Source organism: Massilimicrobiota sp. An105, from assembly GCF_002161155.1.
GTDB lineage: Bacteria > Bacillota_I > Bacilli_A > Erysipelotrichales > Coprobacillaceae > Allocoprobacillus > Allocoprobacillus merdigallinarum.
The window spans coordinates 1-84,894 of record NZ_NFLY01000006.1 but is presented as its reverse complement, the minus strand read 5'-3'; the positions used below and the strand labels follow the sequence as shown (position 1 = coordinate 84,894).

87 protein-coding genes, 9 tRNA genes and 1 riboswitch are annotated in these 84,894 nt (G+C 32.1%); of the genes, 82 read left to right on the top strand and 14 right to left on the bottom strand.

Annotated elements, in window-relative coordinates:
- Positions 1–285: 285 nt before the first annotated feature.
- The 4 genes from B5E48_RS02790 (at position 286) to B5E48_RS02775 (ending at position 3,037) form a co-directional block, all read left to right on the top strand.
- The gene (locus B5E48_RS02790) at positions 286–990 is read left to right on the top strand and encodes an N-acetylglucosamine kinase (protein ID WP_158097251.1); all 705 of its coding nucleotides are present in this window, start codon (positions 286–288) and stop codon (positions 988–990) included.
- Positions 991–1,045: 55 nt separating this feature from the next.
- Positions 1,046–2,149 (top strand): metallophosphoesterase, encoded by a 1,104-nt coding sequence (locus B5E48_RS02785; RefSeq protein ID WP_087304017.1) that lies wholly within the window; start codon positions 1,046–1,048, stop codon positions 2,147–2,149.
- A gap of 32 nt (positions 2,150–2,181) precedes the next feature.
- Positions 2,182–2,589 carry a hypothetical protein gene (locus B5E48_RS02780; protein ID WP_087304016.1) on the top strand — a complete coding sequence of 136 codons (408 nt, stop codon included), beginning with the start codon at positions 2,182–2,184 and terminating at the stop codon, positions 2,587–2,589.
- Between the two features lie 97 nt (positions 2,590–2,686).
- Positions 2,687–3,037 (top strand): molecular chaperone Hsp90, encoded by a 351-nt coding sequence (locus B5E48_RS02775; protein WP_087304015.1) that lies wholly within the window; start codon positions 2,687–2,689, stop codon positions 3,035–3,037.
- A 29-nt stretch (positions 3,038–3,066) separates the two neighbouring features.
- Here the strand turns inward: B5E48_RS02775 and B5E48_RS02770 are convergent, their stop codons facing one another.
- Entirely contained in the window at positions 3,067–5,640 is a 2,574-nt protein-coding gene (locus B5E48_RS02770) for a cation-translocating P-type ATPase (protein WP_087304014.1), read from the bottom strand.
- Between the two features lie 298 nt (positions 5,641–5,938).
- A complete protein-coding gene (locus tag B5E48_RS02765; RefSeq protein ID WP_087304013.1) occupies positions 5,939–7,810 on the bottom strand; it encodes a transglycosylase domain-containing protein in 1,872 nt (623 codons plus the stop codon).
- Between the two features lie 133 nt (positions 7,811–7,943).
- On the opposite strand from B5E48_RS02765, the gene B5E48_RS02760 reads away from it, so the two are divergent.
- From B5E48_RS02760 to B5E48_RS02725, 8 genes are all read left to right on the top strand, one after another.
- A complete protein-coding gene (locus B5E48_RS02760) occupies positions 7,944–8,348 on the top strand; it encodes a DUF1934 family protein (protein ID WP_087304012.1) in 405 nt (134 codons plus the stop codon).
- Positions 8,335–9,840, top strand: coding sequence for a cardiolipin synthase (cls, locus tag B5E48_RS02755; protein WP_087304011.1), 1,506 nt, complete (start codon positions 8,335–8,337; stop codon positions 9,838–9,840). The genes B5E48_RS02760 and cls overlap by 14 nt, the downstream gene beginning before the upstream one ends.
- Before the next feature lie 65 nt (positions 9,841–9,905).
- On the top strand, positions 9,906–11,567 hold the full coding sequence (gene argS, locus B5E48_RS02750) for an arginine--tRNA ligase (protein WP_087245823.1): 1,662 nt from the start codon (positions 9,906–9,908) through the stop codon (positions 11,565–11,567).
- 9 nt (positions 11,568–11,576) lie between these two features.
- A complete protein-coding gene (gene rpoE, locus B5E48_RS02745; RefSeq protein WP_087245822.1) occupies positions 11,577–11,909 on the top strand; it encodes a DNA-directed RNA polymerase subunit delta in 333 nt (110 codons plus the stop codon).
- A 140-nt stretch (positions 11,910–12,049) separates the two neighbouring features.
- On the top strand, positions 12,050–12,778 hold the full coding sequence (locus B5E48_RS02740) for an alpha/beta fold hydrolase (protein WP_087304010.1): 729 nt from the start codon (positions 12,050–12,052) through the stop codon (positions 12,776–12,778).
- Positions 12,741–13,493 (top strand): type I 3-dehydroquinate dehydratase, encoded by a 753-nt coding sequence (aroD, locus tag B5E48_RS02735; protein ID WP_087304009.1) that lies wholly within the window; start codon positions 12,741–12,743, stop codon positions 13,491–13,493. The genes B5E48_RS02740 and aroD overlap by 38 nt, the downstream gene beginning before the upstream one ends.
- On the top strand, positions 13,486–14,262 hold the full coding sequence (locus B5E48_RS02730; RefSeq protein ID WP_087296696.1) for an HD domain-containing protein: 777 nt from the start codon (positions 13,486–13,488) through the stop codon (positions 14,260–14,262). The genes aroD and B5E48_RS02730 overlap by 8 nt, the downstream gene beginning before the upstream one ends.
- Positions 14,259–14,768, top strand: coding sequence for a Gx transporter family protein (locus B5E48_RS02725; RefSeq protein WP_087245814.1), 510 nt, complete (start codon positions 14,259–14,261; stop codon positions 14,766–14,768). Before B5E48_RS02730 ends, B5E48_RS02725 begins: the two co-directional genes overlap by 4 nt.
- Positions 14,769–14,807: 39 nt before the next feature.
- On the opposite strand, the gene B5E48_RS14060 is transcribed toward B5E48_RS02725, so the two are convergent.
- The gene (locus tag B5E48_RS14060; RefSeq protein ID WP_143747004.1) at positions 14,808–14,879 is read right to left on the bottom strand and encodes an IS3 family transposase; all 72 of its coding nucleotides are present in this window, start codon (positions 14,877–14,879) and stop codon (positions 14,808–14,810) included.
- A 77-nt stretch (positions 14,880–14,956) separates the two neighbouring features.
- Here B5E48_RS14060 and B5E48_RS02720 point away from each other — a divergent pair, with 77 nt between their 5' ends.
- The 3 genes from B5E48_RS02720 (at position 14,957) to B5E48_RS02710 (ending at position 17,552) form a co-directional block, all read left to right on the top strand.
- Positions 14,957–15,484 (top strand): VanZ family protein, encoded by a 528-nt coding sequence (locus tag B5E48_RS02720; RefSeq protein WP_158097250.1) that lies wholly within the window; start codon positions 14,957–14,959, stop codon positions 15,482–15,484.
- Between the two features lie 103 nt (positions 15,485–15,587).
- Positions 15,588–17,072: a glycerol kinase GlpK gene (glpK, locus tag B5E48_RS02715; protein WP_087304007.1), complete on the top strand. Its 1,485-nt coding sequence runs from the start codon at positions 15,588–15,590 to the stop codon at positions 17,070–17,072.
- A 9-nt stretch (positions 17,073–17,081) separates the two neighbouring features.
- The gene (locus B5E48_RS02710; RefSeq protein WP_087304006.1) at positions 17,082–17,552 is read left to right on the top strand and encodes an immunoglobulin-like domain-containing protein; all 471 of its coding nucleotides are present in this window, start codon (positions 17,082–17,084) and stop codon (positions 17,550–17,552) included.
- 77 nt (positions 17,553–17,629) lie between these two features.
- Here B5E48_RS02710 and B5E48_RS02705 read toward each other — a convergent pair whose 3' ends face one another.
- The 4 genes from B5E48_RS02705 to B5E48_RS02690 form a co-directional block, all read right to left on the bottom strand.
- The gene (locus B5E48_RS02705; RefSeq protein ID WP_087304005.1) at positions 17,630–19,378 is read right to left on the bottom strand and encodes a DUF2207 family protein; all 1,749 of its coding nucleotides are present in this window, start codon (positions 19,376–19,378) and stop codon (positions 17,630–17,632) included.
- Position 19,379: 1 nt separating this feature from the next.
- On the bottom strand, positions 19,380–19,928 hold the full coding sequence (locus B5E48_RS02700) for a LemA family protein (RefSeq protein WP_087296701.1): 549 nt from the start codon (positions 19,926–19,928) through the stop codon (positions 19,380–19,382).
- A 130-nt stretch (positions 19,929–20,058) separates the two neighbouring features.
- A complete protein-coding gene (locus B5E48_RS02695; RefSeq protein ID WP_087304004.1) occupies positions 20,059–21,393 on the bottom strand; it encodes an MATE family efflux transporter in 1,335 nt (444 codons plus the stop codon).
- Positions 21,394–21,401: 8 nt separating this feature from the next.
- Positions 21,402–21,941: a TetR/AcrR family transcriptional regulator gene (locus B5E48_RS02690; RefSeq protein ID WP_087244517.1), complete on the bottom strand. Its 540-nt coding sequence runs from the start codon at positions 21,939–21,941 to the stop codon at positions 21,402–21,404.
- A 164-nt stretch (positions 21,942–22,105) separates the two neighbouring features.
- Here B5E48_RS02690 and B5E48_RS02685 point away from each other — a divergent pair, with 164 nt between their 5' ends.
- From B5E48_RS02685 to B5E48_RS02665, 5 genes are all read left to right on the top strand, one after another.
- Positions 22,106–22,372: a DUF2624 family protein gene (locus B5E48_RS02685; RefSeq protein WP_087304003.1), complete on the top strand. Its 267-nt coding sequence runs from the start codon at positions 22,106–22,108 to the stop codon at positions 22,370–22,372.
- A gap of 99 nt (positions 22,373–22,471) precedes the next feature.
- On the top strand, positions 22,472–23,452 hold the full coding sequence (locus tag B5E48_RS02680) for an asparaginase (RefSeq protein ID WP_087304002.1): 981 nt from the start codon (positions 22,472–22,474) through the stop codon (positions 23,450–23,452).
- Positions 23,442–24,317: a DMT family transporter gene (locus B5E48_RS02675; protein ID WP_087304001.1), complete on the top strand. Its 876-nt coding sequence runs from the start codon at positions 23,442–23,444 to the stop codon at positions 24,315–24,317. Before B5E48_RS02680 ends, B5E48_RS02675 begins: the two co-directional genes overlap by 11 nt.
- Complete coding sequence (locus tag B5E48_RS02670) at positions 24,318–24,863, top strand: uridine kinase family protein (protein ID WP_087304000.1); 546 nt, start codon at positions 24,318–24,320, stop codon at positions 24,861–24,863.
- 41 nt (positions 24,864–24,904) lie between these two features.
- The gene (locus tag B5E48_RS02665; protein WP_087244522.1) at positions 24,905–25,312 is read left to right on the top strand and encodes a hypothetical protein; all 408 of its coding nucleotides are present in this window, start codon (positions 24,905–24,907) and stop codon (positions 25,310–25,312) included.
- On the opposite strand, the gene B5E48_RS02660 is transcribed toward B5E48_RS02665, so the two are convergent.
- Positions 25,294–25,890: an ATP-dependent Clp protease proteolytic subunit gene (locus B5E48_RS02660; RefSeq protein ID WP_087303999.1), complete on the bottom strand. Its 597-nt coding sequence runs from the start codon at positions 25,888–25,890 to the stop codon at positions 25,294–25,296. The two genes, B5E48_RS02665 and B5E48_RS02660, sit on opposite strands and share 19 nt — an antisense overlap.
- Positions 25,891–26,111: 221 nt before the next feature.
- On the opposite strand from B5E48_RS02660, the gene gap reads away from it, so the two are divergent.
- The 14 genes from gap to B5E48_RS02590 all read left to right on the top strand — a co-directional run bounded on the left by gap (position 26,112) and on the right by B5E48_RS02590 (position 42,631).
- Complete coding sequence (gene gap / locus B5E48_RS02655; RefSeq protein WP_087244524.1) at positions 26,112–27,128, top strand: type I glyceraldehyde-3-phosphate dehydrogenase; 1,017 nt, start codon at positions 26,112–26,114, stop codon at positions 27,126–27,128.
- 162 nt (positions 27,129–27,290) lie between these two features.
- Complete coding sequence (locus B5E48_RS02650; protein ID WP_087303998.1) at positions 27,291–28,070, top strand: ZIP family metal transporter; 780 nt, start codon at positions 27,291–27,293, stop codon at positions 28,068–28,070.
- Positions 28,071–28,113: 43 nt separating this feature from the next.
- Positions 28,114–28,482: a metal-dependent transcriptional regulator gene (locus B5E48_RS02645; RefSeq protein ID WP_087244527.1), complete on the top strand. Its 369-nt coding sequence runs from the start codon at positions 28,114–28,116 to the stop codon at positions 28,480–28,482.
- 88 nt (positions 28,483–28,570) lie between these two features.
- On the top strand, positions 28,571–30,004 hold the full coding sequence (locus B5E48_RS02640; protein WP_087303997.1) for a S41 family peptidase: 1,434 nt from the start codon (positions 28,571–28,573) through the stop codon (positions 30,002–30,004).
- A 12-nt stretch (positions 30,005–30,016) separates the two neighbouring features.
- A complete protein-coding gene (gene uvrB, locus B5E48_RS02635) occupies positions 30,017–31,990 on the top strand; it encodes an excinuclease ABC subunit UvrB (RefSeq protein ID WP_087244529.1) in 1,974 nt (657 codons plus the stop codon).
- Positions 31,990–33,333 (top strand): CCA tRNA nucleotidyltransferase, encoded by a 1,344-nt coding sequence (locus B5E48_RS02630; protein ID WP_087244530.1) that lies wholly within the window; start codon positions 31,990–31,992, stop codon positions 33,331–33,333. Before uvrB ends, B5E48_RS02630 begins: the two co-directional genes overlap by 1 nt.
- Positions 33,320–36,145: an excinuclease ABC subunit UvrA gene (uvrA, locus tag B5E48_RS02625; protein ID WP_087303996.1), complete on the top strand. Its 2,826-nt coding sequence runs from the start codon at positions 33,320–33,322 to the stop codon at positions 36,143–36,145. Before B5E48_RS02630 ends, uvrA begins: the two co-directional genes overlap by 14 nt.
- 10 nt (positions 36,146–36,155) lie before the next feature.
- A complete protein-coding gene (hprK, locus tag B5E48_RS02620; RefSeq protein WP_087244532.1) occupies positions 36,156–37,091 on the top strand; it encodes an HPr(Ser) kinase/phosphatase in 936 nt (311 codons plus the stop codon).
- The gene (gene lgt / locus B5E48_RS02615; protein WP_087303995.1) at positions 37,088–37,897 is read left to right on the top strand and encodes a prolipoprotein diacylglyceryl transferase; all 810 of its coding nucleotides are present in this window, start codon (positions 37,088–37,090) and stop codon (positions 37,895–37,897) included. The genes hprK and lgt overlap by 4 nt, the downstream gene beginning before the upstream one ends.
- Before the next feature lie 89 nt (positions 37,898–37,986).
- Entirely contained in the window at positions 37,987–39,048 is a 1,062-nt protein-coding gene (locus B5E48_RS02610) for a GTP pyrophosphokinase (protein ID WP_087303994.1), read from the top strand.
- 91 nt (positions 39,049–39,139) lie between these two features.
- Positions 39,140–39,309, top strand: a riboswitch (Lysine riboswitch).
- A gap of 64 nt (positions 39,310–39,373) precedes the next feature.
- The gene (locus B5E48_RS02605) at positions 39,374–40,201 is read left to right on the top strand and encodes a transporter substrate-binding domain-containing protein (protein WP_087244535.1); all 828 of its coding nucleotides are present in this window, start codon (positions 39,374–39,376) and stop codon (positions 40,199–40,201) included.
- A gap of 3 nt (positions 40,202–40,204) precedes the next feature.
- Positions 40,205–40,927 (top strand): amino acid ABC transporter permease, encoded by a 723-nt coding sequence (locus B5E48_RS02600; protein WP_087303993.1) that lies wholly within the window; start codon positions 40,205–40,207, stop codon positions 40,925–40,927.
- A gap of 8 nt (positions 40,928–40,935) precedes the next feature.
- Positions 40,936–41,679: an amino acid ABC transporter ATP-binding protein gene (locus tag B5E48_RS02595; RefSeq protein WP_087303992.1), complete on the top strand. Its 744-nt coding sequence runs from the start codon at positions 40,936–40,938 to the stop codon at positions 41,677–41,679.
- 79 nt (positions 41,680–41,758) lie between these two features.
- Positions 41,759–42,631 (top strand): MerR family transcriptional regulator, encoded by an 873-nt coding sequence (locus B5E48_RS02590; RefSeq protein ID WP_087303991.1) that lies wholly within the window; start codon positions 41,759–41,761, stop codon positions 42,629–42,631.
- 10 nt (positions 42,632–42,641) lie between these two features.
- Here B5E48_RS02590 and B5E48_RS02585 read toward each other — a convergent pair whose 3' ends face one another.
- Positions 42,642–42,980: a hypothetical protein gene (locus B5E48_RS02585; protein WP_087244540.1), complete on the bottom strand. Its 339-nt coding sequence runs from the start codon at positions 42,978–42,980 to the stop codon at positions 42,642–42,644.
- A 102-nt stretch (positions 42,981–43,082) separates the two neighbouring features.
- Here B5E48_RS02585 and B5E48_RS02580 point away from each other — a divergent pair, with 102 nt between their 5' ends.
- The 20 genes from B5E48_RS02580 to B5E48_RS02480 all read left to right on the top strand — a co-directional run bounded on the left by B5E48_RS02580 (position 43,083) and on the right by B5E48_RS02480 (position 55,335).
- Complete coding sequence (locus tag B5E48_RS02580) at positions 43,083–44,282, top strand: aminotransferase-like domain-containing protein (RefSeq protein ID WP_087303990.1); 1,200 nt, start codon at positions 43,083–43,085, stop codon at positions 44,280–44,282.
- 47 nt (positions 44,283–44,329) lie between these two features.
- Positions 44,330–44,671 (top strand): hypothetical protein, encoded by a 342-nt coding sequence (locus tag B5E48_RS02575; RefSeq protein ID WP_087244542.1) that lies wholly within the window; start codon positions 44,330–44,332, stop codon positions 44,669–44,671.
- Between the two features lie 84 nt (positions 44,672–44,755).
- Positions 44,756–44,831, top strand: a tRNA-Asn gene (locus B5E48_RS02570).
- 7 nt (positions 44,832–44,838) lie between these two features.
- Positions 44,839–44,914, top strand: a tRNA-Glu gene (locus B5E48_RS02565).
- A 3-nt stretch (positions 44,915–44,917) separates the two neighbouring features.
- Positions 44,918–44,993, top strand: a tRNA-Val gene (locus B5E48_RS02560).
- Positions 44,994–45,002: 9 nt separating this feature from the next.
- Positions 45,003–45,078, top strand: a tRNA-Thr gene (locus tag B5E48_RS02555).
- A 7-nt stretch (positions 45,079–45,085) separates the two neighbouring features.
- Positions 45,086–45,161, top strand: a tRNA-Lys gene (locus tag B5E48_RS02550).
- A 7-nt stretch (positions 45,162–45,168) separates the two neighbouring features.
- Positions 45,169–45,251 (top strand) — tRNA-Leu (locus tag B5E48_RS02545).
- A 5-nt stretch (positions 45,252–45,256) separates the two neighbouring features.
- A tRNA-Gly gene (locus B5E48_RS02540) sits at positions 45,257–45,330 on the top strand.
- Positions 45,331–45,470: 140 nt separating this feature from the next.
- A complete protein-coding gene (locus B5E48_RS02535) occupies positions 45,471–45,650 on the top strand; it encodes a hypothetical protein (RefSeq protein ID WP_087303989.1) in 180 nt (59 codons plus the stop codon).
- 685 nt (positions 45,651–46,335) lie between these two features.
- Positions 46,336–46,683, top strand: a complete 348-nt coding sequence (locus B5E48_RS02525) for an ArsR/SmtB family transcription factor (RefSeq protein ID WP_087303987.1) — start codon at positions 46,336–46,338, stop codon at positions 46,681–46,683.
- A gap of 17 nt (positions 46,684–46,700) precedes the next feature.
- On the top strand, positions 46,701–46,919 hold the full coding sequence (locus B5E48_RS02520; RefSeq protein ID WP_087244546.1) for a cation transporter: 219 nt from the start codon (positions 46,701–46,703) through the stop codon (positions 46,917–46,919).
- An 82-nt stretch (positions 46,920–47,001) separates the two neighbouring features.
- Positions 47,002–48,873, top strand: coding sequence for a heavy metal translocating P-type ATPase (locus tag B5E48_RS02515; protein ID WP_087303986.1), 1,872 nt, complete (start codon positions 47,002–47,004; stop codon positions 48,871–48,873).
- A gap of 93 nt (positions 48,874–48,966) precedes the next feature.
- Positions 48,967–49,827, top strand: a complete 861-nt coding sequence (locus B5E48_RS02510) for a YitT family protein (protein WP_087304019.1) — start codon at positions 48,967–48,969, stop codon at positions 49,825–49,827.
- 55 nt (positions 49,828–49,882) lie between these two features.
- Positions 49,883–50,704, top strand: a complete 822-nt coding sequence (locus B5E48_RS02505; RefSeq protein WP_087296764.1) for an Mrp/NBP35 family ATP-binding protein — start codon at positions 49,883–49,885, stop codon at positions 50,702–50,704.
- A gap of 184 nt (positions 50,705–50,888) precedes the next feature.
- Positions 50,889–51,923, top strand: coding sequence for an NAD-dependent epimerase/dehydratase family protein (locus tag B5E48_RS02500; RefSeq protein ID WP_158097249.1), 1,035 nt, complete (start codon positions 50,889–50,891; stop codon positions 51,921–51,923).
- 129 nt (positions 51,924–52,052) lie between these two features.
- Positions 52,053–53,423 carry a UbiA family prenyltransferase gene (locus B5E48_RS02495; RefSeq protein WP_087303984.1) on the top strand — a complete coding sequence of 457 codons (1,371 nt, stop codon included), beginning with the start codon at positions 52,053–52,055 and terminating at the stop codon, positions 53,421–53,423.
- On the top strand, positions 53,420–53,926 hold the full coding sequence (locus B5E48_RS02490; protein WP_087303983.1) for a LytTR family DNA-binding domain-containing protein: 507 nt from the start codon (positions 53,420–53,422) through the stop codon (positions 53,924–53,926). The genes B5E48_RS02495 and B5E48_RS02490 overlap by 4 nt, the downstream gene beginning before the upstream one ends.
- Complete coding sequence (locus B5E48_RS02485; RefSeq protein ID WP_087296722.1) at positions 53,923–54,279, top strand: hypothetical protein; 357 nt, start codon at positions 53,923–53,925, stop codon at positions 54,277–54,279. The genes B5E48_RS02490 and B5E48_RS02485 overlap by 4 nt, the downstream gene beginning before the upstream one ends.
- Positions 54,280–54,375: 96 nt before the next feature.
- Positions 54,376–55,335 (top strand): Gfo/Idh/MocA family protein, encoded by a 960-nt coding sequence (locus B5E48_RS02480; RefSeq protein ID WP_087303982.1) that lies wholly within the window; start codon positions 54,376–54,378, stop codon positions 55,333–55,335.
- A gap of 87 nt (positions 55,336–55,422) precedes the next feature.
- Here the strand turns inward: B5E48_RS02480 and B5E48_RS02475 are convergent, their stop codons facing one another.
- A complete protein-coding gene (locus tag B5E48_RS02475) occupies positions 55,423–55,869 on the bottom strand; it encodes an S-ribosylhomocysteine lyase (RefSeq protein ID WP_087303981.1) in 447 nt (148 codons plus the stop codon).
- A gap of 123 nt (positions 55,870–55,992) precedes the next feature.
- On the opposite strand from B5E48_RS02475, the gene nrdD reads away from it, so the two are divergent.
- From nrdD to B5E48_RS02455, 4 genes are all read left to right on the top strand, one after another.
- Positions 55,993–56,283 (top strand): anaerobic ribonucleoside-triphosphate reductase, encoded by a 291-nt coding sequence (gene nrdD / locus B5E48_RS02470; protein ID WP_479684557.1) that lies wholly within the window; start codon positions 55,993–55,995, stop codon positions 56,281–56,283.
- Positions 56,284–56,377: 94 nt separating this feature from the next.
- Complete coding sequence (locus B5E48_RS02465) at positions 56,378–57,631, top strand: Y-family DNA polymerase (RefSeq protein ID WP_087246118.1); 1,254 nt, start codon at positions 56,378–56,380, stop codon at positions 57,629–57,631.
- Positions 57,621–57,935 carry a YolD-like family protein gene (locus B5E48_RS02460; RefSeq protein ID WP_087246116.1) on the top strand — a complete coding sequence of 105 codons (315 nt, stop codon included), beginning with the start codon at positions 57,621–57,623 and terminating at the stop codon, positions 57,933–57,935. Before B5E48_RS02465 ends, B5E48_RS02460 begins: the two co-directional genes overlap by 11 nt.
- Positions 57,936–57,967: 32 nt before the next feature.
- A complete protein-coding gene (locus B5E48_RS02455; protein ID WP_087303979.1) occupies positions 57,968–58,672 on the top strand; it encodes an endonuclease/exonuclease/phosphatase family protein in 705 nt (234 codons plus the stop codon).
- 232 nt (positions 58,673–58,904) lie between these two features.
- Here the strand turns inward: B5E48_RS02455 and B5E48_RS13565 are convergent, their stop codons facing one another.
- Positions 58,905–59,072 carry a hypothetical protein gene (locus B5E48_RS13565; RefSeq protein ID WP_158095637.1) on the bottom strand — a complete coding sequence of 56 codons (168 nt, stop codon included), beginning with the start codon at positions 59,070–59,072 and terminating at the stop codon, positions 58,905–58,907.
- Between the two features lie 177 nt (positions 59,073–59,249).
- On the opposite strand from B5E48_RS13565, the gene B5E48_RS02450 reads away from it, so the two are divergent.
- A complete protein-coding gene (locus B5E48_RS02450) occupies positions 59,250–59,690 on the top strand; it encodes a hypothetical protein (RefSeq protein ID WP_087303978.1) in 441 nt (146 codons plus the stop codon).
- A 536-nt stretch (positions 59,691–60,226) separates the two neighbouring features.
- Here B5E48_RS02450 and B5E48_RS02445 read toward each other — a convergent pair.
- The 3 genes from B5E48_RS02445 to B5E48_RS02435 all read right to left on the bottom strand — a co-directional run bounded on the left by B5E48_RS02445 (position 60,227) and on the right by B5E48_RS02435 (position 62,032).
- Positions 60,227–60,300, bottom strand: a tRNA-Gly gene (locus B5E48_RS02445).
- Positions 60,301–60,306: 6 nt separating this feature from the next.
- Positions 60,307–60,383, bottom strand: a tRNA-His gene (locus B5E48_RS02440).
- 263 nt (positions 60,384–60,646) lie between these two features.
- Positions 60,647–62,032, bottom strand: a complete 1,386-nt coding sequence (locus B5E48_RS02435) for a VanZ family protein (RefSeq protein ID WP_087303977.1) — start codon at positions 62,030–62,032, stop codon at positions 60,647–60,649.
- A gap of 225 nt (positions 62,033–62,257) precedes the next feature.
- On the opposite strand from B5E48_RS02435, the gene B5E48_RS02430 reads away from it, so the two are divergent.
- The 23 genes from B5E48_RS02430 to B5E48_RS02320 all read left to right on the top strand — a co-directional run bounded on the left by B5E48_RS02430 (position 62,258) and on the right by B5E48_RS02320 (position 84,695).
- Entirely contained in the window at positions 62,258–62,941 is a 684-nt protein-coding gene (locus tag B5E48_RS02430; RefSeq protein WP_255376258.1) for a ChbG/HpnK family deacetylase, read from the top strand.
- Positions 62,942–63,023: 82 nt separating this feature from the next.
- A complete protein-coding gene (locus B5E48_RS02425) occupies positions 63,024–63,869 on the top strand; it encodes a hypothetical protein (RefSeq protein ID WP_087303975.1) in 846 nt (281 codons plus the stop codon).
- A 199-nt stretch (positions 63,870–64,068) separates the two neighbouring features.
- Entirely contained in the window at positions 64,069–64,914 is an 846-nt protein-coding gene (gene dapF / locus B5E48_RS02420; RefSeq protein ID WP_087303974.1) for a diaminopimelate epimerase, read from the top strand.
- Positions 64,907–65,611: a 2,3,4,5-tetrahydropyridine-2,6-dicarboxylate N-acetyltransferase gene (gene dapD / locus B5E48_RS02415; protein ID WP_087303973.1), complete on the top strand. Its 705-nt coding sequence runs from the start codon at positions 64,907–64,909 to the stop codon at positions 65,609–65,611. The genes dapF and dapD overlap by 8 nt, the downstream gene beginning before the upstream one ends.
- Positions 65,612–65,620: 9 nt before the next feature.
- Complete coding sequence (locus B5E48_RS02410; protein ID WP_087303972.1) at positions 65,621–66,742, top strand: M20 metallopeptidase family protein; 1,122 nt, start codon at positions 65,621–65,623, stop codon at positions 66,740–66,742.
- A 3-nt stretch (positions 66,743–66,745) separates the two neighbouring features.
- Positions 66,746–67,927, top strand: coding sequence for an aspartate aminotransferase family protein (locus tag B5E48_RS02405; RefSeq protein ID WP_087303971.1), 1,182 nt, complete (start codon positions 66,746–66,748; stop codon positions 67,925–67,927).
- Positions 67,928–67,986: 59 nt separating this feature from the next.
- Positions 67,987–70,014, top strand: coding sequence for a cysteine peptidase family C39 domain-containing protein (locus B5E48_RS02400; RefSeq protein ID WP_087303970.1), 2,028 nt, complete (start codon positions 67,987–67,989; stop codon positions 70,012–70,014).
- Positions 70,015–70,025: 11 nt separating this feature from the next.
- The gene (ybeY, locus tag B5E48_RS02395) at positions 70,026–70,487 is read left to right on the top strand and encodes an rRNA maturation RNase YbeY (RefSeq protein ID WP_087244593.1); all 462 of its coding nucleotides are present in this window, start codon (positions 70,026–70,028) and stop codon (positions 70,485–70,487) included.
- Between the two features lie 3 nt (positions 70,488–70,490).
- Positions 70,491–70,886, top strand: coding sequence for a cytidine deaminase (gene cdd / locus B5E48_RS02390; RefSeq protein ID WP_087303969.1), 396 nt, complete (start codon positions 70,491–70,493; stop codon positions 70,884–70,886).
- Complete coding sequence (era, locus tag B5E48_RS02385; protein WP_087296738.1) at positions 70,883–71,779, top strand: GTPase Era; 897 nt, start codon at positions 70,883–70,885, stop codon at positions 71,777–71,779. The genes cdd and era overlap by 4 nt, the downstream gene beginning before the upstream one ends.
- Positions 71,757–72,497: a DNA repair protein RecO gene (recO, locus tag B5E48_RS02380; RefSeq protein WP_224759474.1), complete on the top strand. Its 741-nt coding sequence runs from the start codon at positions 71,757–71,759 to the stop codon at positions 72,495–72,497. The genes era and recO overlap by 23 nt, the downstream gene beginning before the upstream one ends.
- A 71-nt stretch (positions 72,498–72,568) precedes the next feature.
- Complete coding sequence (locus B5E48_RS02375) at positions 72,569–74,383, top strand: YgiQ family radical SAM protein (RefSeq protein WP_087303968.1); 1,815 nt, start codon at positions 72,569–72,571, stop codon at positions 74,381–74,383.
- 1 nt (position 74,384) lies between these two features.
- The gene (locus B5E48_RS02370) at positions 74,385–75,299 is read left to right on the top strand and encodes an alpha/beta fold hydrolase (protein WP_087303967.1); all 915 of its coding nucleotides are present in this window, start codon (positions 74,385–74,387) and stop codon (positions 75,297–75,299) included.
- Between the two features lie 137 nt (positions 75,300–75,436).
- Positions 75,437–76,807 (top strand): glycine--tRNA ligase, encoded by a 1,371-nt coding sequence (locus tag B5E48_RS02365; protein ID WP_087244588.1) that lies wholly within the window; start codon positions 75,437–75,439, stop codon positions 76,805–76,807.
- Positions 76,808–76,822: 15 nt separating this feature from the next.
- Positions 76,823–78,565 carry a DNA primase gene (dnaG, locus tag B5E48_RS02360; RefSeq protein ID WP_087303966.1) on the top strand — a complete coding sequence of 581 codons (1,743 nt, stop codon included), beginning with the start codon at positions 76,823–76,825 and terminating at the stop codon, positions 78,563–78,565.
- Between the two features lie 8 nt (positions 78,566–78,573).
- Positions 78,574–79,854 carry an RNA polymerase sigma factor RpoD gene (rpoD, locus tag B5E48_RS02355; protein ID WP_087244586.1) on the top strand — a complete coding sequence of 427 codons (1,281 nt, stop codon included), beginning with the start codon at positions 78,574–78,576 and terminating at the stop codon, positions 79,852–79,854.
- Position 79,855: 1 nt separating this feature from the next.
- Positions 79,856–80,539, top strand: coding sequence for a tRNA (adenine(22)-N(1))-methyltransferase (locus tag B5E48_RS02350; RefSeq protein ID WP_087244585.1), 684 nt, complete (start codon positions 79,856–79,858; stop codon positions 80,537–80,539).
- Positions 80,529–81,272: a Nif3-like dinuclear metal center hexameric protein gene (locus B5E48_RS02345; protein ID WP_087303965.1), complete on the top strand. Its 744-nt coding sequence runs from the start codon at positions 80,529–80,531 to the stop codon at positions 81,270–81,272. The genes B5E48_RS02350 and B5E48_RS02345 overlap by 11 nt, the downstream gene beginning before the upstream one ends.
- Positions 81,273–81,288: 16 nt before the next feature.
- The gene (locus B5E48_RS02340; RefSeq protein ID WP_343286325.1) at positions 81,289–81,732 is read left to right on the top strand and encodes an NUDIX hydrolase; all 444 of its coding nucleotides are present in this window, start codon (positions 81,289–81,291) and stop codon (positions 81,730–81,732) included.
- Positions 81,733–81,741: 9 nt separating this feature from the next.
- Positions 81,742–82,311: a DMP19 family protein gene (locus B5E48_RS02335; RefSeq protein WP_087303964.1), complete on the top strand. Its 570-nt coding sequence runs from the start codon at positions 81,742–81,744 to the stop codon at positions 82,309–82,311.
- 114 nt (positions 82,312–82,425) lie between these two features.
- The gene (locus B5E48_RS02330; RefSeq protein WP_087303963.1) at positions 82,426–82,983 is read left to right on the top strand and encodes a histidine phosphatase family protein; all 558 of its coding nucleotides are present in this window, start codon (positions 82,426–82,428) and stop codon (positions 82,981–82,983) included.
- A gap of 37 nt (positions 82,984–83,020) precedes the next feature.
- Positions 83,021–83,290 (top strand): hypothetical protein, encoded by a 270-nt coding sequence (locus tag B5E48_RS02325; RefSeq protein ID WP_087303962.1) that lies wholly within the window; start codon positions 83,021–83,023, stop codon positions 83,288–83,290.
- Positions 83,291–83,351: 61 nt separating this feature from the next.
- Positions 83,352–84,695, top strand: a complete 1,344-nt coding sequence (locus B5E48_RS02320; RefSeq protein WP_087244579.1) for an MATE family efflux transporter — start codon at positions 83,352–83,354, stop codon at positions 84,693–84,695.
- Positions 84,696–84,894: the final 199 nt, after the last annotated feature.

Below are 84,894 nucleotides of genomic sequence, written 5' to 3'. Positions count from 1 at the left end.
GATCAAGTACCTCCAAGATATACCTATAAACAATTGGCCTATTATCAATAAAAAATTGATAATAGGCCGCACACTATCGTTGCAATGTCAATACTTTTCTTTGAAAAATAATAAAAAAAGAGAGAGGGTATATTTGCAATATAACCCTCGAATGTCATTCGGTCCTTAACTTAATGACATTGCTGCTGGATCCATTCATATTTTGACACAGTCAAAACAAGAAAGTGTATGCATTCTTAAAGAAAATGTCATGTTATTGGATCCTTCTAAACAATCATTGCAGGATTGGCTGGATATGGAAATCAGGAAGATTTAAGAAAACAAATAGAAGATATTTGCCAGGAAGCTTTCAAGGGCTATACGTATCTTTTATATAATGATGTTCAAATAGCTTTGGCAGGAGCGTTAGCTAATCAGGATGGTATTGTTGTGATTGCAGGAACAGGCAGCATCGCTTATTCATGCTTGAATGGACAAACAAAAAGATGTGGTGGCTGGGGTTATCAGCTAGGTGATGAAGGTAGTGCGTATTGGATGGGAAAAGAGCTTATGAAAATATATTGTCAACAAGTTGACGGAAGATTAGAAAAGACAAAATTGTATGATAAAGTTAAAGAAAGTTTATTATTAGAAAATGACTATGATATCATTTCATATCGTCATCATCTTCAAAACGAAAGAAAAGATATTGCACTTTTAGCAAAAATCAATTATGAATTGGCTTTAGAAAATGATCTGTATGCTTTGCAGATTTATAAAAATGCCGCAAGTTATCTTGGTCAACTGATAAAAGTTCTAGCTCGAGATTTTCATCAAGCCGTACCAGTATCTTATATAGGAGGCGTTTTTCAGGCAGGTGAATATATTTTAAAGCCATTAAAAGAAACATTACAGACGACATCATGTTATTTACAGTCACCGCTTTATCCACCAGAATATGGAGCATATTTATTAGGGTGTATGTATACTCAAAAGATACTCAAAAAATAAAGAGTATCTTTTCTTTTGAATTATGTTACAATAATAAAGAAATGAGTGTGATAAAATGATAACTCCTAGACATTTGGTAAAAACGATTACAGGTCAATATAGAATCATAGTCATTAGTGATATTCATGGTCATTTAGATAGATTTCAGGCACTTTTAAAAAAAGTCAAATACACACCTGAAGATTATCTGATTATTTTAGGTGATTTTGTAGAAAAAGGTGACCAGGTTATTGAAACCATTCATTATGTTCAAGAACTATCTAAACGTGATCGTGTTTTTGTACTCATGGGAAATTGTGAATGGGCATTAGACGCATTGCTGACAATACCTGAACTGGCAAATCAGATACAGGGTTATTTAAAGCGTGTTTCCAGCAATGGCTGCATACGTGAAGTTTATCATCGTTTACATTTGGATCAGGGGCATGAAACAATGCTAGGTATTCAAAAACAGATTGCTGATTATTTACGTGATGAAATTGCATTTATATCTCACTTACCTGTTACATTAAAGTTGAATCAATTTCTATTTGTTCATGCAGGTATTGAAAAAAGAAAAGATTATAAAAACAGTTCTTTATCTTCATTGTTGGAAATGAAATATTTTTACCATCAGGGACATCTTTTAGATGATATGGTTATTGTAGGACATTTACCTACATCCAATTATTATCCAAATCAAATATGTAATGATATTATCATTGATGAAAAGAAAAAAATCATTTGTATTGATGGGGGAACGGGTGTCAAATCTATTTCACAATTAAATGCATTAATTATTGAATCTAAAGATGGTGTTATTCATTACTCACAAGAATATGTTCAACCTTTGCCATATCATCATGTTATATCTGATGTAGAAATATATCAAAATGAGAAGCATAAAATTGCATATCCACACTTTGAAGTGGAAGTCATCAAAAAAGGTGAGGAATTCAGTGAGTGTTATCAAAAGGAAACGCAACAATATTTAAAAATAAAAAACGAGTTTTTATATAAGCGTCATCATCAGACATATTGTTTAGATGATTATACTGATTATTTTATTTCAGCCAAAAAAGGTGATCTTGTGAAAGTTATAGGAATCTATAGTCATTATGCATATGTGATTCATCAAGGAGAAGTGGGCTGGATTGATGTCAAGTGTATAAATTTATAAAATGAGTTTATACTTATATAGGTGATAATATAATGCATAATGAAATATATATTGAAGAATTGTTAAATGGTTTAAACATGGGCTTGCTGGCTATTGATCATTTGATTGACAAAATTGAAAATGATCAATTACGTGATATCGTTTTACATCAAAGAAAAGCCTATGGAGATTTGAAAAACAAAATAACACGTGATGACTCTCATACTGAAGATCATTTGAAAAATAAGATGATGTTAGAGTCAATGATTGAAATCAAAACATTATTAACAGACGATGCTAAAATTGCAAAGATGTTAATAGAAGGAAGTAATCAGTCAGTTATGACAATGGCACATTTATTGAATAAAGATCATCATGTCGATTTAAAGGTGAAACAATATAGTGATGAATTTGAGGAAATTTCTCAAAAATACATAGATGAATTGAAAGCCTTTCTTTAAAAAGTTTATGAGTGATGATGAATTTATTTGATTGAGTCACTATAAGATGTTTTGTATTTAAAAAAGGTGTCGAATAAAAGAAAGGGAGGAAAAAGATATGAATGCAAAACAATTAGATGAAGTGGTACATAAAACACAGGAGTTAATCAAGACACCGACTTGTTGCCAGGAATTAAAAGAAATGGCGGAAAAATGGTTAAAATCAATAGGAAGCGAAAATGAAGCTTTGATGACACAACAATATATGACAGAATTAAAAGAAGATATCATGCCTATTGACAATTTAATTGCCTTTGCAAGTTCAAAGGATGGACAGATATATTTTGGTGAAAGTAAAGCCAAAGAAATTGTACGTCATAGTCAGGAAATCCAAGCACAGGGAGCTCAATATTGTGATTGTCCAGCTTGTGCTATTGTAGAAGACATTCTCAAGACATTAGAAGGATAATAAAAAATAAGCAAGTCCAAATGGCTTGCTTATTTTGTTAACATTTTTTTCGCTTGAATAATAATTGTTGGTAAAAGAGCGAATCCATAAATAACAAGAAGTTGATTTATAGAAATTGTATGAATCATAAATAATCCATGCATTGCTGGAACAAATAAGATGAAGTGTAGTAATGCAAAACCAATAATAAATGCAATAATGCTTGAACGGTTTGTAAAGAAACCAATTTTTGATAGTGGTTGAGAACTACGACAATTGAAACCATGTAATAAACGAGCTAAACAGATTGTTGCAAAGGCCATTGTAGAAGCTGTTAAAGGATCTCCTTTTAATCCAGTTAAGTATGCACACATTGTACAAATAGCAATAACAATACCTTCATAACTGATTTGGAAGAAAGTTGATTTGTTAAGAATAGAATCATCAGCTTTACGTGGTTTTTCTTTTAAAACATCATTACGCCCAGATTCCATACCAATCGCAATTGCAGGTAAAGAGTCGGTAATAAGATTCATAAATAATAAGTGAACAGGGAAGAAAGGTGTAGGTAATAAAAGAAGTGAAGCGACAAATACACAAATAATTCCTGCAAAGTTACCAGATAATAAATAATTGATAGAGTTTTTGATATTACGGTAAACATTACGTCCAGTAATAACAGCTTTGACAATAGTAGAGAAGTTATCATCTGTTAATATCATATTCGCAGCATCTTTAGAAACTTCAGTACCCGTAATTCCCATAGCAACTCCAATATCACTTTGTTTAAGTGCTGGAGCATCGTTGACACCATCACCAGTCATGGCTACAATATCTCCGCGTTTTTGCCAGGCTTTGACAATACGAATCTTATGTTCAGGAGCAACACGTGCATAAACACTGATGTGTGTTAATTTTTCATCTAATTCTTCATCACTCATTTGATTTAATTGTTGACCATCAATAGATAAGTCACCATCTTCATAAATACCAATCTTTTTCGCAATGCTTCTGGCAGTCACAACATGGTCACCCGTAATCATAATAGGCTTAATACCTGCCATTTTACATTTCGCAACGGCATCAGCACTTTCTGGTCTTGGCGGATCCATTAAGGAAACAAGACCAACAAATGTTAGATTGTTTTCATCATCTAATTGAATATCATGACTATCTAAATCTTTATATGCAAAACCTAAGACACGTAATCCTTCATTCGCATAATTTTGATTTTGTTGAAGGATTTCGTTTTTATAACGTTCTGTTAGTGTTTCTTTTTGTCCATTGATAAGGATAGATGTACATCTTTGTAAAATAACATCTGGTGCTCCTTTTGTATATAAATGATTTAAAGAAGAAACACTCATTAATTTACGATCTGAATCAAATGGTAATTCGTTTTGACGAATAGCAGTATTTTCAAATTCTGGATCATTTTGTGTATGAAGATGAACCAAATCAATTAAAGCTAATTCAGTTGGATCTCCAATTCTTTGTTCTCCATTAATCACAGCATTATTACATAATAAACATGCTTTTAATAAAACATTGTGATCATGATGATGACTATCTAAATCATCAATTTCTAATAATTTGTTATTTAAATAGATTGTTTGAGGTGTCATTTTGTTTTGTGTTAAAGTTCCTGTTTTATCACTACAGATAACAGATACACAACCTAAACTTTCGACTGAATTCAAATTTTTAATAATGGCATTTTCTTTAACCATTTTTTGTGTACTCATAGATAAAACAATTGTCACAATAGAACTTAAAGCTTCAGGAATAGCAGCTACAGCTAAGGCAACAGCAATCATTAAAGCATCAAGTAAAGATTCATGAGCTAAGAAAATATTTAAAGCCAAAACAAAGGAACAAATAATCATAATCGCAACAGATAATTTACCACTGAAATCATCTAAACTCTTTTGTAAAGGTGTTTTACGATCTTTCGCTTCATTTAACATAGAAGCGATTTTACCGATTTCAGTATTCATTCCAATGCTTGTTACAATATAACGACCTGTACCATTTGTGACTAAACTTCCAGAAAAAGCCATATTTTTCTGATCTCCAACAATGACTTCCTGTTCAATAGTATCAGTGATTTTATCAACACTATCAACCTCACCAGTCAAGGCACTTTCGTTAATTTGAAGAGATGCTGATTCAATAATACGACCATCACCACTGACAACATCACCTGCTTCAATTTGAACAATATCACCAATTGTTAATTCGTTAGAATTTAATTCACATAATTGTCCATCACGTAAAACTTTGACTTTAGGAATAGAAAGTTTCTTTAAACTTTCTAATGATTTTTCAGCTTTTAATGTTTGAACTGTTCCTAAAATCGCATTAATGACAATAACCACAACAATAACAAGTGTACTTTCCAGCTGACCACTTAATCCAGAGATAATGGCGGCAATAATTAATATAATAACTAATAAATCTTGAAATTGTTTTAAGAAAATCAAGAAAGGACTTTCTTTTTTCTTTTCAGCCAATTCATTTTTGCCATACTTTTCTTGTCTTGACAAAGCTTCTTGAGTTGATAAACCCGATTTTGTTGTCTGACAATCATTTAATGTTTGTTCAATACTTTTTTGATAATACATACTTTTTCCTCCATTTTTCATCTTCAACGAATAAAAAAGACAAGCTCGCTAAAGATTTATATGTCTTTAACGAGTCTTGTCTTTAAGATGCACCAGAATAATAAATTATTCGCGATTGTTGATAACATCACACATATTGTGAGACTACTCCCTCATTGCCATTATATTAACATACTCGTCAAAATATGTAAATAGAAAATCTTTGAATTATTTTTGTGAAGAAAGTTGACTGTTATTTATCATGAAATAGATATAAATGGATAAAAATCAATACTATGGAAAGGTTATTTGGCTTTGATTATGCACTATCTTTAAACCAATAAACAAGTCCATTTTCCTGATAATCTCCAGTCAATGGGTTGATTGGTATTTTTTTGAGTTCTGATGATGGCTCATACCAGAGTTCTTCTTTTTGCATAAAGTTTGCCATTGTCTGGAAAATGACTTTTGGAATTCTCGTATCTGAAGTCATATTCATTTCACGATTATCATCATAGCCACACCAGCTTAAAATTGTATATTGTGGATTATAGCCCGCACATAAAGAGTCATAAGGTGTTGAACCAGTTTTCGTGGCAAATGTTGTGTTTGTAGGATAATTAACCATCGTAGGTGTTGTATAGGATTGAAAGGACTTTTCAAAAGGTGCAGTTAATAATTGACTCATCATTAAACAGCTATCCTTATTTAAAAGCTGTTTGTTTTGAGGCTTATATTCATACAAAACATCACCATTATTATTTGTAATCTTGGTAATCGTATGAACATCATTGTAAATACCTTGATGAGCAAGTGTGGTATAAATAGCAGAAAAATCATAAACATTGGTATTTAAAGTTCCTAAGGCAAGAGATGGATGAGGAGAAATATGTTGATATCCAAATTGAGAAAGTGTATTCACTAATGCCTGTTCTCCTAAAAACATATGTGTTTTCACTGCATAAATATTATCACTCACCGCAATCGCCTGTGCCATTGTAACATCATCATTGGCATATTTTTTGTTGAAATTGGTTGGTGTATATGTTTTTCCATTTTCTAATTGAAAAGTAGTGGGTTCACTTTTGAATTTGGTAATAGGCGTAAAACCATTTTCTAAAGCAATATAATAAAGTAATGGTTTGATAGTAGAACCAACCTGACGTGAAGCTTGGGTTGCACGATTGAATTGTGAAGTCGCATAATCTTTACCACCCACCAATGCTAAGACTTCAGATGTCTGACTATCTAATATGAGACTAGAGACTTCTAATTCCTCTCGATCTTTCATTTGTTCGGTAATGGTCTGATTGAGCTGATCTTGGATTTGGGGATTTAAACTTGTCTGTATATTTAAACCTTGATTGACATATTCTTCTTTATAAAAGCCAAGCTCTTTTAGCTCACTTATAACCGTATCACGATAATAGGGATAAGCACATTGGATGGTAGAAGATGGATGAGGATTGAGTTTGAATTCACTTTGATAAGCCTGATTTGCCTGTTGTTGTGTAATCTGTTTTTCATGAACCATTGCATCTAAAACGATTTTCTGTCTTTGTTTAGCTGCTTTGATATCTTTAAATGGTGAATAATACTCAGGACCATTAATCACTCCAGCCAACATACTGGCTTCATTTAAATCTAAATCACGGGGTTGTTTATTAAAATAGTATAGACTGGCATTTTGAATACCATAAATACCATGTCCAAAATAAACAGTATTAATATAACCTTGTAAAATTGTATCCTTATTATAATGTGTTTCTAGACGAACAGTTAAAAAAGCTTCTTGGATTTTTCTGGACCATGTTTTGTCATTATTTAAAAACATTAATCTGGCATATTGCTGGGATATTGTGCTGGCTCCTTCGACACGACCATTTTCACTGATATTGGCTTTAATAGCACGTAAAATACCAACGGGATCAAAACCACGATGTTCATAAAAACGATGATCTTCAATAGCCACAATACTCTTTAAAAAATAAGGTGAAACATCTTTGAGCTGTACATCATTACTTTGTTGTTGGGATTGATAAAAAAGTTGTTGATTTTGATCATACATTCTAATAATATGACCACCATTCAAATCAGGAGCTTCAATGATATAACTTATAGAATAGACACTTATCATAAATACAAAACCAGCAATAATGATTCTTCTTAACCATTTGATACATTTGATCATGACTTATCACCTCATTTTTTCATTTTTGCCGATATTTATGAATAATATTCATGATTCATGGAAAATATGGGAATAAGAAATAAAACGTGACTTTCTCGTTATGGTTTTGTTATAATGTAGGCGGTGATGTCAAATGTATCAAACAAAACAAATTCATTATAAAGCAATTTTTAAGCAAGATCATGATCAGCATAAAATTGAATATAAAGCCAAAGGATTATTTCATCAAGATCAAAAAACAAGTCTTGATTTTGATACACCTGAAGGACATATTCAAATATCTTATGATGATCAGGAAGTGCATTTACAACATGGAAATTCACTTTTAAAATTTCATAAAGAAAAACCACTTTGGAATCAATATCAATTACCTTATGGTTCAGTTGCTTTAAAAACAAAGTTACTGAAATTTCAAAATAATCAAGATAGCATGAAATTGAAATATGAATTGTATGATCAGCAAGGGTTAATTTCTACAGTTTATATCATGATTACAATGAAAGCCTATTGTCTGGTGGACGAACATGAAAATATTTAAAATATTTTTAAATCGTATTTTTGTGTTTGGTTTTCTTATCTTGATTCAAATATTATGGGTATTTTTTATAGGTAGAGAATTATTGGAACATTATTCTTGGATTCATTATCTGATGCGATTGATCAGTTTGATGGTTGTCTTATGGTTAGTTAATAAAGATGAAAATCCTTCTTATAAGATATCATGGATTATTGTTGTTTTATTATTCCCAATGTTTGGGGGATTATTATATTTATTGATTGGAAATAAGAAACCATCTCATAAGATACGTAGAATTTTACAGCCTGCTTTAGATGAAATCAGTCAAGTTGCGATATTAGAAGATGATGTTTCCAAAACCCTAACAGAGTCCAAACAGGATGCGCTTCATTATTTATCTGATTTGGGATATGGAACTTATTTAAGAACAAAGTGTCGCTATTATTCGTTAGGTGACTATTGTTATGGAGATTTATTGAAAGATATCAGTCAGGCTAAAAAATATATATTTATGGAATATTTTATTGTATCTGAAGGATTGATGTTTGAAAATATTTTAAAAATTCTCGCTCAAAAAGTTCAGGAAGGTGTAGAAGTTCGTTTTATTTATGATGATGTTGGCAGTATAACAACACTTCCTTATCATTTTGAAAAAAAGTTAGAACAACTGGGAATTCAATGTGTTGTCTTTAATCCTTTTATACCGCTTGTTTCTGCCGGGATGAATCATCGAGATCATCGTAAAATTTGTATTATAGATGGAAATATTGGATATAGTGGTGGTTTTAATCTGGCTGATGAATACATTAATGTGAAAGTGCGTTTTGGGCATTGGAAAGATACAGGTATTCGTTTAGAGGGACAAGGTGTCTGGAATTTAACAACCATGTTTTTATCAACATGGAATGCCTATAAACATCAAGATGATGATTATACACAGTATCAACCTCATCAATTGCCACCTATTCAACAGGATGGATATGTAGTAGCTTATGGAGACTCACCTGTTGACCATGAAGAAACGGGTGAAAACATATATTTGAATCTTATTAATCAAGCTCAAAAAGAAATTCTTATCATGACGCCTTATTTTATTATTGATGAAACAATGATGAAAGCTTTTTTACTGGCAAGAAGAAAAGGGGTGCGCATTCAAGTCATTACTCCTGGGATTCCAGATAAAAGAAATGTGTATCATGTGACACGCTCTTATTATTACTCGTTAATGAAAGAAGGGGTTGAATTCTATGAATATAAACCTGGCTTTTTACATGCTAAAATGGTTTTATGTGATCAAAGAATAGCAACCGTTGGAACTATTAATTTTGATTATCGTAGCTTGTATTTACATTTTGAATGTAATGTGATGGTGACCCAAAAATCTGTCATTAAAGATATTTCGAAAGATTTTAAAGAAACATTAGCATTAAGTCAAAAAGTCACGCTTAAAGATAGTCGTCGTTTTAGAGGAATATATGAAGCTTTTTTAAGGTTATTTGCACCATTAATGTAGAAAAAATGTTGACTATATCGTCAAATATGATATTGTATTAAAAGTATGATAAGAAGGAGGATATTATGGCTGTTAATAAAATAGAACTTTCATTAAAGAAGGTCTTACAAAAAGCAATTATTGATTTAAAATTTGTGGAAGATTATCCCCTTGAACAGATTGTAATAGAAATTCCTAAAGATAAAGCTCATGGAGATTATTCTACAAATATGGCAATGCAATTAACAAAAGTTTTAAGAAGAAATCCAAGAGAGATTGCTAAGTCTATTATTGATGCATTAGATTTAGAAGCAGGACATATTGAACGTGTAGAAATAGCTGGACCTGGTTTTATCAATCTCTTTTTAAAGAAAGATGCTATGACATCAGTGATTAAAGATGTTTTAGATGAACAAGATCATTATGGATATTCTGATTTTGGTCAAGGGATTAAATATAATATTGAATTCGTATCTGCTAATCCAACAGGTGATCTTCACTTAGGACATGCGAAAGGAGCTGCGGTTGGTGATAGTATTTGTCGTATTATGAAAGCTGCTGGTTATGATGTGACAAGTGAGTATTATATTAATGATGCTGGTAATCAGATTACAAATTTAGCTTTATCATTATATGCCAGATATTTACAGGCTTTTGGACAAGATGCCTCACTTCCAGAAGATGGGTATCATGGACCAGATATTATTCAAATTGCTGAAAATTTGAAAGAAGAATTTGGTGATAAATTCTTAAATATTCCTAAAGAAGAAGCCATTGCTTATTTTAGAAAAATTGGGACAGAACATGAATTACAGAAAATCAAAGATATTTTAAAGGAATTTAGAGTTCAACATGATGTCTGGTTTAGTGAAACATCATTATATGAAAATAATAAAATTGAACCCACAATTCAAAAGTTAAAAGATCAGGGATATACTTATGAAAGTGAAGGGGCTTTATGGTTTAAATCTACTGAATTTGGTGATGATAAAGACCGTGTTTTAATTAAAAGTGATGGAAGCTATACATATTTGACTCCTGATATTGCATATCATTTAAATAAGTTGGATCGAGGATATCAGTATCTTGTTGACTTGTTAGGTGCAGATCATCATGGTTACATTCAACGTATGAAAGCTGCTATACAGGCATTAGGTTATAATGCAGATCAACTCAACATTGATATTATGCAGATGGTTCGTATGGTTGAAAATGGTGAAGTTGTCAAAATGAGTAAACGTACTGGTAATGCTGTGACAATCAAAGATTTAATTGAAGATATCGGAGTTGATGCAACACGTTATTTCTTTGCATCTAAAGCAGCAAGCTCACCATTTGATTTTGATTTAGGTTTAGCTAAATCTCAGTCAAATGATAATCCTGTTTACTATGCACAATATGCTCATGCAAGAATGTGCTCAATTGAAAGACAGGCTATGCAGGCTCATATCGAAGTTGCCAATCATTATGAATTATTAGTTCATGAAAAAGAAATTGAATTGGTTAAACACATTAATGAATTTAGAGATGAAGTGATTGAAAGTGCTAAACAAAGAGCTCCTCATAAAATCGCAAATTATATTCAAAAACTTGCGCAATTATTTCATTCGTTCTATAATGATTGTTATGTAATTGATGAAAATCATCTTGATTTATCATCACAAAGATTAGCTTTAGTGAAAGCTGCTCAAATTACTTTAAAAAATGCATTAAATTTAATTGGTGTGAATGCACCAGAAAAAATGTAGGAGGATATTATGATTGATTATAGACAAAGTTCAATGGTAGATGTTGCATTTGATTTAATGACAAAGAAAAAAAAGCCAGTTGATTTTTATAAATTATGGCAGGAAGTTTCTGAAATCAAAGGATTTAATCAAGAAGATAAAGATGAAAATGAATCTTTATTTTATACAAACATTACTTTAGATGGACGTTTTATTACAGTAGGTGAAAATCGCTGGGATTTAAGAAGTCGTCATAAATTTGATGAAGTGCATATTGATATGAATGATATTTATGCTGATGATGAAGAAGATGCATCTGAAGAAGATTCTGATGATGGTTTAATTGAAGATGATTATAATTAATAAAAAAGCAAATCACATTGAAGTGATTTGTTTTTTATTAATGAGGTTATTGAAATAGAGTTTTCAGGATTTTATATATTTAAAAAGAAAGTGTTTTACTCAAACAGGAAAAATGATTATAATGAAAAAGGTGAACCAAAATGAAAGACATTTATTATCAAGTGACTGGACAGGGATTTCCTGTAGTATTTTTACATGGTAATGGCGAAGATCATCATATTTTTGATCAGGCAGTCAATCTCTTATCAAAACAATATCAATGTATATGTATAGATTCTCGTTATCATGGGCGAAGTGTTCATGCAGGGGAACTCTCATACCAGCAGATGTGTCAAGATGTTATGGCGGTTATGGATGAATTAAACATTGCTGCATACGATGTGATAGGATTTAGTGATGGTGGTATTGTTTCACTTATGTTAGGAATGCAGGATTCAAGTTTAAAGCATATTATATCTATTGGTGCGAATACCAAACCACGTTATATCAAAAGATTTTATCGTTTGACTTTTTATTTACAAATGATATGTCTAGCTATTTTTTCTATTTATCAAAAGAAAGCCAGATTAACATTTCGATTATATAAATTAATGTTAACACAGCCTCAAATTGAGTATAAACAACTTCAACAGATTCATGTTCCTGTTTTGGTTTTAGCAGGAGAATTTGATATGATTGATGCAAAAGATACAAACCATATAGGGGATTCATTACCTTATGGAATTGTGAAAATTATTCAACATGGCAATCATTTTTTATTAAGAGATGCATTTCAGGAAACAGTAAAAGAAATTTCTTTGTTTCTAGAAGCATGTCATCAGGAGGAGAATTATGAGTGTATGTCAAGTTCGACAATTGAAGATAGGTGAAGGAAAACCTAAAGTTTGTATTCCTGTTGTAGAAACAACAACATCTTCTATATTGAAACAGATTCAGTTTTTACAGTCCTATCTATTTGATATTATAGAATTACGTATTGATTTTTATCAGGATATTCATGATTTACAAAAAGTCCAGGATTTACTGATGCAAATTAGAAATCAAACTGAAAAACCACTGTTATTGACATATCGTTCTGCTAGAGAAGGGGGACAAATCCAATTAAGTGATGAAGCATATCTTGCACTTGTCAAAACAGCATGTCAAAGTCAATGTATTGATATGATTGATGTAGAATTGATGAGTGGCAATGTGTTGGTTTGTCAAATGGTTGATATAGCACATCAAAATCATGTGAAAGTTCTGATGTCATATCATGATTTTGAACAGACACCAAAGATTCAGGAAATGAAACAATATTTAGAGAATATGGAAATTCTCGGTGCAGATCTATGTAAAATAGCTGTTATGCCACATCGTTATCAAGATGTGATCGACTTATTAAATATAACAATGGAGATGTCACACAGACTTTCTCGACCTATTGTCACAATGTCTATGGGATCAATAGGGAAAATTTCAAGAATTGTCGGAGAATTAACAGGTTCTGCCATGACATTTGCCAGTGTGAATCAAGCGTCTGCCCCAGGTCAAATGGAGGTAGAAGATTTACAGAGACTTTTGGAGGTGATTCATCATGATTGATTTACTAAAGGCTCAAAAGGCTTTTCAAAAATATATCAGTCATTATGATTCCACAATTCCATCTATTCGTTTAAAAATCATTCATACTTATAAAGTTATGGAGTGTAGTGAATATTTGTGTCATAAGCTCCATTTGTCAAAAGAAGATAGTGATTTAGCTTCACTCATTGCTTTGCTTCATGATATTGGACGTTTTGAACAATGGATGAGATATCAAAGCTTTGCTGATCATAAAACAATTGATCATGCCTTATTTTCTAGTCAGTTGCTGTTTGATGAAGGGCTTATTAGAGAGTTTATTGAGGATGATCAATATGATGATATTATTAAGCACGCTATTGAACAGCATAATCGTTATCAGGTAGAAGATGGTTTTGATGAGAAAACATTATTATTTATTCATTTAATAAGAGATGCAGATAAATTAGATAATTTTAGAGTAAAAGAAGAAGAAAAAATAGAGAATATATTATATGTATCTTTAGATGAGGTGAATCATGAGCAGATTTCTGAAAAAATTTATCAACAGTTTTCACAGCAACAGTTGATTTATGCTCCTGATCGACACACACATATTGATATGTGGTTATCTTATATTGCTTTTATTTTTGATTTGTATTTTCAAGAAAGTATTCAATATATTCAAGACAACCATTGGGTTGAACGCTCATTTCAACGTTTAAATCCTGTAGATTTTAAAGTGAATAAACAATATCAAACTTTAAAGCAGATTGCTTTAGATTATATACAAAAAAGGAGTGCAGTATGAATCATAAAAAAACAAGAAAAATGGTTTATTTAGCCCTGTTAAGTGCGATTGCGATTGTCTTACATACAGTAGAAGCAGCAATTCCTGTTCCTTTGCCAGTTGGTGCAAAGCTAGGGCTAGCTAATATTATTTCTTTAGTCGTTATTCATCTTTATGGTATTAAAGAAATGTTTATTGTGAATATATTTAGAGTTCTGGTTTCTAGTTTATTAACAGGTATTTTTATGCAGAATCCATTCTTTATTAGTTGTGGTGGTGTTTTTTTAAGCAGTTTAGCTTTAGCTATTATTTATAAATTTGTAAAACTACCAATGGTTTCTACATCTATTGTGTCAGCTATCTTTCATAATATTGGACAAGTCGCTGTTGTTGCTTTTATATTTTCATTTGCGGGTATCATGGTTTATGTTTTACCATTACTTATCACATCTATTCCAACAGGAATTTTAACAGGACTTGTTGCAATTGAGATTTTAAAACGTGTTAAAAAGGAACAATTTCAATAAAGTGAATCCAATTTGTTGGACACTTATTTAAATTTTGTTTTAAGCAGTTAATAAGGATTGATTCCTGTACTGAACAGGAGTTAATCCTTTTAATTTCTTGTACCTTGACATATATAATAATTCGATGTTATCTTGAAAATAATAAGTTGAATAATATTATAAAAATGGAATTTATCAAGGAGATGTACATGAGAGAATTATTTGATTTTATTGTTTTATTTTTCATATATATTTTTGTGTTCTATAGAAAATGGGAAGTACAAGGAAAAGATGTATTATTTATAAATACGATAATGTATATATACTTATCTTTTATATTATATCTGACTTTAATGCCTATATTAGTATCTTTACCATTTATATTTAATCATCCTTATGAATTGATGAACTTAGTTCCGTTTGTTGATGTAACAAATGGAAGAGGTGATTTTATCAGACAGGTAGTATTAAATATAGTCATGACCATTCCTTTTGGATTTTTATTACCATTAGTAAGAGAGAAAAAGATAAATTTATTGAACGTTATTTTCTATACTTTTCTATTAAGTTTAGGTATAGAAATCTTACAACCATTTATAAATGGTGTAAGATCATCTGATATAACTGATATAATAACAAATGTGACAGGAGGTATGATTGGATATATCTTATATTTATTATTCAAACCATTTGTAACTAAAATACTTCATTGTGTAAAAATGGGAGATGTTAATTAAATTAAAAAAATATTGATATGGAATCAGTAAATTTGAAACGGTTGATATGGAATCAGTCGTTTTTTATTTACAGACTTGTTATAATAGAGTGAGGAGGGTATTTATGGAAGAATATATTTTAGCAATTGATCAGGGAACGACAAGTACCAGAGCTATTTTATTTGATCAACATGGACATTTATGTCATATGCAACAAAGAGAATTTAAACAATATTTTCCTCATCCAGGATGGGTAGAACACGATGCTAAAGAGATATGGAACTCGGTCGTAGAAGTGGTTCAGGCATTGTTTACGATTGATAATATTCAGTCTTCACAGATCAAAGCTATTGGAATAACCAATCAAAGAGAAACAACGGTCGTATGGGATAAAACAACAGGAGAACCTGTTTATCATGCCATTGTCTGGCAATCACGTCAATCGCAGGATATTTGTGTTGAATTGATTGAAAAAGGTTATAGTCCTATGATTCAAGAAAAAACGGGATTAATTATTAATCCGTATTTTAGTGCCAGCAAAATCAAATGGATATTAGATCATATTGATTATGAACATAAGGATCAGTTATTATTTGGAACGATTGATACATGGCTGATCTGGAAATTGACTGGTGGAAAAGTACATGCGACAGATTATACCAATGCTTCAAGAACAATGTTATATAATATTCATGATTTAAAATGGGATGATGATTTATTAGCGTTATTTGATATTCCTAGAAGTATGTTACCAAAGGTGAAAGAATCTTCATGTATATATGGATACAGTGATGAAACGCAAATGAGTGGATTGCATTTTAGAGCACCTATCTGTGGAGTTGCAGGTGATCAACAGGCATCATTATTTGGGCATACTTGTTTTCAATCAGGAGATATCAAAAATACTTATGGAACAGGATGCTTTATTTTAATGAATACTGGTCATATGCCTGTAACATCAAATAATGGTTTATTGACAACAATTGCATGGGGACTTCATGGAGAAATCACTTATGCTTTAGAAGGGTCTGTTTTCATTGGCGGAAGTGTTATGCAATGGTTAAGAGATGGTCTTCATTTAATACAAAATGTTGGAGAAACAGAAGCTATGGCTCAATCTTTAAAGAATAATGAAGGTGTGTATCTCATCCCAGCATTTGTTGGGTTAGGCACGCCCTATTGGGAAAATGATGTCAGAGGAACAATCTTTGGCTTAACACGAGGAACTTCAAGAAATCATATTGTGCGTGCAGCTTTAGAGTCTATCGCTTTTCAAAGTTGCGATGTGATCGAAGTGATGAAACAGGAAACACATATTTCTTTAAAAAGTCTATCAGTAGATGGTGGAGCAACAAGTAATGCATTTTTAATGCAGTTTCAAAGTGATATGCTTCATATTGATATATTACAGCCACAAGTTAAAGAAACAACAGCCCTTGGAGCAGCATATTTAGCTGGTTTAGCTATAGGTTTTTATAAAAGTCAGGATGATATCAAGAAAAATCATCACTTTGCTCAAGTATATCATCCAGTCATGAATCAACAAGAAGCTTTACAATATTATAAGCAGTGGCAAAAAGCAATTGCAGCAACATGTGTATTTAAGTAGGAGGGTTTTATGAAAGCAAAAAGAATTGTGGCTTTGACTTTATTAACATGTTTATTGATGGGATGTCAGCAAGCCGATAAAACAGCTAAAAACGATCAGTCAACTGTTGAATTGATTCAAACTGATGATAACTGGGGAATTGCTTTGTCTTCGACAGATGTCAGCAATACAGGCTTAACATTGATTTGTAGCCAAAATGGTGGAGAGATCACAGGTGAACTTCAAACAGGTGAAAAATACTGGATTGAAGAAAAGGTAGATGGAAAGTGGCAGGAACTTTCAACACCAGAAAAACCTATTTGGCAAGATTTGTCTTATACCATTAAAATGCAAAACTTAACACAATGGGATATTCAATGGAGTGACCTTTATGGGACATTACCACAAGGAGAATATCGCATTGGTAAGGAAATACAGGATTTTCGTGGTGGCAGTGACTATGATGAAAAAGCTTATTATGCTGAGTTTGTGATTGAATAGAAGTTTACGCTAGATGTTAAAGAACACATTTATGACTAGAAAATGAAAAAACATGACTTCAAAGTCATGTTTTCATTTTAGCGGACACCGCCTCCGCCACCACCAGAGAAGCCACCTCCGCCTCCTGCAAATGATGATGAACCGCCACCACCACTTGCAGCTATAGAAGCATCATGTGAAGCTTTCATACTGTTGTGTGAGAACATATGAACCATATGCATTGTATAAATCGTATCTAATTGTGATTGTTCATTGAAGGTTGGACATAATCTTCCTAATTGTTCCTGAACTTTATCGGCAATCTGTAAAATAGAAGCAAAAATGAGATATTCTTCCCATAACTTGACTTCAATGACTTCTTTTTCATCAATCATGCTCATTTCCTCTAAGAAAGTTTTTAAACCTATGATATGTTCCATTTCTTCTCTGATAGATGCATCATAAGTATCAGTGCTATGTGAGAATCTGATTTTTAAAAATGATGTATATGTTGTTTCTAATGTTAATAAATGTTGTTCTCTTAATTCATTTTCAATATATTCATCAATGCTTTCAAACCATTCATCAATTTTTTCATAATTTTCTTTGCACCACGATTCAAACTCATCTGTTTCTAAGACCTGATTAGAACCAGCTGCCTGTCTAAAAAATTGAAATAACTTTTTCTCTAATGGATGTGTAATAGGAATATCGTTATTTAAATCTACTGAATAGCCTTCTTTTTTAAAGAAGAGAAATTGTTTGACTTCTTCTTTTTGAAATTCAATATAGTTTTCTTTAATCCATCTTAATAGAATAGCAGCAATCAGGCCATCACGATCTTGATCAGTAATCAAACCTAATTTTTTAGCATAGTAATAGAATTGAAATAAATCTTTTTGACAAGGAATGTCTCTAAACATTGGTGGTTCATGATTTAATGGAATATGATCGTTGAATTGAAAATCAACACGACCTCTTGTATAAGCCACAATCAATATGACGACAACTGCACCAATCAATCCTATCACTGCAAAGACAATAGCGATAATCATCGCAGTATTATCTTTATACATAAAAGAGTTGTAATAATCTCCCTGATCATAAAATTCGTCTTCATATTCACTGCCATCAATCGCATCTTCTAATATCTTTTGAAAAGATTGATCATTCACATGAGCGTTTGTAAATGTTTCATTATCAATCTGCATCAATAATTGCATCTTAGCACCTTCAGGTACAGCACTTTGTGTTTCCATAATGACATCACCATGATCAAAATAGACAACACCCTGATATCCAAAAGCCCAGATTTTCGCATTGTTTTTGTTGAAATCATGTGATGATGAAACAGTGATTTTGACATGTTGAGGTTCTAACTCCATTTCTGAAAAGAAAGCATAGTTAAATCCTTGAGTGTCCTGATATTGTTGAACAAAATTGGCTATATCATATTCAAATGTATAAGTTCTTCGTCCATACTCACCAATACCAAAGCAGAGTTCATAGCGATCACCATCTTGAATCATCCCACATTTGCCATCTTTGTCTTCTTTATCAAGATCAACATCCCATTCACCAATATTTTGATAACGATTGCCTTGATCATCAACAACATTAAAATTCGATATATGAGAATCTCCCATATTATCAAAAACTTTATAAATTTCTGTTCCCTCTTCAATATTGATATCCCAAATTTCCTGCACATGTGCACTTCCATCATTATTTAAAGTTGTATGGATAGAGATGTCATTTAAATGGGTATCAGCTCCATAAACCAAAGAAGATAACGATGGTATGAGAATAAGTAGTAAAGAAAATATCAGACATATTTTCTTTTTCATATTAAAATTTCACCTCAGGAATCTCTTTATCATTTTCATTAATTTCAAAGTAATCAAATCTTTCAAAATGAAATAGACTAGCAATTATGCTAGAAGGGAACATCTCTAACTTATTTGTATAACTATAAACGGAATCATTATAGAATTGTCTAGCAAAACTGATTTTATCTTCAGTTTGTGTCAATTCGTTTTGTAAACTGACAAAGTTTGTGTTCGCCTTTAAATCAGGATAAGCTTCACTAATTGCCATAATCTTATTTAAGGCCTGTGTCAATTCTCCCGCTGCTTCCATTTGTTCACTTGGAATAGAAGCGTTCATATATGTGTTTCTGGCTTGCATGACACTATCCAAAGTTTCCTTTTCATGTTTGGCATAACCTTTGACAGTTTCAACTAAATTAGGAATCAAATCAGCACGTCTTTTTAAGACAACATCAATTTGTGCCCAATTTGTTTTCACTTTATTTTTTTCTCTCACTAAGGCATTATATGAGACAATCACATATAATACCAAAACAACAATGAGAATACCTACTATTATTAATATCATAATCCTTTCCTCCTATAACAACATTATATACTATTCTTTGATGAAAATTGTAAATTTTTTGTTAAATCATCAGATAAATAGAATTGTTTTATGGAATATTTATTTCAAAAAAGTAGATAAGTGTTTGATCTTATCTACTTGGTTTTGTCCAGTTTTCTTTTTTTATACCATAAATAATACCAATAGTATCAGCTAAGAACCAGCCAATAGGAATAGCCCACCATATTGCAACAGTACCTAATATTGGCGCAAAGATATATGCTAAAACGACTCTTGTTCCTAAAGAGGCAATTGTTAAAACAACAGAAATGCCAGGCTTTCCAACACCACGGTAATAGCCATAGAGTAAAAATAAGCATCCAATTCCTAAATAACACATACCTTCAATCTGCAAGTATTCAACACCTTGACGAATAATTTCAACTTCTTCAGGATGAATGAAAATCAGCATGAGTGTAGGTGCAAAAATATAGACAATTAAAGAAATGAAAATACAGAAAATACCAGAAATCAGGATAGCTGATTTAAGCCCTTTGTGGATACGTTCTGGTAGGTTGGCACCTTGATTTTGAGCGATGAAGGTTGAAAAAGCATTGCCAAAATCCTGAACAGGCATATAGGCAAAAGAGTCAATCTTCACAGCTGCCGCAAAAGCAGACATAGTGATAACACCAAAACTATTGACTAATCCCTGAATCATCAAAATACCAAAGTTCATAACAGATTGCTGGATGCATGTTAATAATGAATAATCTTTAATCTTTTTGATAATGTCTTTATCAAAATAGCAGTGTTGTCGTGTTGGTAATAAATCTTTTTGTTTGATGAAAACATAAATCATAATACCAAAACCACTCACCGCTTGCGCAATAATTGTCGCAAGGGCAGCACCACTGACTCCCATATGAAAAGAGACAATGAAATAAACGTCTAAAATAATATTGATGATGGTTGCAATCGCAAGAAAATAAAGAGGCACTTTAGAATTTCCTAATGCTCTTAATAAAGAAGCAAAATAATTATAAAGAAAAGTAAAAAAGAAACCGATAAAGATAATAAATAAGTAATCATAACTTTGTTGATAGATATCTTGGGGAATATTCATAAAATGTAAAATAGGATGAATAAAAATGAGACATAATATTTCTAGAATGACTGTAAAAATCATAATGCCAATAAAAGAAATAAAAAAAGAAGTTTTCATTTTATCTATTTGTTGACCACCATAATACATTGAAAATAAGATTCCACTTCCCATACATAACCCTAGAATAACAGATGTTAAAAAGGTCATTAAAGTAAAAGAAGATCCTACAGCAGCTAAAGCATTGGAACCAAGAAATTGTCCAACAATGAAGGTATCTGCGACATTATAGAACTGTTGAAGAAGATTCCCAATAATCATCGGTATCGCAAAGAAAATTAATGATTTGGTAATAGAACCATGTGTTAACTGATTATTCATAAAAACCCCTATAAATTATGAAGAATGAGATCAGACATTGTATGGGCATATTCTTCCATAGATTCAAAATTTTCATTTTGAAGCCATTCTCTTAATAATATCATAAAGCCACCAATGAATATATGAAGTCTTCTTTTGGTTTCTGGAGAAAGAGAAAACTCCTGTTGTAATTCTTGAATCATTGCATCTCTCATTTCATTATAAAATTCAAATGTAAAATCCTGATTAGATAAAATACAGTATGTTTCATAGTCATTCTTTAAAATATCTAAAATTTTCATTAATAATGTATTGAGCTGTTCAACTAATGTCAGCTTATGATTTTTACGTGTAAAATATAAAATCTGTTCAATGAATTCACGTTGAAAACTCTCTAGTAAATCCTTTGTATCTAAATAATGGGCATAGAATGTCCCACGACTAATATTGGCTTCATGAATAATATCAGTGACTGTCACTTTGCTGGCAGGTTTTTCTTTTAAAAGATCAATAAAAGCTTTTTTTATTAATAATTTTGAACGTGTTGCGTTACGATATTCAGTTCTCATTCAAATCCCCTCCTTCAATATTGGACAGTTTGAACCAATGTGTCTAATATTGTATAAATCATGAATATGTGTACATTGTATACATATTTTAAATCTATTATAATATATTTAAATAAGAAAAGTATATAAGAATTTCACAATATACTCAAAAAGGAGGAGAGCTTATGATGAATTTTTATCGCTTGAACCATCGTCTACAACAGATGACTTTAAAGATTTTACAGAATCTTTGTCATCGTCATGATATTGTAATTGGAGATGGAGATTTAAAGATTATTTTACATCTCATTCAAGATAATCCTCACACAGTCTTAAATGATGAGTATACACCTATCTTATTGTCAGAAATATCTCAAAAAACAAGTCGTGAAACTTGTTTGAATTTTAAACCACTTTTAGATGAGAATTATTTACTTCAAGAGATAGAATAGCCACCAAACAGGTGGTTTTTTTATAGCCACCAAACAGGTGGTTTTTTTATTGTTTCATCAATCATAAAATGATAGAATGTCCTGTGGGTGAGAGAATATATGAAAACAATTGCAATTGTCGCAACTGGTGGAACGATTGCTGGGAGAGGACAGATAGGAAAAGCTGTAGCCTACCATGCAGGAGAAATGGATGTTAATGAAATTATTGAATCTATTCCAATGTTAAATCAAGTTGCACATATTAAAGAATATCAATTAATGAATGTAGATAGTAATGAGATGACACCACAAAGATGGATTATGTTGTCACGTCAGATTAATGAACTGGTTGAACGTGATGATATTGATGGTATTGTGGTGACTCATGGAACAGATACTTTAGATGAAACGGCTTATTTTTTGAATTTGACATTACATACATCTAAACCAGTTGTTGTGACAGGGGCTATGCGTCCTGCCACAGCAACCAGTGCTGATGGGCCTTATAATTTATATCAGGCTGTTTGTCTGGCAGCTAATGATGAAGCCTATAATCAGGGTGTCATGGGACTTTTTTCGAGTACGATATATTCGGGTAGAGATATCCAAAAAGTCAATAATTTTAAGGTAGATGCTTTTGAACAAAAGGCATTTGGATGTTTGGGTTATATGCAAGACCATGAAGTTCATTTCTTTTCAAAAACATTTAAAAAACATACTCTTCAATCTCTTTTTTCTAGCCAAAATTATAATGACTTACCAGCAGTAGGAATTGCTTATTTTTATGCGGGTGCAAGTCATGAAATTCTCTATTCATTAGCTTTAAATCATCAAGGAATTATATTAACAGGATCGGGAAGTGGGAATTATAGTCAGGACTGGTTACATGCGATTGAAGATTTATCAAAACAGGGCATTATTTTTGTCCGTTGTTCAAGAGTGTCACAAGGTATTGTTTTTGATGATGAAGTGTTTGATCCTCATCATTGTTGTATACCTGGAAATACTTTAACACCACAAAAAGCCAGAGTTTTATTAATGCTGGCATTAACATATACACATGATCGTCAAAGAATTAAGGAGTTTTTTAATGAATACTAAACGCAAAGGTATTATTTTTACAATGATTGCCACTATTCTTTTTGGAGTAACACCAGCTATTGGGAAAATGACATATGCAATGGGGAATAATGGTATACAATTGGCTTTTTTAAGACATTTATTTGTCTTGCCGTTATTTTTATTTATTGTTCTTTATCAGGGAAAATCATTACGATTGAATCGTCAGCAGCTTTTAGATGTTTTCAAAGTAGGCTTTTTTGGAAATACATTGACAATTGTCTTATTGTATTCATCTTATGAATATATAGGAGTAGGAAGTGCAACGGTTCTACACTTTTTATATCCATTGTTTGTATGCTGTATGAATTTTTTGTTTTATCAGCAAAAACTCAACAAGCAACAGATTTTATGTCTTGTTTTAGCCATCCTAGGTATTTTCTGTTTTATGGATTCATCTGCATCTTCTTTATTAGGCGCTTTATTAGCAATTTTATCAGGTGTTTTCTTTGCTTATTATATGGTGGGTATGGATCATTCTTCGATTCGTTATATGAGTCCCTATGTTTTTAATTTTTATCTGGTCGTTATGAATACGATCGTGATACTGATTTTAGCCATGGTATTGGGACGTATTCATATCATGCCAATAGAAGCATATATTTTATCAGCTGTTGTTGCTGTGCTGACATCTTTAATTGGTGTTGTTTTACTACAAAAAGGTATTTATTGTTTAGGGGCATCTTTAACGGCTATTTTATCAACTTTAGAGCCTATCACAAGTATTGTTGTTGGTGTTTTATGGTTGAATGAAGGATTAACATTATTGAAAGTAATAGGATGTATACTTGTTTTATTATCGACTTTTATCTTAGTGAAAAGTCAAAATCAAGAAGGAGAATCTTAAATGAGAATGGATGAACTGATGAATGATTTATCTAAGCAATCATCATTTTTACTTGCTATTGATGGGATGAGTGGCAGTGGTAAAACAACTTTAGCTCAAAGTTTACAAGAAAAATGGCATGCACATGTTTTTCATATGGATGATTTCTTTTTGCCATTAGAAATGCGTACACCACAAAGGTTACAGCAACCTGGTGGTAATGTGCATTATGAACGCTTTTTAGAAACGGTCTTAAAACCTTTATCTTTACAACAATCTGTTTTTTATCAGCCTTTTGACTGTCAGACGATGTCATTTCAAACAGTTCAGGAAATACCGTATTCACCCTTTAACATTATTGAGGGGAGCTATGCATTACATCCTTCTTTACAACGTTATTATACGCATGGAATTGTTTTAAAGATTTCGCCACTTACGCAAAAAGAACGTTTATTCAAAAGAAATCCTGAAAAAATAGATCAGTTTATTCATCGCTGGATTCCGATGGAAAATCAATATTTTGATGCTTTTGATATTTTTGAAAAGTACCCTGTTTTAGAACGATGACATATTTGATCACGCTATACATATAATATATGGGTGATATAGTGATTTTAAATGAAGCAGAAATGCAAATAGGATTATCCTTTATTTTACAGTCAGTTTTAAAAAAGTATGATGTTGTTTTACAGGAAATGAATTTGAAAATAAAAGAAGATCATCTCTTGATGACATCAGTTGTTTTGTATAATCAATATCATGTTGATGTTTTGTGTGAGTTCAATTTGAAATATGAAAATCAGCACTTTGTATTTGAAAATATTCAAGGCAAGGTTGAATATTTATTTTTACAGTTTCCTATTATGAGTTTTCTGAAGTCTTTTTTACAAGACTCACATATCATTTGGAAAGATAACCAGATTCAATATGAGATTGATTTACCTATTGAAAGTTTAAATCTAGAAGATGGACAATTACAAGTTATACTAAAAAACAATCAAAGTGTTTCACCTTGATTGTTTTTTAATACTTCATCAATCAATCCATAATCTAATGCATCATAGGCATTCATAAAATAGTCACGATCAGTATCTTTTTTAATACGACGTAAGGGTTGATTGGTCATTTGAGATAATAAGCGATTGAGCTTTTCTTTTTGTTTTAATATATGACGGGTAGAAATTTCAATATCACTGGCTTGACCTTGTGCTCCACCTAGAGGCTGATGAATCATAATTTCACTATTTTCTAATGCATAGCGTTTTCCTTTTTTTCCAGCAGCTAATAAAAAAGCACCCATACTGGCTGAAAGACCAATACTGATGGTTGAGACATCACATTTTACAAAATTCATCGTATCGAAGATAGCTAAACCAGCGGAAACACTGCCACCTGGAGAATGAATATACATATCAATATCAGCCTGACTGTCCAATGATTCAAGATAGAGAAGCTGACTGACAATGGAGCTTGCCATCTCATCATTAATTTCACCACAGAGCATAATAATGCGATCTTCTAATAATCTTGAGAAAATATCATAAGCATATTCTTTAGAATTCTTTTTTAATATCACAGTGGGTATAAAATGCATAAGTGTACCTCCATAATTCATTATAGAGAAATTTGTGTTGGATTATTCATAGAAAATTGATTTTTTCTTGCGTTAATATTGAGTTAAGCGAAGTTAAAAAACGAGAAAAGATTTTCATTCTTGTGAAAAAAATTATATAAAGCGCACAACTTTTATTGATTTCTTTGGGTTTGTGGACTATAATATAGACATAAATTATTAGTAAGGAGGATGTCATAAAAATGGCAGTAAAAGTAGCAATTAACGGTTTTGGACGTATCGGACGTCTAGCATTTAGACAAATGTTTGGAGCTGAAGGATATGAAGTTGTTGCAATCAACGACTTAACAGATCCTAAAATGTTAGCACACTTATTAAAATATGATTCAGCTCAAGGTAAATATGCTTTAGCTGATACAGTAGAAGCTAAAGAATCTTCAATCGTAGTAGATGGAAAAGAAATCGAAATCTACAAAGAAGCAGATGCTTCTAAATTACCTTGGGGAGAATTAGGAGTAGATGTAGTATTAGAATGTACAGGTTTCTATACTTCTAAAGCTAAATCTCAAGCTCATATTGATGCAGGAGCTAAAAAAGTTGTTATTTCTGCACCAGCTGGAAATGATTTACCAACTGTTGTATTTGGTGTAAACGAAGGAACATTAACTGCTGATGATACAATTATTTCAGCTGCATCTTGTACAACTAACTGTTTAGCACCTATGGCTAACGCATTAAACAAATTAGCACCAATCAAATCTGGTATCATGTTAACAGTACACGCTTATACTGGTGACCAAATGGTATTAGATGGACCTCATAGAAAAGGTGACTTAAGAAGAGCACGTGCTGCTGCAGTTAATATCGTGCCTAACTCAACTGGAGCTGCAAAAGCTATCGGTTTAGTTATCCCTGAATTAAATGGAAAATTAATCGGTTCTGCTCAACGTGTACCAGTTCCTACTGGATCTACAACTATCTTAACTTCAGTTGTTGAAGGTGAAGTTACTGTAGAACAAGTTAACGAAGCTATGAAAGCAGCTGTAACTCCATCATTTGGATACACTGAAGAACAATTAGTATCTTCAGATATTATTGGAATGACTTATGGTTCATTATTTGATGCAACTCAAACTATGGTTAAAGCATTAGATAACGGAACTACTGAAGTTCAAACTGTTGCTTGGTATGACAACGAAAATTCTTATACTTCTAACATGGTTAGAACTATTAAATATTTCGCTGAATTAACTAAATAATTTAGAAACTTCTTGGGAGTACATTGTATTCCCAAGATTTTTTTATGTCAAAAGACGATTTGATTCTTGTGTCAAATGTATGACAGATATTTTTTATCATATATTTTGAAAGATAAAATGATATATAGTAAGATAATACCTAAAGAAAAGAGGTGTTAAAACATGAATACATCTGTTTTGATTGGTATTATGATACCATTTATTGGGACAACATTAGGTGCAGCCTGTGTTTTCTTTATGAAACAAAAAATGGATAATCGTGTTCAAAAAGTTCTGCTGGGATTTGCTTCTGGAGTGATGATTGCGGCTTCAGTCTGGTCACTTTTGATTCCGGCTTTAGATATGTCAGCAAGTTTAGGAAAATTATCTTTTATACCTGCGGCAGTTGGTTTTTTATTGGGAATTTTCTTTCTATTATTTTTAGATCGTACTATTCCACATATGCATTTGGATCATCAGGTAGAAGGAAAGAAATCGCACTTGCAACGTACAACAATGTTAATTTTAGCAGTCACAATGCATAATTTTCCTGAAGGGATGGCAGTTGGAGTTGTTTTTGCAGGAGCCTTGATGGGCAATAGCGATGTTTCTATTGCTGGGGCTATTGCCTTATCATTGGGTATTGCGATACAGAATTTTCCAGAAGGGGCTATTATTTCTATGCCATTAAAAAGTGAAGGAGTGTCTAAAGGAAAAGCTTTTCTGTATGGGATGTTATCTGGGATTGTTGAACCTATGGGTGCTATATTAATGATTGTCCTGTCACAGTTTTTTGTACCGATCTTGCCTTATCTTTTATCGTTTGCCGCTGGCGCAATGGCATATGTCGTTGTAGAAGAGCTGATTCCTGAAGGTTCGCAAGGGACACATTCAAATATTGCGACGATTGGCTTTGCGATTGGTTTTGTCATCATGATGATATTAGATGTAGCATTGGGATAGTGAAGTGTGATATAATGATATAAATTGATATGAGGTGACAAAAATGGACTTGCATGAATCAGGTGAAATGTATTTAGAAACGATATTAATCTTAAAGAATCAAAATGAATATGTTCGTTCTATTGATATTGCACATACTATGGATTTTTCTAAACCAAGTGTATCACGTGCAATTAAACTTTTAAAAGAATCTCAATTGATTGTTGTAGATGATAAGGGATATATTGATTTTACTGATGAAGGACGTCGTATTGCAGAAAAAGTGTATGGCCGTCATCAGATTTTAACAGAGTTCCTTGTTTCTATTGGTGTAAGTGTTAAACAGGCCGAAGAAGATGCTTGTCGTATTGAACATATTATTAGTGACGAAACACAACAATGTATTCAAAACTTTTTAAAGAAGCAGTCTTAGGATTGCTTTTCTTTGTTTGTAGAAAAAAAGGGTTTATGAGTTAAAAATAATTGTCATCTATGATAGAATAAAAAAACGAGGTGTATGTATGGACGATTTTCAGTTCGAATATGATCAAAAAAAGAAAACAAGATTAAAAAAAGGACCTATCTATATGATGGCTTGTATTTTATGTCTGGTGATTGGAGGTGTTGGTGGTTATTTTATTCATGACTTCCAGTCCAATCGTTATGGCACTGATAGTGATGTCTATAATGAAATTGCGCAAATTATTGAAAATGATTTTTTAGATACAAGTGATAATGATACAAGTTTACAGGAACGTATGCTAAATGGAATGGTTTTAGCATTAGGAGATCCTTATTCTTCATATTTATCATTGGAACAGTCACAGGAATTAGGAACATCTATTAATGGGACTTTTGAAGGTATAGGGATTACGTATACAATGGTAGATGATGGTGCTATTGTGTTGGATGTGTATCAAAATACGCCAGCTCAAAAAGCAGGTATACAAAAAGGAGATATTATTACGCACATTGAAGGAACTTCAATCGCTGGATATACATCAGATAAAGTTAAAGAAATGATACAGGGTGAAAGTCAGAGTCAAGTTGCTTTACGTCTATTAAGAGATGGAAAAAGTCAAAATCTAACAGCAACACGTCAAAATGTGGATACATCAATTGCTTCTTCTATTATGACTGTAAACCAACAGAAAGTTGGTTATGTGAGAATTGTGACTTTTGGTGAAAATATTCATGAAGTTATTGAAACGAAGCTGCAAGATATGAAATTACAAAAAATCAACCACATTATCATTGATTTAAGGGATAATAGTGGAGGTTATTTGAATGCCGCCCAAGAGATTCTTGATTTATTTGTGCCAGAAGGACAAACATTATTTTCTCTTCAGGATAAAGATGGCAAAACGGAAGAATATAAAGCAACCAGTCGGGAAAAATATGTATTTGAACATGGCTATATTTTAGTGAATCAGCAAACTGCCAGTGCTTCAGAAGTTTTAAGTGCAGGTTTGAAAGAGAATTTAGATTATCAATTGATTGGTGAAACGACTTATGGTAAAGGTGTTGCACAAACACAAGTGACTCTTTCTAATTCATCTGTATTGAAATACACTCATGAAAAATGGTTAACCCCTCATGGAACATGGATCAATGGCACAGGATTAGAACCAGATTATGTCATTGATGAAACTAATATCCATGATTTTCATGTAGGTGAAATGAAACAATCTTATCAATATGATGATGTTGATGATAATATTCAATATATGCAGGAAATGCTTCAAGAATTAGGTTATTCATTAGATCGTCAGGATGGATATTTTTCACATCAGACAACAACAGCTTTAGAAGCATTTGAAAAAGATTATGCTTTAAAACAGGATGGTATTTATTCTCAAAATGATCGTTTAATTCTTTTAAGTGCTTTAACATATCATTTGTATCAAGAAAAAGAGGATGTTTATCTACAAAAAGTGAATCAATTGATTCAATAGGGAGGTGCTAAAATGGAACAATTTAAATTAGTTTCCAAATATTCACCAATGGGTGATCAACCAGCAGCTATTCAACAGCTGGTTGATGGAATACGTGCTGGAAAAAAGGAACAGGTTTTACTGGGAGGAACGGGAACAGGAAAAACATTTACTGTTTCTAATGTTATTGCTCAGGTGAATAAACCAACACTGGTATTAGCCCATAATAAAACTTTAGCTGGACAATTATATTCAGAATTAAAAGAATTTTTTCCTGAAAATCGTGTGGAATATTTTGTTTCTAACTTCGATTTTTATCAGCCAGAAGCTTATATTCCAAAAAGTGATACATACATAGATAAAAATGCAAAAACAAATTATGAAATAGAAATGTTGCGTTCAGCAGCCATGAATTCTTTATTAGAAAGAAGAGATACGATTGTCGTTGCATCAGTGGCTTCTATTTATGGTTTAGGAAATCCTGAACAATATAAAGAAATGATTTTCTCATTACGTGTCGGTCAGGAAATTGATCGTCGCGAACTCTTAACTTATCTTGTAGATCGTCAATACCAAAGAAATGATATCGAACAGTCAAAAGGGACGTTCAGGGTACGTGGTGATGTCATTGAAATTGTACCTGGACATACAGAAAGCTGGCTGATTCGTATAGAGCTTTTTGGTGATGAAGTGGAAGGAATCAGTGAGGTAGATCCTTTGACTGGTAAAGTCTTGAGTCGTTATAAAACATATACGATTTATCCGGCTTATGGCTATGTCACAAAAAAGGAACAAATGTTACATGCCTGTGATACGATTTCCGAAGAACTTCAAGACCGTTTACAATATTTTAAGGATGCTATGAAACCACTGGAATATGAACGTCTAGATCAGCGTACACGTCACGATATTGAAATGTTAAGAGAAGTAGGGATGTGTCCAGGAATTGAAAATTATTCACGTCATATTGATGGACGAAAAGCAGGACAACGTCCTTATACTTTAATTGATTATTTTCCAGATGACTTTTTAATGATTGTTGATGAAAGTCATGTGATGTTACCACAGGTCAGAGGTATGTTTAATGGTGATCGCAGCCGTAAAGAAACATTGGTTGAATATGGTTTCCGTTTACCAAGTGCCTTGGATAATCGACCATTGCGTTTTGAAGAGTTTGAAAAGATTATTAATCAGGTGATTTATGTTTCGGCAACGCCAGGTGACTATGAATTAGAAAAAACACATGGTGAATATGCAGAACAGATTATTCGCCCAACAGGTTTGTTGGATCCTATTATTGATGTTCGTCCAACAAAAAATCAGATTGATGATCTGATTGATGAAATTCATGAACGTATTGATAAAAAAGAGAGAGTTTTAATTACAACACTTACAAAACGTATGGCTGAAGATCTTAGTGCTTATTTAAAAGAAGTAGGGTTAAAAGTCGCTTATTTACATTCAGATACAAAAACATTAGAACGTACTGAAATTTTAAGAGATTTAAGACTTGGAAAATATGATGTACTGGTGGGAATTAACCTGTTAAGAGAAGGGTTGGATTTACCTGAAGTATCTCTAGTTTGTATTTTAGATGCGGATAAAGAAGGGTTCTTAAGAAGTGAACGTTCATTAATTCAGACGATTGGACGTGCGGCCAGAAATGCGAATGGAAAAGTGATTATGTATGGTGATCATATAACAGAATCTATGCAAAAAGCGATTGATGAAACAAATCGTCGTCGTGAAATTCAAGAAGCCTATAATAAAGAACATCATATTATTCCACAGACTATTCATAAAGAAATTCATGATTTAATTCAAGGTAAAGAAACAATGGAAGAAGCTTCTTCATTATTACAAAAAGGTAAAAAAGCACCTCAAAAAGCAAAGAAGAAACTGATTGCAGATCTAGAAAAAGAAATGAAAGAAGCTGCGAAAGTGCTTGATTTTGAAAGAGCTATGGAATTAAGAGATATTATTATGGAACTTAAAGGTGAAAAGTAATGAAAATAGATGCTTTGGCTCAAGAGATTTTTGATGATATGATCGCTCATGGTGGAAAAGTTTATATTGTCGGTGGATCTGTTCGTGATGAAATCTTAGGACGTTATGATCAGCATGATGTAGATGTAGAAGTCTATCATTTAAGTTATGAAAAACTGTGTGCTATTTTACAAAAATATGGTCATGTTCATACATTTGGAAAATCTTTTGCGATTGTTCAGTTAGAAGAGCTTCCTCATTATGACTTTGCCTTACCTCGACAGGAAACAAAAACTGGTCACAAGCATCAGGATTTTGAAGTGATGATTGATCCTGATTTACCATTAGAAAAAGCTGTTTTGAGGCGTGATCTGACAATGAATGCACTCATGTATGATTACTTAGAACAACGTGTCATTGATTTATGTGGTGGTTTATCAGATATTGATCAGCATATCATTCGTTGTGTGGATCCTGAACATTTCATGGAAGATCCTTTGCGTGTTTTAAGAGTGGCACGTTTTGTCGCCCAATTTGAATTTCAAGTTGAAGAGAAGACTTTGAATCTATGTCGTTCTATGGCACAGTCACATATGCTGGATCATTTATCATATGAAAGAATTTATCAGGAGTATTGTCAAATCCTGATGGCACCACAACCATCATTAGGATTTATGTTTTTAAAAGATATAGGAGCTTTACCACCTTATTTACAGGCTCTGACAACAACGCATCAGCGTTTAGATTTTCATCCTGAAGATGATGTTTTCACGCACACGATGCTGGTTATAGATGTAGCCAGTCATGTGAAAAAGAAAACCGATCATCCTCTATGGTTTATGTGGGCATGTTTACTTCATGATATAGGGAAACCTTTGGTAACAACCAAAGAAGGACATGCGCCTAAACATAATGAAGCAGGTGTGCAGGTATTTCAAAATGTTCCAATCATCACATCTAAAAAAGAAAGACAATATATTTCCACAATGATCATGTATCATATGCATTTAATGAATATGTCACGTCATCATGCAAAGGATTTATCTTATTTAAGACTTTTAAAGAAGATTGATGGAAAAGTTTCTATGAATGATTTGATTTATATAAGCTGTTGTGATAAGTTAGGAAGGGGAAAAGTAGCTCAGGAACAATATGATGAGTTTTGGTTATATATTCAAGATAAGCAAAAACGTTTAGGTGTTCAAGCGCCATTGCCACTGATTCGTGGTGATGATTTATTAGCAAATGGTTTGACTTCAACACATTTATTTAAGCAGATGTTAGATGAAGCCTATGATTTGCAGTTGCAAGGTTTGAGTAAGGAAAAGATATTAAGGAGTTTGAGGAAGTATGAACAAAGATAAAATTATTATCAAAGGCGCAAGAGTTAATAATTTAAAAAATATAAATGTAGAAATTCCTCGAGATCAGCTTGTCATTATGACAGGATTATCTGGGAGTGGAAAAACATCACTGGCATTTGATACGATTTATGCGGAAGGACAAAGACGCTATGTTGAATCATTAAGTGCTTATGCCAGACAATTTCTAGGTGGTGTGGAAAAGCCTGATGTGGATAGTATTGATGGTTTATCACCGGCGATTGCGATTGATCAAAAGACAACATCAAATAATCCTCGATCAACAGTTGGAACAGTGACTGAAATTTTTGATTATTTAAGATTGTTATATGCCAGAGTTGGACATGCCTATTGTCCAACCCATCATGTGTTGATTGAATCACAGACAATTAAACAAATGGTTGATACAATTGATCAATATGAAGATGGAACAAAATTACAGGTTCTAGCAAGAATGTGTCGTAATCAAAAAGGGACACATAAGGATTTATTTGAACAATTAGTGAAAGATGGTTTTTTACGTGTCAAAGTGGATGGTGAAATGCGTCTTTTAGATGAAGATATTGTTTTGGATAAAAATAAAAAACATAATATTGATGTTGTAGTGGATAGAATTATTAAAAAGGAAGGATATCGCTCACGTTTAGCGGATTCTTTGGAAACAGGATTAAAATTAACTGGTGGGGAAGTTATTGTTGAAAACTTGAATGAAAAAACAGAAAAGCTTTTTTCTCAACATTTAGCTTGTCCATATTGTGGATTTAGTGTTCCTAAATTAGAACCACGTTTATTTTCTTTTAATAACCCATTGGGTGCCTGTCCAGATTGTAAAGGGATTGGTGTAAAAAATGAAGTTGATAATGATTTATTGATTCCTGACTGGTCATTAAGTATTAATCAGGGAGGAATTCGTTATTTCAAAACATCAGTAGGAACTGATCGTATTGAATGGCAGAGATTTCTTGTTTTATGTCGAGAATATCATATTGACTTAGATAAACCGCTTAAAGATTTTAGTAAGAAAGAATTAGATATTATTTTATATGGTTCTGATAAACCTATTACATATACATTACAGTCAAGTTCAGGAAATGTTTCTCAAACGACAAAACCAATCGAAGGTGTGAAAACACTGATTCAAAGACGTTATGAAGAAACAACTTCTTCATGGTCAAAAGAATGGTATGCTTCATTTATGGCTGAACATACATGTCCAACATGTCAGGGAAAAAGATTGAATGAACAAGTTTTAAGTGTACAGGTGGGTGGATTAAATATCAGTGAATTTACTGATATGTCTATTGAAAAAGCACTTGATTTTGTACAGAATTTAAAACTGAATGAAACAGAAACAAATATTGCACGTCTGATTATTAAGGAAATTAAAGATCGTTTAACATTCTTAAATGATGTAGGATTAGGTTATCTAACATTATCAAGACGTGCTGGTGGTTTGTCTGGAGGAGAAGCACAACGTATCCGTTTAGCGACACAAATTGGTTCACGTTTAACAGGGGTTCTTTATGTATTAGATGAACCATCTATTGGTTTACATCAACGTGATAATGAAAAATTAATTAAAACGTTATGTAATATGCGTGATTTAGGCAATAGTGTGATTGTTGTAGAACATGATGAAGATACGATGCGTGCTTCTGATTATATTATTGATATTGGGCCAGGTGCTGGAGTTCATGGTGGTCAGGTTGTCGCAGCAGGAACACCTGAAGAAGTCATGAAGAATCCCCATTCTATCACTGGAAAATATCTTTCAGGAGAATATAAGATTCCAGTTCCATCAAAGCGACGCAAAGGGAATGGATTATATATTGAAGTAAAAGGTGCTAAGGAAAATAACTTAAAAAATATTAATGTTAAATTTCCACTTGGAAAATTCATCTGTGTAACGGGTGTATCAGGAAGTGGAAAATCAACATTGGTGAATGAAGTTTTATGTAAAGCCATGCGTGCAAAACTTTATCATTCTAAAGAAAAACCAGGAAAACATAAAGAAATTCTTGGTTTAGAAAATGTAGATAAAGTCATTGAAGTCTCACAAGATCCGATTGGACGTACACCACGTTCTAATCCTGTGACTTATACAGGTGTCTTTGATGATATTCGTGAATTGTTTGCGAAAACACCTGAAGCAAAAATGCGTGGATATGATAAAGGACGTTTTTCATTTAATGTCAAGGGTGGACGTTGTGAAGCGTGTCAAGGTGATGGTGTCAAACGTATCAGTATGCATTTTTTACCTGATGTTTATGTACCTTGTGAAGAATGTGGTGGTAAACGCTACAATGAAGAAACATTACAGGTGACTTATAAAGATAAGACTATCTATGATGTCTTAGAGATGACCATTGAAGATTCTTTAACATTCTTTGATAATTTACCACGTATTCGTTCTAAGCTTCAAACGATTTATGATGTAGGACTTGGTTATATAAAACTTGGTCAAAGCGCCACAACATTATCTGGTGGAGAAGCGCAGCGTGTGAAGCTTGCCAGTGAATTACAAAAGAAAGCAACAGGAAAAACAGTATATATTTTAGATGAACCAACAACTGGTTTACATAGTCATGATGTAGCACGTCTGATTGAAGTTTTAAATCGTATTGTTGAACAGGGTGATACTGTGATTGTGATTGAACATAATCTTGATGTGATTAAAGTTGCTGATCACATTATTGATTTAGGATTGGAAGGTGGCGACAATGGTGGTACAATTGTAGTATCAGGAACGCCAGAAAAAGTCGCAGCATGTCAAAAAAGTCATACAGGACGTTTCTTGAAAATGGTCTTAGAGTAGGAGGAAATACATGGGAAAGTCAGTGAAAATCAAAGATTTATTGAAACCAGCTTTATTTCATCAGATATCAGGTGATGAATCAGCTTTGGAAAGAGAAGTCTTTGTGCCAGAAATGAATCGACCAGGATTTGAATTGGCAGGATTTTTTAAACATACAGATTTTAGAAGAATTATATTATTTGGAGAAAAAGAAATTTCTTTCGTTAAAGAAATGAGCAAAGAATCACAACTTGCATGTTTTTCTAAATTAGCCAATGATGAAACACCTTGTATCATTATTGCGAAAGGATATTCATGTCCAGAAATTTTGAAAAATATTGCAATCAAGAGAAATTTTCCAATTTTTGAAACAACACAGGCGACAGGACGTGTTTCCATTGATTTAACAGGAACATTGGATGAAGCTTTAGCTGCTGAAACATTGATGCATGGTGTTTTCTTAAATATTTATGGTAAAGGTGTTGTGATTCGTGGTGATAGTGGTATTGGAAAATCAGAGATTGCATTAGAGTTAATTAAACGTGGGCATTTTTTGATTGCTGATGATGCTATTGAACTTTATCATATTGGTCAGGGAATTGTGGGTCGTGCTCCTGAAGTTTTACGCAATTTATTAGAAATCAGAGGTATTGGGGTTATTGATGTTTCTAAGATGTTTGGGGTCGCCTCAGTATTACCAAAAGATCATGTTGATTTAATTATTCAGTTGGAACGTTGGCTTCCATCACGTGAATATACAAGAATTGGTATGGAAGAAGATGACGTTATGGAAGAAATCTTGGGTATCCAAATTCCTAAGATTGTCGTGCCTGTAACTGGTGGAAGAAGTATGTCTGCTATTATAGAAGCAGCTGTGATGAATATGCAACTTAAAGATTCTGGATTTGATTCAAGCAAGGAATTTGTCAATCGTATTCTTGACAATATTAAGAGTAAATCATCATGACATTCTTTGAAGATTTTTCAACTTTTGTCACTATTGGAGCAATCCATATTCAGTGGTATGCGGTTTGTATTCTCACAGGTGCATGTATTGCATATTTTTTAGGGCAATACCGTTTTAAACAATTAGGGTATTCTAAAGAGATTTTATCCGATTATTTCTTTGCAGTCTTATTGATTGGAATTGTCGGTGCTAGAATCTGGTATGTTATTTTTACCTTTGATGAAATGTATGCTTCTCAACCATTAGAGATTTTTGCGATATGGCATGGCGGTTTAGCTATTCAAGGTGGAATCTTTGCAGGACTGATTTATAGTTATTATTTCTTTAAAAAGCATGATATTCCATTTTTACTGGCTGGTGATGCCATTATGCCTGGCGTATTGATTGCCCAGGCGCTTGGAAGATGGGGAAACTTTTTCAATCATGAAGCATATGGAGGAGAAGTTAGCTTATCATTTTTACAGTCTTTGCATCTTCCACAATTCATTATTGATAATATGTATATGAATGGGGCATATCATCATCCTACATTTTTATATGAATCAATGGGAAATATAATGGCTTTCTTGCTTATTGTGTTTGTGATTAGAAGATTTCAAAAACACCAGGGTGTTCAATTCTTTAGTTATTTCCTATTCTATGGTTTAGTGCGTTTCCCAGTTGAAGGATTACGTACAGATAGTCTTATGTTTGGACCAATTCGTATGGCTCAATTGATTTCAATTGCTTTTATTATAACTGGTCTTATTGGAATTATTTATGTTCATTTAAAAGGAAAAGAAGTCCATTACATTGATATGAGTTAAATGTGGTATATAGCCACATTTTTTTCTTATGTGTTTTGTTCATGAATATTTCATATAAGGAGCGTATAATGAAAATATGAGGTGATTTTATGCATAACTCTGCAAAGAAAATTATTAAACAATATCATGATAATCAGGACGTTTATCGTTCTTTGAAACATGATATTGAAGATATTTTTACACGTATTATTGATACCCATCATTTTCGTATTTCTAATATGGCGATTAGGATTAAAAGCGAAGGCGCATTAATGAAAAAAATCACGTATAAGAATAAATATACGGACATTCATCAAATTACAGATGTTGTGGCTTGTCGTATTATTACTTTATTTGAAAATGATGTTGATCGTATTTATGATTGTGTAAAAGAAAATTTTGATATTGTAGAATATAATGATAAAAGAAAGAAAAATTATGATGATCGTATTGATTTTGGTTATAATTCTTTGCATCTGTTAATTAAATTTAATGATGAAAGATGTCAATTGATTGAGTATTCTGCGTATAAAGATATTATTTTTGAATTACAGATTCGTACGACATTACAACATTCATGGGCAGAAATAGAACATGGGCTAGGATACAAATCACAGTATGAAATTCCTAAAGATATTCGTAGACGATTAACACGTCTTTCAGCATCATTAGAATTGTTAGATGAAGAATTTGTACAGATTGCAAGGGAAGTCGATGAATATAATAAGGGTATTGTGCATATTGAAAAAGTTTTAAAAACAGATATCAATGCCAATTCATTGGCGCAATATGTCAATACATCACCACGCATTAATAATATTTTAGAAAAATTGCATACAGAATTTCAATTTCAGTTTGAAAGAGATTCAGAACTGATTTCACAATCTCGACTGGTTCAAAGATTCCATTATATGGGATATACGTATATTAATGAATTGGATGATTTTGTAGAAAATCATATGAAAGAGATTGAATGGATTTCACGTGAACGTATTGAAAACAATAAAGAAAATCAAAAGATTAATATTTATAATGTTTTGGTTTGGATTTCACTTGTTATGTTAGCAAATGAAGGATCAGCAGATCCAGAAGATATCTTTACCAAAGAAAGTATTGAACGATTACAGACGTTAAAAGGAATTATTGAAGAAAAACAGATGACTGTATCTTAAAAAAATCAGCAGGAATTCATATTTTTTTATGAAAAAATGTGAAAAAAGTTGACAAGACATGAAAAAGAGTATAGCATAAAGAACGTAAAATAAAAGAATTAGAGGCAGCAGTGTATCAGAGTACCATTTGGAGTTGGCAAACGAAGAAGAATGGGAAAGGTAATCATTGCCGAAAGATAGATATTGGCAAATCTCTATCTTGGGGTTATGGGAAATACTCATAACACTCCTTCATGAAAATGAAGAGGCGCTATTAATATGGTCATTAAAGTCGTGTTAATAGCACGGCTTTTATTTTATGTGTTTATAGAAAGAGAGGGTTTATATGAAAAAATTAGGAAAAGTTTTAGTGGCTATGGCAATGGCAATGACTTTATTTGGATGTGGCGGTGGTGAACAGGCATCAGCCAATAAAGATCAGTTTGTTGTGGGAATGGAATGTTCTTATGCACCATTTAACTGGCAGACAAGTCAGGAAAGTGATACAACAGTATCATTAGGTAATGCTGGATATGCAGATGGATATGATGTACAGATTGCCAAAAGAATTGCGGATGATTTAGGAAAAGAATTGGTGATTAAGAAAATATCATGGGATGGATTAACAGTGGCTTTGGAATCTGGTGAAATTGATGCCATTATTGCTGGAATGACAGCGAATGAAACAAGAGAAGAAGGTATTGATTTTACAACACCATATTACGATAGCGAAGGTATGATTATGATTGTACGTAAAGATGGTGAAGAAGCGAAGTTTACAGATATTCAACAATTCAGTGGTAAAAATGTTGTTGGGCAAAAAGGAACAAACTATGATGATGTCATTGATCAGATCAAAGGTGTTCATCATGCTACAGCAAAAGCTACTTATCCTGAAATGGTTGTTGCTTTACAACAGGGAGATGTTGATGGAATCACTGCAGAAATGGCTGTTGCTGAAGGTGTTGTTGCAGCCAATAAAGATTTAACAATTGTACATTTTGATGAAGGAAAAGGTTTTGAATGTGATACAACAGTATCTATTGGTTTAAAAGAAGGAACAAGAGACAGTGAATTCTTTAAACAGGTACAGGCATCTTTAGATAAGATTACGGTAGATGAAAGAAAACAACTAATGACTGAAGCTGTTGATAGACAGCCAGCAGGAGAATAATTTATGAGTATTGATTTTGCAAAAGCATGGGAAATATTTGTTGAAAATATGTCTCTGTTCAGTTACGGTATTCAAATTACTTTATTATATGCTGTTGTAGGAACTGTTTGTGGTTTTCTTATAGGGTTAGTTGTAGGGGGTATAAGAGCTATTGAAATCAATGATTATGATTCAACAGTCAGTCGTCTATTCAAACGCTTAGGAAAATGGATTACAGGTTTTTATATCTGGGTATTTAGAGGAACACCTATGATGGTACAGGCTATGTTTTTATATTATTTATTAAAGCCTGCTTTCAATTGGACTCCTTTAGTTGCTGGATTGTTTATTATTTCTATTAATACAGGAGCATATATGGCTGAAATCATTCGTGCAGGTATTCAATCTGTTGATGCAGGACAGAGTGAAGCTGCAAAGAGTTTGGGAATGACAACAAGTCAGACACTTATGTCAGTGATTTTTCCACAAGCTATTAAAAATACATTTCCATCAATTGGGAACCAGTTGATTGTTAATATCAAAGACAGTTCTATGCTGAATGTTATTTCTGTAACAGAATTATATTTTCAGACGACATCTGTGGCAGGATCAAATATGAAATATATTGAATGTTTCTTGGTTGCTGCAATCATTTATTTATTTTTAACAACGATCAGTACCTTTATTTTAAATTATATCGAAAAAAGATTGAATTCTGAAAAACAAAGCAAGGACTTTTGCAGTTAGGAGATATTATGGATACAATTATTCAAGTACAACATTTAAAAAAGAGATTTAAGCAATTAGAAGTTTTGCATGATATCAATTTTGATATACATAAAGGTGAAGTTGTGACAATTATTGGTTCAAGTGGAAGTGGAAAATCAACATTATTACGTTGTATTAACTTATTAGAAAGATTAGATGATGGACATATTTTATATCATGACCAGGATATTTTAGATCGTCACTTCAATGTGAATCAATATCGTTCTAAAGTTGGTATGGTGTTTCAGGGATTTAATCTATTCAACAATTTAACAGTATTAGAAAACTGTATGATTGGACAAATCAAGGTTTTAAAAAGAAATAAAGAAGAAGCGAAACAAATGGCTTTCAAATATTTAGAAAAAGTGGGTATGAGTGCTTTTGCAAATAAAAGCAGTGTACAATTATCAGGTGGGCAAAAACAAAGGGTTGCTATCGCAAGAGCGTTATGTATGAGTCCTGAAGTTTTGCTTTTTGATGAACCAACAAGTGCATTGGATCCAGAAATGGTTGGCGATGTTTTGAATATTATGAAAGAACTCGCTGATGAAGGTTTGACAATGATTGTTGTCACTCATGAAATGGAATTTGCGAAAGATGTATCAACACGTGTTGTTTTCATGGATCAGGGTGTGATTGCAGAAGAAGGGACACCAGAACAAATCTTCGAACATCCTCAAGAAGAACGTACACGAACATTTTTAAAACGTTATTTAAAAGCAAATGGATAAAGTATCAGAAATGATACTTTTTTTGTTGACATTGACCTAAGGGGATAGTTTATGATGAAAATGGGAGATGAAATGAGATATGAAAATACAGGAAGTTTGCAGTCAATGTCATGTGACAAAAAAAGCCATTTATTATTATGAAAAACAACAGTTACTTCATGTTTATAAAAATCATAATGGATATCGTGAGTTCAGTGACGAAGATATTCAAAGATTAAACGAAATTATGTTGTATCGTAGCTGGTCTATCTCTATTGCAGATATCCGTTATTTACTAGATTTAGATATTGATAAGAAAAAAGAATATCTTCAACAGATTTATAAACAAAGACAAAAAGAACTTTCTTATCAACAAGAAAGTTTAAAACAGTTATATCATTTTATTGAAAGTGACAATACAGATGACTCTTTTTCATTGGATGATATATGTCAAATCATGTCTGACAATATTCCTCAGCCATTCTTTGATATGTTCTATGAGCATTTTCTACCTTATCTTCATATTCATATTCGTACACAAAAACAACAGAATGCTTATGATCGTATTATTGATTTTTGGGATCATTTTCATATCAAAATTCCATGGACGTATCGCTTTTTGATGTGGATTTCTAAAACAAATCAAAAGCAGCTCAAACAAGTATGGCATGATGTCAATGTATATAAAAATCAATTGATGAATCAAGAAGATGCATATGAATCTATTAAGCAAATGGTTATCAAAAACTATGAGTTACAACAAAAATGGTGGTATCGTATACTGAGTTATCCAAATCGTCAGATGAAGATCAGATTAAGAGATAGTGGGTATTATGATATTTTGATACCAGCCATGTGTGAACTATCAGATGAGTATCATCAATATTATCAACAACTCATGGATTTCAATCAAAGAGTTTGTCAGGAACTTCATCTTTATTATGATTCCAAGTTTCGGTTAATAAAAAAATAAAGCCGAAACTTTATTTTTTTATAAGACCATCTGCAAATGTAAGAGGTAATCCAAAAACAATACCTGTATTTGGATTATCAATGCCACCAACTGATTCATCAACTGTTTTTCTGACTAAATCTACCTGACCATCTTCTACGATAAAAAAGATAGTGCGACTTTCAGGACGGGGATTTTCTAAGAACAAACGTAATGATCCTAAAAGATAGCTTTCATCAGAATCATCTATTGTCTTTATCATACCAGTAGATTCAATGATTGTTCCACCACGTACCCCGGCTCTTTTTAAGTTTGCAAGCAAATCATCTAAACAGTCAAGTTTATTTAAAACAACGACAATAACTTGCATTTCTATCACCACCTATATCTATTATATCGCTAGTTGAGATAAATATCTAGTTATTCTCATGAAATTGGTTTATAATAAACAATAAGATAAGGGGGTTTTATGATGGAATATCAATTTGCAAAACGTATGTCAAATGTAAAGGCATCTGCAATTAGAGAAATATTAAAGGCAACATCTGATCCAAAGATGATTAGTTTTGCTGGAGGAAATCCATCAGCGGAAGCATTTCCAGTTAAAGAAATTGAAAAAATATCTGCAGATATATTGACTAATGAGCCTATTAGTGTTTTACAGTATGGAATTACTGAAGGAGATCAGGAATTGATTCAGGCAGCGACACACTTTTTTAATCGTCATGAACAGGTTATGAAAGCTGATGATCAAATGATAATTACTTCTGGATCACAACAGATTATGGAATTTGTGGCTAAAATATTATGTAATGAAGGTGACGTTGTGATTTGTGAAAATCCTAGTTTTTTAGGAGCTTTAAATGCATTTAAATCATTAGGTGCTGTTTTAAGAGGTATTGAATATAAAAATGGACAATTAGATTTAAAGTCTTTAAAACAGGCTTTACAAATGGAGCCAAAACCAAAATTTATGTATCTGATACCTAATTTTCAAAATCCAACAGGAATGACAATGTCATTGGAAGTCAGAAAAGAAATTTTAAAATTAGCTAAAGACAATGGTGTTCTTATTTTAGAAGATAATCCTTATGGTGATTTAAGATTTGAAGGTGAAGCTATTCCTTCTATAAAATCACTGGATGAAGATGGATTGGTTATTTATGCAGCAAGTCTTTCTAAAATTATTGCGCCTGGAATGCGTGTGGCTTGTTGTATAGCACCAAAAGCGATTATTCAAAAAATGACAGTTGCCAAACAGGCCAGTGATGTTCATTCTAATCTTTGGGCTCAAAAAGTTATGGCACGATATCTTCAAAATTATGATATGGATGCACATATTGAACGTATTCGAATGATTTATAAACAAAAATGTCACTTAATGCTTGATGAAATGAAAAAACATTTTCATCCGGATGTTCAATATACAATACCAACAGGTGGAATGTTTATCTGGGTGACATTGCCTGAAAGTGTTGATATGTTGACATTTGTGAAAAAAGCTTTGGAAAAGAATGTGGCAGTTGTACCAGGAAATGCATTCTTAGATGATGATACGAAAGAATGTCATAGTTTTAGAATGAATTATTCAACACCAACCAATGAAAAGATCAAAGAAGGAGTGAAGATTTTAGGTGAAATAACATATGAAATGTTATCTATTTCGTCATAATTTTTAAAGCTGTTTATATATAATGGATAAATGGGAGGAAAAATAGTATGCCGTATATAACATTTACAACAACAAAAACATTAACATTAAATCAAGAAAAAGCATTAAAAGAAAGTGCTGGTCAATTAATTTCTATTTTACCTAATAAAAAAGAAGAAAACTTAATGATTCATATTGAAGATAATCAAGTCATGTATTTTAGAGGACAGGAAATGGAATGTATGAAAATATCTTGTCAGCTTTTTCATACAACAGATTATCAATATAAAAAAGAGTTTGCTGAAAAATTATTAAAAGAAATTGAACGTATAACAAAAATACCTGTGGAACAGCAATATCTTTCAATTCAAGAGTTTGAAAATTGGGGTAAAAATGGAGAATATTTATAGAAGTCAAAATGACTTCTATTTTTTTTTAAAAAAAGACTTGCATTACATGAAATGATATGATAATATATTTAGGCAATCAAAAATGCTTGAATAGCTCAGTTGGTAGAGCAATCGGCTGTTAACCGATCGGTCGTAGGTTCGAGTCCTACTTCAAGCGCCATTTTTGTGGCCTGTTGGAGAAACGGTTAACTCACATGCCTTTCACGCATGCATTCACGGGTTCGAATCCCGTACAGGTCACCATATGGAGGTTTAGCTCAGTTGGGAGAGCATCTGCCTTACAAGCAGAGGGTCAGCGGTTCGAGCCCGTTAACCTCCACCATTTTTTTATGCCGGCTTAGCTCAATTGGTAGAGCAACTGACTTGTAATCAGTAGGTTGAGGGTTCAAGTCCTTTAGCCGGCACCATGTTTTTGACCCGCTAGCTCAGTAGGTAGAGCATCTGACTTTTAATCAGAGGGTCAGGCGTTCGAGTCGCCTGCGGGTCACCATTTATATGCGGATGTGGTGAAACTGGCAGACACGCTAGACTTAGGATCTAGTGCTTCGGCGTGCAGGTTCAAGTCCTGTCATCCGCACCAGACAAGCGGGTGTAGTTCAATGGTAGAACTTCAGCCTTCCAAGCTGACTACGTGGGTTCGATTCCCATCACCCGCTCCATTTGATTAATAGAGTAAAAAAATGTAGAGTATATCAACTAAATATCTATTTTGGCAAACTCAATAACAGTGGTTCGGCTATAAGCTATGTTGTAATCAACATAGTTTTTTTGTGCCTAAATTCAAAAGGAGGATTGATATATGGATGTTTCAGTAAAAAAATTGAAGTTAAAAAGAAGCGATACTATTGAAATGTTAAAAAAGAATCTGAAAAGGTATATGTTATTAAAACAATTTCCATTAAATTATTTGGATAGACTTCAGTCTTATAGTAGTTCACTTATAAAAGTTTCTGATAATTCGTCTTATCATTCTAATTAAAACAACTTAAGATGTTAAGAGAACTCAAAAATAAAATAGAATGCAAAATATATATTGGAATCTTTTTATAATGGATCTTATTTTGCTTATAATGCTATTAGATAAAAAGATTGTTTGGAAAAGGGCGTAAAAATGATTCACTGATTAGTAGCACATTTATGAAAAGACGTTTCTTATTTTTGAACGATTCATAGTATTCAGCAATAAAGAAGTCAAGATATTAACAAGTCTCTATCTTTGACTTCTTTTATGTTTCATATTTATAGTTTTTTGAAAAATGAGATTCTTTATGAAGAATGGGAAACGAAATGAAGAAATAACATGATTTGTGTTATTGTTTGCTTTCTTTAGGGTAATTGATAATGATGATAAATATGAAAATGATACTAATGAGTTTTAAACCAACTGATAGACCTAATAGAAAACCATGAATAAAAGATGGTAAAGTAACAAAAGAAACAATCCAAGATATGATTTCTCCTATTATTAAACATATGAGCCCAATTTTTAATTTTTTTAGCATAAAACTTCACTCCATTCTTAATATTTTATCTACTATGATACTAACAGAAAGAGAAGAATCAAATCTATCAAATTTATGTAAAGTTTTTATTGACAAAGAAGAATAATAGTAATATATTTATATATGAAGAAGTGTTCATATGTTCATTGAAAGGATGATGTTATGGGATTGAATCAAGAAAATTTAGAAGTTCATGAAGATATTGTCAAGCGAGTTCAAGATAAACAGCCGGATGATGAATATTTATATGAATTAGCTGATTTATTTAAAGTTTTTGGGGATACAACACGTATCAAGATTCTCTATGCATTGTTTGAAAGTGAATTATGTGTAGGAGATATCGCATTAGTTTTAGGAATGAGTCAATCAGCAGTGAGTCATCAGTTGAGAGTTCTCAAAGATAGTAAATTGATTAAATTCAGACGTGAAGGAAAGGTTATTTTTTACTCATTAGATGATGATCATGTTAGAACAATCATGTCTATGGGTATGGAACATGTAGAAGAATAAGAAAGGGGAAAAAGAAGATGAAAAAGACATATAAAGTTGATGTAGATTGTGCAAACTGTGCAGCTAAAATGGAAGAAGCTGTTAAAAAAACAGAAGGTGTGAAAGATGCAACTTTAAGTTTTATGACTTTAAAACTAAAAGTTGAATTTGAAGATGGAGTTAATATTGATGAAGTCATGCAAAAAGCTTATAAGAATTGTAAAGTCGTAGAAGATGACTGTGAAATTTATTTATAGAATAAATTCCCTTGAAAAGGGATATTTATTTGATTGATATATGAATAAATGAACATATATTAAAATGAATGGGAGTGTTATGATGAATAAAAAACAAAAGAAAGTTCTTTATAGAATTCTGTTATCTTTAGTATTCATGATTGGAATCATGATTTTAACTTCATATGTTTCTTTAAACTTGTATATTGAAGTGATTTTTTATTTGATACCTTATTTCATTATTGGGTATGATATTTTAAGAAAAGCTATCAAAGGAATATTGAAAAGACAAGTCTTTGATGAAAACTTTTTGATGGCTGTTGCGACTGTAGGCGCTATGTGTTTAGGTGAATTCCGTGAAGGTGTCGCTGTCATGCTGTTTTATCAGATTGGCGAATTGTTTCAAAGTGTTGCAGTAGGAAAGAGTCGTCGCAATATTGCCGCATTAATGGATATTCGTCCCGATTATGCTAATATGATGATAGATGGTAAGCTTCAAAAAGTAGATCCAGATGAAGTGGAAATTGGCAGTGAAATCATTGTCAATCCTGGAGAAAAAGTACCTATTGATGGGATTATTGTGGAAGGAAATACAACATTTAATACGAGTGCTTTGACAGGGGAAAGTGTGCCAAGAGATGCACATTGCGGCGATGAAGTCATCAGTGGTTTTATTAATATGACTGGTGAAATTAAAGTGAAAACAACAAAGGAATTTGGTGAATCAACAGTTTCTAAAATTCTTGATTTGGTAGAAAATTCAAGTATGAAAAAGTCACGTTCAGAAAACTTTATTACTAAGTTTGCCAGATATTATACACCAGCAGTTTGTTATAGTGCATTGGCATTAGCGATAATTCCACCTGTTGTTTTGATGTTGATGGGGAAAGATGCCTCATGGGCTGATTGGATTATTCGTGCGTTAACATTCCTCGTTATCAGTTGTCCATGTGCTTTGGTTATTTCTATACCACTCAGTTTCTTTGGTGGCATTGGTTGTGCTTCAACAAAAGGAATTTTGGTGAAGGGTTCAAATTATCTCGAAGCTCTTGCCAGTGCCAAATATATTGTTTTTGACAAAACGGGAACACTGACAAAAGGGGTTTTTGAAGTAACGCATATTGATCCAACTGATAATTATGATCAGCAACAGTTATTGTATTATGCAGCTCATGTGGAAATGGCTTCAAGTCATCCAATCAGTTTAAGTTTACAAAAGGCTTATGGACAATCATTGGATAGAGATGCTGTGCATAATATTGAAGAAATTGCTGGACATGGTATTCGTGGAACTGTTCATGGACATGATGTTTATGCTGGTAATGAAAAACTGATGAATAAGATAGGTGTAGATATTACGGAAAAACATCCTGAAGGAACAGTTGTGTATATGGCCATAGATAATCAATATGCAGGATGTATTGTGATTTCTGATGTGATTAAAGAAACCTCAAAAGCAGCGATTCAGTCTTTAAAATCACAAGGAATCAAAGAAACGATTATGTTAACGGGAGATACAAAACAGACTGCGACAAAGGTTGCTGAAGAGATTGGTATTGATCGTGTTTATAGTGAACTTTTACCAGCTGATAAGGTTGAAAAAGTTGAAGAAATACTACAAAACAAAGGTGAAAAAGAAAAAGTAGCTTTTGTTGGTGATGGTATTAATGATGCGCCAGTTTTATCACGTGTTGATATTGGGATTGCGATGGGCGCTTTAGGTAGTGATGCAGCGATTGAAGCAGCTGATATTGTGTTGATGGATGATGATCCGGCTAAGATTTCATTGGCTATGAAAATTTCATTAAAAACATTAAGAATTGTCAAAGAAAATATTGTGTTTGCTTTAGCTGTTAAATTTATCTGTTTAATTTTAGGTGCTTTTGGTATTGCTAATATGTGGCTCGCTATCTTTGCGGATGTTGGTGTGATGGTCATTGCTGTCATTAATGCGACGAGAGCTTTACGAATTTGATAAAAATGGAAGATAACAGAAAGTCCATCTGTTATCTTTTTTTTTAGATTTTGAAGTGATATAATAGTGCCTTGTGAAGAAAGGGTGTATGTGATGAATTATAAATTCATAAGAAATATTATAGGAATTCTTATTGGAAATACGATATATGCTTTAGCTGTTTTATTATTTATTGTTCCTAATGGACTGATTACAGGTGGATCAACAGGATTATCCATTGGTGCACAGCATTTATTAGGAATTCCTATGACTTTATTTTTATCTATCTTTAATATTTTGATGTTTTTACTTGGGTTACTGATTTTAGGTAAAACCTTTGCCTTAACAACATTAATTAGTACTTTTTATTATCCATTGATTTTAAGTGTTTTTGAAAAAACAATAGGTTATACCCAAATGACAACTGATCCATTACTCGCTGCATTGCTTGGTGGAGTGATGATTGGTGTAGCAATTGGACTTGTTATTAAATGTAATGCTTCCACAGGGGGAATGGATATTCCACCATTGATTATTAATAAAAAGACAGGAATACCGGTATCCGTTTCTATGTATGCTTTTGATTTCTTGATTTTATTAATGCAGGTCTTTTATACCGATCGAGAAATGGTTCTTTATGGTATTGTTTTGGTGGCGACATATACCATTGTTTTAGACAAAGTTCTGGTCGTTGGAAAAGCACAGACAGAAGTGATGATTGTGTCTAAGGAATATGAACAAATTAATGATATGATTATTCATGAACTTGATCGTGGAACAACGATGTTAAAATCTATTTCAGGTTATATGAAAAATGAATATCCTGTGATTATGACTGTGATTTCTAACCGTGAATTACCGAAATTAAATTATCTGGTTTTAAATATTGATGAACATGCTTTTATGGTTGTCAGCAAGGTGAACGAGGTGAAAGGAAGAGGATTTACCTTTAAAAAGGAATATATTGAGTCATAATAGTGAAAAAGAAAGACAGATAGGTTATAATAGAAAGGAATGTGGAGGTTATATTATGAGTAGTCAAGACTGTAATCATGATTGTCAATCATGTCAGGAAGATTGTGAAGAAAGAAGTTTTTTAGCTCCAATGAATAAAAATTCAAAAATACATAAAGTGATTGGAATTGTCAGTGGTAAAGGTGGTGTAGGAAAATCATCTATTACGTCTTTGTTGGCTGTTTTAAAACAGCGTGAAGGATACCGTTGTGCTGTATTAGATGGTGATATTACAGGACCATCAATTGCGAAAACATTTGGTGTTGAAGGTACACAGATTTATTCTAATGGAGAAGAAATTATTCCAGCCAAATCTTTAGAAGGTATTGAGATCATGTCAACGAATCTTTTATTAGAAAATGCAGAAGAACCTGTTGTATGGCGAGGACCTATTTTAGCAGGTATGATTAAACAATTCTGGAGTGATGTCAGATGGGGAGAAGTGGATTATATGTTTGTAGATATGCCTCCAGGAACTGGAGATGTCCCTTTGACAATTTTCCAATCTTTACCTTTAGATGGTATTGTGATTGTGACAAGTCCACAGGAACTTGTCAGCATGATTGTTTCTAAAGCTGTTAATATGGCAAAGAAAATGAATGTTCCTATTTTAGGTATTGTGGAAAATATGAGTTATGTGCAATGTCCTGATTGTGGAAAGAAGATTTTTGTCTTTGGAAAAAGTCATCTACAAGATGTGGCAGATAAATATGATTTAAAGATATTAGGGCAATTACCTTTAGATAGTGAATTAACACAACTTTCTGATATGGGAATGATTGAAAACTATTCATCTGATTGGTTAGATGAATTTGAAGAAAAAGTGAAAAACTTTTAAAAAAGGTCTATAACATGTCATAAACTGATTTTTGATGTTTATTGAGGTTATAGACCTCTTTTTGATAAAAAGAAGATGGGATAAAAGTCAGAGAATATGATGAATCATAGAATTTTAAAAAAGATTTTCAAGGATTCATTTTATTGATATAATAAAATTATCAAAATAAATGGAGATGAATAAGATGATACTTACAAAGAAACCTTTAAAAGTTTTATTAATTGGTGGAACAGGTACAATATCTCTGCCTATATGTGAAGCATTAAGTCAAAATCAGGATATTGAATTATACGTTATGAATCGTGGACATAAGTCTTTACCTGAACATGCTCATCAGATAATCTGTGATTTTCATGATACTGCAAAAATGGAAGAAATTTTAAAAGATTATTCTTTTGATATTGTTTGTAACTTCATTATCTATAAGCCAGAAGAAGCTATTAAACAAATTCAGTTATTTAAAGGGAAGATTCAACAATATATCTTTATATCTACAGTTGTGACTTATAATCATGAAACAGCTGTGATGATTCATGAATCACATGAACAAAATAATATCTATTCTGAATATGGAAGAGAGAAAACAAAATGTGAACAAATCTTTATGAAAGCTTATGAAGAATTTGGTTTTCCTATTACGATTGTTCGTCCTTCACAAACTTATGGATATGATCGTATTCCTTTAAGTGTCAAAGGAAAAAGCTGTTGGAGTGTGGTTGATCGTATTTTAAATGATAAGCCAGTCATTGTTCATGGTGATGGTAAGAGCACATGGCATTGTACTCATAATCAGGATTTTGCCTATAATTTTATTCAACTGATTAATAATGAAAAGACAATTGGTCAGGCTTATCATAATATTAATCCTGTTGTGGTGAACTGGGATATGATTTATCGTGATTTATATGCCTTATTAAACAAAGAACCAAAAATCATTCATATTGCCAGTGATACATTAGCACTCTCTCAAACTTATGATATTGAATCATCAATTCTAGGAGATAAGCAATATTCATGTCTGTTTGATATGTCAAAAATTCAAAGAGATATTCCTGATTTTCAAAATCATATTATGATTCGGGAAGGGTTGAAGATGTATCTTGACTATATGGAACAGCATCCAGAAAAGAAAGTTAAAGATGAAACATTTGATCAATGGTGTGATCAGGTGATTGATGCTTATCAAAAATTTATACAAGAAATAAAAGAACATTTTTAGGGATTGGCTCAATCCCTTTTTTTGTATCATCATATTTGGCAACTGAGATAGGTTTTTGGCTATGTGAGAGAATATTTAACCATTTTTTCATGCAATCATGTATAATCATAAGTGAAAGAGGTGAGTAGGATGGGAATCGGTATCATAGCTTTAGGGCTCTGGTTGCTTCTAGGTATTTCGTTTTCAATCAATAGCATAGAACTTTTTCCAGATGCTTTATCAATGATGATTATTATGGTGGGAATTGTCATTGTTTTTAGAAGAGTGAAATCAAGAGAACTGTTGATATCTTTAGGATTATGGATAGTCAGTTTTGTAATGGAACTGTTTCAATTGTATTTTTTCAACCAGTGGATTTGGTTACTAGCATTGGCATTTGTCTATATAGGGATTGATCATATAGCTGTTGATTATCCTGCTTTAAAAAAATATAGATATAGCTATCGTATATATTTGACAGTTTATGTGATCACTTTATTGTTGGGTGAATTGATTTTGAAAACAAATGAAGAATCGTTTATGCCCATAGTTATCTTTTTCATGGTTGTTTTAGAAATAGTTTTGATTATGGTTTTATATCATATGGTCAAAATCAATCATTTTTTAGAAGAAGATTATATTCAAATCCATGTTCAATCTTTATCCTATTCATTTCATCAAAAAGCAATCATTATTGTTCTTTCTTTAGCGAGTCTTTTAGGTATTGTTTATATGAAAGATGGCTTTTCAAAACAGATCCAACAGGAAGTTTTATATGAAGAATCATACTATTTAAAAGTGAACGAAGAAGATTATAAAATCTTGCCTTTTGGTTATCGAAAAGAACAACAGAGCACACTGTTTTTGGGAAGAGAAAGTGTATCCTATACACCGATTGAAATCTATATTCGTCAGGATTTATTCAAAGACTTAAGTCAAGTTGAATATCAGATTTTGAATTATGATCAGGTCATTGTCTCTTCATCAGGACCGTTTCAGACTGTTGAATATGAAGAAGGAGAAACGACACCATTTCCAGGTTATGTAGGTGTTTGTGTTCAAGATGATCGTTATAGTGAGATTCAAAATATTCAAGATTATACAGATGCCTTCAATTTTGTATTAAAACTTTATAATCAAAATGGCGAGTGTTATTATCAGCAGATGTCGACTTTAGAACAAGTTTCATCTCATAGTTATCGTTATGAAGATGAAAATATCTGTATGGAAAACCTGAAATATGATATGAATGTTATCACTGATCCACCACCACAGATAACATTAAAACAAAATCAAGATCAGATAACAGATATTCTGTTTTATACAGTCAATGAAAATCAAGAAGAAAACTTGATTCTGATGTATACTAATGCTCTTGATCAAAATCGTTATGAACGTTTCTTCAATAAACGTTTTATTCATCAGCCGTTAGATCATTTATCAAAACTAAAAATAAAATATCGAGATGAAAATAATCAGGTTATTGATTCTTACATCTGTGAATTGGAGGAAGTCCTATGAAAATCATATGTGCACCCGATCATCTTGATACTTTAAAATCTATGCTAAGAGAATATCAGCAGTTAGATATTGTCATTGTAGAAAAAGGTTTTGATTATGAAGGTATGTGTTATTACTTTTCTATGGAACATATAGAAGATTTGATTTTATATTTACAGAGTTTGCATCAAAAATATGTTCTCTGTTATGCTGATGAAAAACAATACAAACTTTTACCTCAACAGATTGATTTTATTGAAGGTTATTCACAGGAAGCTTTTGTCCATAGTGAACATCTTCAATATCAGATCTATCAGAAGCTTTATGAATTAGAGGAAAAACTGAAACCTTATGGTTTTGTGAGAATTAATAAATCAACTTTGGTCAATATTCATAAGATAGAAAGTATTATACCAGAGGTTCAAAGAAGATATATTCTGACTTTAAAAAGTCAAAAAAAGCTGTTATTGACACGTTATTATGTAAAGGATTTTATGGAAGCGTTAAGGAGGGATACTTTATGAAAGAGAGAATAGGCATTCATTATGGCATCAGCTTTATTTATCTGGTTATTATAAGAAATCTCTTAGGACAGGGATACCTTTATACAAGCTATTCCTCTGCTTTTCAAAAGAGCCTGATTTATTGTCTAATTTTATCAGCCTGCTTAACGATTTTGTTAGAAGCCTGGCAAATGTTTAAAGAAGTTTATATACATCGTTTTAAGATTCAAAAAGTCATGGCTTTTCTATGTCTTGTTGCCATCATGTTAGTGGCTTATTTACAATCTTTATATTATAGTGCTATTATACTGTTTCTTCTCTTTTATATATGTCGAGATGGTTGGCGCTATTATCAAATGAATAAATCATTATAAGCATGTAGAATCTCCTTGAATCAGTTTTATTCTTGTATAAATTATATCCAAAATAGATAGGGAAGGTGTATAATGAATGTATGGAGGTAAGGCTATATGATTCAATGGGGAATATTGGGAATAGGAAATATTGCCAAACGTTTTATAAAAAGTTTAGAAAAGAGTACAAATGGTCAATTATATGCAGCTGCTTCTTATACAGAAAGCAAATGTGAGGAATTTTTAAAAGAACATCCAGATGTTAAGGTTTATCATGATTATGAAGATTTATTAAATGATGAAAATGTAGATGCTGTGTATTTGGCAATGAGGCATATTGATCATTATCGTTGGGCTAAAAGAGCTTTACAACATCATAAAGCTGTTCTTTGTGAAAAACCAGCAACACTTTATAAATGGCAAATGGAAGATTTAAAACAGGAAGCAATCAAGAATCAAACATTTTTTATGGAGGCCATGAAAACACGTTTTATTCCTTTGATTCAAGATATTAAGGATTGTTTAGAGAATAAAGAAATTGGTGAAATCTTAAGTGTTGAAACACGCTTTTGTTATGACAGGGATTATTTAGAAGGACATTATTTGTTTGATCAAGAACAAGGTGGTATTCTCAATGATGTTGGCAGCTATAATGTGGCCAGCACTTTGGATTATATTCACTCTCCTATTGCTAGAATTAATTCTCAGGTGCAATTTCGTTATGGCGTTGATAGTCATGAAAAGGTAACAATCACTTTTGAAAGTGGACAAAAAGCTTTGATGGAAATGGCTTTTGATGAAAAGAAAGATCCTATCTTAGAAATCAGAGGAACCAAAGGAACAATTTTAGCACAGCCTTTTTATCGTCCTATACAGGCTACAATTATTGATGCCACTGGAACAGCGCGTCAGATTGAAAAACCTTATATCAATGATGATTTCTTTGGTGAAATTGAAGAAGTTCATCGTTGTTTACAAGCGAAGCTTACAGAAAGTCCACGTATGAGTTTACAGGATTCTATTGATTGTATTGATATGATTGAAAAAATTCGACAGAGTTTTCAAAAAGATGGTTAAAAAGTATGTTATTTTGATAATGATGTTAGGATATCAAATAAAAGAATCTAAAAGAATGATATTTATTCTTTTAGATTCTTTGTGTTTTTAAAGATAATGATATTCATGTTCCCATGAACTGTTTATAAAAAAGAGAGCAGCTTGTTTTGCTTTGGTTAAATCCATATAAGTATAATTTCCACATTCTTCTTTTTTCGCACCAGGTATATCTTGATTCCAACAGGCAATCTGTTCAAAAGTCGTTTTGACTAATGTTTTAACTGTTTCAAAATCTAAATCCTTTGTAATGAGATAAAACCCAGTCATACAACCCATAGGACCAAAATAAATAATCTTATCTTTATAGATACCATTTCTTAAAAGTGTTGCCCCTATATGTTCAATTGTATGAGCAGCTTTAGGATCTAAAGGCTCATCAACATTAGGTTCGCACATTCTGATATCATAAGTTGTCAGATGATCATCCGTTCTTGAAATATAAATCCCCTTTTTTAATTGAGTATGGTCAACACTAAAACTTGTAATTCTTTTCATATATTCATACCTCACTTTTTCATTCCTATTGTATAATAGTTCCTTTCATTTTTTCAAGGATGAAACATTCATTTCATTTGTTTTTTAGAATTTTATTTTCTATAATAAAATAAAGAGAAGGTGATGTGTATGAAAGAAGTTATTGATCATGTTGATGTTAAAGTTTTGAATGGTGAAATGAGTGAAGATGAAATTAAGGAATATATCCAATATGTCAAACAGAAATATCCTCATGAAACTTTAACATCCCTAACATTAACAGTAGATGGAGAATTTGTTGATCTTCACTATTGTTTACAGCCAGAACCTATTCAAAGAATTCGACGTATTACAGGTTATTTGGTAGGAACATTGGATCGCTTTAATGATGCCAAAAGAGCCGAGGAACATGATCGTGTGAAACATCAAGTTTAAAAAATAGAAAATATTGTATAGAGAAGTTGCATAAAATACATTGATTATGCAACTTTTATTTTGTATAATAACTTTGTCAGGTGGTGAGTTGTGTATGAGATATTATTTATGCATTGATTTTAAAACCTTTTATGCTTCGGTAGAATGTGTAGAAAGAGGGCTAGATCCTTACAAGGTCAATCTTGTTGTTGCGGATATCTCAAGAGGAAAGAGTACAATCTGTTTAGCTGTTTCTCCACATATGAAGGAGTTAGGAGTGAAAAATAGATGTCGTTTATTTGAAATACCAAAGCATATTCATTATATTGTAGCTAAACCAAGGATGAAACTTTATATGGAATATTCAGCCAATATTTATGGCTTGTATTTAAAATATTTAAGTCAGGAAGATATTTATGTGTATTCTATTGATGAGGCTTTTTTAGATGTCACAGAATATCTGAATTTCTATCATAAAAACGCTCAAGAAATAGCACAGATGATTATAGATGATGTTTATAGAACAACGGGAATTCCAGCTACATGTGGTATTGGAACGAATCTTTATTTAGCTAAAGTGGCTTTAGATATTACCGCCAAGCATGTCAAAAGTCATATGGCTTATTTGGATGAACAAATATATCAAAAGACATTATGGGAACATACGCCACTCACAGATTTTTGGCAAGTGGGCAGAGGAATCGCCAAGCGTTTATATAAATTAGGCATTGTCAATATGAAAGGAATAGCACATTGTCCTGAAGATATCTTGTATAAAGAGTTTGGTGTGAATGCACGTTTTTTAATTCGTCATGCTTGGGGCAAAGAACCTGTAACTATTCAACAAATTAAAAATTATCAGCCACAGCATCGTTCTATATCCAATGGACAGGTTCTATTTGGAGAATATCGTGATCAGGATGCTTTACTGGTTTTAAAAGAAATGGTGGAGGATAATGTTTTAACACTGGTTGAACAGGGACTTGTGACCAATCATATTTCTTTACATATTAGATATGTTGATGCTTCACTTCCGTCTACGGGTGGTAGTCGTAAAATTTCAGTTGTGACAAATTCTTATCGTCTGTTGGTTAAGGAGTTTATTGACTTATTTGAGTCTACAACATTTAAAAGTCAAAAGATTAGAAAGATTTCTATTGGTTTTGGTCAAGTTATTGATGAAAGGTATGAAGCCTATGACTTGTTTACTGACTATGAAGAAGTACTGAAAGAAAGACAGTTACAACAATCTATTATTCAAATTAAAAATAAGTATGGCAAGAATGCTGTTTTGAAAGCGATGAATGTTTTAGATAAAGCCACTGCAAAACAGCGACATCAGTTAATAGGAGGACATAATGCAGAATAAAAATCATGATGATGCAGTAGAATTTCAACCATTTGATTCTTTACGTGGATTTAGAGAATATCTTCATGAAAAGGAAAGACAACCTGTTTATAAAAAAGAATTAATGGAAGATGAATGTGAAAGATTGAATCGTTTATTTCAACAGCTTCAAAAAGGTATGTCTGTGAAAATTGTTTATTATACACACCAGCAATATCAGACATTACAAGGAATGATTACAAAAATAGATGCAGAATATCATAAAGTCTTATTTATTGATGATCAAAGAATTGAATTTTATGATATTAGAGATATTTCTTTTTAATTTATTGTATAATGATATTAGGGTGATAAAATATGAAAATAATAACATTAAATATGAATATGTTTCGATATCTGATAGATGGAAGTCTCAATGAGTTTTTAAAAGAGTATCAGGCAGATGTTGTGATTTTACAGGAAGTAAGATCGTCTTTGGCTGATGAGGTTACATGTTATACGCATAAGATATCACCTAATTTATATCAGGAAATTGAAAATATTAAAAAAACAATTTATTTAACAGTTGCTCTTTGTAAGGACGATACATGGCAAAAAGTAAATATAGATCATTTTCATTATAATAATCGTTTTGTGAAAATAAAAAATGATGATTGGTCTATATTCGGTCTGCATTTGCCTTTACAAGATGATATAGATTCTTTATTGTCAATCATTCAAGAAAGTGGCTGCGATATTATATGTGGTGATTTTAATGCACATAGAAAATATTTACAGATTAAAAATTGGAAAGTGATAGACAATTTAATAAATGACAAAGAATATTCTGATTTATGGGAAAAAGGTTTAAAAGAAGAAAAAGCTTATTATATTGATTATAAAGGTGAAAAGAAAAAGGCACATCAAGGTGACTTCTATAGAACATTTGTAGGCAATACACATATAGATTATGTATTAGCAAAAGCAGATATTCATTTGATAGATATCATTATTGATATGAGAACATTAGCTTTTACAGATCATTGTGCTATGATTCTCAATTGTAAGAAAGATAAATCTTGAAATAAATAAGATTATGAGAGGATTGATGTGTGAATAGTATTTTTATGTCATAGTTATATGAAATATGTTTTATAATAAATGAAAATAAAGTTATAAATATTTCTGGATATGAAAGCACAATAAAAGTATATCTCTATTTATATAAAGATATACTTTTTATGTTGTTTTGATTATTGGAATTTATAGTTTATGTGATATGAATTATGTTTTGATAACATATAAAATATCATGATTAATCAAGGTCTTTTCTATGAAAATAATACATTGTGGCTACAATAACAGCTGTTGAAAATAAAATGGCATTGGCTATTTCATTTCCAGGAATAAAAGTGATGAGAAGTTTCCCTAACATGAATATAAAAAAGCATAGACCAAATACAATGTAATGATGTTCTTTCATCTTTATCACCTCAATCTTAAATAAAGCATATATAATTTTCACCAATAAATCAATAGTTAAAATAGAAGTTTATATAAAATTAATTTTAACTTAACTATATTAGAAAGATGGGAATAGCATGGCTATAGTATAATCATAGTTGATAAACTGAATCTTTTTAGAGGTGAAAAGATATTGATGAAGTCAAAAAGAATGGTGATATTTGTTTTTATAATAGTATCTATAATACTTGTATTTATGATGATTATGCAAAATATATCATTGAATAATGAAATACAAATGTATGAGAGTTTTTGGAATATTAAATTGCCATCAAAGACAAAATGTGTCTATAAATGGAATAATCAAGATTCCTTTCATGGAGAAGGCATAAGATATTCTAGATATCAATTATTAGAGAATGATACAAGTCTATTAACTGATTGTGATTATACTCAAAATAATGAATTGGAAAAATCTGTTATTAATTTGATGAACGATTGTAGTATTCCAGATAAACAAAAAATTGATTTCAATTCAACTTATTGCTGGAAATACATACAACGTGAGCAGGATAGTTTGTTGATTATTTATTCTTTAAATATAAAGAGCTTGTTTTTGATACAGGATACAGCATAAAAAATGAAATCATATAATGATACAAACAGTGTATTTAAGTTGTTTTAAAAGTATATCTTGGTATTATTTTTTATACTGAGGTATACTTTTTATATTTTTGATATTATTTCAAAGTGAAGATAAAATCATATATATTTAATTAAATAGGGGCGAGAATATATTATGAAATAATTCTTATGACTCTTTTTTTACTATTTAAAAATATTTATAGCTGTTTAAATTTATAACTTATTTTTTGAGCTATTCAACCTCATATTTTAATGATAACTTCTATAATATTTTCAAGTTCACTCTTATTATTCTAAATATTTCAAAGTATAAAATATTGGTATATCCTCAGTGATAAACACTTCAATCCATGGATATCTATTTCATTCTGTAAGATAATGAATTTGAACATTTTCCAGTATTCTTTTTATACGTGATTATATAAAAAAAGTATGTTAACATCAAGAAATCTAAAAAACAATGAAATAAGATTGATTATCATATAAATAAAAAACTCCCTATTTTCATAAGGAGTTTAACTTTACATATGGAGCGGGTGATGGGAATCGAACCCACGTAGTCAGCTTGGAAGGCTGAAGTTCTACCATTGAACTACACCCGCATACTCTGGGGCGGTCGATGGGAATCGAACCCACGAAATGCCGGAGCCACAATCCGGTGCGTTAACCACTTCGCCACGACCGCCAGATCTTGTATACCTCAATCAGGCAAATACAAGTATATAAGATTTTAAAGCATTTGTAAAGTTATTTTTTTATTTTTTCAAAATTATTTTATTTGAGTATGAAAATAAGAAGTGTTATAAGTGAGAATCTCGTTAAAAATTTGATAGTTATATAAGAAATGAGAGTTTGTTAAATAGTTTGAAATATGTAATCGTGATATATAAATGATGTCTTCTTTATATAGGGATCATATCTCAATGAAGAATTCATCATTTTTTTGCGTTATGATTGAATAGCAGGAATATAGATGATTTGATCGTTTTCTATTCCAAATAAATAGACTGGCTGATAGAAACCTTTAGAATCTTCAACATAGATGAGGTTTGCAGAATGAATAATGATTTCCTGATCCAAACTCATCATCCAATCCTGATTGAATTTTCCATCTTTTATAAGTTCAAAAGCCTGTTGTTGAGAAATGATTGGAAATTGTTTATAAAAATCATAGGTTTTTAAATCATAACCTAAAGAGATAAACGATTTATTTGCGTTGATTTGACAAGAAATAGAGCCATTGAGGTATTGATGATCAACGATATCTTGAACTTCAAATATGTACTGTCCATCATCTAATGATGTAAAAGTGGCTTGTTGAGGAATCTGGATGCCTTCTTTTTGAATAATGTCTTTAACTTCTTGTTCAGTTAAATTGTCTTGTGGTGTATCTGATTCATTGGTATACCAAAGATGGAAAGTTCCACCACTATAATCAATATTGGCTAGGATTTCTCTGTTTTGAGAATAGAAATAAATAGTTTCATCATAGATATCTGTTTGAGTATCATCAATAGTTAATCCATACTTGTTGAAAAAAGGTTGAATGATATCATAACATTCATCTTGTGTATACTGTTTGGTTTTATAAACATCTTGCAAAGATGTCTCATCAGATAATGGAATAAGACTAGTCACTTCAATATGTGACATATCAACGGTTTTATAATAGTTTTGTTGCAGATTGCCTAATTCCTGTTTGGAATAGGAAATAAATATAGTAGAGAACGCAATGATTGTTAATAGGAGAGGTATTTGAGCCAGAAGTGTATGTATCATATTTGTTTGATGCTTTTTATATTTTTGATAGATGTAACGTCCTAGAGAATAGAACCCAAAACCTATCATACATCCTAAAGCATTATTCAAAATATCATCTATCTCAAATATACCACGATTGGTTAACAATTGTGTAAGTTCAATACACAGTGTCAAAAGGATTCCAGCTATGTAAGTCATCCACCAATGCTTCATTTTTGAAAATACAAGTGGTAATAAGAATCCTAAAGGTATAAACATACATATATTTAAAATGATATTACGCCATTCACGCATATCAAAATGATTTATAGCGAGTCTATATGAGCTAAATAATTCAGTGCTGGCTTTCATATCAAAAGAATAGCTTGGACGACCTAGCGTTGCTATTATGACAACTAAAATATAGCCTATCAATAATCCTCTATAAATAAGTTTTTTGATATCTAGCGGTGTTTGTTGATATTTTTTTGATTTGAAGATGTAAGCCAAATAAACAATAGCCAGAATACCTACAATAAAGCAGGCTACTCCAACTGAAGGAATTGCTAATCTTAAAAATTCAGATAATCGCATTTATATTCTCCTTTACTCATGTGTTGGTGAACATTATAACATATATAAGTCATATATCAAAAATCATTTTTGTATCATTCTGTCAAAATCACGTGTGATATGATATAAGCGGATAGTGATTATCTTAATGTTGTGATAAAATATATATAAAAGATGGAGGGACTTATAATGAAAGTAATTATGAATGCAGATGATTTTGGTTTTTCAAAAGGTGTTAATTGAGCTATTTTAGAAGGATTTCAACAGGGAATTTTGACTTCAACAAGTTTAATGGTCAATATGCCTGGTTTTGATCATGCTGTTTCGTTGATGAAACAATATCCTGATTTATTACATGTGGGGATTCACCTCGTTACAACAGTGCAATATTCAATTGTGAAAGGATTAAAAACATTAACTGATGAAAATGATCATTTTTATCGTGATCCACAAATCATTGAAAAGAGTGATCAAAGTGAACTTGATTTGGAATATCAGGCTCAAATGGATAAGTTTTTAGCAACGGGTTTACATCCTGATCATATTGATTTTCATGTTTGTACAACACCTAAACAATTAAAGGCAGCTATGAAACTGGCTCAAAAATACAATTTACCAATGCGTGCTCAAACACAGGAAATAGAAGCTATTTTAGCACAAAATGGTATTCGTTATGCACCATGCCATATTCCGGATTTTTATGATCATGGGACTGTAGAAATGTTACTGAAATTATTGAATCGAAGTTTAAAAGAACAAAGAGAAAGTGTTGAATTTGCTTTGCATCCAGCTTATGTTGATCAAACTTTATTAGAATTAAGCAGTTATAATATCCAAAGGGCAAAAGAATTAGCAACATTAATGGATCCAAGAGTTATGGGATTTATACAAGAGCATTCTATTGAATTCATTCATTTTGGAAACATATAAAAATGAATTTGAAAATGTCATGATAAAAAATCCCATATTTTGTTGGATTATGTTACAATGAAAATAGGGAAGGAGAATATCTATGAAAAAACTATTAAAAACGTTGTCGTTGTTATTAGCTGTTTTCTTATTAACAGGATGTATGAAAATGACAATCAATCTTGAAGTCAATGCTGATAAAAGTGTCAATACATCTATGGACTTTTTGATGGAAGAAAGTGCTTTGACAGCTTCGCAAATGACAAAAGAAGAATTTGTTGAACAAATGAAAGAACAGATGTTATCTTCAGAAGAAACAAAAAATGTTAAAGTGACATCAATTGAAGAAACAATCAATGCATCAAATTGGGTTGGTGTACGTATGGAAGGGTTAGCTTCAACAGCAGATGAAATGGGAGTGAACATTACTGAAGAAACCATTGATGGTAAGGATTGTATAGTTCTTAAATTACCAATGGAAGATCTCAGTCAACAAATGGATTCTCAATTATTACAATCAGCAGATTACTCTGTAGATAAGATGAAAGCATTAGGTTTAGAAATGGTTATTAATGTCAAAATGCCAGGGAAAGCAACATCTAATGTAGGAACTGTTGATGGACAAAATGTGAAAATTGATCTTTTAGAATTAGTAAGCCAGTCTCATGCAACAAATGAAATCGTAATTTCATCACCAAAATCAGCTGGTATGGATATGACATTTATTTTTATTGGAATTGGGGCATTAGTTATTATTGGAATTGTTGTGTTTGTTTTAAAAAATAAAAAGAAAACAAAACAAACATTGATAGAAGACAATATAGATTCTCAATTGGATCAACCTGTAGAGTCTACGCCAGATACGCAAACAGAAACAATTCAACAAGAACAGATAATAGAACAGGATCAAAAACAACCACAAGATCATACAGATGAAAATAACGGCTAAGCCGTTATTTTTAATATACACTATGATAATAGATAATCATGAGTAATAAAACAATTAATAAAATAGAAATCGTTTGATTGATTTTTTTAAACATATATTTCATAGACTCACCTTATTTTTAATATATGCAAATATTTCAAAAGACTTTTCATTATATCAAAAAAATGTTAATATATTTCAAAAAGATAGAGGTGAAAAAATGCTAAAATTTACAAAGATGGAAGGACTAGGAAATGATTATATTTATGTAGATGGAATCTATCAAAAAGTGGATATGACACCTGAGTTTATTACCCGCATCAGTGATCGTCATTTTGGTATTGGTAGTGATGGTATGATTGTGATTTTACCTTCACAAAAATATGATTTTTTCATGCGTATGTTTAATCGTGATGGTAGTGAAGGAAAGATGTGTGGGAATGGGATTCGCTGTTTTGCTAAATTCGTTTATGATCATCATTTAACAGATCAAACTTATTTGGAAATTGAAACATTGGCTGGGGTCAAAAGAGTCTGGTTACATGTTGAAAATGGAACAGTGCAGTCAGTCAAAGTAGACATGGGTCAACCGTCTTTGAATACGCAGGATATACCTTGTCTTTTTAATAAGGAACAAATGGTTGATGAACCCTTAAACATCAATCATCATATTTATCGTTGTACAGCTGTTTCTATGGGGAATCCCCATGTTGTAACATATGTTGATCAGCTTGATTTTGAAATTGAAAAGATAGGTCCATATTTTGAAAAAAATGAAATGTTTCCTGAATCAGTCAATACTGAGTTTGTTCAGGTGATTGATCGCCAGCATTTAAAGATGCGTGTCTGGGAAAGAGGATCGGGAGAAACAATGGCCTGTGGAACAGGAGCCTGTGCCGTCATGTATGCCAGCTATGTCAATGGATTATGTGACTCACAGGTTGATGTGGAACTTTTAGGTGGTATTTTAAATATTCAATATCAGGACGGACATATTTTCATGGAAGGACCAGCCAGAACAGTTTTTGAAGGAATAATGAATGAGGAGGATTTTAAGAATGTATAGTACAGCACAAGAAATTATTCAATATATTAGAGATGCAAAGAAACAAACACCTGTAAAGGTTTATGTTAATGGACATGATTTACCAACAGATGACTCTATCAAAGTATTTGGAACAGAAACAAGTCGTGTTTTGATTGGTGATTTGGATAATGTTCAAAAATATTTAGAAGCTCATCAAGATCAAATTACAGAAACTTATTTAGAACAAGATCGTCGTAATAGTGCTATACCTATGTTAGATATGCGAAATATTAATGCACGTATTGAACCTGGAGCATTTATTCGTGAAAATGTGATAATTGAAGATAATGCCGTGATTATGATGGGGGCTGTCATTAATATTGGTGCTAAAATTGGTGAAGGTTCAATGATTGACATGGGAGCTGTCTTAGGTGGTCGTGCTGAAGTTGGAAAACACTGCCATGTTGGAGCTGGAGCAGTCTTAGCAGGAGTTATTGAACCACCTAGTGCCAAACCCGTTGTTTTGGAAGATGATGTTTTAATTGGTGCGAATGCAGTTGTTGTAGAAGGTGTTCGTATTGGTAAAGGTGCTGTTGTTGGAGCTGGAAGTATTGTCTTGAATGATGTGCCAGCTGGAGCTGTTGTTGCAGGAAATCCAGCACGTATCATTAAAGAAGAAAAAACAGATGAAACAAAAGAAAAGACACAGTTAATGGATGATTTAAGAAAAATTTAAGGTGAGATTATGGAAGATGTCAAACGCTGGAGAAGAGATTTACATCAGATTCCCGAATTAGGTTTAAAAGAATATCAGACGGCAGAGTATTTACGTCATGAATTAGAACAGATGGGATATCATTGGGAAAGTATCATCGAAACAGGAACGCTTGTTTATATTGATTATGGTTGTCAGTCAACTTTGGCTTTTCGTAGTGATATTGATGGTTTGCCTATTCATGAAAAAAATCAGGTGGATTATGTTTCAAAACATCCAGGATGTATGCATGCCTGTGGTCATGATGGACATATGAGTGCCTTATTAGGTTTTGCAAAACGTTTAAAAGAAATCAAAGAACCATTGAACTATAATATTCTTTTGTTGTTTCAGCCTGCTGAAGAATCACCAGGCGCAGCACGTCTGGTTGTAGAATCGGGTGTCTTAGAAAAATATCATGTGAAAGCTATTTTTGGAATGCATTTAATGCCAATGATTGAAGAAGGCAAAATTGCCTGTAAAAGTGGACCGTTAATGGCTATGTGTGGTGAAATGGATGTGACCATTCATGGACAAGGAGCACATGCAGGATTACCGCAGGAAGGTATTGACAGTATCATGATTGCTAACCATGCCTATATGCAATATCAGACAATGATTTCCAGACATATTTCACCGTTTTCACCAGTTATTTTCAATATTGGGGAAATACATGGTGGAACAGCACGTAATAGTGTTGCTACACAAACTTGTATGCATGGAACATTACGCTGTTATGATGAATCTCTTTTTCATAAAATGACACAGGAAATACAAGCTATTCATGATGGTTTAATGAAAAGTTATAACTGTCAGATTGAATGGAGTTGTCCACCTATGTATCCACCAGTGATGAATCATCAATCGTTGTATCAACAATTGAAAGCATGTGTGGATCCATCGACATATATTGAATTGGATGAACCATTGATGTTAGCTGAAGACTTTGCTTTTTATCAAAAAGCAATTCCTGGGGTGTTCTTTTTTGTAGGTACAAAATGTCAGGAATATCAAAGTGGATTACATACGGAAACGTTTGATTTTCATGAAGAAGTTTTAGAAACGGCAGTTGATTTATATGAGAAATTGGCTAGAAATATAAAGGGGGTATAAATTGTGGAAGATTGGTATACAAGAGGGGAAAATGCTTTTTTAAAAGCTTATGGTCGTTATGATGTTGTTTTAGAAAAAGGTGAAGGTGTTTATTTATATGATACAAATGGACGTCGATATTTAGATTTTTATTCAGGTATTGGAGTCAATTCATTAGGATATCATTATCCTGCCTATGTTGAAGCTATGCAAAAACAGATGGCGACATTAACACATGTATCAAATTATTTTTATACACCAATTGCTGTAGAGGCAGCTGAAGCTGTCAAAAAAGCAACACAGTTAGAAGCCGTCTTTTTCTGTAATTCAGGAACAGAAGCAACAGAAGGCGCTTTAAAACTGGCTAGAAAATATTATTATTTAAAACATGGTAAAGCAGATAGTGAGATTATATCATTTCATCATTCTTTTCATGGACGTTCAACAGGTTCTGTCAAATTAACAGGGAATCCAGCTTATCAAAAAGCCTTTGGACCACTCATTGATGGTGTCTGTTATGCCACATTAAATGATATTGAAAGTGTCAAAAGTCTCATTAATGAACGTACTGCAGCTATTATTGTGGAACCTGTTCAAGGTGAAGGTGGTGTTTATCCTTGTGATAAAGCCTTCATGCAAGAATTAAGAGTTTTATGTAATGAACATGATATTTGTCTGATTTTAGATGAAGTTCAATGTGGTATGGGACGAACAGGAACAATCATGACTTATTTCCAATATGATATTTTACCTGATATCGTGTGTCTGGCAAAAGGAATTGGCTGTGGAATCCCAGTTGGTGCGTTTGTGGCTAATAAAAAATGGGCACAAGCTATGGAACCAGGAGATCATGGAAGTACATATGGTGGTAATCCATTTGCTTGTATGGCAGTCAAAACAGTTTTTGACATCTTAGAAAAAGATCAGATTCTACCACATGTTCAGGAAGTTTCGCAGTATCTCATTCAACGTTTAGATGAAGTTGTTGAACAGTTTGATTGCGTGATAGAACGTCGTGGACTTGGTTTGATGCAAGGATTAGTATTGAATCAAGAAGCGAAAAGTGTTGTGAAAGCATTGTTAAATGATGGTGTTATTGTTGTAACAGCTGGCAGCAATGTGATTCGTATGTTACCGCCATTGATTATCACACCACAACATGTTGATGAATTTATTGAGAAATTGAAAAAAATTTTAAAAAAATGATCATAAAAAAAAGAAAAACTCCTTACTTTTTGCGTATATAGAAGTAAGGGGGTTTTTCTATGCATAAATATCCAATTGAATTACAAGATGAAGAAAAGTCATGTGGAGCTTATTGTATTGATATGATTTTAAAATATTATCATTTTTATGATGAAATCAAAAATATAAAGAAAAAAGCCAGATTAAATCAAAATGGAATCTCTATAAGAGGTATGATTGAATGTTTAAAAAGTTATCAGATTGAAGCCAAAGCCTATGAAGCCACTTTAGAAGATATTGTTAGAGAAGTGAAGTGTCCATGTATTTTATATATGATTTATGATGGAATAGGACATTTTGTTGTGTTATATGAGATCAAAGATGAAGAGTATATCATTGGTGATCCAGCAAAAGGATTAGTCAAAATGTACATAGAAGAGATGAATGAACATTATGGGCAAAGAGTCATTGTGATTAAACATGTGGGACGTGTTCCTCAGCTTCATTATAAAAGTTATAGACAATTTTTAAAAGATACCTTTTTTGCTTATCAGCGTTATATGATATCTTTGATATGGAAAGGTCTATGGATTGCGGTTATGGGTTATGGCAGCAGTTATTTTTTTCAGATTCTGATTGATTATATTCATTTGAAAACTGCCTTTTTCTATATGGCCATATTAGCGATGGCTTATACAACCTTAGAATGCATACGTACATATATGACACAATTAAAAATGAAAGAAATGATTCATCTCCAAAAGGCTATGGATGAAGATTATGTTTTTCAGTCACTTATGAATATGTTGAAACAGTCACATTCATTTTTTTATCAGGATCATGGTGTGATTCAAAGTCAATTATTAAGTCTTTTTGATTTGACAGAAATGAGTCTGGAGTGTTTTGAGAAATTCTTTTTAGATGGTTTATTCTTTGTTGTTTTATTTGTGGGTATGTGTTTATTGAATATCTGGTTAGCCTTGATTGTAGCAGTGACTTTTATAGTCATATGTGTCATCAGTTATTTTCGATTAAAAGATTTTCAAAGCATAAATAAAAATTATTTAGAAGCACATTATCTTTTTAGACATCATGTGTTAGAATTGATCGATAATCATTCTTTAATTCGCTATTTTCATTTGTTTCAAAGACAACGTGAAAGAAGTTATCATGTCTATTTAGATGAAGCTTTATTAAAAGAAAAACAAGCCTTATTTTTAAATCAATTTCAGTCTTTAATTCAATATTTGATTGTTTTATGTTATGGTATTGTTTTATTGGCAGGATTTTATCTTTTTCATCTTCAACATATTACAATGGGACAGTTGATCATGTTTTATATGCTGGTTTCTTATTGCATTCAGCCTGTTTTAAATATGGTTGCTTTAGCCAGTCAGTATAAACAGGTCAGTTTGATTTATGATAAGTATAAGAATTTTGAAGTTGATTTAGAGGAGACAAAATGTACTCTTGATCAACCGATTACATCTATTCGTTATGATGATGTCACTTATGCTTATGGTTATCAGTTGCCAGTTTTAGAACATATTGATTTAAATATCCAACATCATCTGTGGATTAAAGGTATTACAGGTAGTGGAAAAACAACCCTTTTAAAGTTATTATTGGCAGAAGACTTAGCATATCAGGGTGATATTTATATCAATGATTTAGAATTGAGGCAGATTGATTTGGCTTCTTTATATGAACATATTGGATATTTAAATGAAACGCCAACATTTTTACATATGACACTTCAAGATAATTTTCTATGTCAGGATGAAAAGAAAATACAATTCTATTTAAAAACATTTGGACAGGAAAGTTTAAATGATATGATGCATATTGTCTTGTCAGAAAATGGATATCCATTATCCCTTGGACAAAGACAGGTTGTTGCATTGATTCGCATGTTGTGTCGTGACTGGGATGTGCTGATTTTAGATGAGGCTTTTTCACATATGGATACACGTTTAGCAAATAAAATTTTACGTTATCTGATGAAAAATGATGAAGGAAAAATTTATATTATGATTAACCATCAAACAAAGATAGTGAACAAGAATATGGAATGTGTTATAATTGAAAAAGGAAAAATAAAGAAATAAAGGGTGAGAAGATGAATATTGATTTTGTATATGAAGATGAAAAGCATTTATGTCAGGAAGATTATGAAGCTGTTTTTCGAAAAATTATTGAAACAACATTACAGACATTGCAGATTGATGATGATGTAGAATTATCATGTGTGATTGTTGATGATGAACAGATTCATCAGATGAATCGTGATTATCGTCATATTGATCGTGCAACAGATGTGATCAGTTTTGCATTAGAAGATAATGAACAATATTATGTGGCCGGTATGCCAAGAAGCTTAGGGGATATATTCATTTCATATGAACATGCCTGTCAGCAGGCACAGGAATATGGACATTCATTAAAACGTGAAATGTGCTTTTTAATGACACATGGACTTTTACATTTGCTTGGTTATGACCATATGAATGAAGATGATGAAAAAGAAATGTTAGCTTTACAAAAAGATATTTTAAATCAGTTAGGAATAGAAAGAGGTTAGAATATGGATTATCAAGAACTTGTTGATGAAGCATTCAAAGCTTCGCAAAATGCATATGTTCCTTATTCTCATTTTCGTGTGGGGGCCTGTTTATTGTTGAAAAATGGACAAAAAATTTATGGCACAAATATTGAAAATGCGGCTTATGGTTCAACAATGTGTGCTGAACGTAATGCTGTGTTTCAGGCTTATTGTCAAGGCTATCGCCAGGATGATATTGTAGCACTAGCCATTGTTGGTGACTGTTCACCACTTATTTCACCATGTGGAGCCTGCCGTCAGGTTTTGGCTGAATTGTTAGATCCCCTTACACCTATTATTTTAGGAAGTAAAGATTATTATGAAGTCACAAATATGCAGGAGTTATTACCTCGTGCATTTACAGGAGAGAGTTTATGACATTTAAATCAGGATTTGTAAGTATTGTTGGACGCCCTAATGTTGGAAAATCAACATTATTGAATCATATTTTAAAAACAAAATTAGCGATTACATCATCAACAGCACAAACGACACGTAATACGATTCAAGGTATTTATACAGATGATGAAGCGCAGATTATTTTTATGGATACACCAGGGATTCATAAACCACAGGATGGTTTAGGATCTTTTATGAATACCAATGCTTTAAATAGCATTTATGGTGTGGATATTGTCTTGTTGCTTGCGCCAGCGAATGAAAAGATTGGTCGTGGAGATCGTTTTATTGTCAGTCGTTTAAAGGAAGCAGATGGACCTGTTTATCTTCTTTTAAATAAGATTGATTTGTTGTCAAAAGATGAATTAATTCAAAAGTTAAATGAATGGAAAGAAATGTTTGATTTTAAAGAGATTATTCCTATTAGTGCTTTAAATGGGGATAATGTTGAACATCTCATGGATACAATCAAAAATGATTTAAAAGAAGGGGTTATGTATTATCCTAAAGATCATATTACTGATCATCCAGAACGTTTTATTATGGCAGAATTTATTCGTGAAAAGATTTTATATTTTACTCATGAAGAAGTACCTCACAGTGTTGCGATTGTGATTGAAAGTATGACTGAAGATGAAGATGGTGTTCATGTCATGGCGGCGATTGTTGTGGATCGTCCAAGTCAAAAAGCTATTATTATTGGTAAACAGGGAAGTATGATTAAAAAGATTAAACAAAATGCCAGACGTGAAATGAAACGTTTTTTACAAACTCCAGTTACATTAGAACTTTTTGTGAAAGTAGAAAAGAATTGGCGTAATAAACAAAAGTATTTAAGAGAGTTTGGTTATGATGAAAATGACTATTCATGAGGAAGTTGTTGAAGCTGTTATTTTAAAGAAAACACCGTATAAAGAAAATGATATGATTTTACATATTTATAGTCATGAATATGGAAAAATGAGTGTGATGGCACGTGGGATTCGTAAAATGACAAGCAAGAATGCCCGTGGGTGTCAAGAAATGATGTTAAGTGAATTGACGATTGCCTTAAAAAAAGGAATGAGTACATTGATTAAGGCTACACCACTTGATTATTTTAGACACATTGAAGAAAATTTGGAAAGTGAGATTGTTGGACAGTATATTCTAGAATATTTCTATCGTTATGTTGAAGATAATCAACCTTTAGAAAAAGAATATAGAATGTTATATGAAGCTTTACATGCTTTGGATTTGGGATATCCACCATTGCTTGTTTATCTGCTTTTTAATGTCTTTATTTTAGAACATAATGGGGTATCTTTGGATGTTGATGGCTGTGTTTTGTGTGGTTCACCTCAAGTTGTTTCTATTTCATTGGAAGATGGAGGATTTTTATGTTCAAAACACATAGGACATCATCAGCCCTATTCTCAGGATATTTTAAAAGCTTTTCGACATATTCATAAGATTCCTATAACCGCTATTGATCATTTACATATTTCTTCATCAGCCATTCAGGTATTAGTGCCTTTAATGGAATCGTTGATTGAAGAATATACGGGAATTCAGTTGAAAACATCACGTTTTATTCATCAAATTGTGTAGAAATTCTACACAATTTTATTTTTCTTCAAAACAAATTAGTGTATAATATGAGCATATAAAGGGGAAATGTTATGGGACAATTTTTACCAACAACAAAAGAAGAAATGTTAGAAAGAGGATGGCAACAGCCTGATTTTGTCTATATTAGTGGAGATGCCTATGTTGATCATCCATCATTTGGTGCAGCGATTATTACACGTACTTTAGAAAGTCGTGGTTTTAAAGTGTGTTTTTTAGCACAACCAGATTGGCGTCGTTTGGATGATTTTCAGCGTTTTGGCAAACCACGTCTTGGCTTTTTGATTTCTAGTGGTAATATTGATTCAATGGTGAATCATTATAGTGTATCCAAGAAAAGACGAAAAAAAGACAGTTATTCTAATAATGGAGAAATGGGTCATCGACCTGATCGTGCAGTGATTGTTTATAGTCAAAAAGTGCGTGAAGCTTATCATGATGCAACCATTTTGATTGGTGGTATTGAAGCCAGTCTAAGACGTTTGGCTCATTATGATTATTGGGATGATAAAGTCAGAAAATCTATTTTAATTGATGCGAATGCAGATTTATTGATGTATGGAATGGGAGAAAACAGCATTATTGAGATTGCTGAAGCATTGGATGCAGGACTTGACGTGCATGATTTGACTTATTTAGATGGAACAGTTTTTAAAACAAAGGATTTATCTATGATTCCAGATGATCATATCATGTTACCATCATTTTTTGATATAACTCATGATAAAAAAGAATATGCCAAATCATTTGGTATTCAATATCGTAATACTGATCATTATAATGCCAAAACATTGGTTGAACCATATGAGGGATTTTATGTCGTACAAAATCGCCCTAATCGCCCATTAACGCAGATGGAGTTTGATGATACATATGCTTTGCCTTATCAAAGAACATACCATCCAAGCTATGATTATATTCCAGCGATTGAAGAAGTGCGTTTTTCACTTATCAGTAATCGTGGCTGTTTTGGGGCCTGTAATTTCTGTGCTTTAAACTTTCATCAGGGACGTATCATTCAATCACGTTCTCATGAGTCGTTAGTTGAAGAAGCTAAGAAAATTATCCAGGATCCAGATTTTAAGGGTTATATTCATGATGTTGGAGGACCAACAGCGAATTTTAGATTTCCTAGCTGTGAAAAACAAACGACACATGGAGCCTGTCCGACCAGACAGTGTTTATGGCCAAAACCATGTCGTCAATTAAGAGTCGATCATAGTGATTATTTGGCTTTGCTTAAAAAACTAAGAAGTTTAGAAGGTGTTAAAAAAGTCTTTGTTCGTTCTGGTATTCGCTATGATTATTTAATGTATGATCAGGATGATACATTTTTTAAAGAACTGATTCAACATCATATCAGTGGTCAATTAAAGGTTGCTCCTGAGCATATCAGTAATCAGGTTCTCGATAAAATGGGAAAACCTCATCGTGAACTGTATGAAAAGTTTGTGGATAAGTATAAACGACTCAATAAAGAGATGAACAAAAATCAGTATCTTGTTCCTTATTTGATGTCATCGCATCCAGGTAGTGATTTAAACAGTGCTATTGAATTGGCTGAATATTTAAGAGATATCCATCATCAGCCAGAACAGGTTCAAGATTTTTATCCAACTCCTGGAACTTTATCAACAGCTATGTATTATACAGAGTTAGATCCACGAGATTTGACACCTGTTTATGTTGCGAAAACACCAAAAGAGAAAGCAATGCAACGTGCTTTGATGCAATATCGTCGTCCACAAAATTATCATCTTGTCTATGAAGCTTTAACATTAGCAAAAAGAACAGATTTAATTGGTTTTCAAAAGAAATGTTTAATTAAACCAAAAGGTCAAAAACGTCCACTACGAAGGGGGTCATGATATGAAACGTACTGCTTTCTTTACATCATCCATGCATATCAATATTCGTTATCATGTTTATGAGCCTCAAGTTGTGATTCGTGTAAAAGGCATTGTGCAGATTCATCATGGTTTAGGAGAACATGCTGGACGTTATGAGCATTTTGCTTCTTTTCTAGCAAGTCAAGGCTTTGTGGTGGTGGTGAGTGATTTTGCTGGACATGGACGTTCTTTAATTGATTTTGAACAGGGATATTTTGGAGAACATGATGGGCCTATGCATCTGATTGAAGATATGCATCATTTGCAGATGATTATTCGTGAAAAGTATCCTGATTCACCTTATTTCATGCTGGGAGTTGATTTAGGCTCTATTTTGATACGTAAGTATATGACTGTTTTTGGTGACTTTATTGAAGGAGCTTTATTACTGGGAACACCTTCAAAAGTTGATTTCTTCTATTTGAAACGTATTTATTTACGTTTATTAAAGATGTGGAAGGGACCACTTCATAAAGCACAACAATATTCTCGCTATCTTCGTCATCGTTTAAATAAAAGAATTCGCATGACAAGTGATATGGACTGGTTAACGAGTGATGAAGATGAAAGACAACGTTTTCTGGAAGATCCTATGTCACATTTTGCATATACTGTTCAGGGATATCGAGATATTATTCATATGATACAGGAAGTCAATACTGAAAAAACAATCATGAGTATTCCTTCGTTTTTATCAATATATATTGGTATTGGTGAAAATGATCCTATGTGTCCTCATATTCAAAAACTTATTGAAAAATATAAAAAAATACCGCTTCAGGATCTGACATTTGAAATCTTTTCAGGGCAACGACATGCCTTGTTGTTTGAAAAAGATAAAAAGTTGGTTTATAAGAGTATACTGAAATGGCTAAATGAAAGGACATATTTATAAAGTACACTCATTGTTGGTTGACAAATGACTACTATAAGGGTATAAATACGAAGTAAATATATAAATAAAAGACTTGGCTTGTGCTAGGTCTTTGCTATTTTATATAGGTATAAACATAAATAAAAAGGGGTATAAATATGGCGAACAAAGATATGGATAAATTAATTGCTCATGCAAAAAATTCAGGATTTGTTTATCAGGGTTCTGAAATTTATGATGGGCTTGCAAACACTTGGGATTATGGTCCTTTAGGTGTGGAAATGAAAAATAATATTAAGAAATTATGGTGGAAACGTTTTATTCAGGAATCACCATATAATGTTGGATTAGATTCAGCAATTTTTATGAATCCACGTGTCTGGGAAGCTAGTGGGCATGTTGGTGGATTCAGTGATCCATTGATTGACTGTAAACATTGTAAAACAAGACATCGTGCTGATAAATTGATTGAAGATTATGATCCAAATATTCATAGTGATGGTTGGGCACCAGAAAAAATGATGGAATTTATTAGAGAACATCATATTCAATGTCCAAACTGTGGAAGTGAAGACTTTACAGATATTCGTGAGTTTGAATTGATGTTTAAAACATATATGGGTGTTGTCAAAGATGCCAAAAGTGTTGTTTATTTAAGACCTGAAACGGCTCAGGGAATTTTTGTGAATTTTAAAAACATTCAAAGAACATCACGTAAAAAAGTTCCATTTGGAATTGGTCAGATTGGGAAATCTTTTAGAAATGAAATTACACCAGGTAATTTTATCTTTAGAACAAGAGAGTTTGAACAGATGGAATTAGAATTCTTTACAAAGCCAGATACAGATTTAGAATGGTTTGATTATTGGAAAAATCAATGTATGCAATTTTTATTGGACTTAGGATTAAGTGCAGATAATTTAAGATTTAGAGATCATGAAAAAGAAGAATTATCATTCTATTCTAAGGCAACGAGTGATATTGAATATCTTTATCCATTTGGATGGGGTGAATTATGGGGTATTGCTGATCGTACAGATTATGACTTAGGTAGACATCAGGAATATTCTAAGAAAAATCTAGAGTATTTAGATCCTGAAACGAATCAAAAATACTTACCATATGTTATTGAACCATCAGTAGGGGCAGATCGTTTATTCTTATCTGTTTTAGCTGATGCTTATGAGGAAGAACAGTTGGAAAAAGAAACACGTCTTGTGATGCATTTCCATCCAGCTGTGGCACCTGTAAAAGCAGCTATTTTACCACTTACAAAGAAACAAAGTGATAAAGCTATGGAAGTTTATCAGTTGTTAGCTAAGGAATTTAATGTGGAATACGATGTTGCTGGACAGATTGGAAAACGTTATCGTCGTCAGGATGCAATAGGAACACCATATTGTATAACTGTTGACTTTGACAGTGAAAATGATCAGTCTGTCACATTAAGAGATCGAGATACAATGGAGCAGATTCGTTTACCAATTCATGAACTTGTAGATTATCTTACAAAAAAGATTCGTTTTTAATAAAGGAGGGCATATATGGCACGTCTATCACAGGAAAAGATAAATGAAATCAGGCAGAGCGTTGATATTGTTGATGTGATTGGCGAGTATCTTCCTTTGGAAAAGAAAGGAAGAAATTACATAGCATTATGCCCTTTTCATGATGATAAACATCCTTCAATGTCTGTTTCGCCTGATAAGCAAATTTTTATGTGTTTTGTGTGTGGTACGGGAGGCAATGTTTTTACATTTTTACAGAAATATTTAAAAATATCATACATAGAAGCTGTTAAAAAAGTTGCCGAAATAGGTCATATTGATTTGAGTGAATATCATTTAGATGTCGTTTCATCACCGATTTCTAAAGAAAATGCTTCACTTTATCAAATGCACGAAGAAGCACAGAAAATTTATAGTTACTATCTCAATACAAAATTGGGACTGGAAGCAAAAGCTTATTTAACGAAACGTCATTTTTCTGATGAATTGATTAAAGAATTTCAAATTGGCTATGCACCTTTGCAGTCAACTTTATATCAGGCATTTGAAAAATTGGGCTTTCAGGAAATAGATATGGTCAAGTCTGGGCTGATTGTAGAATCATATCAGCATTTTGACCGTTTCCAAGATCGTATTATGTTTCCATTATATAATCAGCAAGGACAGGTTGTTGGATTTAGTGGACGTATTTATAAACCAACACAAACTGACAGCAAGTATATCAATTCTCCTGAATCTGATATTTTTATCAAAGGACAGACGCTTTATCATTACCATCAATGTAAAGATGCGGTTAAAGAAGCTGGATTTATATACTTACTGGAAGGATTTATGGATGTCATAGCGATGTATAAAGCAGGTATTGAAAATACAGTCGCTATTATGGGAACAGCTCTGACAAAGGGACATATTCAGGCTTTACGTCGTTTGACGCATCATGTTCATTTGTGTTTGGATGGTGATCAGGCTGGACAAACAGCTATGAGTAAAGCTGCCAGAGAATTAGAGGAAGCTGGTTTTCAGGTATCCATTATTGTTTTACCTGATAATCATGATCCTGATGAAATCTATGAAGAACATGGTAAAGAAGGATTACAGGAAGCCCTTAAAAAGACATTGAAACCGATTGAATTTTTAATGAATTTTGAGTATCAGAAAATAGATTCTCAAAATTATGATGATCGTAAAAATTATTTAGAGAAAATGTGTTATGAAATTGCTAAAATTCATGATCCTATTGATCAGGATTATTACATTCAGGTTTTATCGAAACAGTCAGGTTTTTCTTATGATCTGATTCATCAGCAGATCAATGGGATGAAACCTCAATTTCATCAGGAAACAAGAGTCCCACAAAAGAAAATAACACATTTAAAGGATAAATATCAGCAAGCTGAACATGATTTGTTATTTTATATGTTAAATCATAAAAGTGTCGCTTTGAAATATGAAGCAAAAGCAGGTTTTATGTACAATGATCAATATCGTATCATTGCTTCTTATATTATTGACTATTATCGTCATCATAATCAATTAGAAATTGCAGATTTGATAAATAGTATACAAAAAGAAGATTTGATACAAACTGTGGTAGAGATTGCACAATCTCCTTTGCCTCAAGAATATGAAGAAAAAGCGATAGATGATTATATAGAAACCATAGGAAATCATGCAAAGAAAATGAAAAAAGAACAGTTATTAGAACAATTTCGTTATATATTAGATCCTCAACAAAAGGCACAGATTTTAAATGAGATTGTTAAATTAGGAGGTCAATAAAAAGTAATATGAAAAAGGATATGAAAAAGAAAGCAACACCAGTGACATTGGATGATTTGAAGAATTTAATCAAAGAAACAGCTGAAGCTATGGGTGGTAAATTATCTCAAGATGATTTAGATGCCTTTTTAACAAAGTATGACTTAGATGATGAATCAGCTGAAGAATTATTATCTTTTATTACGGATAATGATATTTTAATTGAAGATGGATTTGATGCTTTAGATGATATTGATGATGATCAGTTAATGAGTGGTATGGCAAGTGATTTGGATGATCTTGAAGCATTAGAAACATTGGATGATTTGGATAATTTAGATGATTTAGATTCAGATATTGACAATGATGTTGCTGATTTAGACTTTGGTGGCGATTTTGACATGTTAACAGGAGATACTGTTAATATGTACAGCAATGAGGAAGAAGATGATTCTAATCAGCTTGGAAGCAATGTAAAAATTAATGATCCAGTGAAAATGTATTTAAAAGAAATTGGACGTGTTGAATTATTAAGTCATGACGAAGAAATTTCTCTTGCGAAAAGAATATTAGACGGTGATGAAGAAGCTAAAAAGAAATTGGCAGCTGCTAACTTACGTCTTGTTGTATCTATCGCAAAAAGATATGTTGGTAGAGGAATGTTATTCCTTGATTTGATTCAAGAAGGAAATATGGGGCTTATCAAAGCTGTTGAAAAATTTGATTATACAAAAGGATTTAAGTTTTCTACATATGCAACATGGTGGATTAGACAAGCTATTACACGTGCTATTGCAGATCAGGCCAGAACAATTCGTATTCCAGTTCATATGGTTGAAACGATCAATAAATTAACAAGAGTTCAAAGACAATTGATCCAGGAATTAGGACGTGAACCTTCAGCAGAGGAAATTTCTGAAAAGATGGATGGCATGACACCAGAAAAAGTACGTGAAATTCAAAAGATATCTTTAGAACCTGTATCATTAGAAACGCCAATTGGTGAAGAAGATGATTCACATTTAGGAGATTTCATTGAAGATGAAGGGGCAATGTCACCAGATGATTATGCTGCGAATGAATTATTAAAAGATGAATTAAATGAAGTTTTATTAGAATTAACAGATCGTGAAGAAAAAGTTTTACGTTTACGTTTTGGTCTTGATGATGGTCGTACGAGAACACTTGAGGAAGTTGGTAAAGAATTTAATGTCACACGTGAACGTATCCGTCAGATTGAAGCCAAAGCTTTAAGAAAATTAAAACATCCATCACGTTCAAAACGTTTAAAGGATTTCTTAGATCGTTAATATGAAACTATCAAAAAGATTACAAGCCATTGCGGACTTGATTATCAAATATAAACATGGAGAAAGTCTTGGAGATATAGGAACTGATCATGCTTACTTACCTTGTTATTTAGTGAATGAAAATGTCATTCAAAAGGCTTATGCCTGTGATATAGCGAAGGGACCTATCCAAGCATCTATAGAAACGATTGGGAGTTATCATTTAGAGAATAAAGTCATACCACTGCTTGGCAGTGGTATTCATCCACTTTTAGATCAACAAGTCGATATGATTAGTATTTGTGGTATGGGTGGTAAGTTAATTGTGGATATATTAGATGAATTTCCTGAATATATCCAAGATCAACGATTATTTTTACAGGCTAATGTAGGTTTAGAAGTTTTACGTGAGTATCTTTATTTACATCAGATAGAAATTATTGATGAAGATATTGTGAAAGATGCACATCATATTTATGAAATTATGGTTTGTCAGAAAACATCAAAACAACTTTCTTATCAGGAAGAAGATATTTATTTTGGACCTTATTTAAGACAAAAGAAAAATACTTTATTTTATGAAAAATGGAGAAGACAATTACATATTTATCAAAATATATTGACTTCTTTAGAGGAAAACCATCCTCGTTATCAGGAAGTTTTACATATGATTGAAATGATAGAAGGTGAGCTCAATGAAGGCTAAAGAGATTATTGCAGTTATGGAAAAGCATTTTCCTCTTTCTTTACAGGAAGAATGGGATAAATGTGGATTACAGATTGGTCAGATTGAAACAGAAGTTTCTAAGATAATGATTGCGTTAAATGCTGATTTACAGACTATTGATGAAGCCATTAGGAATCAATGTCAGATGTTAATTACACATCATCCATTTTTATTAGATCCCATTGTGAATATTGATCAGGATGATTTTATGGGCGCATTTATTTTTAAAGCTATTGAACATCATATCGTTGTTTATAGCTCACATACGGCTTTAGATAATGTGGCAATGAATGAATGGCTCATGGAAGCATTAGGTATTCATGATATCGAACGTGGTGAAGATGGAATCACACGCATAGCCACTTTGAATCAGCCTATGACAATGGATGATTTTCTTGACCATGTACAGACAACTTATCATTTAAAGCATTTTCAATATGCTGGACATGCTGATATGGTTCGTAAGGTTGCGATATGTGGGGGAAGTGGAGCAGATTTTATGTCACAGTTCTATGGAAAAGCAGATGCCTATTTAACTGGAGATACCAAATATCGTCATGCGAAAAATGCAGTTGACCATCATATGTTATTGATTGATATTCATCATCATGCAGAAAACATTATGGTGAGAAAATTAAAAGAATTATTAGAAAAGGAAGTGAATGTAGAGATAATAGAAGGAAGTTCTCCTGATTATTATCACTACCGATAATATGATTTTGACAACCATGTGTTATATTCAAAAGGATCATCAGACACTTATGCTCCATCGCATAAAAAAAGAAAATGACATCAATGGTGGAAAATGGATTGGTGTTGGTGGTAAATTTGAAGAGGGTGAAAGTGCTGAAGAATGCATGAGACGAGAAATCTATGAAGAAACAGGTTTAACAGCTTTAAAACTTCAACTTCATGGATTTGTTGTTTTTCCTAAACTTTACCACGGTCAGGATGAAGGGATGTTTGTTTATACATGCTGGGATTTTAGTGGTGAAATTCATGAATGTGATGAAGGTATTTTACAATGGATCGACAATGATCAGATTTCATCTTTACCTATGTGGGAAGGTGATTATCATTTCTTTGAATGGATTCAAGATTCAAAATTTCATAGTGCAAAGATTGTTTATGAAAATGATCAGTTAATAGATTATCAGGAAAGTTGCTATTAAGATTTAAAAATGAAGAAAATTGTAATTGGATTGATTGCTGCTTTCTTTTTTATCATTGCTTATTTTTATTTGTCAGGTCAAAAAATTTCACCATTAGAAAAAGAAATAGCAACAGATATTTTTCATGGAATTCAAGAATCAAAAGAACCATTAGAAGATATTTTCAATCAGAATATGACTGAAGAATCGGTAGATCAAGTCTGGTTAAGAATATCTGAACTTTGTGATTATGGCTATGATTTGGATCGGTTAAATGAATATCAAAGGAATTTTTGGCTGGTGTTTCATTTTCTTGGAGAAACAGGGAGTGGTGGTATTGAACAATTTTTTTATAATGGTTATGAATTTGTTGAATCTACACTTCATACTTTACAAACTTTAAAGTTGAATGATGGTTATCAATACTTAAAGAACGCACAGGAGATTTATCCTCATGAGATTGTAGAAATGTATAGTGATCCAAAAATGTCTGAGCAGTTAAATAAAATAGATGAGTACTACAATGATGTAGAAGAAGAATGTTATCATTTTCTTATTCAATATCTTCAAGAATATAAAGATGAATTTATAGAAAAATGAATTGATGAAATAACAATTTGAATTTTAACACTCTTAGGAGTGTTTTTCTTTATAGTTTCGTTTGTCTTGAGTGTGGTCAAGGTTTCATCTATAATATTTATGGAGGTATGGAATATGAAAGATTTATATTTAATGAGGCATGGTGAAACATTATTTAATCAAAGAAGAAAGATACAGGGATGGTGTGATTCTCCATTAACTGAAAAAGGAATAGAACAAGCTCAAAAAGCAGGAGAATTATTAAAAGATATTCATTTTGATCATTGTTATAGCTCTACGTCTGAAAGATGTTGTGATACACTTGAACTTGTGACTCATCAACCTTATCAAAGATTAAAGGGAATTAAAGAAAGATATTTTGGTGTGTTTGAAGGTGAAAGTGAAGATTTAAATCCTCCTGTTGATAAATATGATGATTTCTTTCCTATTTATGGGGGAGAAACAAGATTACAGGTTATGGAAAGAATGGTAACAACGCTAAAGGATATTATGGAACAGGATGCATGTCAGACTGTTTTGGCTGTATCACATGCTGGAGCTTGTCGTTGTTTTTTATCACATTTAGGGCAACCTGAACAATTATTGAATGGTCAAAAATTAGGGAATTGTAGTATTTTACATTTTCATTATGATCAAGGTCAATTTACATTTGTTGAAATGTGGAATATTTAAGAAATGAGGCACTCTTAGAAGTGCTTTTTATTGTGAAATGATTTTTGGTAATGATTCAAAAGCGATTCCATTATATCAATCATTAAGTATTGATTTTCAAAAAAATATACAGTCTTATTTAGTGGGATTACGCACTTTATCTATTTATGAAAGATGGATTGAACATCATGAAAAAGAAGCTTTAATGATTGATCAAAAATTAGATACATATCAATCATCTTATCCATATCGTGTTGAAATAGAAATGCAAAAAGATCTTATTCAAAATATTAATTCTTTAAGAACCATAGATTTTGTATATTTATAGTATTGTAAAAATAAAAAACAGGAGTACAATAATTGTTTGTATAGGGAAAGGGGAGAAAAGGATGGATCAAAGTCGAAAATCTACAGATTTGATTTATGGAAGTATAGCAAAATCTATTTTTTGGTTTTCAATCCCACTTTTGATTGGAAATCTATTCCAACAACTATATAATACTGTAGATGCATATGTCGTAGGGAATTATGTTTCTAAACAGGCATTGGCTGCTGTTGGGGCGTCTTCACCTATCACAAATATGCTTATTGGTTTTTTTATGGGATTGGCAACAGGTGCAGGAGTTGTGATTGCTCAATACTACGGAGCCAATGATTCTAAAAGATTAAAACAGGCTATTCATAGTTCAGCAGCTTTAACGATTGTTATGGCTATTTTCTTAACGATTGTTGGTGTTTTATTCACTAATCCACTTCTACATATGATAGGTATACCTGCAGATGTGTTTCCTGAATCATCAACATATTTAACAATTTATTTTGGTGGAATCACTTTTGCATTGATTTATAATATGGGGGCAGGTGTTTTACGTGCTGTTGGAGACTCAAAAAGGCCACTCTATTTTCTAGTAGCAGCCTGTTTAACAAATATTGTGTTAGATTTATTGTTAGTGAGAGGTTTCCATATGGGTGTGGCAGGAGCAGCTATTGCGACTGATGTTTCTCAGGCATTAAGTGCTTTACTGGTTTGTATTGTCTTGATGAAAAGTGATGAAGTCTATGCTTTAAAAATAAGAAAAATTCGTTTTCATCTTCCTATTTTAAAGCGTATTATTATGATTGGATTGCCTACGGCTTTACAACAAAGCATTGTGTCTTTATCTAATGTCGTGGTGCAATCTTATGTCAATGTTTTTGGCTCAGATGTTGTGGCAGGTTATTCAGCAACGATTCGTATTGATGGTTTTGTGAATTTGCCTTTACAAAGTTTTAATATGGCAATTACCACATTTGTTGGACAAAATATTGGAGCTAAGCGATATGATCGTGTCAAACGTGGTTCAAAGATAGCTTTATGGATGACTTTTGCGGTTGTGGGAGCTATGACTGTCTTTTTATTCTTCTTTGGAAGAGATGTTATTCGTATCTTTAATAGCGATCAGGCAGTAGTAGAAGCAGGATGGAAAATGTTATTTGCCTTTTTAACATGTTATATGTTATTACCAATTGTGCAGATTTATAATGGTGTTTTAAGAGGGGCTGGAAAATCATCTATCCCAATGTATATTATGGTATTTAATTTTGTTATTTTAAGACAGATTTATTTAGCTATTGTAACTTCAATGACATCTGATGTTTTCTTTGTTTTCTTTGGTTGGCCAGTGACATGGATCAGTGCTGCTATTATGTTTATTATTTATTATCATAAAGTGAAATGGCTACCTGATGATTAAGTTTTCCTTTCTGGAAAACTTTTTTAATAAAAAATTTAACTTCAGTTAAATGTTGGTAATTGATTTTAACTCCATAAAAACGGCTATGTTAACCCAAAAAGATGCTCTATTCAATAAGAAATGGAGTGCCTATATATTGAGCCCGTCTAAATGTGCATGGATATTGGTAGATATTGACAAAATTATCATGAAGATTTCT

Bases quoted from the DNA above. Each gene is read 5' to 3' on its own strand.
- B5E48_RS02785 (WP_087304017.1), top strand. From the start codon at position 1,046: ATGATAACTCCTAGACATTTGGTAAAAACGATTACAGGTCAATATAGA.
- B5E48_RS02780 (WP_087304016.1), top strand. From the start codon at position 2,182: ATGCATAATGAAATATATATTGAAGAATTGTTAAATGGTTTAAACATG.
- B5E48_RS02775 (WP_087304015.1), top strand. From the start codon at position 2,687: ATGAATGCAAAACAATTAGATGAAGTGGTACATAAAACACAGGAGTTA.
- B5E48_RS02770 (WP_087304014.1), bottom strand. From the start codon at position 5,640: ATGTATTATCAAAAAAGTATTGAACAAACATTAAATGATTGTCAGACA.
- B5E48_RS02765 (WP_087304013.1), bottom strand. From the start codon at position 7,810: ATGATCAAATGTATCAAATGGTTAAGAAGAATCATTATTGCTGGTTTT.
- B5E48_RS02760 (WP_087304012.1), top strand. From the start codon at position 7,944: ATGTATCAAACAAAACAAATTCATTATAAAGCAATTTTTAAGCAAGAT.
- cls (WP_087304011.1), top strand. From the start codon at position 8,335: ATGAAAATATTTAAAATATTTTTAAATCGTATTTTTGTGTTTGGTTTT.
- argS (WP_087245823.1), top strand. From the start codon at position 9,906: ATGGCTGTTAATAAAATAGAACTTTCATTAAAGAAGGTCTTACAAAAA.
- rpoE (WP_087245822.1), top strand. From the start codon at position 11,577: ATGATTGATTATAGACAAAGTTCAATGGTAGATGTTGCATTTGATTTA.
- B5E48_RS02740 (WP_087304010.1), top strand. From the start codon at position 12,050: ATGAAAGACATTTATTATCAAGTGACTGGACAGGGATTTCCTGTAGTA.
- aroD (WP_087304009.1), top strand. From the start codon at position 12,741: ATGAGTGTATGTCAAGTTCGACAATTGAAGATAGGTGAAGGAAAACCT.
- B5E48_RS02730 (WP_087296696.1), top strand. From the start codon at position 13,486: ATGATTGATTTACTAAAGGCTCAAAAGGCTTTTCAAAAATATATCAGT.
- B5E48_RS02725 (WP_087245814.1), top strand. From the start codon at position 14,259: ATGAATCATAAAAAAACAAGAAAAATGGTTTATTTAGCCCTGTTAAGT.
- B5E48_RS02720 (WP_158097250.1), top strand. From the start codon at position 14,957: ATGAGAGAATTATTTGATTTTATTGTTTTATTTTTCATATATATTTTT.
- glpK (WP_087304007.1), top strand. From the start codon at position 15,588: ATGGAAGAATATATTTTAGCAATTGATCAGGGAACGACAAGTACCAGA.
- B5E48_RS02710 (WP_087304006.1), top strand. From the start codon at position 17,082: ATGAAAGCAAAAAGAATTGTGGCTTTGACTTTATTAACATGTTTATTG.
- B5E48_RS02705 (WP_087304005.1), bottom strand. From the start codon at position 19,378: ATGAAAAAGAAAATATGTCTGATATTTTCTTTACTACTTATTCTCATA.
- B5E48_RS02700 (WP_087296701.1), bottom strand. From the start codon at position 19,928: ATGATATTAATAATAGTAGGTATTCTCATTGTTGTTTTGGTATTATAT.
- B5E48_RS02695 (WP_087304004.1), bottom strand. From the start codon at position 21,393: ATGAATAATCAGTTAACACATGGTTCTATTACCAAATCATTAATTTTC.
- B5E48_RS02690 (WP_087244517.1), bottom strand. From the start codon at position 21,941: ATGAGAACTGAATATCGTAACGCAACACGTTCAAAATTATTAATAAAA.
- B5E48_RS02685 (WP_087304003.1), top strand. From the start codon at position 22,106: ATGATGAATTTTTATCGCTTGAACCATCGTCTACAACAGATGACTTTA.
- B5E48_RS02680 (WP_087304002.1), top strand. From the start codon at position 22,472: ATGAAAACAATTGCAATTGTCGCAACTGGTGGAACGATTGCTGGGAGA.
- B5E48_RS02675 (WP_087304001.1), top strand. From the start codon at position 23,442: ATGAATACTAAACGCAAAGGTATTATTTTTACAATGATTGCCACTATT.
- B5E48_RS02670 (WP_087304000.1), top strand. From the start codon at position 24,318: ATGAGAATGGATGAACTGATGAATGATTTATCTAAGCAATCATCATTT.
- B5E48_RS02660 (WP_087303999.1), bottom strand. From the start codon at position 25,890: ATGCATTTTATACCCACTGTGATATTAAAAAAGAATTCTAAAGAATAT.
- gap (WP_087244524.1), top strand. From the start codon at position 26,112: ATGGCAGTAAAAGTAGCAATTAACGGTTTTGGACGTATCGGACGTCTA.
- B5E48_RS02650 (WP_087303998.1), top strand. From the start codon at position 27,291: ATGAATACATCTGTTTTGATTGGTATTATGATACCATTTATTGGGACA.
- B5E48_RS02645 (WP_087244527.1), top strand. From the start codon at position 28,114: ATGGACTTGCATGAATCAGGTGAAATGTATTTAGAAACGATATTAATC.
- B5E48_RS02640 (WP_087303997.1), top strand. From the start codon at position 28,571: ATGGACGATTTTCAGTTCGAATATGATCAAAAAAAGAAAACAAGATTA.
- uvrB (WP_087244529.1), top strand. From the start codon at position 30,017: ATGGAACAATTTAAATTAGTTTCCAAATATTCACCAATGGGTGATCAA.
- B5E48_RS02630 (WP_087244530.1), top strand. From the start codon at position 31,990: ATGAAAATAGATGCTTTGGCTCAAGAGATTTTTGATGATATGATCGCT.
- uvrA (WP_087303996.1), top strand. From the start codon at position 33,320: ATGAACAAAGATAAAATTATTATCAAAGGCGCAAGAGTTAATAATTTA.
- hprK (WP_087244532.1), top strand. From the start codon at position 36,156: ATGGGAAAGTCAGTGAAAATCAAAGATTTATTGAAACCAGCTTTATTT.
- lgt (WP_087303995.1), top strand. From the start codon at position 37,088: ATGACATTCTTTGAAGATTTTTCAACTTTTGTCACTATTGGAGCAATC.
- B5E48_RS02610 (WP_087303994.1), top strand. From the start codon at position 37,987: ATGCATAACTCTGCAAAGAAAATTATTAAACAATATCATGATAATCAG.
- B5E48_RS02605 (WP_087244535.1), top strand. From the start codon at position 39,374: ATGAAAAAATTAGGAAAAGTTTTAGTGGCTATGGCAATGGCAATGACT.
- B5E48_RS02600 (WP_087303993.1), top strand. From the start codon at position 40,205: ATGAGTATTGATTTTGCAAAAGCATGGGAAATATTTGTTGAAAATATG.
- B5E48_RS02595 (WP_087303992.1), top strand. From the start codon at position 40,936: ATGGATACAATTATTCAAGTACAACATTTAAAAAAGAGATTTAAGCAA.
- B5E48_RS02590 (WP_087303991.1), top strand. From the start codon at position 41,759: ATGAAAATACAGGAAGTTTGCAGTCAATGTCATGTGACAAAAAAAGCC.
- B5E48_RS02585 (WP_087244540.1), bottom strand. From the start codon at position 42,980: ATGCAAGTTATTGTCGTTGTTTTAAATAAACTTGACTGTTTAGATGAT.
- B5E48_RS02580 (WP_087303990.1), top strand. From the start codon at position 43,083: ATGGAATATCAATTTGCAAAACGTATGTCAAATGTAAAGGCATCTGCA.
- B5E48_RS02575 (WP_087244542.1), top strand. From the start codon at position 44,330: ATGCCGTATATAACATTTACAACAACAAAAACATTAACATTAAATCAA.
- B5E48_RS02535 (WP_087303989.1), top strand. From the start codon at position 45,471: ATGGATGTTTCAGTAAAAAAATTGAAGTTAAAAAGAAGCGATACTATT.
- B5E48_RS02525 (WP_087303987.1), top strand. From the start codon at position 46,336: ATGGGATTGAATCAAGAAAATTTAGAAGTTCATGAAGATATTGTCAAG.
- B5E48_RS02520 (WP_087244546.1), top strand. From the start codon at position 46,701: ATGAAAAAGACATATAAAGTTGATGTAGATTGTGCAAACTGTGCAGCT.
- B5E48_RS02515 (WP_087303986.1), top strand. From the start codon at position 47,002: ATGAATAAAAAACAAAAGAAAGTTCTTTATAGAATTCTGTTATCTTTA.
- B5E48_RS02510 (WP_087304019.1), top strand. From the start codon at position 48,967: ATGAATTATAAATTCATAAGAAATATTATAGGAATTCTTATTGGAAAT.
- B5E48_RS02505 (WP_087296764.1), top strand. From the start codon at position 49,883: ATGAGTAGTCAAGACTGTAATCATGATTGTCAATCATGTCAGGAAGAT.
- B5E48_RS02500 (WP_158097249.1), top strand. From the start codon at position 50,889: ATGATACTTACAAAGAAACCTTTAAAAGTTTTATTAATTGGTGGAACA.
- B5E48_RS02495 (WP_087303984.1), top strand. From the start codon at position 52,053: ATGGGAATCGGTATCATAGCTTTAGGGCTCTGGTTGCTTCTAGGTATT.
- B5E48_RS02490 (WP_087303983.1), top strand. From the start codon at position 53,420: ATGAAAATCATATGTGCACCCGATCATCTTGATACTTTAAAATCTATG.
- B5E48_RS02485 (WP_087296722.1), top strand. From the start codon at position 53,923: ATGAAAGAGAGAATAGGCATTCATTATGGCATCAGCTTTATTTATCTG.
- B5E48_RS02480 (WP_087303982.1), top strand. From the start codon at position 54,376: ATGATTCAATGGGGAATATTGGGAATAGGAAATATTGCCAAACGTTTT.
- B5E48_RS02475 (WP_087303981.1), bottom strand. From the start codon at position 55,869: ATGAAAAGAATTACAAGTTTTAGTGTTGACCATACTCAATTAAAAAAG.
- nrdD (WP_479684557.1), top strand. From the start codon at position 55,993: ATGTGTATGAAAGAAGTTATTGATCATGTTGATGTTAAAGTTTTGAAT.
- B5E48_RS02465 (WP_087246118.1), top strand. From the start codon at position 56,378: ATGAGATATTATTTATGCATTGATTTTAAAACCTTTTATGCTTCGGTA.
- B5E48_RS02460 (WP_087246116.1), top strand. From the start codon at position 57,621: ATGCAGAATAAAAATCATGATGATGCAGTAGAATTTCAACCATTTGAT.
- B5E48_RS02455 (WP_087303979.1), top strand. From the start codon at position 57,968: ATGAAAATAATAACATTAAATATGAATATGTTTCGATATCTGATAGAT.
- B5E48_RS13565 (WP_158095637.1), bottom strand. From the start codon at position 59,072: ATGAAAGAACATCATTACATTGTATTTGGTCTATGCTTTTTTATATTC.
- B5E48_RS02450 (WP_087303978.1), top strand. From the start codon at position 59,250: ATGAAGTCAAAAAGAATGGTGATATTTGTTTTTATAATAGTATCTATA.
- B5E48_RS02435 (WP_087303977.1), bottom strand. From the start codon at position 62,032: ATGCGATTATCTGAATTTTTAAGATTAGCAATTCCTTCAGTTGGAGTA.
- B5E48_RS02425 (WP_087303975.1), top strand. From the start codon at position 63,024: ATGAAAAAACTATTAAAAACGTTGTCGTTGTTATTAGCTGTTTTCTTA.
- dapF (WP_087303974.1), top strand. From the start codon at position 64,069: ATGCTAAAATTTACAAAGATGGAAGGACTAGGAAATGATTATATTTAT.
- dapD (WP_087303973.1), top strand. From the start codon at position 64,907: ATGTATAGTACAGCACAAGAAATTATTCAATATATTAGAGATGCAAAG.
- B5E48_RS02410 (WP_087303972.1), top strand. From the start codon at position 65,621: ATGGAAGATGTCAAACGCTGGAGAAGAGATTTACATCAGATTCCCGAA.
- B5E48_RS02400 (WP_087303970.1), top strand. From the start codon at position 67,987: ATGCATAAATATCCAATTGAATTACAAGATGAAGAAAAGTCATGTGGA.
- ybeY (WP_087244593.1), top strand. From the start codon at position 70,026: ATGAATATTGATTTTGTATATGAAGATGAAAAGCATTTATGTCAGGAA.
- cdd (WP_087303969.1), top strand. From the start codon at position 70,491: ATGGATTATCAAGAACTTGTTGATGAAGCATTCAAAGCTTCGCAAAAT.
- era (WP_087296738.1), top strand. From the start codon at position 70,883: ATGACATTTAAATCAGGATTTGTAAGTATTGTTGGACGCCCTAATGTT.
- recO (WP_224759474.1), top strand. From the start codon at position 71,757: ATGATGAAAATGACTATTCATGAGGAAGTTGTTGAAGCTGTTATTTTA.
- B5E48_RS02375 (WP_087303968.1), top strand. From the start codon at position 72,569: ATGGGACAATTTTTACCAACAACAAAAGAAGAAATGTTAGAAAGAGGA.
- B5E48_RS02370 (WP_087303967.1), top strand. From the start codon at position 74,385: ATGAAACGTACTGCTTTCTTTACATCATCCATGCATATCAATATTCGT.
- B5E48_RS02365 (WP_087244588.1), top strand. From the start codon at position 75,437: ATGGCGAACAAAGATATGGATAAATTAATTGCTCATGCAAAAAATTCA.
- dnaG (WP_087303966.1), top strand. From the start codon at position 76,823: ATGGCACGTCTATCACAGGAAAAGATAAATGAAATCAGGCAGAGCGTT.
- rpoD (WP_087244586.1), top strand. From the start codon at position 78,574: ATGAAAAAGGATATGAAAAAGAAAGCAACACCAGTGACATTGGATGAT.
- B5E48_RS02350 (WP_087244585.1), top strand. From the start codon at position 79,856: ATGAAACTATCAAAAAGATTACAAGCCATTGCGGACTTGATTATCAAA.
- B5E48_RS02345 (WP_087303965.1), top strand. From the start codon at position 80,529: ATGAAGGCTAAAGAGATTATTGCAGTTATGGAAAAGCATTTTCCTCTT.
- B5E48_RS02340 (WP_343286325.1), top strand. From the start codon at position 81,289: ATGTGTTATATTCAAAAGGATCATCAGACACTTATGCTCCATCGCATA.
- B5E48_RS02335 (WP_087303964.1), top strand. From the start codon at position 81,742: ATGAAGAAAATTGTAATTGGATTGATTGCTGCTTTCTTTTTTATCATT.
- B5E48_RS02330 (WP_087303963.1), top strand. From the start codon at position 82,426: ATGAAAGATTTATATTTAATGAGGCATGGTGAAACATTATTTAATCAA.
- B5E48_RS02325 (WP_087303962.1), top strand. From the start codon at position 83,021: ATGATTTTTGGTAATGATTCAAAAGCGATTCCATTATATCAATCATTA.
- B5E48_RS02320 (WP_087244579.1), top strand. From the start codon at position 83,352: ATGGATCAAAGTCGAAAATCTACAGATTTGATTTATGGAAGTATAGCA.